A 113,380-nucleotide genomic window follows, 5' to 3' on the forward strand; every position below is an offset into this window, starting at 1 on the left:
GCGACCACCTCGAACTTTTTGCCCGCGATCTGCTGGAGGTTCTGGCCGGCGACGTTTCGCTGGCGCTGAACCGGCTGGCGATCGGCCAGGCGACCCGGGAAGGATCGAAGCTCGGCAAGCTTCTGCTCGAACACGGCCGCCGGCAGATTGATCGCCGTGCCATGGCGCTGATCGACCAGGGAAAGAGGGCAGGGCTGCTGCGCTTCGACAACGCGGACGCCGCCTATCACACGCTTTACGGCCTGATCGTTTCCGACCTGCATGTGCGCATGCTGCTCGGCGAACCCGGCCTCAAGGACAATGCGCGCCAGGCAGAGAGGGCGGTCGCTTCGTTCCTCACGCTGCACGGCACGCAGAAACAATCGGCAGACGTGCTCGGCGTCTCCGCTGGACGATAACAATCATCAACAGACCTCACGCATAGGGAAGGAAAAAACGATGCGCGTTTATTATGATCGGGATGCCGATATCAACCTCATCAAGTCCAAGAACGTTGCCATCATCGGCTACGGTAGCCAGGGTCGTGCGCATGCGCTGAACCTCAAGGACTCGGGCGCCAAGAACGTCGTGATCGCGCTCAAGGCCGGTTCCGGGACCATCAAGAAGGCCGAAGCCGACGGCTTCAAGGTGATGACTGTCGCCGAGGCCGCCAAGTGGGCCGACCTGATGATGATGGCGACTCCGGACGAGCTCCAGGCCGACATCTACAAGGCCGAGATTGCCGGCAACATCCGCGATGGCGCTGCAATCGCCTTTGCGCACGGCCTCAACATCCATTTTGGCCTTATCGAGCCGAAGACCACGGTCGACGTGGTCATGATCGCCCCAAAGGGCCCGGGCCACACGGTTCGCGGCGAATACCAGAAGGGCGGCGGCGTTCCCTGCCTCGTTGCCGTTCACCAGAACGCTTCGGGCAACGCGCTTGAACTTGCTCTCTCCTACGCCTGCGGCGTCGGCGGCGGCCGTTCGGGCATCATCGAAACCAACTTCCGCGAAGAATGCGAAACCGATCTCTTCGGCGAACAGGTCGTTCTCTGCGGCGGTCTCGTCGAGCTGATCCGCGCCGGTTTCGAAACCCTGACCGAAGCCGGCTACGCGCCGGAAATGGCCTATTTCGAATGCCTGCACGAAGTGAAGTTGATCGTCGACCTGATCTATGAAGGCGGCATCGCCAACATGAACTACTCGATCTCCAACACGGCCGAGTGGGGCGAATACGTCACCGGTCCGCGCATCATCACCGAAGAAACCAAGGCCGAGATGAAGCGTGTCCTGAAGGACATTCAGACCGGCAAGTTCACCTCGGACTGGATGCAGGAATACCGTGCGGGCGGCTCGCGCTTCAAGGGCATCCGCCGCATGAACGACAGCCACCAGATCGAGGAAGTCGGCGCCAAGCTGCGCGGCATGATGCCCTGGATCGGCAAGAACAAGCTGGTCGACAAGAGCGTCAACTAAGACGAATAAGCCGGGGCGGAATCAGGCTTCCGCCCCGGATTTTGGAATATAAGTGACATGCGGCAGGTTTTCGAAATGCCGGTCGCAGGTCAGCAGATCGGCGTCAAGGAGCCTTGCTGTCGCATAGATGATGGCGTCTGCGGTCGAGAGCTTGAAACGGAGGGAAGCTTCGGCGGCATCCCAGGCTATCTCGGTGCCTAATTCAACGACGATACATTCGGTGGTATAGGACATGAAGCGTTCGGCGGATTCCTCGCCCCTCTCCCTTATCAACCATTTGCACATTTCCATTTGAACGATCGTCGGGACGATCAATTCGTGCGGTTCAGGTATCTCGTCCGCCAGGCGTGAAGCCAGGGGACTGTCGACCAGCCACTCGATCCACGCCGAACTGTCGATGACGCGCATCAGTAACGATCGTCCCTGTCCCGATAATTGCTCGTGTCAGCGCCTTTTGCTATTCCTCTCAGCTCGTCTCGCGTCGGTACCGGAACGAGAACGACGCTCTTGCCCTTAGGGATGAAGGCAAATTGCTGCCCAGCTTGCCAATTATGCTTTTCGCGGATTTCTTTGGGTATCGAGATCTGGAATTTGGAGGACAAGGTCGCCGTCGTCATGATCTTACCTTCTGCGGATCGATAGACTATGCGTAAGATAGTGCCGTTGCAGGCAAAATCAAAGGCGAAAAAAATCGCAGCTACCCCGATAGGTCAGTCTTGCTGACCTATCGGTCTTTGTGTAAAGATTGAGCATAGAAAATTGAAATAAGAGGAAACATCCCGTGCTTGATTGGGAACAAATCTTTGCAACGCGCTCCAGCCGCATGCGCGCCTCTGAAATCCGCGAGCTGCTGAAGCTGCTCGACCAGCCCGATATCATCTCTTTCGCAGGCGGCATTCCGGATCCGGCGCTGTTTCCGGACGTGGCCTTCAAGGAAGCCTATTCGGATATTTTTTCCAGTGCCCAGGTCGGGTCGGCGCTGCAGTATTCCGTCAGCGAAGGCTATAAGCCGTTGCGCGAATGGATCGCCCGCGACGTCGCCAAGATCGGTATCGACTGCACGCCCGACAACGTGTTCATCACGTCGGGATCGCAGCAGGCGCTCGATTATCTCGGCAAGCTGTTCCTGTCGCCGAACGACACGGCCCTCGTGACCTGGCCGACTTATCTCGGCGCACTTTCGGCCTTCAATGCCTATGAGCCGAATTACGACCAGCTCTCGCTGAACGGCAACCGCACGCCGGAAGCCTATCGCGACACCGCGGCCAAGACCGGCGGCGCCGTCAAGTTCGCCTATCTGTCTGCCGATTTTTCCAATCCGACCGGCGAGACGATCGACCTGGCGGCCCGCGAAAGGCTGCTGGCGCTTGCCGACGAACTTGATATTGCGATCCTCGAGGACGCCGCCTATCAGCACCTGCGGTATGATGGCGAGGCCATTCCGCCGATCATGGCGCTCGACATCGCCCGCCGGGGCGGTATCGAAAACACCCGCACCATCTACAGCGGCAGCTTCTCGAAGACGCTGGCGCCGGGCCTGCGCGTCGGTTTCGTCGTCGCGGCGATGCCGGTTATTCGCAAGCTGGTGCTGATGAAGCAGGCGGCCGACCTGCATTCTTCGACGATCAACCAGATTGCCATCGAGCACGTCGCCTCGCGCGGTTTCGACGCCCAGGTCGCCAAGATCAGGTCCGTTTACAGCAAGCGGCGCGATGCGATGCTGGCGGCTCTCGACAAATACATGCCGAAGACCGCCACCTGGACGCGTCCGGAAGGCGGCATGTTCGTGTGGGTAACCTTGCCGGAAGGCATGGACGGCGCCGAGTTGCTGGCAAAATCGATCGCCACGGAAAAGGTCGCCTTCGTTCCGGGCAAGGCGTTCTACGCGGACGGCAGCAATGCCAATACGCTGCGCATGAGCTTCTCCTGCGCCGACGAGGCGATGATCGACGAGGGTATCAAGCGGCTCGGCCGCCTGGTCTCCAACGCAACCCGGACGGCCGCCTGAGCCGACGAAGCATTTAAGCATGAAAAGAAAGCCTGCCGCGGATAAACGGCAGGCTTTTTTGTTGGTCGACCTTCTTCGACTGTCCTGTTAGTCGGCGGCGAGGACGATGAGCATGTCGCTGTCCGCATAGGAGGTCATTTCGGCGCGGGGCGGATTGACGACCACGCCGCCGAGATTCCTGACATCGGCGGCGCCCGGCCGCTGGCGGCGGTGGCCGATGGCGATTTCGCCGCGGCGAAGGGCTGCCAGCGCTACAGTGAAGAAGTTTACGGGCTTCGAAATATCGACATAATCGCTCATCGGCCGCATGTAGATCTCGGAGCCGGCCTCGTCCAGAAGCTCTTCGAAGATCGCCGCCATGGATTCGTTCTCGGAGGCCTGAGCGAGCATCAGGCTGACCAGCTTATTGCTGACGACGAAATCCTCGGCGCGGGTCACTTCCGCAAGCTCGCGGTTGCGAACGTCGATCATCTCGCTGACGACGCTGACATGCTTGCCGGCCGTCTCGCCGATCTTGCGGAGCTGCAAAAGAGTGATCAGCGTGCGGGTATCGGCCGATTGGGCCATCATGCTGTCGCTGTAGCCGAGAACCAGGACGTGGTCGTAGGAGGGGATGTCGAGCGCGTCGAGCGCCGGGCGGCTGCTGGTGTCGATCACCCGGTGATCGACGGCAAGCACGGACCTGTCGAGGTTCAGTGAGGCGACTTCCCCTTCGAATTCCGGCGTGTCGGCAGCGATCGTCAGCCGCGAGCCGGGCGCCACATAGCGGGCAAGTTCGGTCGCGATGATCGGGCCGCGGCGGTTCCAGCCGAGGATCAGCGTGCGCTCCGCGGTCTTGGCTCGCTTGACGATCGCCTTGATGGCATTCTTGTCGATGCCCATGTCGCCGGACCAGGTTTTGATCGAGTCGTCATCTTCGGCGATGATGACCGCGCGATCACCGGCGGCGATCACCTGGTTGGGATTGGGGTTGAGATGAATGGCGCCGTCCTTGTCGCAGAGACCGATCAGGGTGCTCTTGTCGTAGGCCAGCACCGCATTGCCGAAGGATTTTCCGACGAGGTCGGGCTGTTCGAGTGTGTAGATCTCGCAGCCGTCGAAATCGAGCAGTTCGGAATAGACGGCGCTCAGGCCCGCCTGGCGGCTGGTATGGACGACGATGCGGGCGATCAGGTCGTCGGCGAGCACCAGCTGCATTTCGCTACCGCCGACGATCCTTGCGACTTCGGCGTTGTCGGCGTCGCGGATTTCGGCGGCAATCATGTATTTTTCTGTCCGCCGGTTGGGATCGTTCACCAGCGCAAGCACCGTCTTGATCACCTGCGGGTCCGCGTCCTCACCCTCCGGTGACAGCACGATGATCGATCGCGAGGTTTGCGGATTGACGATGCCGAGATCGTAGAGATCGGTCGGATCACCGCTGCGGCAGATGATCTTGGTGTTCTTACGATCGACGACCTTGGTGGCGATCTCGTCTTCCATCTCCACCTTGTCCTTGTTCGCCATGATGACGATGCGAGGGTTGCGGCGGCTCTGGTTGGCGATGACGAGTTCCGAGATGACGTCGAAGATCGAGGGCGACCAGTTGAGGATGATCGTGTGCTCGGTTTCGAGCACGCGCGAACGGCCCTTGCGCAGGTCGTCGAGCTTGTCTTCCAAGCCTGACGAGATGACGCCGATAAGTGCCGAGAAGACGAAGATGCCGGCGATCGTGACCAGCAGCATGATGATGCGGAAGCTCCAACCCTGGTCGGCGCCCATGGTGCCGGCGTCGAAGGTCCGCATCAGCGATTCCCACGTGCCTTCGACGAAGCCGAGGGGCTCGGCACCTTGTGGCGCGATGCCGGTTACGGCGAGAATAGCGCCGGCGATCATGATCACCACCAGCGATATCAGCGCCAGCCAGCCGATCAGCGCGATCGCGCCGCCCGCCATGCTCTTGTCGAACCCATAGCGCAGCTGCGCGCCCCAGTTTGCCCGGCTTTTCATCTTGTGTCCCCGAAATATACCCTGGTGGACGAGATGGCAGGATTAGGTTGCGAAACAATTGAAGGCCCGCGTTTTGCGCCGTCGTTGTGCGGGAATGATCTGAGCACAGTAAATTTAGTCTTCGAATCTTGTAAGCCGCTGGTAAAACACGCTGCAAGATCGGCGTTGCTCCACAGCCTGTCACATGGCTGTCAAGCAGGAATGCTTATCGTCCGCACCTTATGTTCGAACAGGGACGCTCCGATGAAGAACCTTCTTTCCGCTTTCACCGCCCTCGTGGCTTTTGGCATGATTGCCGGCGCCGCCGAGGCCGCCGATCTCGTGCTTTATACCAGCCAGCCGAATGAGGACGCGCAGGCGACCGTCGATGGTTTCAAGGCTGCCAATCCGGGCCTCGACGTACAGTGGGTGCGCGACGGGACGCCGCAGATCATGGCCAAGCTCAATGCCGAGATCCAGGCCGGCAATCCGGCAGCCGACGTCCTCTTGATCGCCGACACGGTGACGCTGGAGCGGATGAAGCAGGCCGGCCAGCTGATGGCCTACAAGTCGCCGGAAGCCGCCAATTACGACAAGGCGCTTTATGACGCCGACGGCTTCTACTATTCGACCAAGCTGATCACCACCGGCATCATCTACAATACCCAGGCCGCGATGAAGCCGGCCAGCTGGGCGGACCTTGCCAAGCCGGAGGCCAAGGGCCTCGTGACGATGCCGAGCCCGCTCGCTTCGGGTGCAGCCCTCATCCACGCACAGACGCTCGCCGGCGTATCCGGCCTCGGCTGGGACTATTACAAGAACCTCAAGGCAAACGGCGCGATTGCCGCCGGTGGTAACGGCGCGATCCTGAAATCCGTCGCTTCGGGCGAGAAGGCCTACGGCTTCGTCGTCGATTATCTGCCGATCCGCGAAAAGGCGAAGGGCGCTCCCGTCGAGTTCGTGTTCCCGAAGGAAGGCGTATCTGCGGTGACCGAGCCGGCAGCGATCCTTGCCTCCACCAAGCATGCGGACAATGCCAAGAAGTTCATCGACTACGTGCTCTCGCAGAAGGGCCAGGAAGGTTTCCTGAAGCTCGGCTACATCCCGGCCCGCAACGGCATGGCCGTACCGGCCGGCTTCCCGGCGCGCGAGACGATCAAGGTCCTGCCGATCAATGCTCCCGAGGCGCTCAAGAACTCCGAGAAGGACGTCAAGGGTTTCGCGGATATCTTCGGCATCAAAGGCTGATATAAGCGCCATATGACGCGACCTCAAAAACAGGGAAACAGCCAGCCACGCTGGCTGTTTCCTTTTGTCGTAACCGTGATCTTCTGCCTGAGCGTGCTGCCGCTCGGCCGACTTGCCGCGACCGGAATCATGTCCGCCTTTCGGGGCGGGGCGAGCGAACTTCTGTCCGACCCGAGCCTGTGGCGGTCTGTCTATGACACGTTGTCGACCTCCTTCTTCGGCATGATCGCGGCCGTGGTCCTCGGTGGTGGGTTCGCGCTGCTGCTGACGCTGTTCGACATCCGCGGCAAGGCTCTCCTCGGTTTCCTGTTCATGCTGCCGACGATGATCCCGCCGCAGGTGACGGCGCTATCCTGGATCGGCATGACGGGTCCTTCGAGTGCGCTCCTGAAGGCGCTAGGGCTAGCGCCGCCGCTCGGCTCACCGCAGCCGCTCTATTCGGTGGGCGGCATCGCGCTGCTCTACGGCGTACAGAATGCGGCACTGGTCTACCTGTCGCTGCGGGCCGGGCTTCTGGCGTTGCCGCGCGACGGTGTAGAGGCGGCAAGGCTTTCCGGCGCGTCGTCCTGGCAGGTCCTGAAGGACGTCATCCTGCCGCTGTCTCTGCCCGGTTTTGCGGCGGGGGCGGCGATCGCTTTCGTATCCTGCGTCGGCAATTTCGGGATTCCGGCGATCCTCGGCATTCCTGCCGGGATCTACACGTTGCCGACCCTGATCTATTCTAAATTCGCGGCTTTCGGTCCCCGCACATTCGCGGATATCTCGGTCCTGTCCGGGTTGATCGCCATCCTGTCGGTCATCGGGCTGATGGTCGAGGCACGGGTGCTGCGCGGCCGCGACTACCGCGTCATCGGCCTGTCCGGGCAGGTCGCGGTCTTCCGGCTCGGCGCATGGCGCTGGTTTGCCGAACTGTTGTTGTGGCTGACGATCTTCCTGATCCTCGCCATGCCGCTCATCGCTCTTGTCGCAAGCTCGCTGGCGCCGGCTTATGGCGTGCCGCTCAGCCCCGCGACCGTCACCATCAAGGCCTATGAGGAAATCCTCGTGCGCCAGGCGGCGACCCGCATCGCGTTCACCAATTCCCTGTCGCTGTCGCTTGCCACCGCCTTCGGTCTCCTGGTGGTGACGGTCCTGACCGGCTATTTCCTGGTGCGCAGCAAGAGCCGCTTTGTGGGCGTCATCTCGGCGCTGGCGGAAATCCCCTATGCGCTGCCGGGCATCGTCCTGGCTGTCGCCTTCATCCTGCTGTTCGCCGCGCCCATTCCGGTGATCGGCATCTCGATCTACGGGACGATCTGGATCATCCTGATCGCCTATTTCTCGAGCTTCTTCGCCGTCAGCCTGAAACCGGTGGTCAGCGCCTTCCGCCAGCTCGATCCGTCGCTGGAGGAGGCGGCTCGACTTTCCGGCGCGGGTTTTGCGCGCCGGTTGGCCGATATTCTCGTACCGCTGGTGGCGCCGGCTGCCGGCGCTTCGGTAATCCTCGTGTTCCTGATCGCCTGCAACGAACTGACGGTCTCGGCACTCCTCTGGTCGGCAGGCACCCAGACGCTCGGCGTGCTGATCTACAATCTCGATGACAGCGGCAGTTTCAACATCGCTGCGGCACTTTCCGTTCTCGTGGTCATCATGGTGATCGCGATGATGGTGCTGCTGGAATTGATGGCGAAACGTCTGCCGAAAGGTGTGGTCCCGTGGCGAAGCTGATCCTCAACCGCCTTTCCAAGACGTTCGATGCGGGTGGGAGGGCCGCCGTCAACGATGTGTCCCTGACCGTACGCGAAGGTGGCTTCCTAGCGTTGCTTGGGCCGTCTGGCTGCGGCAAGACGACGGTGCTCAGGATGATCGCCGGCTTCGAACAGCCGAGCGACGGCTCGATCCTGCTCGGCGAGCGCGTTCTGTCGGACGCAGCCGAGATGGTGTCGCCGGAACATCGCAACATGGCGATGGTCTTCCAGTCCTATGCGCTCTGGCCGCATATGAGCGTCGCGGAAAATGTCGGTTATCCGCTCAAGGTTCGCAGCATTTCGGGCGAGAAGCGCGACCGCAGGGTGAGGGAGGCGCTTGCCGCTGTCCACCTCGAAACCTATGCCGACCGACGCCCCGCCGATCTTTCCGGCGGCCAGCGGCAGCGCGTGGCGCTCGCCCGCTGCCTCGTCACCGAACCGGACGTGGTGCTGCTCGACGAGCCGCTCGCCAATCTCGACCGGCACCTGCGCCAGGAGATGGAGGAGACGTTTCGCGAGTTTCATGCCCGGTCCGGCGCAACGATGATCTATGTCACCCATGACCAGGCGGAAGCGATGGCGCTTGCGAGCGACGTCGCGGTGATGTCCGAGGGCCGGCTGCTGCAGGTGGCTACGCCCGAGGAGATCTATGCGCGGCCGGAGGGCCCTTTGGTCGGCGGTCTCGTGGGGCAGGGAGCGATCCTGTCGCTGCCGTCGCCTGCCGGTGACAAGCGGCTTCTCGAATGGCCGGCCATGCAGGACATCCTGGCGGACCGCACGGAGCGGGCTCGCGTCGACATTCTCGTGCGCCCGCAGGATGTCGAGATCGCCGCCGAGGGTGCCGCGGTGACGGTGCTTTCGGTTCTGTTCGAAGGCGAGCGTTATGCCTTGCGCCTTGCCTTGACGGATGGGCAGACACTGCGCGCCTTCAGCCGCCATTCGGTAAAGTCCGGGGACAGACTCGCCGTCGTCATCCGCTCGGCCTGGCGTCTTTAAGCTGGCTTCCTTACTCAGCGCCGGAACATTGCCACCGAATAACGTGGCAACCACCGGTGTTCTGGCGGCAGGAGCGGATAGCTTGAAATTCGGCCTCCCTGCGGCTGCCGCCCCAGCCGGACCCCCAGCCGTCAGGGCCCTTGGCGACAGCGCCGCAGCCGTTCTTGAACCAGATTGCGATCCGGCAGTCGCCGGCGTCGCAATTGGACTGCGCGGTTCGCTCGGCGCTTCGGCGTGTGGCATGACCGTAGGACCAGCCTTGCGCGCCTGTGCGCGGCGAATAGGCGATGGCGCCAAAATCATCCGCAAATGCCGAACCGGCACCTGCAAGCATGGCGCAGACGGAAAGAGATGTCAGGATTGCGCGTTTCATAGACAGTTCCCTCGGCGATCGCTTCCCACTGATGATCGGGCCGCCCCGTCGGCGAAGATGGCACCGGCTTGATTTCTCCGCAATCGGCGTTGGCGCTCAGGCATAGGGCTTGCGCCTCAAAATTCCTGATTTGGTTACTTTTATTGTGGGCTGCGCCGGCTAAGGTGACACCGCAACAGGATGGATCTGATGTCTCTACGTCTCGGCACCTTCAACATTGAAAACCTGATGACGCGTTTCGATTTTTCCGGCTGGCGCAACCAGCTTCGGCAGGACCGGGTGCTGCGGCTCTACGATGTGCAGGACAAGGCGGTATACCAGCAGCTCGAACAGGCCCGCATGATCGCCGAGACGGACGACACCCGGCAGCTTTCAGCGCTGGCGATCGCCGACGCGGATGCCGACATCCTCTGCCTTCAGGAGGTCGACAGCATGCCGGCCCTGCAGGCCTTCGAATATGGCTATCTCTACCGCATGGTCGGCAACGGCTACCGCCAGAAATATCTGGTCGAAGGCAATGATTCGCGCGGCATCGACGTTGCCGTGCTGATGCGCGAGGAGACCCGCAGCGGCGAGAAAATCGAGGTGCAGGACGTGCGCAGTCACGCGATGCTGACCTATCAGGATCTCGGCCTCTTCAACGACGAACTGGCGCTCAGCAATCAGGCGCATGACAAGATCTTCAAGCGCGACTGCCTCGAACTGGAGCTGACGATCGGGTCCAAGCCGTTCTCGCTCTTCGTGGTGCACTTCAAATCCATGGGCAATGCCCGCGACGGCGGGGACGGCCGCACGGGCACGATGGCGATCCGCGTGGCGGAGGCGAAAGCGGTGCGCCAGATCGTCGAACGCCGTTTCGGTAAGGGCCGAACGGCGGACGAGAACTTCGCCATCTGCGGCGACATGAACGATTATCAGGAAAAGGTGCAGGTGATCGGCACCCGCCGCGAAGGTTATAGCTTTGAACCACGGCGCGAGGAGGTCAGTGCGCTGAATGTCTTCACCGACGACGGCTTCGTGGTGAACCCGATTGCGCGCCGTGACGTGATGGATCGCTGGACGCTCTATCATGCGCGCGGGCCGGAGGAGCAGCATCTCTGCCAGCTTGACTATATCTGGCTGTCGCCGGCGCTCGCCGAGCACAACGCCGACAGCGTGCCGGAGATTATCCGCGGCGGCCAGCCTTATCGCACCGTCTTTCCGCCGGGACAGGAGGTCGAGCGGTTTCCGCGCATCGGCTGGGACCGGCCGAAGGCATCGGACCATTGCCCCGTCGTGATGTCGCTGGAGCTTCGATGACCATCCAGACGATCAGCGGCTGGCCGCCTGAAAATACCGTCTTCGAGGTCGAGGCTTTCGATCTTTCGGTCCTGCCCGGAGCACATCCGATCTACGTCGCGCACCGGGACGATATCGAGGAGAACTGGGGGCGGGAAGCGGCGGCCAATCCGCATCTCTTCAACGGCCAGATGGTGCTGCAGAACAGGCTTTCGTTCCGGGACGGCGTGATCATCGGCGAGGCGCATGTCATCCCCTATTCGACGCTCTTGTGGTGGCGGAAACAGCCCGATCCGGCCGGCGCCTTCCATCTCTTCGGCTTCGCCGTGCCCGTCTCGTCCGATGGGGCGATCATCGCCGTCCGGATGAGCGAAAGGACCGCCAATCCGGGCCAGGTCTATTGCGCCGCCGGTTCACTCGATCTTCTGGACATCGTCGACGGCAAGCTCGATCTCGAGGCCAATATGTACCGTGAAGTTCGGGAAGAAACCGGCCTCGATCTAGCCGAGGCGAAGGCGGATCGGCAGCTTTTCGCCAGCTACAGCGGGCACCGGGTTGTCGGTTTCCGATTCTACCGTTTCGACCTCACGGCGCAGGAGATGCTGGCGCGCATCGCCGAACATATGGTGCATGACGAGGAAAAGGAGATTGCCGGTGCGGTGGCGATCCGCTCGGCCGATCGCGGCGCGCATCCCTACAGCCCGTTGATGTTCCCGATTCTCGACCTGTTTTTCGGCCATTCGATGCGCTGAACAGGGGTTGCTTTGAGCCGACCGGTCGGGCAGTTTGGCGCCATCGAAACACGAGGAGGTGTGGTTGGCCCGTCGCTACAGCATCTATGATGTCTTCACCGATAGACGACTTGCCGGCAATCCGCTGGCGGTGATTGTCGACGGAGACGACCTTGCCGACGAGACAATGCAGGCGATTGCCAGGGAGATGAATCTCTCCGAGACGGTGTTCGTTCAGTCTTCCGCGAATGCCGCTTATGCAGCCCGTCTGCGCATCTTCACGCCGGGCCGCGAACTGCCTTTCGCCGGGCATCCGACCGTCGGAACGGCGGTGGCACTCGCCGAACTCAACCACGGGTCTGGTGGGCAGCTCGACATGGACCTTGTCTGCGTGCTGGAGGAAAATGTCGGCCCGGTGCGCTGCGCCGTGCGGTTTCGTGCTGGCGAGGCAGGGTTTGCCGAATTCGACCTGCCGCGAAAGCCGGTGCGGATCGAGCTGCCGCTCGACCGGCAGGGGCTCGCCGATGCGCTGAGCGTCAAATCGACGGATATCGGTTTCGAGAACCATGTCGCCTCCATCTGGAGCGCCGGCGTACCTTTCCTGATGATCCCGCTGCACAATCTGGCGACGGTCCAGAATCTCGAATTCGACACGGCCTTGTGGGAAAAGGCGGCGCCGTTCGTCGAGGGCGCGCTGGCATCGGCATACGTCTATTGCCGCAGCGGCGTGAACCATCAGGCAAAGTTCCATGCCCGGATGTTCTCGCCCGACATGGGGATTTCCGAGGATCCAGCCACGGGTGCCGCGGTCGCTGCACTCTCCGGCGCGATTCGGCATTTCGATGCGCTGCCGGACGGCCATCACCCGGTGCTGGTGGAGCAGGGGGTGGAGATGGGGCGTCCGTCCCTGATCCATCTGCATATCGACGTGAAGGAGGGAGAGATCGCCAGGGCCCGCATCGGCGGCCAGGCAATCAAGGTTGCGGAAGGCACGCTCCATCTTTGAATTTCGCCGCTTGTCGACGATTGCGATATTGTGACGCAGTAAGACTTTGAAACTTTTCGTTTTTGCGTCGCTATCGAGTTGCGGAGAGGTTTCCGTCAGGCGCAAAATCCGACCTCATGGATTTTTTGCCCGGTCGGGCGAATAATTTTCACCGAGCCGCTGGACAAGCCGAACGATCCCCTTTATACGCCCTCACACCGCTGGCGAGCACGCCTCGCACAGATGGTTCTTGGGTGATTAGCTCAGTTGGTAGAGCAGCTGACTCTTAATCAGCGGGTCGTAGGTTCGAGCCCTACATCACCCACCATTTTTTCAACGATATCAATTCGTTGTGCGTCAACATTAAAGATCACATTTAAGTCTAAAGATCACGCTGCGATCACAGAGGCTCCTCTGAAAGATCACATGCAGAAGCGTGTATACGCGCAGATTTGGCCTCCCGATTTTCTATAGATAACACCTTTGAGGCACCCCATCGGTGAAGCTAAAGGTCTTCGGTGCAAAGCCGAGAGCGGCCGACGACCTTGGTGACGTTGGCGAGAAATTCTCGCAGTAGGTGACATCGTCAGCGGCTGGAGAACAGCAATCGAAGTTTCCCGATGAAGTTGGTGCCTTGTCGCCGGGAGGCTCCAGCGGCAAGGCTTTGGATCTAACGGTCATCTACGGCAACGTGTATCGACTGCAAACCGCCGGCAGTGCGATTCCTGGGTCTGGAGCAAACCCCGGCAGGATCGTCCTACGAATATACGGTCGTAGTGCTGTCGATGTACCCCATTTCAACGAATCTGGATTTAATGACGTCGGAGATCTTCTGGAAGCGGATAAGTTGATGCCACGACAAAGCTGACACGATCAACGCAAGTGCCGGAAGGACCAGGACAATCAACCACCAGCCGGCCATGAAAATGTAGACGCATAAGAGTGCAAGCAACACAGTTGCAATCTTCGAGAACAGCAGCAGTCCTGCGGAAACTCCGCGCTCAATCCCGTAGGTGTTTTCACTGGCATAGCCAAGAACAAGGTTCTTGAAGTGGTGACCTGTAGACTTGCCGCCGAGGATGACCGGCTTGTCAAGCATCTGCCCCTTTTCATGCACGAAAGCAATTGTAGCGATCGGGGGCTTGGCGAGGTTCAGAGCGACTGCACTCGTCAAGAGCTTCGGAGTGACCATCAACGAGACTGCGACATCGTCCAGCCGGACTTTGGAGCCATCGGCACGCTGCAATTCGATGTGTGTGTAGAACCGGCTATTTCCATATGAGCGGTTTTCACCGACTTCAATAATCTCACCGGTCTCGAAGATAACGTTCTTCATCCGAGAATTCCTTCAGATTTGATAGCTGTATAATGTTGAAATTTACTGCAATCCGTCACTCGGACAGATCGAAAACGAGCCTGGCATTCGGACCTTTGTCGCTATATCCGACGACGTTGCAGCCTTCCCTGACAGGCGCCCTGCCCAAAAGCGTCAGATTTCCGCCTTGGTAATGGCCGCTGACGAGGTACGGCGCCGGAGCGCAGCCTTTCTTATAGGTGTAGGCGATCCCCGAGAACCACTCGTTCGGAACCTCCCAGCCACGGACAAGCACGGTGTCTTCCGTGACCGTTCCGGCCAGAGACTGTTTGGGCTCTGCATAGACGATGATGTGCTGGCGCTGGTGATTGAACATCACCGACTTGTTGTGGCCGATGTGTTCTCCATACTTTTCGTCGTTGGGGCCCAGCTTAAACGTCTGGTCGACCGGAACGGTTTTGTAAGGCCATCCCATCGGACATAGCGTAAGCCACAGGCCACCGAACTCACGGCCTCGATCGGCATCCGACATACCGAGACGCTTGCCTGTCGCAGCGTCTTTGACGCCGACATACCCCTGAAAGTTCTGGTTCTTGGTCTCGGGGCCGTCGAAGAGGTAATGCTTGCCATCAGTCCAGAGATCGCCCGTCTCGCAATTGGCGGTGGCTTCGTAGACATGATCAGCGGACGATTCAAGCGCGTCGGATACGCAGTTCTTCTTTCCAGGATACCAGTTCCCACACCACGATTTCGCCGACTCCGGTGTGACCTTCGCCTTCATCGTGGACTTTGTCCCGCCGTAATCGGTGGCCTCGGTGATGATCGCAGTGGTCGTCTGCTTGAACAAAGGGTACTCGTCGCCGATCGGCGCGGGCGGCATTGAAGGGATGGTCGCGGATAAGAAAATGGCGGCGGACAAAAGTGGCATAGCAATGTTTTCCGGATTGAAGATGGTCGTCAATGGGGGCGACCATAGACCGGAAAAGCTGCGGAAGAATTTCGCGTATACGTAGAAAACTTTGCCGACGATTATCAGCGCATCAACCTTTCCGAACTCGTTGTTACGTTTCCGCCAAAACGCAACAACGGCCGCACTTGTTGCCGCTCTCCGACGGCAGGGCTACTTTCATCCCCAATCCCGTTTCTTTTGCTCCCTCGACGGGAACTCCGGCGCCTGATCGGCATTTGGTCTGCAAGACGAAATGGGAGCGCGGTCATGAAGCCAATCCTCTTGCTTTTGGGCAGCCTTGTCCTGCTCGTTCTGGTGTTCCTGAGCGGCGTAATCATTACCGCGAACGTGATCGCCGTGCCCGAACCCCATAAGTTCGCCAATATGGATACGCCGGACCTGTGGACCTCCAAACCGAAGGCCGTCGACACCGCCGGCCAGGATTATCAGCGCCCGCCCGCTGCGACGCCTCCGGCTTCGGTTGCAGCCGATACGCGGGAAACGCCCCAGCAGACCGCAACGGGGGTAGCCGTCGACAATACAGTGACTGGGTCCATCAATCCGCAGCAGCCGGCCACTCCGCAGCAGCCGGCTACAGTGCCGCAGTCGCAGGACGAGAGGAAAGCCATGCTCGATCCCGCCCAGGCCGACTGGTGCTCCGCGCGATACAAATCCTATCGAGCCGAAGACAACAGTTACCAGCCTTTCAGCGGCGGCTCCCGCCGGCAGTGCCGGGCACCGGGCGCTGCCGCGACCGGGACCGTTGCCGCGGCACCGATGCCTGATCAGCCGCAAGCTCCGCAGATGCAGGATGAATTGCAGCCGCTTCCAGAAAGACCGGCTACCCGCGCCAATCAACGGGCGAATGACGGAGCGGTAGGCTACGCACAGTCGCGGGCGATCGAGGCCGACGCTCCTGCCGGATCCCATGAGGAATGGTGTTTTGCCCGTTACCGGTCCTACCAGGCCGAGGACAACAGCTATCAGCCCTTCGCCGGCGGCCCGCGCCGCCAATGCCAATCGCCTTTCGGCTGATCACCAGCTCAGGCGGCGCGTTGGACGAGGTTCTTCGCCATCATCATATGCACGCCCTTGCAGCCGTTGACGGTCTGGGTGATGCGCAGGTCGCCGGCAAGGCTGCAGAGCGTATAGGCATCTTCCCGCGACAGGCCGCCTTTTTCGCCGAGCAGCACGATCATGTCACGCAGCGCCATGACGGCGCATTGGTCGAGATCCGGATCCATGCCCATGGTAATGTAATGCGTCGGCGTTTCAGCCCGTGGATAGACGAAATCAAGATCGTCGCGCACGGTAAGCCGGAAGGTGCCGCGCAGCGCCGTCTCGATGGCGGTAATGCAGACCTCGCCGTCGCCCTGCGCACCATGGCCGTCTCCGCAGGAAAACAGCGCGCCCTCGTTGAAGATCGGCAGATAAAGCGTGGTGCCGGCGACCAGTTCCTTGTTGTCGATATTGCCGGCGTGCGAACGCGGCATGATCGAGGTGATGCGGCCCCAGTTCGGCGGCGGAGCGACGCCCATGACCCCGAAGAAGGGCGCCAGCGGCAGGTCGAGACCCCAGGGCAGGCGGCCGACATTCCCCTGCTTGTCGAGCGGGATGGTGATCATCCGCGGCCTTTCGAAATCATAGGGGAGCGTGCCGGCAAGCGGGCGGATGACGTTATAGCCCCAGTCCTGGCGCAGCTCGACATCGAGGATCTTCACCTCCAGCACCTGGCCGGGCCTGGCGCCGCGCACGGCGACCGGGCCGGTCAGGATATGGCCCTGCATGATCGGCCGGCAGTTTTCGTGAATTTCGAGATGTTCGGGAAGGATGGTGAACCCTTCCTTCGGCAGAACTTCCGCAGGGCCGGAGACCGTGTCGATCACCACCGTGTCGCCGCTGTCGATCGTCAGCACCGGCTCGCGGGCGGCGTCGAAATAACCCCAGGCGCAGGTTTTGGAAGAGGCGGAGACGTGATGTTGCATGGCCGGGCTCGCTTATCTGATCCGGGGAGAGACTAGCCGATTTTACTTTGCACGCCAGTCCGCAAATCCAGCCCAGTTCGCGACGATTGATTTGCTAGTTGGGCCGTTGCCGCAAGTCTTAGGCCGTTCCGGCGGCCTCCGGTCTCGTGGTTGCCATGCGGCGTTCGGTCTGGCGCAGGCAGAGCGCCAGGACCAGGCCGAGCCCTGTTGCGGCGGCGATGTAGAACGGTGCGCCCTGCCAGCCGGATGCTGCAACGATCGACGCGAGCAGCATTGGTCCGAAGACCTGGCCGATATTGGAGCCCTGCATGACGAAGCCGCTGAACGTTCCGACGAGGTCTCGGCGCGGTGCGTAGACGGGCAACGAGCCCATGATGGTCGCCGGCAGGACGCCGCCCGACACCGCGTAAAGCACCGAGGCACCGTAGCGCATCCAGAGCGGAAAGCTATGGCCGAAGACGACGAAGGCGGTCAGCGTCAGCATCACGCAGGGACCGGCAATCAGCACCCAGCGCGGGGCACCCCAACGCGCGAAGACGCCGCCGAATATGTTGCCGACGCCGTTCGCGAGCACTGCCAGCGCGGTCATGATCGACGCAGCCGCGAGGCCGGTTCCCATTTCCTCGATCAGCAGCGTCGGCAGGAAACCGAAGACGGACATGAAGCTGGCGCTGTAGGCGGCGAAAATACCGGAGAGTATCCAGGACATCGGCCGGGACGCGGTGAGCTTGACGGCCGTCAGAAGCGACGTTGTCGGATGTCCGGCGGTTTGCGGTTTTGGAAGGCGCATCGCCAGCAGGGCCACCATCGGAATGACGCTGAGCATGGCGGCGAAAATCCAGGAACCCTGCCAGCCGAAGCTCGGCAGCAGGAAAGGCGAGATCATCATCATCACCGCGACGCCGACTGGCATCCAGATACCCCAGAGCGCGAAGGCGAGGCCGGTATCGCGCGGCTCGACCGAGGCCGCAATCAGGCCCGGGGCCGCGACCGAGACCATGATGAGGCCGACGCTTTCGAGCACGCGGCTGGCGAAGATCACCATTTGCGAATGGGTAAGGGCTCCGATCAGGCTGCCGGCGATCAGCAACGCAAGGCCGAGGATCATCGCGCGCCGATGAGTCAGGTAATCGGTGAAACGGCCGATCAGGACGCCGCAGGCGGCGCCGAGGGCGCTTGCTAGCCCCATCAGCCAGCCGGCAGCCACGAGATCGATGCCGAGTTCGGAGCGCAGCATGGGGATGGCTGGCGGTACCTTGCCGACGTGCAGGGCCGCGGCGATGCCGCCCAGAACGGCGATTGTGACATGTCCCCAACGCGTCATGCTGACTCTATTCCAATCATCGAACAAACATCCGACCGCTTTATCACCCCCGTACGAACCGAGGCATAAATTCCGTCGCGGACGGCATGATTTCTTGGCCTAGGCAGCAGACGATGACGGAAAGGGTGGCATTCATTGCCTTCTCAGGGGACGCCTCGCCGGGACAGTGATACTCAGTTCTCAAGACGTCGCCTGACATTCGGGCTTTCGTCGCCTCGTTGGTAAAACGGGCCTAGCTTGCCTTGCGCATCTGCTCGCGGCTTTCCTCGACCTTGAGGTTCTGAACCAGCTTGGCGAGCCAATCGACGAAGACCCGCACCTTGTTGGAGAGGTGGCGGGTCTGCGGATAGACGATGTAGAGGGGTAGCGACGCGCAGTGCCAGTCGGAGAGAACTTCGACCAATTCGCCCTTCTCCACCGTCTCCTTCACCATGAAGCGCGGCGACTGGATGATGCCCATGCCGGAAATCGCTGCGTTCACATAGGTCCGGGCATCGTTGACGGAAACGACGTATCGGGGCGTGATTTCCAGGTTTTCGTCGTCGCGACGGAATTCCATGGATCTCACCCGGCTGGACTGGGCGTTCAGGTAACCGACGGCCAGATGGTCTTCCTGCAGGTCCTGCGGGCGTTCAGGGGCGCCGAAGTTGCGGATGTAGAGAGGTGCTGCATAGGCCGACATGCTGATCTCGCCGACCTTGCGGGCAATCAGCGACTGGTCGGTCGGGGTGCCGGCGCGCAGGGCGCAGTCGACGTTTTCGGCGATATAGTCGACCAGCCGGTCGCCGACGCCGATATCGAGCCTGATCTGCGGAAAACGCTTATGGAAATCGCATAAATTCGGAATGACCAGCAAATCGGCGAAGGCGCCGGCCATCTCCACGCGCAACCGGCCGGATGGCTGGCTCTGCGAATTCGACATGCTGCCGTCGAGTTCGTCGAGTTCGGAAATTATCTGCATCGCGCGCTCATAATAGAGCGCGCCGTCGGTCGTCACCATGACCTTGCGGGTGGTGCGGTTGAGCAGCGTCGTGCGCAGATGGCCTTCGAGGCTCTGGACGAGATTAGTCACCGTCGTTTTGGGCATATTGAGAGTGGCCGCAGCCCGGGTGAAATTACCGGTTTCCACGACGCGAACGAATACGCGCATTGCCGAAAGCTGATCCATTGTCTTGATTCCTGCTGCGCCGCAACATTGTTCCGAAATATGGAATAGTGTTGTCGAATGCCGTTAACTTGTATGTTTTCACCCGAATAATAATATCAGGTTCAAGATTGACGGCAAGCACCCCGCATTTACTAGGGGTTTGCCCGAGGGTTTTTCAATGATTGCGCAGTGGGAAAATATCGCATTTGATAAGTCGGCCAAGCCGGCTGTCCCCATGCGCGTCTATGAAGGCGCTGCCAAGGGCAAGGTTCCGCCGCTGGTGCTTTACCTGCGGGGCGGTGCGTTTCTTAATGAGCTGCGGGCCGAAAACGAACGTCCGGTCGCCAAGGCGCTGGCGGAAGCAGGGGCCGTGGTACTGGAAGCCGATTATAGCAGCGTTTCGCACAACATGTTTCCGCAGGCTATGGAATGCGCGTTTGCAGCGCTCCAGTGCCTTGCCGGCCGACGCAAACAGTTCGGCAGTGCCAAGTCCCAGCTTTTTGTCGCGGGCGACGAGGCGGGCGGCAATGTTGCGGCCGGCGTTGCGCTGAAGGCGCGCGACCTGATGCCCGGCGAGCTGAACGGCCAGATCCTGCTGTCGCCGATGATCGACCCGATGATGGCCACCCGATCGTTTCGCAAGGCGGATGATATCGGCATGGGCGAACGTTGGGCGGAAGGCTGGAGCCATTATCTCGGCTCCCATTGCGGGTTCCAGCATCCTTATGCGGCACCCTGCCTCTGTTCGCGGCTTTCGGGTGTCGCGCCGGCTCTCATCGTGACATCGGAAGACGATCCGCTGCGCGATGAAACGGTAGGTTATGCAACGCGCCTGAGCGAAGCCGGTGTTTCGGTCAGGCGGAAGATCTTCCCTGCCAGCTGCGGCTGGACGGGCATTTACAGAGAGGGCGACGGCGAGTGGATGACAGCACTTTGTGCCGAATTCACGAGCTTCGTCCGAGAGTTAACTTAATAGCATGATTTATTTTGAAGGCAAATAACGGCCAATTCCCAAGGCCGTAAGGAGACTACCAATGACCTCGAAGATCAAAAGCTGGGCCCTGTGGGGCACTGGATTGGGCACCGCTGCGTTGATTGCGGGTGCCTCGGTCTATCTCGATCTGCCGCAGGGCGCCCATGCCGCGCCTGCGACGGCTGCTGCGGCTCCGGCCGTTCCCGTGACGGTTGCCACTGTCGAACCACGCAATGTTTCCACCTGGCAGGAATTTTCCGGAAGGTTGGAAGCCGTCGACCGCGTCCAGATCCGGCCGCGCGTCACCGGCACCATCCAGGCGGTGCATTTCCGCGAAGGCGGACTGGTGAAACAGGGCGACCTGCTCGTCAGCATCGATCCGGAGCCCTACCGGGCGGCGGTCGCACAGGCTGAAGGCCAGGTGGCATCGGCACAGGCGAAGGTCGAGCTTGCCAATACCGAACTCGATCGCGGCAAGAACCTCGCTTCCAAGAACACCATCTCTCAGAGCGATCTCGCCCAGCGCCAGAGCGCCCAGAGTGAGGCGCTGGCCAACCTCCAGTCCGCCAAGGCGGCCCTGAAGACGGCGCAGCTCAATCTCGACTATACCGAGATCCGGGCACCGATCGCCGGCCGGGCCGGCAAGTTGGAAATCACGGTCGGCAACCTGGTAGCGGCAGGTTCCGCCTCCGCCCCGTTGACGACACTCGTTTCGGCCGATCCGATCTATGCGAGCTTCGATGCCGGTGAGGAACTGGTGTCCCGCACGCTCGCCGATCTCCCGCTCGTCGACGGCGTACCGGCGATCGAACAGGTACCGGTCGAGGTCAGCACGCTTGCCGGTAACGGCACGCCGATCCGCGGCAAGCTGCAGCTCATCGACAACGAAGTGAATGCCTCGAGCGGCACGATCCGCGTGCGCGCCGTCTTCGACAATCCGGGCGGCAAGCTGATCCCGGGCCAGTTCGTGCGGGTTCGCATGGGCCAGCCCAAGGCCCAGGATCACCTGATGGTCAGTGAAAAGGCTGTCGGCACCGATCAGGACAAGAAGTTCGTCTTCGTGGTCGATGCGGCCAATACCGTTGCGTACCGGCAGGTGGAGCTGGGCACGGCGGTCGACGGCATGCGGATCGTCGAGAAGGGCCTCAATCCGGGCGACCGGATCGTCGTCAACGGCCTGCAGCGCATCCGTCCGGGTGCTGTGGTCCAGCCGCAGGACGAGGCGAAGGTCGCCAACAAGTAACGCTCTGAGCGGCGGCTAGTCCGCCGCTTCCCCACACTCATCCAGTTCCGGTTCGTGGAGCTTGCAGCCTTGTCGGTCGCGAGCCGGGGCCGTTTCGCCTCTTGTTCAACCCCGGAGAGAGGGCTTTGACATGAATATTTCCAGGTTTTTCGTCGACAGGCCGGTCTTTGCGGCCGTGCTGTCGATCCTCATCGTGGTCGCGGGCCTGATCGGCATGCGGTCGTTGCCGATTTCCGAATATCCCAATGTGGTCCCGCCTTCGATCGTCGTGCGTGCCGTCTATCCTGGCGCCAACCCGACGGTCATCGCCGAAACGGTCGCGACGCCGCTCGAAGAGCAGATCAACGGCGTCGAGGACATGCTCTACATGTCCAGCCAGGCGACATCCGACGGCGTGATGACGCTGACCGTCACCTTCAAGCTCGGCACCGATCCGGACAAGGCGCAGCAGCTCGTTCAGAACCGCGTGAGCCAGGCCGAACCGCGCCTGCCGGCAGAAGTGCGTTCGATCGGTCTGACGACCGTCAAGAGCTCGCCGGACTTCATCATGGTGGTCAATCTCGTCTCCGACCGATACGACATCACCTACCTGCGCAACTATGCAACGCTCAACGTCAAGGACCGGCTGAACCGCATCCAGGGCGTCGGCCAGGTGCAGGTGTTCGGCGCCGGCGACTATTCGATGCGCGTGTGGATCGATCCGCAGAAGGCTGCCGAGCATTCATTGGCTGCAAGCGACATCTCGAATGCCATCCGCAGCCAGAACGTCCAGGCGGCGGCGGGTATTATCGGTGCCTCGCCGACCCAGCCGGGTGTCGACCTGCAGCTCAACGTCAATGCCCAGGGGCGCCTGCGCACCCCGGAAGAGTTCGGCAATATCATCGTGAAGAGCGGTCAGAACGGTGAAATTACCCGGTTGCGGGATGTCGCGCGTATCGAGCTCGGCGCAGCAGACTATACCCTGCGTTCGCTGCTTGATGGTCAGCCGGCAGTCGCCGTTGCCGTTCTTCAAGCACCCGGTTCCAACGCGATCGAGATCGCCGACAACGTCAAGGCGACCATGGACCAGCTGCAGTTGGCGATGCCGCAGGGCGTGAAATACGAGATCGTCTACGATACGACCAAATTCGTGCGCGCATCGATCGAGAAGGTCATCGACACATTGCTCGAAGCCATCGCGCTCGTCGTGCTCGTGGTCATCATCTTCCTGCAGACCTGGCGTGCCTCGATCATTCCGCTGATCGCCGTTCCCGTCTCGATCATCGGCACGTTTGCAGTCATGTATGCCTTCGGCTTCTCAATCAACGCGCTGACACTGTTCGGCCTCGTGCTGGCGATCGGTATCGTCGTCGACGATGCGATCGTCGTGGTGGAAAACGTCGAGCGCAATATCGAGGGCGGCTTAAGTCCGCGTGAGGCGACCTACAAGGCGATGAAGGAAGTCTCCGGTCCGATTATCGCGATCGCGCTGGTTCTGGTCGCGGTCTTCGTGCCGCTCGCCTTCATCAGCGGGCTTTCCGGGCAGTTCTACCGACAGTTCGCGCTGACGATCGCAATTTCGACGGTCATCTCGGCGATTAACTCGCTGACGCTGTCGCCGGCACTTGCTGCCTTGCTGCTCAAGGACCATCACGCCAAGAAGGATTGGCTGACCCGGTTCATGGATGCGATCTTCGGCTGGTTCTTCCGTGGTTTCAACCGCGTCTTCGGTGCGGCTTCCAACGGCTACGGCCGCACGGTCGGCGGATTGCTCTCGCGCAAGAGCCTGGTGATGATCATCTATCTGGCTCTCGTCGGTGCGACCTACAGCATGTTCAATGCGGTGCCGGGCGGCTTCGTGCCGGCACAGGACAAGCAGTATCTGATCGGCTTTGCCCAGCTTCCGGACGGTGCCACGTTGGACCGCACCGAAGACGTGATCAAGCGGATGAGCGAGATCACCCTGGCACAGCCTGGCGTCGAACATGCCATCGCTTTCCCGGGCCTGTCGATCAACGGTTTCACGATCGGCTCGAATGCCGGCATCGTCTTCGCAGTTCTCGACGACTTCGAAAACCGCAAGACGCCGGAGCTCTCGGGCGGCGCGATTGCCATGCAGCTGAACCAGAAGTTCGGCGCCATCCAGGACGCCTATATCGCAATGTTCCCGCCGCCGCCGGTCAACGGCCTCGGAACGACGGGCGGGTTCAAGCTGCAGATCGAGGACCGTGCAGGTCTTGGGAACCAGGCGCTCGACGAGGCCACCAAGGCGGTGATCGCCAAGGCCTACCAGACGCCTGAACTTGCCGGCATCTTCTCGAGTTTCCAGATCAACGTGCCGCAGCTCTATGCCGATCTCGATCGCGCCAAGGCCGAACAGCTCGGCGTCTCGGTGACGGACGTCTTCGAAACGCTGCAAATCTATCTCGGCTCGCTTTATGTGAACGACTTTAACGCCTTCGGCCGCACCTACAGCGTCCGGGTGCAGGCGGACGCCAAGTTCCGCGCCAAGGCGGAAGACATCGGCCAATTGAAGGTCCGTTCGCAGTCCGGCCAGATGATCCCGCTCTCGGCTCTGCTGAAGGTGGATGCTCAGACCGGTCCGGAGCGGGCGACCCGCTACAACGGTTTCCTGTCCTCCGATATCAACGGCGCTCCGGCTCCGGGATTCTCGTCTGGCCAGGCAGAGGCTGCGATTACGAAAATCCTCGACGAGACGCTGCCTTCCGGCATCGAGTTCGAGTGGACGGACCTGACCTATCAGCAGATCCTTGCCGGCAATTCGAGCATCGTCGTCTTCCCGCTGGCGCTGCTGCTCGTCTACCTCGTGCTCGCCGCCCAGTATGAGAGCCTGACGCTGCCGATCGCGATCATCATGATCGTGCCGATGGGTGTGCTTGCCGCCTTGACGGGCGTGTGGCTCACCGGTGGAGACAACAACATCTTCACCCAGATCGGGTTGGTGGTGCTGGTGGGTCTCTCGGCGAAAAACGCGATCCTGATCGTGGAGTTCGCCCGAGAACTGGAGTTCCAGGGGAGGACACCGTTCCAGGCGGCGGTCGAGGCGAGCCGACTGCGGCTGCGTCCGATCCTGATGACGTCCATGGCCTTCATCATGGGTGTCGTGCCGCTGGTCGTATCGACCGGCGCGGGTGCGGAAATGCGCTCCGCCATGGGTATCGCCGTGTTCTCCGGCATGATCGGGGTGACGTTCTTCGGCATCTTCATGACGCCGGTCTTCTACCTGCTGGCACGTTTGCTAACCGGCAGCCGTCCTCTGCGGCAGCACGGTACGGAGGAGGCGGCTCCCGCTCTCTCTCCAGCGGAGTAAGGTCTACCTCCGGCGCCGCGCGGGTTCTTTCCACCGGGAACCCGCGCGGTATTCTTATGTCTAAAATGGTCGAACGCATCCTTTGGGATGCGCTCGACCATTTTAGGTTTTTGTCTTTAGATCTTTGTTTTGCAGATGTACGACACGCGTTAGAGAGCACCGCCGTCGATGATCAGGGTCTGGGCCGTCATGGCCGCGGATGCATTCGAGGCGAGGAACAGGCAGGGGCCGACAAGGTCTTCAGCCACCAGCACCCGCTTCAGGGACTGGCGGGCGACCATCGCCGTGATGCTGTCGTCGTTCAGCCAGAGCTTTTTCTGCCGTTCGGTGACGATCATTCCGGGAAGGATGGCGTTGACGCGGATGTTGTCGGTTCCAAGCTTTCCGGCGAGGCTCTTGGTCAGGCCGATGATCCCGGCCTTGGCGGTCGCATAGGCGGGCAGTCCGCCCATGTTGAGTAGATAGGCGATCGAGGAGAAATTGACGATCGCGCCGCCGCCGGCCTTGCGCAGGTGTGGGACAGCAGCCTGGGTGACGAAGAACATCTGCTTGATGTTGATGGCCTGGGCGTTGTCCCAGTATTCCTCGGTCACCGTCTCGAACTCGTGGCGGTCGTCCCAGCCGGCATTGTTGACCAGCACCGAGAGCGATCCGAGTTGCTGCGCGGCCCTGTCGACGGCGGCTTTCGTTTCCGCGACGTTGCGCAGATCGGCTTTCAGGTAGAGGACCAGATGGGGGGCGGTCTTGGAAAGACGTTCCACCAATTCGTGGCTCGGCTCGTCGGCAATATCGATGAACGCGACCTTGGCACCTTGTGCCGCAAAACCTTCCACCAAGGCGGCGCCGATGCCAGAACCGCCGCCTGTGATCAGCACGCCACGATCGGCGAGATCCGCATGCCGTATAGAAATATTGGCCAAAACACCCTCCTTGTCCGGCTTGGTCGCCAAGTTCTATCGCTTCGATGCGGGAAGACAAGGATGTGCGACAAACTCTCGCCATCTAGGCGCGCAATGGTCCCGACATGACCATTGCGACAGGAATAGCCGTCGGCGTCGGGCTGGGCACGGTGCTCGGGACAGTCGTTTTCGACAATATCGGTATCGGTGTTGCCGTGGGCATCGCGATCGGCGTTGCCCTGTCTCAATTCCTGCGTTCGCGATCGAAATAGCCCGAAGGCGGTCGCATGCCTTTGCCGGGAATTGCCTTCCTGCGTCATTGCATTTACTCGGAAGAGGGCAGTTTCCGGCCATCTCCCCGAGTCGGAATCCGACGCTAAAGGAACTTTCAGTGCCCCTTCCCGCCGCCGACATCTCCCTTCCCGAAAAAACCTACGCTGCTTTCCTGTTCGACATGGACGGCACGATCCTGAACTCGATCGCATCCGCCGAACGCGTCTGGGGACGCTGGGCGGCAAAGATGGGTTTCGATGTGGAAGCATTCCTGCCGACCATGCATGGCAAGCGCGGGATCGACACGATCAGCGCACTGAACCTGCCGGGCATCGATCCGGCCGCGGAAGCCGAAGGCATCCTGCGCGGCGAGATCGAGGATGTTGAGGGCGTGGTGCCAATCCCGGGCGCGGTGGAATTCCTCTCCGCGCTGCCGCCTGAACGCTGGGCGATCGTCACGTCGTCGCCGATCGAACTCGCCAAGGTCCGGCTTGCCGCCGCCGGAATTCCGCAGCCGCGCTACATGGTGACCGCCGAAGACGTGACCGTCGGCAAGCCCAATCCGCAGGGCTATATCCTTGGCTCGGAACGGCTCGGCGTCAGCCCCTCGGAGGTGCTGGTGTTCGAGGATGTGCCGGCCGGCATCCAGGCGGGCGAGGCGGCCGGCGCCGACGTGATGGTGATCACCGCCACCCATTCCCATCCGATCGAAACCGGGCATTCGAAAATACCCGGCTATCTCGATGTGGTGCCGCATATCGGCGAAGACGGACGGCTGTCGATCCGCCGCAAGGCGTGAATCAGGCGGGCTGGTTCGATGCCTTCATGATGCTGACGGTTGCGAACCAAAGCACGACGCCGAGGCCGAGCAGGCAAGAGGCGATCAGATATTGAACAGGATCGCGGCCGGTCCAGGGGCCGGCGAGGAAGGCACAGGAGATCGCACCGAGTACCGGCAGGATGGTGGGTGTGCGGAAATGCCTGTGCTCGACCGTGTCCTTGCGCAGCACCAGCACCGCGACGTTGACGATCGCAAAGACGCAGAGAAGCAGCAGCGCCGTGGTGCCGCCGAGCGCCGGAACACCGCCGGCAAACAGGATCAGCGCGACCGCCAGCAGTGACGTGAAGCCGATCGCGACATAGGGTGTGCGACGGCCCGAATGGACCTTGCCGAGCACCTGCGGCAGAACCCCTTCGCGGCTCATGCCGTAGATCAGGCGGCTCGCCATCATCATGTTGATCAGTGCGGAATTGGCCACCGCGAACATGGTGATGATCGCGAAGATGCCGATCGGGAAGCCCGGCGCGCCGGCCTGCACCACCTTCAGCAGCGGGGTCTCGCCCTGGCCGAGTTCATTGGCCGGTACCAGCGTGATCGCAGAGATGGCCACCAGAACGTAGATGAGGCCGGTGAGGGCAAGGCCGGTTAGCAGCACCTTCGGGAACATCCGGCTCGGCTCCTTGCATTCCTCGGCCATGTTAACTGAGTCCTCGAAGCCGACCATGGCGAAAAAGGCGAGGGTGGTGGCCGCGACGACTGGCCAGAAGACGCCGGCGTTCTCCGGGGTCGCGAATGTCCAGGCGCGGGAAACGTCGCCCTGGCCGCCGGCGATCGCCCAGAAGCCGATGCCGATGATGATCAGCAGGCCGGTCAGCTCGACGACGGTCAACAGAACGTTCAGCCTGACGCTTTCCCCGACGCCTCGGAAATTGATGGCAGCGACCAACGCGATGAAACCGACCGCGATCAGCGGTACGCCCCAGGCGCCGAGATCGAGGCTGAGAGAGGTCGCGAAGTTGGAGGCAAAGGCCCGCGATGCTGTCGCCGCCGAGGTGATGCCCGACGACATCACCGCAAAGGCCACCAGGAAGGTGACGAAATGGATGCCGAAGGCCTTGTGGGTATAGAGTGCTGCGCCGGCCGCGCGCGGATATTTGGTGACCAGTTCGAGATAGCTGAAGGCGGTGAGGAGGGCGACGACGAAGGCGATCAGAAAGGGCAGCCAGACCACCCCCCCGACCTGCTTGGCCACCTGGCCGGTCAGGGCATAGATGCCCGTGCCGAGAATATCCCCGACGATGAACAGCAGCAGCAGTCCAGGACCCATGACCCGGTGCAGTTCCGTCTTCTCTTCGCCCAGTTCCGCTACGGGCTTTTCCATAAGCTCCTCCTGATGTTATCGATTCCCTCCGAGAGACTGTTCAATGAGAACAAGCGCCGGTTGTTCCCAAAAAACGCGGAGGTTTCAGCCCGTTCCGGCCTGGAAAAAGGGTATGGCGAAAATATCGTAAAAACTTGCACTCGGTGCAAAAATCCTCTAAATACGACGGTGTAGCCGCCGCACTGCACAATTCTGCGGCCGATATGCGTATTTTTCTTGAGCGGAGGTTCCCATGCCTTGGAATTGCCATGCAGGCTGTGAAGGTCGGCGGAATACTCGATCGCATTTTCAAACCGGTGAGTCTCTGACCATGACAGCAGATGCGGCATTTTCGGATTTTTGGCATTTTTTCCGTTCCTGGATCAGCAATCCATTGCGGGTTGCGGCGTTGGCGCCTTCCGGGGATTCGCTCGCGCGACTGATGACCCAGGAGATCGCGCCGCTGGACGGCCCGGTTATCGAACTCGGTCCGGGGACCGGGGTATTCACCCGTGCGCTTTTGGCGCGCGGCGTTGCCCAATCCGACCTCACCCTGATCGAATACGGTCCGGAATTCGTTCCCGGCCTGCAGCGGCGTTTTCCAGACGCGCGGATCCTGCAGATGGATGCGGCAAAGCTCGCCCATGAGGATATTTTCGAGGGCGAACCGGTCGGCGCGGTCGTCAGCGGCCTGCCGCTGCTCTCCATGTCGCCGCGCAAGATTACCGCGATCCTCGGCGGAGCCTTTACCTATATCCGTCCGGGCGGTTCCTTCTACCAGTTCACCTATGGCCCGCGTTGCCCCGTGCCGCGGCCGATCCTCGACCGGCTGGGTCTGAAGGCCGTGCATATCGGCCACACCGTGCGCAACCTGCCGCCCGCCGCCGTCTACCGGATTTCCCGCCGCAAGCCGCTGGATCTGACACGGGAGCGTTCCAGATATCGTGCCGAGGCAGAAGGCAGCCCGGTCCAAGCCGACGACGCGGGCGCCTGAACAAAATCGGATGAAATGACCAAGGCGATTGATGGCGCGACGACAGGCCGGCGGGAACTCAAGCGTCGGCAGACCCGCGAACGCATCGAGGAAGCGGCGATGAGCCTGTTCCTCGAGCGCGGCTTCGATGCCACGACGGTCGAGGAAATTGCCGAACGCGCCGAGGTCTCGAAACGCAGTTTCTTCGACTATTTTCCGTCCAAGGAAGAGGTCGTGTTCGCTTGGCAGGACGGTTTTGCCGATCATCTGATGGCGGCGATCGCGTCGAGGCCAGCGGACGAGCCGGCGGTCAAGACCGTGCAACACGGCCTCGTCAGCGCCATCGTCTCGGCAGCCGACGAAAGAGCGATGGCGCTCGGCGAACTGATCCGCAGTACGCCGGCGCTGAAAGCCCGAGACCAGCTCAAATATGCCAAGCTCGAACTGAAGCTCACCGAGGCGCTGAAGGCTCGAAGCCGAAGCGACGAAGAACGGCTGCGCGTGCGCCTGCTGGCCGCCGTGGTCATAGGCGCCTTGCGGGCCGGCGGAGAGCTCTGGAACGAACAGCCGCCGGGCACTTCGCTCGAAACCTTCGCGCATCGGTTCTTCGGCGATTTCTGGAAGACACTTGCCGATTTTGGCTACGAGGGGCAGGACCTCTGATCAGGCCACGCTGAGTGTCGCGGCGGCGAGCACCACATAGCGGACCGCCTTGCCGATAAAAACCAGGATCAGGAAGGTCGGTAGAGGTTCCTTGAGCACGCCGGCCGCGACCGTGATTGCGTCGCCGCCGATCGGCAGCCAGCTCAGCAGCAGCGACCATTTTCCGTATTTCTGGTACCAAGCCTGTGCCTTGTCCAGTTTTTCCTGGGTCACCGGAAACCATCGGCTGTCGCGAAAACGTTCGACACCACGCCCGAGCAGCCAGTTCACGGCGGCCCCCGCCGTGTTGCCGACCGACGCGACCAGCAGCAGGGCGATGAGCGAATATCGATCGGAGAGAATCAGGCCAACGAGGATCGCCTCCGATTGCATCGGAAAGATCGTGGCGGCGATGAAGGCGGCGGAGAACAGTCCCGCATAGGCGGCAAAATCGAGCATGATCGACCTATAGCGGAGCCAAATGAAGAAGGGCGGATGAAAACCCGCCCTTCCTGTATTGCTGGGTCGTCAATCAGGCCTTTTTGGCGTTTTCGACCTCTTCCGCAGCCGCCTCCACCGCCTTGGCGTGGCGTTTACGCCAGTCGCCGAGGAAGAGCAGGATCGGGGCCGCGATGAAGACAGACGATGCGCCGGCAACGAGAATACCGAATGCCATGGGGACCGCGAAGCTTTCGACCGCGCTGCCACCCCAGATCGCCATCGGTAGAAGCGACAGGAAGGCGGTGGCGTTGGTGTAGAGGCTTCGAGCCAGCGTCTCGTTGATCGACTTGTCGATCAGTTCGCGCAGCGGCATCGACTTGTAGAGCCGCATGTTTTCACGCATGCGGTCGTAGACGACGACCTTGTCGTTGACCGAATAACCGACCATCGTCAGCACCGCGGCAATCGCGGTCAGATTGAAATCGAGGCCGGTGATGGCGAAGAAACCCACCAGCTTGGTGACGTCCAGCACCAGGGTGACGATAGCGCCGACCGCGAACGGCCATTCGAACCGCGCCCAGATATAGATCAGCATCGCGATACTGGCGATGAAGACCGACAGGAAGCCGGCAACGGCCAGTTCGCCCGAGACCTTCGGGCCGATGACATCGGTGCCCTGGACGGTCGCGGTGGAGTCGATCTTGTTGACCTCGTCCTTCAGCTTGGTGACCGCCGCCGTCTGCGCCTCTTCGCCGCCTTCCTGACGCTGGGCGCGCACCAGGATGGTGTTCGGATCGCCGAAGGACTGCAGCGTGATTTCGCCGAGGTTGAGCGTGTTCAGACCTTCGCGGAACTTGGCGAGGTCGGCGGGGCCTTGCGTCTTGACAGACATCTGGATGCCGCCGCGGAAGTCGACGCCGTAATTCAGGCCCGGATAGAAGAACAGCCCGATCGAGGCGATCGACAGGACGGCCGAGACCGCAACGCCGAAGAAGCGCGCCTTCATGAACTGGATGTGCTTGTCGTAGGGGCTGAACCGGAACATCGACTGGATGTTGATGACCTTCAGCTTGTAGCGGCGCGCGATGGCGATCATCGTGACGCGGACGAAGGCGACCGACGTGAACATCGAGATGATCAGGCCAAGACCCATGGTAACGGCGAAGCCGCGCACCGGACCGGAGCCGAAGTAGAACAGGATGGCGGCGGCGATCAGCGCGGTCATGTTGCCGTCGACAATGGTCGAATAAGCGCGGTTGAAGCCGACGTCGATGGCGGCGAAAGCGCCACGGCCTTTGCGCGTTTCTTCGCGGATACGCTCGTTGATCAGAACGTTCGCGTCGACCGCAAGGCCGATGCCGAGCACGATACCGGCGATACCGGGCAGTGTCAGCGTCGCGCCGACCAGCGTCAGGGCGGAGAAGGTCAGGATCGTGTGGATCAGCAGCGCGACGTTCGCCAGCAGGCCCCACGTGCCATACAGGACCAGGATGAAGACTGCGACGAGGACGAAGCCGACGAGGCCGGAATAAAGGCCCATCTGGATTGCATCGGCGCCGAGGTCTGCACCAACCGTACGTTCTTCGATGACGGTGAGCTTCGCCGGCAGCGCGCCGGCGCGCAGCAGTGCAGAGAGCGTATTGGCTTCCGACACCGAGAAGCCGCCGGAGATCTGGCCCGAACCACCGGTGATCGGCGTGCGGATGACCGGCGCGCTCAGCACCTTGTTGTCGAGTACGATCGCGAAGGGGCGGCCGACATTCTGCTGGGTGATCTGGGCGAAGCGGTTGGCGCCTGCCGAATCGAAGCGGAAGTTGACGACCGGTTCGTTGGTCTGCTGGTCGAAGGCGGCGCGGGCATCGGTCAGGCGGTCGCCGGAAAGTTCGACGCGGTCGAGGACCGGATATTGGTTACCGCGCTCGTCGGCGAGCATGGTGACACCCTGTTCGCCCTGCTGGCCGAGCAGATGGAAGCTCATCTTGGCGGTCGAGCCGAGAAGCTGGCGAAGGCGGGCCGGATCCTGTTCGCCCGGAAGCTGGACAAGGACGCGGTCGGAGCCGATGCGCTGAATGGTCGGTTCGGCGACGCCTACCTGGTCGACGCGCTGGCGGATGATTTCAAGCGACTGATCGACGGCGCCGGTGATGTGCGAATTGATGCCGGCTTCGGTCTGGGCGATCGTGATCGTATTGTCGGTGGGCGTGGTGATCGCAAGATCGCTGCCGCCGATCGTTGTGCCGGCGTTGACCGGGTTGGCAAGCGTCTGGAGCTCGGTCACGGCGGCGCCGCGCTGGGCCGCATCACGCAGCGCGACCGTCACGGTGTCGCCCGTGCGGCGGATTGCAGTGGTCGCGATGTTCTTGTCGCGCAGAACCCGGCGAGCATCCTGCAGCAGGCTCTGGACACGCTCGTTGATCAGGTCGCCACGGTCGACTTCCAGCACGAGGTGCGAGCCGCCGCGCAAGTCGAGGCCGAGCGAGACGCGGTTGTGCGGCAGCCAGGCGGGAAGCCGGCCAAGCGTCGACTGCGGAATGACGTTCGGCAGCGCCACCAGAATGCCGAGGAAGATGATGACGAGATAGGTCGTCACCAACCATGGGGAGTTTCTCATGTATTTAATCCTGCTGAGCCCGGGTCACGCTCTGTCGAGCGGTTGGGGCGAGAATGCTGATGTCGTGCAAGCGCCGGGGCGCGATATCTCAGGCGCGGGCCGGCGGCGCACGCGGCAGCGATCCGTGCCAGAACGGATGAGCCGTCGGATCGGAGGATGGCTTCGACGCGAAGGCCGAAACAAAAATCGGGAAGCTGATCTCGATGGTGCGGGCTTCCAGCGCACCGTCGCCCGTAGGCCAATGGGCGCCCGTTCCGTCCTTGCGGTCCATGGCGGCAAGTGCACGCAAAGGCTCGCGCTTGGTCAGGTGCGGAGTGTCGCTGCTTTTGTCGGCCGAAAGGACTCCGCGGGGGAACTGGACGTCCTTGACGACGCCGGACAGCAGGCCGAACAGGGCAGCAATCAGCAGAGCGGCGGCAAAGACCGGCCAGCGCGACAGGAGGCTTTCCTGTTCACGTCCGTCTCTCATCCGCTTGTCCTGCGGAAACAGCGCCATCCGCATCAGCTCCGGAGCGTTAAAAATCCCGAAGTCCTTGCTTCGGAACGGAATGCCGCCTTCTAAAGGAGAGGTTCGAGGCGGTCAATCTCCAGTCGGAGCAAGCGTAAGGACAGATTGCGGCGGCATTTGCGCCAATCCCTGCATTTCATGCGGGAAATCGGTTGCCGCGTTATTTGTGGATCGGGTCCTTCCAGAGCACTTCTTCCGGCTTCTCGATCGGCTCGATATCGAGGTTGACCACGACCGGGTCCTGGCCGGAGCGGCAGAGGACACATTCCAGGGTCTCGTCGCGGCTGGCGTTGATCTCCTGATGCGGCACGTAGGGCGGCACATAGATGAAATCGCCGGGGCCTGCCTCCGCCACGAATTCGAGATTGTCGCCCCAGCGCATCCGCGCTCTTCCCTTCAGCACGTAGATGATACTTTCCAGATCGCCATGGTGATGGGCGCCGGTCTTGGCGTTGGCATGGATCGTCACCGTGCCCGCCCAGATCTTTTCGGCACCCGCACGGGCGTTGTTGATCGCGGTCGCGCGGTTCATGCCGGGGGTCTGGGCGGTGTTGGGATCGAGCGAATTGCCGGGAATGACTTTCACGCCGTGCTCGCGCCAATCGACGTGGGAATGACCGTCATGGTCACTGTCATGAGTGTGATGATGATCGTCGTGATCGTGGCTCAAGATCGGCTCTCATTGACTTGGACGGGGCTCACCAACTCTTGCGAGTAGGGGGTCCGCGAGCCCCTAACCGACGTCATGCCGGCTGGAGGCCACGTAGCTTTGCTTGCCGAACATGATCAATGGGAACGTCACAAATGTCAAAGAACTTGGTAAGCAGAGAATAATTTTCCTGTTTCAAATCAGGGCACTGTCACATTCCAGTACTTCTCCCTGGGGGGAGACAAAACAGAAAACCCCGCCAACGCGATCGGCGCCGGCGGGGCAAATGACTGGTCGAGAGGCGGGGAAGAGATTTATGCGCCTTGGATGAGCGGCAGGACTTCGAGAGAGCCGTGATAGATCATATCGAGCGCCACATAAACGATGACCGCCAGGCCCACATAGGCGATCCAGCGGAAGCGGGAGAGCAGTTTGGCGACGAAGTTGGCAGCGATCCCCATCAGTGCGATCGAGACGATCAGGCCGATGATCAGCACGGTCGAATGCTCCTTGGCGGCGCCGGCGACGGCCAGCACGTTGTCGAGCGACATCGAGACGTCGGCGACGACGATCTGGGTCGCGGCCTGAAAGAAAGTCTTCTGAGCGGCGTTTTCCTTGGCTTGTGCGGCGAGATGGGCATCGTCGCCCTGGCCCTCGCGCAGCTCGCTCCACATCTTCCAACAGACCCAGGCCAGCAGCAGGCCGCCGGCAAGCTGGAGCCCCTTGATCGCCAGAAGGTAGGTTGCAACGACCGCAAACACGAGGCGCAGCACGGTCGCCGCGGAGATGCCGAAGAGGATCGCCTTCTTGCGCAGTTCGGCAGGAAGACCGGCGGCAGCAAGACCGATGACGATGGCATTGTCGCCGGAAAGAACGAGGTTGATGGCGATGACCTCGAGAAGGGCCGCAAAGCCGGCTGCGGTGAAGAGTTCCATCATGAAGCGTGAACCTGAGTCGGGAGTGGATGAGGGTGGAAGGTGAGGATGTTCTTCTAGTCACATTTTCGTGGCGATTGGTACAGGATATTTCAGGGCGCTTGGCAAGCGGATTTTGCATTCTGTCAAATGTCATTATCCATTATCGAAGCGGTTGGCGCGTGCGGAAAAGCAACCGATCCGGGTACCCGCGTTTTTCGTCCGAATTCAGTTCCACTTGTCGCGACTCACCTGCCTCCTATATGGCCTCACGGCGGAGCGCGTCCCCGACCTGCCGCATCGCGGAGCGGATTTTCGCCGGTGGAGGCCATGGGACAAACATCCGATGGATGAAGGAGACGTTTATGGCGCAGAAAGCTGTTGTCCTCGTCGTCGAGGATGAACCGCTAATCCGATTCACCACGCTCGATGCGCTGGAAGAGGTCGGGCACCAGGTGTTGGAAGCAGGCAGTGCCGACGAGGCGATGGTGCTGTTCCGTAATCGGTCCGATATCGACATCGTTTTCACCGACGTGAACATGGCGGGGTCGATGGATGGCATCCAGCTTGCTCAGCGGATACGCGCCATCCGCCCGAGCATCGGCATCATCATCACGTCGGGCGTCGTCAGCCTTGACCCGATGCTCCTGCCGACCAACACGGTGTTTCTGCCGAAGCCCTATCAGCACGACATGCTGCTGTCCTCGATCCACGACATGATGCCAGGCTGAATAGTGTTGGCCGAAGACGGGCCGGCGCAACGGAACCAAGTGGCATGGCTTCCGGTTGTTTCTTCGATCAACCGGAGGAACCTTCACATGCTGATGAGGATCATTGCGTTTTCCGCCATTTCCCTGCTTTCGGCGCCAGTCCTCGCCCAGACATCAGGCACCGACGCCACCACCACTTTGCCCGGGGCGACAATGACCGCGCCCAATGCCAATTCCGGCGCTTCGCCGGTCACCACGCTTCCCGGCGTCACCGATCCGACGACCACCAACAGCACGACCGGCACCGTCGATCAGGAAGATCACTGCCAGCCGCCGGGGACGCCGAACAATACCAATCCGAGCGCCGAAGCCTCGACGCTGCCGCGGCCTGAACAGGCGTGCCACTGAAAGAGACGCGAAAACACCTTTACTCTTCGTCAATCTCTATTAAGTTGGTAGACATTGAAGCGCCAGCGGAAGCGGATGCAAAACCGCTTTCCTGTGGCTTCCAAGACAACCTTTCGCCCAAAGCAACCCAGGACGAGGAGTGTGTGCTTGATGACCTATGATGTCGCCGTCGTCGGTTCCGGTTTTTCCGCAATCGCCCTTACCATCAACCTCCTGCGCTTCCTGCCGTCCTCCGCTTCGATCGCGGTGGTCGGCGACGATCCCGGCTTCGGACGAGGCACCGCCTACCGCACCGAATTCTATCTGCATCGTCTCAATGTCCCGGCGGCGCGGATGAGCGTGTTCCCGGATCGACCGGACGATTTCGTCGAATGGCTACGCGGCCAGGGCAGGGCGGCCTTTCCGGAGGATTTCGCCTCTCGCGGCGACTACGGCCTCTACCTGCGCGATACGCTCGCCTCGCTGCTGAGGCCCCGTGAGCGGCGCGCGCACGTGGATTTTATCCGAGCCAAGGCGACGGCCTGCGTCCAGTGCGAACAGGACGGGATCATTTTCCATCTCGACAACGCCGGCGAACTGCGGGCCCGTACCGTCATTCTGGCGCTCGGCGTCGGCAATGCCGATCTGCCTTTGCCGAAGGATCGTATCGATCCGGGCGTCGGCTCCCGCATCATCGACAATCCCTGGCGACTCGGCTGGCTTTCGCGCGTCGGCCGCACCGACGAACTCTGTATCTTCGGCTCCGGCCTGACGATGATCGACCAGGTTCTGTCGCTGCGCGCCCAAGGCCATCGCGGCCGCATCCATGTCCTGTCGCGACGCGGACTGGTGCCGCACCCGCATCCGACCCGGCGCGCCGCTCCCGTCACGCCGGATCTGCCCGATAGCCGCGAAATCAGCGCTCTGCTGCGCGCCTTGCGGCGACAGGTGGAGAACGGTGCCGACTGGCGGGGCGTCGTCGATGGCCTAAGACCGCAGACCCAGGCTTTGTGGCAGAGCCTGACCGCCGAGCAGCGCTCGCGGTTCCTACGCCATGCGCTTGCCTGGTGGAACGTCCACCGCCACCGCGTCGCGCCGGAAGTGTTCGCCCGCTTCAACGCGCTCCTGAAGGACGGTACGGTGACCGTGCATGCCGGTTTTCTCCGCTCGATCGAGAGAGACGGCGAGGGTGCGAACGTCCGGTTCAGGCAACGCGGCACGCCGGACATTGCCTCCTTCCATGCGGACTGGATCGTCAACTGCACCGGCATGGAGCGCGCTGGCATCGGCCATTCGCCGCTGCTGACCGAGATGCGGAACCTTGGGATGATCGCCATGGACGAACTCGGACTTGGCATCTCCGTCGACGGACAATCTCGCGTTCTCGATCCGGATGGCCGGCCACTGCCCGGCCTGTTTGCTGCCGGAGCGCTGACGGCCGGCCAGTTCTGGGAGATCACGGCGGTGCCGGATATCCGCGTACAGGCCAAGGCGCTTGCCGAAACAATCGCCACGGACATTTCCCGGACGGCACCACGGCGAGCCCGTATCGCGTAGTCGAGCATTCCGTGAGCACGATTTTCTCCTGATCGAGCATCAACGGCAGGTTCCTTGCTTTCATACCGCGCCATCGACGTTAATCTGGAGAAAGTCATTGCGCAGGAAGGAATTTCCATGGCCCTGAAACTCGTCGGTCTTGCGGGGAGCTATAATTGCCCGTCCAAAACTTTTGCGCTGGTCGAACATATCGCCTCGGTCGCAGCCGAGCGTTATGGATTCGATACCCGGCTTCATGATCTCACCGATGTGGGACCGTCTCTTGGTCAGGCACAACGCCAGGGTGATCTGGATGAAGCGGCCGCCAGGGTACTGGCGGATGTCGTCGAGGCGGACTTCCTGATTGTCGGTTCGCCGACCTACAAGGGCAGCTATCCCGGGCTCTTCAAGCATTTCATCGATCTGATCGATCCCGAACAGCTGCGCGCCAAGCCGATCCTGATCACCGCTACCGGCGGCGGCGACCGGCACGCGCTGATGGTCGAACATCAGCTTCGGCCGCTTTTCGGTTTCTTCATGGCCCATACCTTGCCGACAGCCGTCTACGCCTCCGACCGCGATTTCGCCGACTACCGCATTGTCTCCGAGGCGCTGCAGCAGCGGATCGGCTTTGCCGTCGACGAACTCGCCGCCTTCTTTCCCGTCCGGGAACTCGCCGCTGCCGAGTAACTTTACTTTCGTTCGCTTTGCCGTCATCAATCCCCCGCAACCGCAACGCGGAGGAGAACGCATGGCCATCGAAGAAGACATGGCGAAGATCGCCGAGCAGGAGAAGGCGCTGGTCTTCGACCGGTTCGACCTGACGACAGCCTGGGATCTCGGATCGCTGCTCCGGCATATGGCCGTCGAGCGGGGCCTGAGCATCGTCATCGACGTGCAATTGCATTCGATGTCGGCCTTCTACACGGCGCTTCCGGGCACCAGCGCCGACAACCAGAGCTGGGTACGGCGCAAGCGCAATCTTGTGCTCCGCTTCTTCCAGTCCAGCTATGCAATCGGACGGAAGCTCGAGCTCCAGGGCGAGACGGTCGAAAACCGATATGGTATTTCCGCGGCAGACCACGCGCCGCATGGCGGCAGCTTCCCGATCAAGGTCGCCGGCGTCGGCTGCATCGGAGCCGTGACCGTTTCGGGCCTGCCGCAGCGCGAGGATCATAACATGGTCGTCGAAGCCCTTGCGCGGATGATCGGCAAGGATATCTCCACACTCCGGCTCGACTGAGGAGATATTCGATGGCGCAGGCCGACATAAAGACCCCCGAAGAGGTTTTCAACTTCTGGTTCAGGGAACTGACCCGCAAGGACTGGTTCGAGAAGAACGAGGCGCTCGACGAGGCGATGCGCCGGCATTTTGCCGCTACTCATCTTTCGCTTGCCCGGGGGGAGCTCGACGCGTGGCGGACTTCGCCGGAAAACCGGCTCGCGGCGGTGATCGTGCTCGACCAGCTTTCCCGCAATCTCTATCGCGGCACCCCGCTTGCCTTCGCAACGGACTGGCTGGCTTTGCGGGAGGCCAGGTTGGCAATCGAGGCCGGTGCGGATATGGCGGTCCTGCCCGAACAGCGCGGCTTCTTCTATCTCCCGTTCGAACACTCGGAAGTCCTCGCCGATCAGGATCGGTCGGTGGAGCTCTTCGCTTTGCTGGGGGATGCGGATTATCTGGATTATGCGGAGCGTCACCGCCTGGTGATCCGCGAGTTCGGCCGCTTCCCGCATCGCAATGCGCTGCTTGGCCGGGAATCGACCGCCGCCGAGCTGGAATATCTGGCCAAGCCCGGCGCCGGTTTCTGACGTTGAGGTAACTAGCGGCGGAACAGGCGTGCGACGGCGATCAGGATGCACGCGCCGATAAAGCCGGCGATGAGGTAAGCGATCCAGCCGCTACCCAGCGAAAGGTGGAAAAAGTTGAGAATGGCATTGGCGATGATGGCGCCGACAATGCCGAGAATGATGTTCATGATTAAGCCCATGTCGCTTTTCATGAACTTTTCAGCGAGCCAGCCGGCAATGCCGCCGATGATGATGGCTGCGATCCAGCCGATACCTGCCTGTTCCATGACTTACCCTCAATGATTGTTGGGACGGAGAAACGCGAAGAAATGTTCCAGGTTCCACGAATTGTTCCAATTCGTGGCCGGGCGTCAGAGCATTCCTTTTCTTCGCCCAGAAGTCACTCTATTTTCGCGCGCGAATCCGATCGAAAGACAAAAGAGCAGACATTTGACACAACTTCTCACGACCGGCCCTTCGACCATTCAACGGATAGCGTGCGCGCTCCTGGCGGCACTCATGATCGCTGCCCCGCTCGGCTTGCCCTCGCAGGCGGCCGCACAGGCGCAGCAGCAGGCACAAGGACAGCGCCAGGAACAGGTGGCGCCCGACGTCACCGTCGATTCCATCAATACCGATATGAAGGGCAAGATCGACGCGATCCGCCAGCAGCTCGATTCCTTTCGCAACCGGATACAGAGCGATGCCGACGACGATGCACGTCTTGCGGAACTCAGGGTTAGAGCGGAAGCGATCGTCGGCGAAATGCGATCCGCATCGGATGCCATGCGTACGCGTGTCGAACAGATACAGGCCCGCCTCAAGGGACTCGGCGAGCCGCCCGCAGCCGGCCAGCCGCCGGAAGCGCCCGCGGTCGTCGAGGAGCGCAACCGGCTGCTGAACGAGCGCTCGGAGCTCAACATTATCGTCGACGATGCCGGCCAGCTTTCCAACAGCGCGACGCAGGTCGCCAACACGATCACCAATCTGCGCCGCACGCTGTTTACCCAGACGCTCTTCCGCCACACGGAGCTGTCGGGCGAGCTGTTCGCCGATGCCGGCAACGCATTCGTCGCGGAAGTCAGGAATTTCGGCTCCACCTTCAGCGGCTGGATCAGTTTCGTCTGGAAATTCAAGAAGCTGCAACTGCTCGGAGCGCTGGCACTGTCGCTCGGCGCGGCCATGCTCTTCCTGTCTGGAGGATACCGGCTGTTCGGGCGCTTCATCCGGCGCGACGACCATGAACACCCTTCTTATATCAGGCGTTTGTCGGTGGCCTTCTGGTCGACGGTGATCCAGACCGTGTCGCTGGCGGCCTTCCTGGTCGCCTCCTTCCTGTTCCTCGACGGCTTCAACGTCCTGCGCACGGATATCACGCCGATCGTGGTGACATTTTTCGCATTCGTCTGGTTCGTCAATTTCGTCTGGAAGCTAACCTATGGCGTGCTGGCGCCCGGCGAACCGGAATGGCGGCTCGTCCGCATCACTAACCGTGGCGCCCATCTGCTGACACTCGCCGTGCTTGCCATGGCGATCGTCAACGGGCTCGACTATCTGCTCGGCGCGATCAGCGAGGCGCTGAATTCCCCGCTGGTTCTGACCATCGTCAAAAGCCTGCTCGCCTCCGTCATCATCGGCCTGATCCTGATCGCCATCTCCTTCATCCAGCCGCGGCTTGCCGAGGGCGAGGATCCCGATAGTCCGGGGCATCGCTGGCCGCGCTTCCTTCCACTGTTCCTTCGCGTCATGGGCCTGCTCCTCATCCTGTCGGTGCTGACGGGATATGTCGGGCTTGCTCGGTTCGCCTCCACCCAGATCGTGCTGACCGGTGCGGTGATCGTGCTGATCTATATCGGACTGCTGTCAGGCAGGGCGATCTCGAAACAGGGATCGTTCACGGATACGGCCGCCGGTCGCCGGCTCGCCGAACACTTTCATTTCGGGGAGGTGTCGCTCGACCAGGCGGGGCTTGCCGCGGGGCTCGGCATCTATGCCTTTGCGCTGATCCTCGGCATCCCCCTCATTCTTTTGACCTGGGGTTTCCAGATCGCCGATATCGAAGCCTGGATCTACAGTTTCTTCACGCAGATCCGGATCGGCAACATCTCGATTTCTATCGTCGGTATTCTCGGCGGCATTCTGCTTTTCGGCCTCGGCTTCGTCATCACGCGCTGGATCCAGAAATGGATCGACGGCAATGTGCTGGCGCGCAGCCAGGTGGATCTCGGCGTCCGCAATTCGGTCAAGACCGGTATCGGTTATCTCGGCGTCGGGCTTGCGGTGCTCGTCGGCGTTTCTGCCGCGGGCATCGATCTTTCGAGCTTTGCGCTGGTCGCGTCCGCCCTGTCGGTCGGCATCGGTTTCGGTCTCCAGAATATCGTCTCGAACTTCGTGTCCGGCCTGATCCTGCTCGTCGAGCGGCCTTTCAAGGTCGGCGACCATGTGGTGACCGGGGCGACGGAAGGTATCGTCAAGCGCATTTCGGTGCGCGCCACGGAGATCGAGACGTTTCGCAAGCAGTCGATCATCGTGCCGAATTCCGACCTCATCAATTCGCCGGTCGGCAACTGGACGCATCGCAACAAGATCGGGCGTTCCGAAGTGCCGGTCGCGGTGAGCCACCATACCGATCCGCAGAAGGTGATGGATATTCTTTTGGAACTGGTCGACCAGGTTCCGGAAGTGCTGCGCAATCCGGAACCGCACGTGGAGTTTCTGAACTTCGGTCCGTCCTCGCTCAATTTCGAACTGAGGTTCCATCTGGCCGACATGGGCGAGGGTTTGAGGATCCGCAACAATCTGAGGATCGCCATCCTCAAGCGGTTCAAGGAGGAGGGGATCGCGATCCCGTTCCCGCAGCAGGAGATCATCTTTCATCGGGGCCGGCCGATCCTGCCGGAGGAGAACGATGCAAGAGGGGGCGCCTAACCGACCCTCTGCCCGAGCCCCGCGCGGCCATTTTAATGATCGTCGCGGGCTGGCTCCCGGCATGTCGTAAACAGGCGTTTGGCCCGCCTGCCGGAATTGCATAGTCCCTGCAGTTTGCGAAAAGGCCGCACGAGGCCGAAGAGGGGTTCTTTCCATGAAGACACATGCACGGGCGGTGGTGATCGGCGGCGGCGTGGTCGGTGTTTCGACGCTTTATCATCTGGCGAAAAAGGGCTGGAGCGACGCGGTTCTGATCGAACGCAAGGAATTGACCTCGGGTTCGACTTGGCATGCGGCGGGCCTTCTGCCGCTCTTCAACCTCTCCTATTCGGTCGGCCAGCTGCATAAATATTCGGTGCGTTTCTATCAGGAACTGCAGGAAGAGACGGGCATGAATGTCGGTTTCTCGAAAGTCTCGAACATCCGTCTCGCCCGCACCAAGGACCGCTGGGAAGAGTATATGTATTATGCCGGGATCGCCGAGACGATCGGCGTCACGGTCAACGTCCTGACGCCCGAACAGGTGAAGGAGATCTGGCCGCTCTGCGAGATGGATGGGATTCTCGGCGCCATCCAGCATCCTGACGACGGTTATATCCAGCCGGCGGACCTCACGCAGGCGCTTGCCAAGGGTGCGCGCGACCTCGGCGCCACGATCTATCGCAACACGACCGTCACCGCCATCGCACAACAGCCGGACGGGCTCTGGAAGGTGACCACCGACAAGGGCGAGATCACCGCCGAACACATCATTTCCTGCACCGGCAACTTCGCGCGCAAGACCGGCGAGATGGTCGGCATCAATATTCCGGTCATTCCGGTCGAGCACCAGTACATCGTCACCGAGCCGCATCCGGCGATCCAGGAGCGCAAAGCCAAGGGCTTGCCGGAAATGGGTGTCTTACGCGAGTCGGACTCCTCCTGGTACATGCGCGAGGAGAATGGCGGCCTGCTGCTCGGGCCTTACGAGGTCGGAGCACCGGTCTGTTACGTCGACGGTCCGTCGGACGAGAGCGAATACGAGCTCTTCAACGAGGAACTCGACCGGCTGATGCCCTATATCGAGACCGCCATCGTGCGCGTGCCGGCGTTCGGCGAAGTGGGCATCAAGAAGGTCTACAACGGGGCGATCGCCTATACGCCGGACGGCTCGCCGATCGTCGGCCCCGCACCTGGCCTCAAGAATTTCTGGCTGAACGAAGGCCATTCCTTCGGCATCACCGCAGCCGGCGGCGCCGGCTGGCAGCTCGCGGAATGGATCGTCGATGGCGAACCCACCGTCGACATGATGGGCGTCGATCCGCGCCGCTTCGGCCCTTACGCAACGGAAGGCTACCTCATCGAGAAGAACGAAGAGGCCTATGCCAATGTTTTCACGATGCATTACCCTGATGAAGAGCGTTCTGCCGCGCGTCCCTTGAAGACGACGCCGGTCTATGACCGGCTGAAGAAGATGGGTGCCGTGTTCGGCTCTGTCTACGGTTGGGAACGCGCCAACTGGTTTGCGCCTGAAGGCTATGAAGTGCCTGCGGAAGACCTCGGCGTCGGCGCCGAGGTGCTGACCGGTCACAATCACGCGCCGGCGCTGGAAGATGGCCGGATCGTCGAAAAATGGTCCTTCCGCCGCTCGAACTATTTCGACCACGTGGGCAACGAGGTCAAGAATGTCCACGAGAATGTCGGCGTGCTCGACATGTCGGCCTTCGCCAAGATGGAAGTGTCCGGCCCGGGTGCGCGCGCTTTCCTCGACTTGATCTTCGCCAATGCGATCCCGAAGAAGCGCGGGCGCATCGCGCTCTGCCACCTGCTTACCAAACAGGGTGGGGTGCGCTCCGAGTTCACCGTCTACGAGTGGGCGCCGGATCGCTTCTATTTGGTATCGGCTGGTGCCTATGAGGCGCATGACCAGGATTATCTGCGCAAGCTCGCGCCGACGGATGGGTCGGTCAAACTCACCCAGATTACCCAGAGGCTCGGCGTGCTGGTTCTGGCCGGCCCGAAGTCTCGCCAGGTTCTGAAGAAGCTCACCCGTACCAGCCTCGACAACCGGGATTTCCCCTGGCTTTCCGGCAAGGAGATTTCCGTCGGCATGGCGTCCGCCCATGCGTTGCGCGTCAATTTCGTCGGTGAACTGGGCTGGGAACTGCATCACCCGATCGAGATGCAGAACTACATCTTCGACAAGCTGATGGAAGCCGGCGCCGAATTCGGCATCAAACCCTTCGGCATTCGTGCCATGCTTTCCATGTCGGTCGAGAAGTCGTATCGGCTTATCCCGCGCGAAATGTCGATCGAGTACAATGCCTACGAGTCCGGTCTCGACCGTTTCATCAARACGGACAAGGAATTCCTCGGCAAGCAAGGTCTGCTTTCCTATAGGGAGAAGGGGCTGAAGTGGAATTTCTGCACGCTGGTGGTCGAAGGCGCCAACGATCTCGATGCCCGCGGTTCGGAGGCGATCTACAATGAAGCCGGCGAATTGATCGGCCGCGCCACCAACGGCGCCTACGGCTGGCGGATCGGCAAGTCTCTGGCGTTGGCGATGGTGAAGCCGGGTTATGCGGAGACTGGCACGCCGCTCAAGATCAAGATTCTCGGCAATCTCTACAATGCCAGCGTTGTCGCCGAGAGCCCGTTTGACACCGACAACGTTGCACTGCGCGCGTGAAATCCGGCTAAAAGTAAGAAACCATTGACATTGACGGGCGGTCTTCGGGCCGCCTGTTCCGTTTTTGGACGAGAAAGCTGCTCCGATTAACGGTTCTGCAAAGCGTTTGTACTACGGCTGTTAGCAGAGGGGATAATTACTTATCGACAGGGGCACCATGACATTCCTCGGCATTTCCGGGATGCAGTATTCCGGCCAATCACTGGCAAACTCCCGCATCCTGCTTGCGGAAGATTCCAACGTCTTTACCTCGATGATCGGTACCCGGCTCAAGGAGCTGTTCGGCATCGAGGTTGAGATCTGCCGCAATTTCGAGGAATTGCAGGTTGCCTATGACCGTTCGAGCGAACCGGTCACACTGGCGATTTCCAATATCAACCTGCCGGGTGCGGAAAACGGCGAGGCGCTGGAATATCTCGTCGATCTCTCGATCCCCACCATCGTCTTTACCGGCACGTTCCACGAAGAGACGCGCGACAAGCTGCTGACCAAGGACATCGTCGACTATATCCTCAAGGACAATGTCTTTGCGGTTGAGATGCTGGCCGAATCGGTCTGCCGGTTCCTCACCAATCATCGCCACCACGTGCTGATCGTCGACGACAGCCCGACGGCGCGGGCGCTGCTGTCCAGCCGTCTGAAGCGCTACAATTTCCGGGTCAGCGTTGCGGAGAACGGTGCCAAGGCCTTGGATATTCTGAAGAAGAACCCGGATATCGGCCTCGTCGTCACCGACTACAACATGCCCGATATCGACGGTTTCGAGCTGACCCGCCGCATCCGCTCGGTGCGCGGTTCGCACGAACTGCGGATCATCGGCGTGTCGTCTTCTTCGAACCGGCTGCTTTCGGCCCGTTTCCTGAAGGCCGGCGGCAACGACTTCATGCTGCGGCCCTTCATCGACGAGGAATTTTACTGCCGCGTCAACCAGAACCTGGATACGCTGATCCAGATCTGGTCGATGCAGGCAAAACGTCAGGACTCGACGGTCAAGAACGTCGCCTGATCTGCGAGGGTTTTTCGCATGCCCTATCTTCAAAGCCAGCACTTCCGGAAGTCGGAACGTCTGACCTACGGCTGGGCTGCGCCGTCACCGGTCCAGATGGAGATGGCTAATCTCACCGCCGATCCGTTGACGGGGTTTGCCAATCTGAGGGAGTTCTATCGGCTTGGTTCACCGCTGGTGGGGGCCTGCCTTTCTGAGGGCACGTCCTGCGCCGTCGCAATCGTCGACATCGATCATTTCCGGCGGTTGAACGATACCCATTGCGAGGAAACGATCGCTGAGGTCCTGAAGGCGATCGCGGCCAAACTCGATGCCGCGTGCAGCGGCGGCCGGCACCTCCTTGCCCGGCTGGACGACGAGGAATTCGGCTTGCTGCTGGTCGGTTTCGACGGCGCGGCGGCAACGGATTTCTGCGAAAAGCTGAGGCTTGAGATCGCCGGCATGCGGATCGCTTCCGGAGACAACGACTTCTCGATAACCGTCTCGATCGGACTGGCAGAAGTCTACGGTCCGGAGACCTTCGACAATTACCTCAATGCTGCAGAACAATTCCTGTTCATGGCGAAGAGCTTCGGCCGCAACCAGGTCTTTTCGGATCATACGGTCGTACTGCAAGCGGCGGGCTGACAGCCGCAGTCAACAGGATCAGGCCACCACGCCGATGCGCGAGGTGTTCATGTTGAGCTTGCGCTCGGCACGTTCCTGCTGCGGCGATCGGTTATAGACCTCCCGATAACATTTCGAGAAGTGCGATGCGGACACGAACCCGCAGGCAACCGCCACCTCGACCACGGGCATCGACGATTGCACGAGCAGGTGCCTTGCCCGGTCGAGCCGGATCTCCAGATAATAGCGCGCCGGCGAGCGGCCCATTTCCTGGCGGAACAGGCGTTCGATCTGGCGCCGGGAGAGGCCGGCGTCGTCGGCGATCTCGACCAGCGACAGCGGTTCGGAGAGGTTGTTTTCCATGACCTCGATGATCGTCAGAACCTTGGCGTTCTGGACGCCGAGGCGGGCCCGCAGCGGGAGGCGCTGGCGATCGTGCGGGTTGCGGACGCGGTCCGTCAACTGCTGCTCGCAGACACGGTTGACGAGGTTCTCGCCGAAATCCTGGCTGATCAGGTTCAGCATCATGTCGAGCGAGGCGGTGCCGCCGGCACAGGTGTAGAGGTTCGAATCGACCTCGTAGAGATCCGCATAAACTTCTGCCTGCGGAAATGCCTCGGCAAATCCGGGAAGGTTTTCCCAGTGTATGGCACAACGCTTGCCGTTCAGCAGCCCGGCCTGGGCCAGAACGTGCGCCCCGGTGCAGAGGCTTCCAACGGCAATGCCGCGGTTATAGGTTTCGCGCAGCCAAGCGTTGACCGACTTGTTGTTGAACTCCTCAACGTAGACGCCCGAGCAGACCAGAACCATGTTCGGGCGGTTTTCGCCGGAGAGGCTGCGACGTTCGTCTGCCAGCGACGAATTTACCTCAATCCCGATGCCGCTCGAGGAATAGACCTTTTCACCGTCGGCGGAACAGAGCCGCCAGGTATAGGCCGAGTATCCGAGCATGCGATTGGCGATTCGGAGCGTCTCCACCGCTGCAGCAAAAGGCAGCATGGTGAAATGGGGAACAAGAAAAAAGACAAGTGAGCGCTTTATAGCCGGGCTTTTGGTCATCACATTCATGCCGTCATTCCCCTTGTTCGTGGCCGTACATTGCGGCCCGCTTTTCTTCAAAAGCGACATTGGCACGGGGAAAGGCGGCGGAGAAGGGCTTTCGACGACAGGCTGATAACATTTTTGCGACATAAGCGGGTCGCAGACATAATTGTCAAAGGCAGCAGGCTCAAAGCGTGTCTCAGACTACATGGCCCGCTTCACCGGTTCGTGTGCGGGCCATGGGTCGGGAGGTTATCGGCGATGCGGTGCGGCATTGGTCGTCGGCCATCCGATGTCCTTGCGGATTTCTGCCGGCAAACCTTCCAGCATCCTTTCGGTCTGGCGGCGATGCCATTGATCGCGAAGCCTGATAACGGCATTCAGGACAGGGCGGATGAGCGAGGCGAACGATGACGGCCGGAACCGGGAGCGATCGCTCTCCTGATAGGTGATCATAGTCATGTCAGTTCTCCTTGGGTGTCTCATGGACAACGCTCAGTCGGGATAATGAGCGTCATCAATCCATCAATCAATCGGATGTAAGTTATGCGTCTCATGAAATTCTGTTGCAGATCGACGCTCGCTTCCGATGCTTTTGACTATGCCTCTCGTTTGACATTCAATCAAACGAAATGATATGGTGTTTAAGTTCAGAATTATTGATAGAGGCTGACATGACTGTTCCATTCCGCCCGCCGCTCCCGCTGCTCGATAACGACGTATTGCGCACCTTCGTAGCGATTGCCGAAACCGGCAATTTCTCGACCGCGGCCGATGCGGTTCTGCGTACGCCGTCGGCTGTTTCGATGCAGATCAAGAAGCTGGAAGAGCAGTTGAAGACGACGCTCTTCCTGCGCGACGCCCGCTCGGTATCGCTGACGCAGCATGGCGAGATGCTGCTCTCCTATGCGCGGCGCATGCTGGCGCTCTCCAACGAAGCCGTGTCACGTTTCGTCATGCCGGAACTTGCCGGCGTGGTGCGCCTCGGTGCGCCGGACGATATCGCCGAACGCCTTCTGCCGAAGGTGCTCAAGGATTTCGGCGAGAGCTTTCCGGGCATCATGGTCGATGTCACCGTCGACATGAGCCTTGCGCTCAAGAAGCGCATGGACGAGCAGCGCCTGGATCTGGCCCTGATCAACTGTGCCACGCGGCCTTTCGCGACGGCAGGCGAGATGATCCACACGGAACGACTGGTCTGGGCCGGCGCGAAATGCGGCACCGCCTATCTGCGCGATCCGCTGCCGATTTCGGTCTGGGAGGACGGCTGCGTCTGGCGTCAGGATGCAATTGCCCAGCTTGAGAAGCACAAGCGGAGCTATCGCATCGCCTATGCGAGCGCCCATACGATGGCGCAACGCGCCGCGGTGCTGTCCGATCTGGCGATCGCGCCGTTCCCGCGCTCCTACGTTACCGAAGACATGCAGATACTCGGGGCGAAGGAAGGCCTGCCGGAACTGATCAACTTCGATATCCGGCTGTTGACGGCTCCGCAGCTCTCCGTCCCCGGCAAAGCAGTGGCCGAAAGCATCCGCGAAGCTTTCGGCTCCCTGATCGCTGCTGCTGCCTGATCCTACTCGCGGCTGCGGCGACGTCTGCGGCCGCCTTCTCCCGAAGCCTCTGCCAGCGCCTTGCGCTCCGGCAGGGTCACGACGGACGCCAGATGCGGGAAGGCATCGACCTTGTTCGGCAGCGCCATGGCATAAACGAAGTGCTCCTGGAATTTCGGCTCCAGCGCCGTCTCGATCTTCTCGATCCTGCGCACCGTTTCCTCGATCTCGCGGCGGTAGCCGCGGTTCAGCAGGCACATGCGCGCGCCCGTGCCTGCGGCATTGCCGACCGATTTGACGCGGCCCAGATCGCAATCCGGGATAAGACCCAGCACCATCGCGTATTTCGGATCGATGAATGTGCCGAAGGCGCCGGCAAGCCCGATGCGGTCGACATGGTCGACGCCCTGCTTGTCCATCAACAGCTTGACGCCGGCATAAAGCGCCGCCTTGGCGAGCTGGATGGCGCGCACGTCGTTCTGGGTTACGGTGATGCGCTGTTCGCCGTCATGCACGAGGTAGGAGAAGGTCCGACCGTTCTGGAGGATGCGCGGGCTGCGCTCCGCCATCGTGCCGTCCACCACGCCGTCTTCCGAGATCAATCCGGCAAGATACATTTCGGCAATCACTTCGATGATCGCCGAACCGCAGATGCCGGTGATGCCGGTCGCAGCGGCTGCATCGGCGAAACCCGGCTCGTCCGACCAGGGCTCGACGCCGATCACCCGGAAGCGCGGCTCGAGGGTTTCGGCGTCGATGCGGATACGCTCGATGGCGCCGGGTGCTGCCCGCTGGCCCGACGAGATTTCGGCACCTTCGAAGGCCGGACCGGTCGGCGAGGAGGCTGCGACGACGCGGGTCGAATTGCCGAGCACGATTTCCGCATTGGTGCCGATATCGACCAGCAGCATCATCTCCTCCTGCCGGTGCGGACCTTCCGACAGGGTTGCCGCCGCGGCATCGGCACCGACATGGCCGGCGATGCAGGGCAGGAGATAAGTGCGGGTGCCTTCGTTCATCGGCAAGCCGATCTCGGAGGATCTGACCTTTACCGCTCCGGAAACGGCAAGTGCGAAGGGGGCTCCGCCAAGCTCCGTCGGATCGATCCCGAGGAACAGATGGTGCATGATCGGATTGCCGACGAAGACGCTGTCGAGAATGTCGGTGCGAGACACGCCGCCGTCAGCGCAGACCTTGTCGATCAACCCGTTCAGCGCCTCGCGCACGGCTAACGTCATCGCCTCGCGGCCATCGGGGTTCATCATCACATAGGAAACGCGGCTCATCAGATCTTCGCCGAAGCGGATCTGCGGGTTCGACGTGCCCGCCGACGCCACGGTGCGACCCGACAGCAGCGACGACAGATGCATGGCGATCGTCGTCGAGCCGATATCGCAGGCAATCCCGTAGGCCTCGTTCTTCAGGCCGGGATAGAGCGCGACGAGCCGGGCACGGTCGTCGTCGCGATCTTTGTGGATTGCTGCCGTGACCTTCCATTCGCCCTTGCGCAGAATCTGCTGCACTTTCGGAATCAGGTGAAAATCGACATCCAGATCGTCGAAATGCCACTCGGCGGCAAGCGCCGCCTTCAGGCGGTCGAGATCGCCGAGCGGTTTTTCCATGTCGGGCTCTTCCACCTCGACATAACACATGCGGATCGCCGGATTGCGGTCGAAGACACGCTCGTCGGCGGCCTTGCGGACCACCTGAGCATTGATCACCGTATCCTGAGGAACGTCGATGACGAGATCGCCGAGAATCTGGGTCGAGCAGGAGAGGCGGCGACCTTCGGGAAGCCCGCGCACGCGGTCGTAGCGCTCTTCCTTCGGGCCGAGCGGTGACAGATGGTCGTTTGCCGAGGTAATGCCGTGCTTGGCGAAATGTCCCTCCTGGACGGAAATCTGGCAGCGCCCGCAGGTCGCCCGCCCGCCGCAGACGCTCTCCACGTAGACGCCGAGTTGGCGCGCGGCATCGAGCACCGGCGTGCCGACCGGAAACCGGCCGCGCTTGCCCGACGGCATGAAGAGGACGAGGGGATCTCTCTTGGAAATATCCGCCATGATACCTTTATTTACTCCGTCCGCGCTCCGGCGCCAGCCCGTGCGGCCCGGCCGCCGCGTCGGCCGCTGGCGGCCGACGATGCTGCCGTCGCCGCGGCTCCACTGCCTTCGACCGGCTTATAGTCGCGATAGGTCATGATCCAGTTACCGCAGTTCTGATCCGTGCCGTTCAGCACGTTGGCGGCGCGCACCGCTTCCATTTCCTGCGGCCGGCAGGGGTTCATGATCGCCGACGTCATGCCGGCGCCGATCACCATCGGGATGAAGCCGGCATTGATGCCATGGCGGTGCGGCAGGCCGAAGGAGATGTTGGAGAGCCCGCAGGTCGTGTTGACCTTCAGCTCCTCGCGCAGGCGCCGCAGCAGCGCAAAGACCTGGAGGCCGGCGCTGCCGAGCGCGCCGATCGGCATGACCAGCGGATCGACGACGATGTCATGCGGCTTGATGCCGTAGTCGGCGGCGCGTTCGACGATCTTCTTGGCGACCGCGAAACGGACGTCCGGATCCATCGAAATGCCGGTCTCGTCGTTGGAGATCGCCACGACCGGTACGCCGTATTTCTTGCAAAGCGGCAGGATCGCCTCGAGCTTTTCCTCCTCGCCGGTGACCGAATTGACCAGTGGCCGGCCCTTGGCCACTTTCAGCGCCGCCTCGATGGCGGCTGTCACCGAACTGTCGATCGACAGCGGCACGTCGACGAGGCCCTGGACGATCTCCAGCGTCCGGACGAGTAGGCCAGGTTCGGTCTCGTTGGGGTTGACCGAGGTGACCCCGGCATTGACGTCGAGCATGGTGGCGCCCGCCGCCACCTGTTCCAGCGCATCCCTGATGACCGTGTCGAAATTGCCCTCGATCATCTCGGCCGCGAGCTTCTTGCGGCCCGTCGGGTTGATGCGTTCGCCGATCACGCAGAAGGGCTGGTCGAAGCCGATCACAATCTCCCGGGTTGCGGATGCGACGATGGTGCGGGTCATTTCTTCCTCCAGGCGCGCGATGCGGCGCCGAAACGATGTGAATGTCTGAACGTCAGGCGGTTTCGCGGCCGCCGGTCTTCACCAGCGCGACGAGTTTTTCCCGGTCATAAGCTGCTTCGAGTTCGGCCGCCGCCCTGTCGGCTTCGGCTTCAAGATCGTCGGAGACGGCGATCGGTTGTGCCTTGCGCCATTCGGCGAGGTAATCGTCGGTGCCGGCTGCGCCGCTGCGCATCGCGCACATGTCGATCGCCTCGGTGAAGCGCAGCGAGAGTTCCCGCTTGGCGGTCTGTCGGCCCTTCTTGATGATCACCTGTGCCGGAATATCCCGCCAGAAGACGACGATGCGGTCGGCCATGAATTCCTCCGTGTTGAGGTGCAGCATGCACGGGTGCGGGCGACAAGACTGCGCTTGCGACGACGTCGCACCCAGCAAAATACGACGCGGTGATGGGATTGCCTTGCCGGATGTCGGGCCGGGTGCCGGTTACCAGATCTTCCGGGTCAGCCCGTGATAGAGCCAGGTCCAGATCGGCGGTGGAAAACGCAGTGCGGAGGGGCCTTGCGGCTGGTACGGCTTCAGCGCGCCGTCGATGGCATCCTGAAGCGCGCGGACGCTGATATCGACGGAAGAGGCGGTCATCAGCAGCGGATAGGTGGCGAGCGAATCCGAGCGCCCCGGGTCCACCCGCTTCTCGTAGAGCGTCCCGCCGGTATCGATACCCTTGTCGACCAGATGCACGGTGGCGCCAAAGTTCTTCTCGTCGCCTTCGACGCGCGACCAGTAACCGCCCATCTGGCCGCGGTACATCGGGTTGATGCCGGCGTGGAAGTTGATCACCGGGCAGGGGACAGCGGCAAGCGTCTCCGGCGACAGGATGCGGCAGGATATGGTGAAGATCGCGGCGGGCTTCAGGGCTGTCACCGCTGCGTGACAGGCCGGATCGTTGAGGGAGGGCACGTGCGTCACGGGGATCGCCGGGTTCGGTTCGGCGGAATGGCCGTAGTCGCGGATGATTTCGGCGGAGCGTCTTGCCGCCACGCTCTTGGTGAGCCGCGACGCGATCATCGTCGCCAGTTGGCCAAGCGCTGTGAACCAGCCGAACCGCCGGGCGCGGCGTTTCAGCAGCGTGCCCTTCGATTCCGGCTGTTCTTCGACGACATGCAGGTCGGGAAAATGTTTTGCCAATGCGTTGATCATCACCTGCGGGTTCACCCCGCCCGATGTCATCACCACGATCCGAGAATTCCCGTCCTGCATCGATCCCCCCGCAAAAAGCGCAGGGCCGCACTCTTCCGCCGAAGGCCCGAAGAAACGGTTAAACCGAGCGTAACGCCTGCGTGAGGTCGCCGTAGCCGGTGAAACGGTACTCGTATTCCAGGCCGAGATAATCGGCGGCCCCGCGCGCCTTTTCTTGAAGGACCTTGTCTTCCTCCTGGCTCAAATAGACGAGTTTTCGGTAGTTGCCGAAATACATGTCCTTCAGCTGCGGGTGGCGGTCGAGGCCGAGCGGTTCGATGACGAAGGCCTCGAACTGGCGGGCGAGAAAGTCGGTCAGGAAGAACGAGAACAGGTCATCGTCCGCTTTTGCGGCAAAAGCGTCGTTTCCGGCGAAGAAGGAATAACAGTGCGGGCCTTCGATGCGGGCGATGCCCTCGCGCTCGCAGAGACGGTCGATGTCGCCGCCGGTTCCGCAATCCGCGTAGGCGAAAAAGATCTTTTCGAAACCCGCTTCCCGCGCCTCGGCGACGGCTTTTTCGAGACCCGGAACGATCTTCTGCGGATAGGCGTGCCAGATCGCCGGCAGGCAATTGAGATCGATGTGACCGAGGCCTTGCTGCCTGGAAACAGCGAGGATTTCCCGCGCGATCGCTCCGCACGCGATCACGTGAACTTTTTCGCGAGTTGAACGTTCCTTTGCCGGAAATTCCATTTCCGCCACGATTTCATCTCTCTCCATCGGAGTATTCTAACATGACGGCCAAGACAGTCACGGTGATCGCCGCTCTTCTCGCGACGATGGTTTCTCTCACTTCCTGCGGCAATACCATTCGCGGCATGGGCCAGGATGCGGCCAATACCGTCAATGCCACGCAGGATGCGGGACGCCGGGTCGATCGCGCTGCGCGTTAAGGCGTCGCCGTCAGCAAGCCGTTCGGCGCCTCAGGCGCCGGCGGCAAGGCTGTTGTGCTTGCGGCGGATATATTCCTTTGCCGTTTCGACGGCGACCGCCGCATCGCGGCAATAGGCATCGGCGCCGACCGCCTTGCCGAATTCCTCGTTGAGCGGCGCGCCGCCGACAAGTACGATATAGTCGTCGCGCATGCCCTTTTCCTTCAGCGTATCGATGACGACCTTCATGTAAGGCATGGTCGTGGTCAAAAGCGCCGACATTCCAAGAATATCCGGCTGTTCCCGCTCGATCGCATCGAGATAGTTCTCGACCGGGTTGTTGATGCCGAGGTCGACCACGTCGAAGCCCGCTCCCTCCATCATCATGCCGACGAGGTTCTTGCCGATGTCGTGGATATCGCCCTTGACGGTGCCGATCACCATCTTGCCGAGTTTGGGAGCGCCGGTCTCGACCAGAAGCGGCCGCAGGATGAACATGCCCGCCTTCATGGCACTCGCCGATAGCAGCACTTCCGGCACGAAAAGAATGCCGTCACGGAAGTCGATGCCGACGATGCGCATACCCTCGACCAGCGCCTTGGTGAGCACGTCATAGGGCGTCCAGCCGCGCGTGAGCAGGATGTTGGTCGCCTCCTCGATCTCCTCCTTCAAGCCGTCGTAAAGATCGTCGTGCATCTGCTGCACGAGTTCCTCGTCGGAAAGTTCCGCCAGAATGATTTCGTCGTCGGACATGCAATGTTTCCCTTCGTTCGAGGGGCCGGTTCGAAGGCCGGCAAATCAGACGTTTACCGTCCCGACTATCTTTACCTTTAATTTGCTTGGCAATTTCTTTCGTATGCGACAGCGGCGCGTCGGAAAAACGACGGAAGATCGCTGCGGGATGTCTGTCCTGTACAAACCCGTGACGCAGAAAGGCGGGGCTCCGCTTGCACTTGGGCCTAGCATGGCGCATCAAAAAAGCTTGAGGCGCTTTTCAAAGCGGAGGCGAGGAACATCATGGACGATTTGACCCCAGAGACGGAACCGGCAGCCAGCGGGGCCAGGCGCGGCCGCGGCGAGCGGGGAGCGGCGGGCCGCCGGGCGGCCCGCGCAGGCCACGGTCCCGGTCTTTCCTTGCCCTATATCACCCGCAAAATCGGCGTCTACGAGGTGCTGGACGAGGAGGGCCTTACCCTCATCGAGCGCAATGCGGATCTCATCCTCGAAGAGATCGGCATCGAATTCCGCGAAGACGAGGAAGCGCTCGAACTCTGGGCAAAGGCGGGTGCCGACGTTCGGGGCCACCGGGTGCATTTCCCCAAGGGCCTCTGCCGCGAACTGCTGAAGACAGCACCGAGCGAATTTACCTGGCATGCCCGCAATCCGGAGCGCAACGTCCAGATTGGCGGCAAGGCGACCGTGTTCGCGCCGGTCTACGGACCTCCCTTCGTGCGCGACCTCGACGGCAAGCGCCGGTACGCGACGATCGAGGATTTCCGCAATTTCGTGAAGCTCGCCTATATGGCGCCGTCGATGCATTCGTCGGGCGGCACCGTCTGCGAGCCGGTCGACGTGCCGGTCAACAAGCGGCATCTTGATATGGTCTACAGCCATATCAAATATTCCGACAAGCCGTTCATGGGATCGGTCACCGCGCCGGAGCGCGCCGAAGACACGGTTGCCATGGCGAAGCTGGTATTCGGTGACGAATTCGTCGAGAACAATTGCGTCACGCTGAACCTCATCAACGCCAACTCTCCGATGGTGTTCGACGGCACCATGCTTGGCGCGCTGAAAGTCTATGCGCGGCATAACCAGGCGTCGGTCGTGTCGCCGTTCATTCTCTCGGGCGCCATGAGCCCGGTGACGGTGACCGGAACGCTGACGCAGATCCTTGCCGAAGTGCTGGCCGGTGCTGCGCTGACACAGCTGATCCGCAAGGGCTCGCCGGTGCTGTTCGGCACGTTCGCGGCGTCGATCTCGATGCAATCTGGCGCGCCGACCTTCGGGACCCCGGAGCCGTCGCTGGTCTCTTACGGTGCGGCGCAGCTCGCCCGTCGCCTCGGCCTGCCGTTCCGTACCGGCGGTTCGCTCTGCGGCTCGAAAGTGCCCGATGCCCAGGCGGCGCACGAATCGGCCAACACGCTGAACACGACACTGCTCGCCGGCACCAATTTCGTGCTGCATGCTGCCGGCTGGCTGGAGGGTGGCCTCGTGTCGTCCTATGAGAAATTTATGATCGACCAGGACCAGCTCGGCATGATGCAGAAGATGGCGCAGGGCGTCGATCTGTCCGAAGAAGGCCAGGCGCTGGACGCGATCCGCGAAGTCGGCCCCGGCAGCCATTATCTCGGCTGCGCCCATACCCAGGCGCATTTCCAGACTGCCTTCTATCGTTCGGCGCTGATGGACAACAATTCCTTCGAACAGTGGGAGATCGAGGGCGAGAAGCGGATCGAGCAACGCGCCAACGCGCTCTGCCGCTCCTGGCTCGACAGCTACGAAGCACCGCCGCTTGATCCCGCGATCGACGAGGCGCTGCTCGCGTTCATCAAGGACCGCAAGGATTCGATGCCCGACGCCTTCACCTGAAGAGAGCCCGATGCCGCCAGGGAGCAAGGCGGCGCCAGGCTGGTCGCCGATTTTATCCAGGAAGGGGTCTGGCGACCGCATTACCGATACCAGGGGCCTCGGTGAGGCCGCCTTCACCAGTTCTCGATGAGATTGCCGCGGGGCTCGGACTCCACGGCATCCTGATCCGCGGCGTGGTGAATTTTGGACCGGGCGAGGGGCCGTTATTGGGCGACGGCTCCCTTGCGCAGGCGGTCGTATTGCTCGGCAATGTCGGCGGTTCGATCTGGCCGTCGTTCACGGAATGGCGAAAAGGCCATGACGGTCCCGATCCCCTCGACACGTGGTCGAAGTTTCTGATCCGGCCGTTCGCCGGACGGCTCGGAGCCGCTGCCTATTTCCCCTCCGATCCGCCCTGGCAGCCGTTCCAGCAATGGGCGATGAGGGCTGAAGGTCTGAAGTCTTCGCCGCTCGGCATCCTCATCCATCCGCAGTTCGGGCTCTGGCACGGTTATCGAGGCGCTCTGGGTTTTCCGTATGCGATAGAGATTTCGCCTGATGAGGCCGAGCATCCTTGCGAGAGCTGCAGCGAAAAACCCTGTATGTTGGCCTGTCCCGTCAATGCGGTCAGCCTGTCGGGCTTCGACATTCCCCGATGTCGCGCCTATCTAGCGAGCGAGGCGGGCAAGGCGACCTGCATGATTTCCGGCTGTGCGGCCCGCAACTCCTGTCCGGTCGGCGTGCAATATCACTACCCGCCGGGGCAGCTCCGGTTCCATATGGAAGCGCTGGTGCGGTGAGCTTAAAATTTTTTCTTGGGATACCCCAAGGAATTTCCTGAGCGAAACGTCTAAGCTCTTAAGCGACGGAAAAGCGGGCGGGCAAGTGAGCGCGGAAATCCTCGATAAGGCATGCCAAGGCGACCGCAATGCGTTTTCAGCGCTTGTCGAGGCGCATTATGATTTCATTCATGCCGTCGCCTGGCGCTGGTGCGGCACGGAAAGCGATGCGGAAGACATCGCCCAGGACGTCTGCATCCGGCTGGGCAAGGCTATCCGTAGCTTCAAAGGGCAGTCGGCGTTCCGCACCTGGCTCTACACACTGACGCTGAACGCGGTACGCGACCATCAGCGCCAGTCCTCCCGGCGGCGACGAGACCAGGACCGGCTTGCAAACGACCCGATCTTCTTTTCGCATCTGGAGCCGGAGGAGGACGATCGCGGCGACTGGCTATGGGCGGCGGTGCGCCGCCTGCCGGAAAAACAGCGGGATGCGGTCCTGCTGGTTCATAGCGAAGGGCTCTCACACGCGGCTGCGGCGGCCATTCTCGACTGCAGCGAAAACACGGTCTCCTGGCATCTGCACGAGGCGCGTAAACGATTGAAGGACCTTCTGAAGAAGGAGGCGGTTTGACCATGACGGACGAATTCGACCAGCTCGGCAATCTGGCCTCGGCGCCCCGCGCTTCCGATGCGGCTCGCGGCCGCGCGCTTGCCGCCGCCATGCAGGCCTTCGACGAGACGGAAAAAAATGCAGCGCGCAGCAAAGGAAGTTCCTGGTGGCAGCGTCAAAGCTCTGTTCTCAATAGGATCTGGAGCATCCGCATGGTTACCCAACACCGTTATCTCGCAGGCTCCGCACTTGCGACGATGCTGATCATTCCGACGGCTGCCCTGCTGACATTCGAACTGACGCGCGGCAACCTGTCGAGCTCAGGGCAGGTCGCGCTGCCGCAAGTCATGGACGCACCGAAGCCCGTGACGGAGAGAGTGCCGGTACCGTCGGTCGCGAAGCCGGCCGAACCGCAGCAGGAAGCCGATCGGAAGGCCGATGCCGCACCGTCGGTTCAATCCTCGAAGCAGAGCGATTTTAGCTCCGCGGATATTGCCCGCCAGCTGAAGAAGCAGGAGGCACGTGGCGGTGCGGCCCAGCGGAGTGCTGCGCCCAGCCCATTGGTCGCTCCCATGCCGGCGCCCCCGGTGATGGCCGAGCGCGCGGCTCCGATGGCTGCAGCCCCCCGTTATGCGCCCACTGAGCGCGAAATCCTGCCGCCGCTCGAAGATGGCCGCGACCGCTTCGCCAACGCGGACACCAACCCGGTCAAAAGCGTCGCAACCGATCCGGTCTCCACCTTCTCCGTCGACGTCGATACGGCCTCCTATGCGTTTGCGCGGCGCTCGCTGATGGAAGGGCATCTGCCCGATCCCGACAGCGTGCGGGTCGAGGAGATGATCAATTATTTCCCTTATGACTGGCCGCGGCCACAGACGGCCGACGAGCCATTCCGCACCACCGTCACCGTCACGCCCACTCCGTGGAATACCGGCACGCGGCTGATGCATGTGGCGATCAAGGGGTTCGAGACCGCGCCGGCCTCGCAGCCTGCTGCCAATCTCGTTTTCCTGATCGACGTCTCCGGCTCGATGAACGCGCCGGACAAGCTGCCGCTCTTGAAAAGCGCCTTCCGCCTGCTGGTGGGCAAATTGAAGCCGGAGGACAAGGTCTCGATCGTTACCTATGCCGGCAATGCCGGAACGATGCTGGAGCCGACGTCCGCTCGCGAACGGGACAAGATCCTCGGTGCGATCGACAATCTGCGGCCCGGCGGTTCGACGGCCGGGGCGGAAGGCATCGATGCGGCCTATCGGCTGGCGCGCCAGGCCTTCATCCCGGGGGGCGTCAACCGGGTGATGCTGGCGACTGACGGCGATTTCAATGTCGGTGCTTCCAGCGACGAAGACCTCAAGCGCCTCATCGAGCAGCGCCGCAAGGACGGTATCTTCCTCTCGGTTCTGGGTTTCGGCGAAGGCAATCTCAACGACAGCCTGATGCAGACGCTCGCCCAGAACGGCAACGGCACCGCCGCCTATATCGACACGCTTGCCGAGGCGCAGAAGGCGCTGGTCGAGGAGGCTGGTTCGACGTTGTTTCCGATCGCCAAGGACGTAAAAATCCAGGTCGAGTTCAATCCGCAGCAGATCTCGGAGTATCGTTTGGTCGGCTATGAGACTCGGGCGCTGAAACGCGAGGATTTCAACAATGACCGTGTGGATGCTGGCGATATCGGGTCCGGTCATGCGGTGACGGCAATTTACGAGGTGACGCCGAAGGGCAGTGCCTCGGCGCTCGACGACCCGCTGCGTTACGGCCCGGCCGCGCCCTCCGCGCCGGTTGCGGTCTCCGATGAAATGGCCTTCGTCAAAATCCGCTACAAGCAGCCTGATGGGGATGCCAGTAAGCTGATCACCACGCCGGTCACCGAGATGAATGCAGTGCGCGACTTCGCCTCAGCACCTCAGGATGTCCGGTTCTCGACAGCGGTGGCAGCCTTCGGGCAAAAACTGCGCGGCACCGATGCGCTCGACGCCTTTCCCTACCGCTTGATCCTCGACATGGCGCGCAATGCCCGCGGCGAGGATGCGTTCGGATATCGCGGCGGGTTCCTCGACCTCGTGCGGCTCGCCGAGACACTCGACCGGCGCTAGGCCGTCTCAATCAAACCTTGGGATAGGCCCGCTCCAGCCCACCGGAGCGGGTCAGCCCGTCGCGAAAGGCGGCATAGGCCGGATGCTGGCTCGATTTCGCCGCTTCCATCAGCCGGATCTGCAGCCGGGCAGGCGCGGTGTTGCCGATCCACTCGCCGCACTTCTGCAGTTTCAGGGAGTTCAGGAACTTCGCTTCCGAAGCCTGGTCGAGATAGAGATGCAGGCCGTCGAGCAGCAGGTCGTCCGACGTCGGATTGTCCGTCAGCAGGGCCAGCCAGGATTGGTTCTCGGTCGAGAAACTCGCAAGGCTTTCCGCTACCGTTTCCCGGCTGCCGATCGGGGATATGTTTGCCATGTCTCTATCCTTCAGCCCTCATGCGTCAGCCGCGGCGGCGACGTCTTTCCCGGCCGGAATCTCCGCCCGATTCGCTGGCGGTCTTATTGCGCAGCGGGCCGATCTTGTCGACGATTTCCTCGATCGTCGGTCGCGGCCGAGGGGTGTAATCGTCGAGTGCCGAGCGCATCGCGGCCAGGTGTTCGCAGGACGTGCCGCAGCATCCGCCGATGATCCTTGCGCCGGCATCGCGGGCAAGCCGCGCATATTCCGCCATCAGCGGCGGCGTGCCGGAATAGAAGATTTCCGAGCCGCGAAATTCCGGAATGCCGCAATTGCCCTTGACGATGGTGACAGCCTCAGGATCGGCGGCGGTCATGTCGAGCAGGCTGGACAGGATATCGGAGGCGCCGACGCCGCAATTGGCGCCAGCCGCGACCGGGCCTTCGCCGACATCCTTTGCCACGCTGTGGATCTGCCTGGGATCGAGGCCCATCATCGTCCTGCCGGCCGTGTCGAAAGAGCCGGTATAGGTATAGGGCAGTCCGACCTGGACGGCCGCTTCGGCCGCTGCGCGGATTTCTTCCGGCGCAGACATGGTCTCGATCCAGGCGATATCGGCGCCGCCGGCCTTCAGGCCCTCGATCTGTTCCGCGAAGGCGGTAACTGCATCCTCATAGGTCATGGTGCCGAGCGGTACGAACAGTTCGCCGGTCGGACCGACCGAACCGGCGACGATCACCTTGCGGCCCGCTTTCTCTGCCACCTTGCGGGCGATCTTTGCAGCAAGCCTGTTGAGTTCGTGCACCCGGCCTTCCGCCTTGTGCAGCTTCAGCCGCTGGCGCGTGCCACCGAAGGAATTGGTGAGGATGATATCGGCGCCTGCGTCGACGAAATCCTGATGCAGCTTCTCGATCTTCTCAGGCGCGGCCTCGTTCCACAGTTCCGGCGCTTCGCCGGCTTCCAGGCCCATGGCGAAGAGATTGGTGCCGGTCGCGCCGTCAGCCAGCAGCACGCCCTTCTCGGCCAGAAGTTCGGTCAGTGCGTTGGCGGTCGGCATGGGCGCTCCTTGCAATAGCGATCAATCATATAAAGAAATCTTTATATGATTTCAAGCCGCGGCCACGCGCCTCTTCGCGACGCCGGCGGCTCCAGCAGCGCCCGCCCGAATGGCCGGCTCAGAGCGACGCCTTGATCTTATCGGCGATGTCGGGGGCCAGCCATTTGGTCCAGATGTCCGGACTGGTTTCGAGGAAATGTTTGGCGGCAGCCTCGTTGGTGCTCTTGTTGGCCTCCTGCCAGGCGAGCACGCCATTGACCGTCGCATTGCTCCACTTGCGCCTCTTGATATAGTCCATCGCCACCTCAGCCTTTTGAGCAAACTGCTTGGTCACCAGGGTGAAGGCCTGCGAGGTCGGATAAGAGTTCACCTTGGGGTTCAGGCAGTTGGGGACAGCGGTGCAGGCGTCCCAATCGGCCTTGTCGTGCGGCACGCCGAAGGAGAGCTTCACCATCTCGTATTTGCCGAGGAAGGCGGTTGGCGCCCAGTAATAACCGAGCCAGCCGGTCTTCTTCTCGAAGGCGGCGGCGATCGATTGGTCGAGGCCTGCTGCCGTGCCGGTGTCGATCAGGTCGAAATTCTTCTCTTTGCCGCCGAGAGCCCTGAAAAGATTCGCGGTCGAAATCTGACAACTCCATCCGGACGGGCAGTTGTAGACGACGCCTCTGGCCGACTTCTGCGGAGCCGGAAAGAGATCCGGATGGGCGAGCGCCTGCGCGACCGTCTTGATGTCCGGATGCGAGTCGGCAAGGAATTTCGGGATCCACCAGCCCTCGACGGCTCCATCCGACAGGATTTCGGCGCCGATCACCAGGCGGCCTTCGGCAACGGCCTTGTCGAGGGACGTGCGGACGGAGTTGATCCAGAATTCCGGTGCGAGGTCCGGCTGGCCCCTTTCGTTCATGGATGTGAAAGTCGGAAGCGTGTCACCCGCGACGAGTTCGACGGTGCAGCCGAAACCCTGTTCCAGGATGATCTTGTCGAGATTGGCGGCGATGCCGGCTGAGGCCCAGTTCATTTCGGCGATCGAGACTGAACCGCAGTCCGCCGAGGCTGACCCTGCGAAAGCATAAAGACCGGCGGCGAAGACCGTGGAAGCGAGGATTTTTTTCATTTTGAGACCTCCCGGCCGTTTCCTTTCAGTGTTGACTTCAGCAGAGCGCAAGATGGTGATCAACCGATGGAGGCAGTTTCAAGCAGCCCTGCGAAGGATCTATCACATCCGCATTTGCGGCAGCTTTTCACAGATACTGCGCATTTATATGTCAACTCAAATCACGGTAGGGTTTCGGGATCAGAAATCAACACGCGCGACCTGGGATCATTTATCCACGGCCCATTTTTAGGGAACCGCAAGGAAAATGAGAAAATCGCGTGACTTCCGGAGTTCACTAACCATCCGGTAAGAATGTCGCGTTATTGCTTTTAATGCGGGCGGTTAGCTCGCGCCTGGCGCCGGATCAGGTAGTGCGTACCGGTTGCCCTCGCTGTCCGATGGCGGGCCTGCTTTATTGGCCCGCGGACGCTTCATCTTCCGATTGTTGTAGAATTCACGATTGTCATGTTGGCTCGTGGGCCTTTTGGCACCTGCGTGGATTTGCGGTCAAAATCGGCTGGCCGAGCCCGGTCAGCCGAGGCCTTTCGTCGGTGAGGCTTGAATACGGCAAGCGGGTATCGGTTGACACCCGTGCTTTCTGACGGCACCATTTGACCGTAATGCTAATCCAGAGACATCATCACCAACAGGGCCGGACGCCTCCTGTCTACGAATCGTCCGGTCCCCTCTGGTTAAGGCCATTTTCTCCATGACACGCAACGGTCACGTCACCCTTGTCCTCGGCGGCGCCCGCTCGGGCAAATCCGGGTTTTCGGAAAGGCTTGCCCAAGAGAGCGGCCTGGAACGGCACTACGTTGCCACCGGTCGTGCCTATGACGACGAGATGCGCGAGCGCATCGCCCGGCATCGCGTCGATCGCGGAGACGGCTGGACCACCCATGAAGTGCCGCTCGATCTGGTGGAGCGATTGGCCGACATCGATGCGCCGGGGAGGGTCATCCTCGTCGATTGCCTGACGCTCTGGCTCACCAACCTGATGATGGACGAGCGCGATATCGACACTGCCGCCGCCGCACTCGTGCGGCAGTTCGAAAGCCTCTCAGCGAGACTGATCGTCGTCTCCAACGAGGTCGGCCTCGGCATCGTGCCGGACAACAGAATGGCGCGGGAGTTCAGAGACCATGCCGGAAGGCTGCACCAGCGGATCGCGGCATCTGCCGACGAGGTCTTCTTCGTCGCCGCCGGTCTGCCGCTCAGGATGAAGAGCTAGAAGCCGAGCCAGACGCGGACGGGATGGGTCGGGTCGGCGAGCAGCTTCAGGGCGAGCGCCAGGCAGGAGATGACAAGCAGCGGCTTGATCAGCTTCGCGCCGTTCTTCATGGCCAGCCGCGAGCCGACCTGGGCGCCGAGGAACTGGCCGACGCCCATGATCAGGCCAATCTTCCAAAGTACGGACCCGGTTGCCGCAAAGACCAGGAACGAGCCGAAATTCGAGCCGAGATTGATGAGCTTGGTGTGGGCGGTCGCCTTCAGCATGCCAAAGCCGGCGAGCAGTACGAAACCCAGCATGTAGAAAGAGCCGGCACCAGGCCCGAAGATGCCGTCATACAGGCCGACCAACGGGACGATCGTCACCCCGAACACCAAAGGCGTCACCCGGCGGTGACTGTCGATATCGTTGAGATTGGGCTTGATGGCGAAGAACAGCGCGATGGCGATCAGCAGGAACGGGATTGCCGCGGCAAGCCAACCCGCCGGCACCAACGACGCGAGCGCGGCGCCGACGGCCCCGCCGATCAGCGACATCGCCGCCATCGGCAACTGACTTTTTAAGTTCACGTGACCTCGCCGCGCATAGGCAATCGTCGCGGATGCCGATCCGAACTGCGACTGCAGTTTGTTCGTAGCAAGCGATTCGAGCGGCGGGATGCCGGCGATCAGCATGACCGGAATGGTGATGAGCCCACCACCGCCGGCGATCGAATCGACGAAACCAGCAAAAATCGCGGCAAGAAACAGCAGGAAGAGGAATTGGAATGCGAGGTCGGTCAAGGGGAGGAGACTCTGTCAGGGGAGGCGCATCCGGACGGGTGCGGCGTGCTTCTCGCATCGAACCGCGTTGACCGCAACCATCTCCAGCGGAACTCCAGCCATGTTGCTTCCGGGATTGCGCATCATTGGTTTGGCGTTATTGTGCGCGGCTTTCGAAGAGCCGAACGAGGAAAGCACATGCACAAGGTCATTTTCGATACGGACCCCGGCGTTGACGACGCGATGGCGCTGCTCTTTCTGCACCGGCATCCTGAAGTCGACCTGATTGGCGTCACGACCGTTTTCGGCAATGTGTCACTTGATCTGACCACTCGCAATGCGCAGTTCCTGCATCAGGAATGGGGAATTTCCGCGCCGATCGCCAGAGGCGCCGACAGGACGATCGATCCGTTGCGAAGCGACGATCGCGCCGCTTCCGTCGTGCACGGCCTTGACGGTCTCGGCAATATCGGCCTGCCGGACACGATAGACTGGCCGCTCGACCCCCGTCCCGCCTACCAGTTCATCATCGATACCGTCCGCGACAATCCGGGCGAAGTGACGCTGATCGCCGTCGGCCGCATGACAAACCTGGCGCTGGCGCTGCAGGCCGATCCGGATTTTGCCGGCCTCGTCAAGGAAGTCATCGTCATGGGCGGCGCCTTCGATGTGAACGGCAATGTCACGCCGGCAGCGGAAGCCAATATCTATGGCGATCCGGAAGCCGCCGACATCATCTTCACCACGCCCTGGAAGGTCACCATCGTCGGTCTGGACGTGACGCTGAAGACGATCATGACGGGGGAGTATCTTGCCGACATGGCCAAGTCGGGCGAAAAGGCGGTGCAATTGCTCTCCGACCTGTCGCAATATTACATCGAGTTCTACAAGAGCCGGGTCGGCATTTCCGGCATGGCGGTACATGACAGCACGGCTTGCGTCTATCTGGTGCGGCCGGACCTCTTCATTCTCCGCAGCGGCGCGGTGCGGGTCGTCTGCGGGGGCATTGCCGACGGCGAAACGATCCAGGCCCCCGACAGCGGCCGCAAGTTCGTCGGCACCGCCTGGGACGGTCAGCCGAGCCAGTGGGTGTGCACCGACGTCCGATCGGGCGAGGTTCTGGAGGTGATCCGCACGGCGCTGGTCGAGAGCCGGGCCTCCGGCGCCTAGGCGATTGCTGTTTAGGCAACAGTTCCGGTGCAAATTTTCACGCGGGAACACGAGGCCATTGGCATTTGTGATCGATTTCCCTATGTGGAACCTTGATTTGGATATTCGACAAAGGACATGGGCGTGACAGCTACATTCGATAAAGTTGCCGACATCATCGCTGAGACCAGCGAAATCGATCGCGAGACGATCACGCCGGAAAGCCACACGATCGATGACCTGGGCATCGATAGCCTGGACTTCCTGGATATCGTGTTCGCCATCGACAAGGAATTCGGGATCAAGATTCCGCTGGAACAGTGGACCCAGGAAGTCAACGAAGGCAAGGTTTCGACCGAAGAGTACTTCGTTCTGAAGAACCTGTGTGCCAAGATCGACGAGCTGAAGGCGGCCAAGGGCTGATCGTCACCGATCATCCCGGGCCGGCAAACTCATGCTGCTCGAATATTTCCAGATGATCGACCGCGTCGAAGCGGTCGATCTTGGGGCCAAAGTGTTGAAGGCGCGGTCTGTCGTGCCTTCCAAAAGCCCTGTCTTCGAAGGCCATTTTCCCGGAATGCCGCTGGTGCCGGGCGTGCTCCTGATCGAGACCATGGCGCAGGCCTCCGGTTTCCTGGTGCTTGCCGCTACCGATTTCGCCGCCATGCCGTTCCTGATGTCGGTCGACGGCGCCAAGATGCGCGCCTTTGTGGAGCCCGACGCGGTTCTCGACATCGAGGCGTTTCTGGAGCATGAGGGGTCCGGTTACGCGGTGACCAAGGCAAAGATCACGTGTAACGGCAAGAAGGTCTGCGACGCACAGCTCAAACTGCGCACCATGCCGTTCAGCGAAATCCCGCTGGCGCCGGTCATCCGCAAGCGCGCGGAAGAGGTCGGCCTGATGGATGCGATTGCCGCAAGCGCATAAAAGCCTGCCCGTTCAACCGGTGGGTCAAAGAGGACATTATGAAGTCTGACAACGATGTCGTGATCACTGGTATCGGGATCGTCACCAGCCAGGGCGTGGGCAAGGAGCCGCATATCGCGCTCCTGTCGTCGCCGGAAGCGGGTGCCCCGAAAGTCGAGATCGATCGTTTCGCGCCGTATCCGGTGCATCCGATGCCCGAAATCGACTGGTCTGCGCAGATCGCCAAGCGTGGCGACCAGCGCCAGATGGAGAACTGGCAGCGGCTCGGCGTGTTTTCCGCAGGCCTTGCGCTCGACGACGCGGGCCTGAAGACGGATGCGGAAGCCTGCGCTTCCATGGACATGATCGTGGCCGCCGGCGGCGGCGAGCGCGACATCAAGGTCGATTCGCTGATCGTCGACGAAGCGCTGAAGCGCAACGACCGCGAAATGCTGCTCAACGAGAAGCTGACGACCGAGCTTCGCCCGACGCTGTTTCTGGCGCAGCTTTCCAACCTGGTCGCCGGCAATATCTCGATCGTCCACAAGGTCACCGGTTCGTCGCGCACCTTCATGGGCGAAGAGGCGGCCGGCATTTCCGCCGTCGAGACCGCCTTCCACCGCATCAAGGCCGGCCAATCTACCCACAGTCTGGTCGGCGGCGCCTTCGTCGCCGAACGCGCCGACATCATCCTTCTTGTCGAGGGTATTCGTGCGCATGCGACGGGCGGCTGGCATCCGCTCTGGTCGCGCTCGGCCGACAATGGCGGCGGCATGATCATGGGCACCGTCGGGGCCTTCCTGGTGCTCGAATCGCGCGCCCATGCGCAGGCGCGGGGCGCCCATATCTACGCTGTCATCGATGCGATCGAAGGCGATCGCGGCAATCGTGACGAGGGCCGCCTCGAAAAACGTCTCGCCCGTCTCGCTGGCCATGCCTCGGGCCGTTCCAAGGCCGATACGGTCGTGTTTTCAGGTGCAAGCGGCGTCGTCGATCTCACGACGCGGGAGAAAACGCTGCTGGAGACCGAATTCCCGGGCGCTGCGATCCGCGGATTTGGCGGCGTCACCGGCCATGGCATGGAAGCGCAATTCCCCTTGGGTCTGGCCCTTGCGGCATTGACCTTGGATGGCGCGGCAAAAGTTCCCACATTCGATGCCCAGAACGAAAAGCCGATGACGGCGCCTGCCAAACACGCAGTGGTGACGACGGTCGGTTATACGCGCGGCGAGGGCCTTGCAGTCCTCTCGGCCGCGTAAAGGAGATTTTGATGAGCGACAACCGCTTCAAGGATCATCTCGGCCGTCCGATCATCGCGATCACCGGCATGGGCGTCATTACCTCGCTCGGCCAGGGCCTTGCCGACAACTGGGCGGCGCTGACCTCCGGCACCTCCGGCATCCACAAGGTGACCCGTTTCCCGACCGCGGGCCTTTCCACCCGGATCAGCGGCACGGTGGATTTCATCGCCGTTCCGGCCGAAAACTCTGTCGAACGCTCCTTCGCCTTTGCCCGCGAGACGACGGTCGAAGCGCTTGCGCAGTCGGGCCTTTCCGGCGATTTCGACGGGCCGCTCTTTCTTGCCGCCCCTCCGGTCGAGCCGGAATGGAGCGATCGTTTCGCGCTTGCCGACCGCGCCCCGCCGTCGAAGGCCGAGGGCGACGCCTATGACCGTTTCCTCGCCGCCATGCGCGAACGTCCCGACCCGGTCTTCCTCGAAGCCGTGCAGTTCGGCTCGATCTCCGAACGCCTTGCCGACAAGTTCGGCACGCGCGGCCTGCCCGTGACCCTCTCGACGGCCTGTGCCTCCGGTGTCACCGCCATCCAGCTCGGTGTCGAAGCGATCCGTCAGGGCCGCACCGATCGCTCGCTGGTGGTTGCGACCGACGGTTCGGTCAGCGCCGAAGCACTGATCCGCTTTTCGCTCCTCTCCGCACTCTCCACTCAGAATGATCCGCCGGAAAAGGCGTCAAAGCCGTTCAGCAAGGACCGCGACGGGTTCGTCATCGCCGAAGGCGCGGCGACGCTGGTGCTCGAATCGCTCGAATCGGCCATCGCCCGCGGCGCCAAGGTGCTCGGCATCATGAAGGGCTGCGGCGAAAAGGCCGACCATTTCCACCGCACCCGTTCCTCGCCGGACGGCGGCCCGGCGATTGCGACGATCCGCGCGGCGCTGGCAGACGCCGGCATGGACGAGGGCAGCATCGGCTATATCAACGCGCACGGCACCTCGACGCCGGAGAACGACAAGATGGAATATGGCGCGATGCTCGCCGTCTTCGGCGATCGGCTGAAGGAAATCCCGGTTTCCTCCAACAAGTCGATGATCGGCCATACGCTGACAGCGGCCGGCGCCGTCGAGGCCGTCTTCTCCATCCAGACGATGCTGACCGGTACGCTGCCGCCGACCATCAACTACACCAACCCCGATCCGACGATCGTGCTCGACGTGGTGCCGAACAAGAAGCGGGATGGGCAGCCGAAGGCGGTGCTTTCCAACTCATTCGGCTTCGGCGGACAGAACGCCAGCCTTGTCATGACGCTGGAACCAGCTTAGAGACCGTCGCCAATCACGTTTGACGAATTGGGACGCCTCCGGGCGAAGGAAGACCTATTATGCGCGCTCTGCAACTGATCGATGACCGGAAGCTCGAAGCGGTGGACATTCCCGAGCCGGAAGCCCCCGGCCCGGGCGAGGTAACGCTGCGGGTCAAAGCCGTCGCGCTCAACCATATCGACGTCTGGGGCTGGCGCGGCATGGCGTTCGCCAAGCGCAAGATGCCGCTGACGATCGGAGCGGAAGCCTCCGGCGTCGTTGAGGCGATCGGGCCGGGCGTTTCGAACGTCCTGCCGGGCCAGCTCGTATCGATCTACGGCGCGCGCACCTGCGGCCTCTGCAAGCCCTGCCGCGAGAAGCGCGACAACCTTTGCGAACACGTTTCCGGCGTGCACGGTTTCCATCTTGACGGTTTTGCCCAAGAAAAGGCCAACCTGCCTGCTCGCCTGCTCGTGCCTGCACCTCCGGGTGTCGATGCGGTCGCCGCAGCGCTTGCTCCAGTCACCTTCGGCACCGTCGAGCACATGCTGTTCGACAATGCCAAGCTGCAGCCGGGCGAAACCATCCTGGTTCACGCAGGCGGTTCGGGCATCGGCACGGCGGCCATCCAGCTCGCCAAGAAGATCGGCTGCACGGTGATCACCACGGTCGGCTCGGACGACAAGATCGAACGCGCCAAGGCGCTCGGCGCCGATCACGTCATCAACTACCGCACCGACCGGTTTGAAGGCGTCGTGCGCAAGCTCACCAAGAAGAAGGGCGTCGACGTCGTCTTCGAGCATGTCGGCAAGGACACCTGGGCCGGCTCGATGCTGTGCATGAAGCGCGGCGGCCGCCTCGTCACCTGCGGCTCCACATCAGGCGTTTCGACCGACATGAACCTGATGATGCTCTTCCAGCAGCAGCTGAAGCTGTTCGGCTCGTTCGGCTGCCGCATGGAGAACATGGCGAATGCCATGCAGAAGATGGCTCAGGGCATCGTTCATCCGGTGATCGACACGGAAGTCACCTTCGCCGAGATCGACAAGGCGCTGGAGCGGATGGAAACTCGCCAGGTGTTCGGCAAAATCGTGCTCCGGATGGACTGAGGCATCCGCTTTGAAGATGTTCCTTACCCGGATCGCTCTGGCGCTACTCCACTTCCAGCAATGGCTGGTGGCGCAGAGCGCGTTCGGGCTCTTGAATTTCCTGAAGATTTTTCCGGCGGATCCGGGCATCCGGTTCGCCGACCGGATGGCGCGGCGCATCGGGCCAAAGCTCGGCCGCCACAAGCTGATGCTTGTCAATCTGCGCAACGCCTATCCGGAAAAGACCGACGAGGAACTTGAGCAGATCGCCATAGCGAGCTGGGGCCATATGGGCCGGCTCGCCGCCGAATACGTGTTCCTCGACCGGCTGTTCGATTTCGATCCGGAACAGGAGAAGCCGGGCAGGGTGGAAGTCTCCGGTATTCCGATCTTCGCCGATCTTCGTGACAATCCGCGTCCGTTCATCGTCTTCACGGCCCATACAGGCAATTTCGAACTGCTGCCGGTCGCCGGCAATGCCTTCGGCCTCGAAGTGACGGTTCTCTTCCGGCCGCCGAACAATCCCTATATCGCCGACAAGGTGTTCGCCTTCCGTAGCGCCCGCATGGGCCAGCTGGTGCCATCGCATGCGGGCTCGTCCTTTGCCCTGGCACGCAAGCTCGAAACGGGCGGCGGCGTCGGCGTTCTGGTGGATCAGAAATTCCGCAAGGGCCTCAAGACCAGCTTTTTCGGGCAGCCCGTCCAGACGAGCCCATTGCTTGCAAAGCTGGTTCGGCAGTTCGATGCGGAAGTTTATCCGGCCCGCTGCATTCGGCTGCCGGGCAACCGCTTCCGGCTCGAGATCGAACCGAAGGTCGAACTGCCGCGGGACGCCAGCGGCAAACTCGATCTCCAGGCGACCGGCCAGCTGCTCAACGACAAGGTGGAAAGCTGGGTTCGCGAATATCCCGAACAGTGGCTCTGGTACCACGACCGGTGGCATATCAAGCGCTATCTCTAAGCAGATTTTGAGATTTTTCTGACCGCATTACTGCAATTTTACTTTAAGTCACCGGCTATAAATCGGGTCTGCTTTTGAGGAATAAATTAATCTGAATCGCATTGGATATTGGAGGCGCCGATCTTGAGGAACGATCGGCGATAATCTCCGGCACGAGGGGGAGGGCATTTTGGAAGCGTTGATCGATCTGTTTTGGTCAAAATATGCCGATCTACGGCAGGCCGTCGAGCGCAATGACGATAACGCAACCACTTCGCTCGATCGTGAACTCGATCCGCTTCTGCTCGCGGTCTTTTCGAGCCAGAGCAAGGATCCGGCCAGCATCCAGGCGCAATTCCGCTTCGCACTCGACCTTCTCAACGAAGAAGCCGATGACCGCGGCTGCGTCCGCCGCAACGGTCATTTGCTGCAGATGCTTGTGGAACGCTACGTCGTTCAGGAGACCGGTCTGTCGGCCAATCGCCGTCCGGAGCCGGAATCGCTCGATCATGGTGTGATCGCCGATGCGACGGCAGACGGTTTTCTCGACGACGCTCTGCTCAATCGGATTTCCGACCGTATCGTGGTGATCGCGCCCGGATATCGGATCTTCTACTCCAACGAGACCAACGCACGCCGTCTTGATCTCGATCGCGACGCGCTGATCGGCCGGCATTTTGCTGAATTCGTCGGCCTTCACCGTTTCAAGAACGATTTCAAGCCGAACCTGGATCGCTGCTTTGCGGGCGAGAGCATATCATTGACTTACGCGGATCAGACCGACGGCCAGACGGTCGTCGTCCGTTGCCGCATGTCTCCCTGTGTTTCTGGCTCTTCACAACTGATCGGCGCGCTCCTGGTCATGCAGGAAACAGCCGACCGCCGCCGGCGCCCCGCTGCCTGACCTTTACTTGTCGGACCAGATGGCCAGCTCGTAGCCCTCCGGATCGGCGAAATGGAAACGCCGGCCCCCGGGGAACGAGAAGATCGGCTTGACGATCCGGCCACCGGCTTTGCCGACCCGCTCAAGGGCATTTTCCAGGTCGTCCGCGAAAAGAATGACGAGTGGGCCGCCTTTGGCTGTTACGTCCGTCGACTTCGCAAAACCGCCCGTCAGCCTTCCGTCCTGAAACTCGCAGTAGTCCGGTCCATAGTCCGTGAAAGTCCAGCCGAAGGCCGAGCCGTAAAAAGCCTTGGCGGCTTCGACGTCCTTCACGTTGAACTCGATATAGTCGATCTTGCGATCCGCTCCCTTGGTTCCCATCGGGCCCTCCTATTTGGTTTCTTCCAGCAGATTTTTCAGCGCCCTGAGATCCTTCCGCACATGGGCGGCATCCGCCTCGAAAGCCGAGTTGTCGAGGTCCGGGCGCTGCAACAGCGTGAACATGATTTCCGATCCATCACCGTTCGCCACGACGCGCAACGGGTTCTCGACCACGAGACCGTTTTCCATCGTCACCGTGTGGTCGAGGATGCCGAATGGATTGTCGGGCGAGAACCGCACGCGCACCAGGCCGACCGGTCCGCCGTCGCCGATCCAGTGGTCACCGTCACGGGTAAGCCCGGCGGCAAGGCCGGATGCCCAGAGCGGCATGTTTTCAGGCTGGCTCGCGAAGGCGTAGACGTGCTGCCAAGGTCTCTCGATGCCGATATGAATTATACGGGCGGGCAGGGTGGTCATGGTAGCCTCCTCAGTTTCCCCTCGGTCTATCCGAAGAGAAACGACGGTTCTTGAACAAAACGGACAATCAGCTGCAGATCTGTCTGCGGATTTCCCAAGGTGTAAAGGTCGTCAGCTCCTTCACATCGCGCGTCATGTGCGCCTGATCAGCGTAACCGGCCTCAAGCGCGAGAATGGCGAGATTTCCGGATGCGGGCTGGTGGACCATGCGAAGAAGCCGCTGCAAACGGAGAATGCGCTCGAGCGTTTTCGGCCCATATCCGAAGTGATCGTGGCTCTGGCGGCGCAAGGTGCGTTCGCCGAATGCCAGCGTTGCCGACGAGCCATGCAGCACGCCGCTGCCGAGCTCATCGAAGAGCATTCCCATCGCGTTTTGGGGCTCGGCGGCCAGTGATGCCTCTCCTGCCGCCCAAGCCTCGAACAGCCGCCGCCTTACGATTGGGCAGTTTGCTTCGGCAAGCCGCTCCTCTACCGTCCGAACGTCGTCCCGGAGATCGCGGAGCGGCACGGCGCGTCCAACCAGCTCACTCAACGGGACGTCAAGCCAGCGCAGGGCGGCACCCGCCCTGAAGCGCAGACCGAGGATGGTTTCACCGGGGGCGAGGGCAGGGAAGGCGGCGGTGCGGTCAGGGCCAATCACCATCAATTGACCGCCAACCCAGATCAGGTCCGAGCAGCCGTCCGGCACGACGGCAATCTGACCCTCGAATTCCTGCGGCAGGCGGTGCGACCAGACACGGAAAAACAGCCTCGAAAGCGTCCCGTGCGCCGGTCGCTCTCGGTAAGTGCCGGCGCGCATTGCCAGTATCGGCGTATCTTTGCGCGTATCATTGGCCGTATTCATACCTCCTTGTGGCATCCGAATTTGGCAGCCGCAAGACGCCGTCCGCCGCGGAGAAAACAGGTCGCTGCGTCGCCGCGACGAAGACAGAGTGTCATGGAAATTTAATCGTTTAGCGTCGCCATCGCCTTGCCGTTTCCCTATATGAATGCGACAACACCCTCGAATCTCAATATGGAGGCACATCCGTGGAACAGGCAGAAATCGGCCTTATCGGGCTCGGCGTCATGGGCTCTAACCTCTCGCTCAACATTGCCGAAAAAGGCAATAAGATCGCCGTCTTCAACCGATCTCCGGAAGCGACCCGCAAGTTCTACGCCGAAGCCGGCGAACTGCAGGGCCAGCTTGTCCCCTGCGAGACACTCGAAGAATTCGTCGCCGCCATCCGCCCGCCGCGGCCGATCATCATCATGATCAAGGCCGGCGATCCGGTCGATCAGCAGATGGAGCTTCTGAAGCCTTATCTTTCGGCCGGCGACATCATGATCGATGCCGGCAACGCGAATTTCCGCGACACGATGCGCCGCTTCGACAATCTGAAGGACAGCGGCCTGACCTTCATCGGCATGGGCGTTTCCGGCGGTGAAGAAGGTGCGCGCCACGGCCCGTCGATCATGGTCGGCGGCACCGAGGAAAGCTGGAAGCGCGTCGAGAAGGTGCTGACCTCGATCTCCGCCAAGTTCAACAATGAGCCCTGCGTCGCCTGGCTCGGTGAAAACGGCGCTGGCCATTTCGTCAAGACCATCCATAACGGCATCGAATATGCCGACATGCAGATGATCGCCGAAATCTACGGCATCCTGCGGGACGGCCTCGGCATGAGCGCCTCCGAAATCGGCGACGTGTTCGGCAAGTGGAACGAGGGCCGCCTGAACTCCTACCTGATCGAGATCAGCCAGACGGTGCTGAAGGCAGCCGATCCGATTACCGGAAAGCCGATGGTCGACATCATCGTCGATGCCGCCGGCCAGAAGGGCACCGGCAAGTGGTCGGTCATCGAAGCCCAGAACATGGGCGTTGCTGCGACCGCCATCGAGGCTGCCGTCGCCGGCCGTGTCCTCTCGTCCCAGAGAACGGAACGCCTAGCTGCCGAAAAGATTTTTGGCCTCCCGAAGGTCGCGGAAGCGCCGAAGGATAAGGCTGCCTTCATCGCCGACCTCGAAAGCGCACTGCTCGCCGCCAAGATCGCCGCCTATGCGCAGGGTTTCGCCGTGATGTCGGCAGCGTCCGCCGAATATAACTGGAAGCTGCCGATGCCGACGATCGCCAAGATCTGGCGCGCCGGCTGCATCATCCGCTCGGCCTTCCTCGACGAGATCACCTCGGCCTTTACCAAGGATCCGCATGTCGCCAACCTGATCGTCACGCCGGCCTTTGCGCAGATGGTCAAGGATACCGACGCTCCGTTGCGTCGCGTCGTTTCTTACGCCGCTCTCTCCGGCCTGCCGGTTCCGGCGCTCGCCTCGGCGCTCTCCTATTTCGACGCCTATCGTCGCGGCCGTGGCACGGCGAACCTCATCCAGGCTCAGCGCGACTTCTTCGGGGCCCATGGCTTCGACCGCCTCGACGGCGTCGACAAGCATCACGGCCCGTGGGGCAGCGGCCTTAGCGAATTTGCCTGATCATTAATCCACGCAACGCAAAACGCCCGCCAATCCGGCGGGCGTTTTGCGTTTCAGTCCTTCGGCGCCATCTTCGACCAGACGGGCTTTGCGACACTCTGTAGCAGTTCCGGGCCGACGCCGTCGATGCGCGCCATCAGGGCCTTGGCGAGTTCGCGCCCGGCCTGGCGAACATCCTCGCTGACCGTATAGATCTCCGGGCGAATCCAGTTGAGGAAGTCGGCCGACTGTTTCGATACCATGTCGACGTCGTGGCCCAGTTTCTTGCCGGCGGCTTCGAGCCCGGCCACCAGTGCGATCGTCGCCGATCCACTGATCGAAATGATGCCATCCGGCGGCTCGGCCGCGCGCATCATCCGTTCCGCGTAGGCGCGTGTTTCTTCAAGCGGCGTCTCGCTGGTCACCCGGCCCATCGGCACTTCGGTTGCACCGAAATCGGCAAGCCCGCGTTCGAAGCCCACGCGACTGTGGACGTAGAACGAGAAGCGGCTTCCCGGCGACAGGAACGCAATCCTCCGACGGCCTTTCCCTACCAATTTCTGAACGGCCTTATAGGCGTAAGCCTCGTTGTCGTAGTCGTGATAGGGATGGACGATCCCCATGTCGGTGCGGCCGTGGGTGACGAAGGGCAGATTCCGCTCCGTCATCAGCCGCACCCGCGCGTCGTCGGGCTCGATACGCGAGATGATCACCCCGTCCGCCGAGCCGGTGTCGAGGATATAGCGTACCGGCACCATCGGGTCCTTCTGAAAGGAATGCGGCGTCACCACGAGGTGATATTGCGTGCCGCCCAGCACTTCGGAAATGCCGTGCACCATCTGGCTGGTGAAGCCCATCAGCTCCTCGTCGATGCTGAGCACGAGGGCGATGACGTTGGTCTTGCCGGTTCTGAGGCGCACTCCGGCGCGGTTCGGTTGATAGCCGAGCTGGTTGGCAACAAGGCGGACGCGTTCTTTGGTGTCGGCGCCGATATCCGGCGCATCTTTCAACGCACGTGAAACGGTGGTGATGCCGAGGCCCGTCATATAGGCGATTGTTTTCAAGGTAGGACGTTCACGGACCGCCGTCTGCGTTCCGCCCGTCCTAGATCTTCCGCTGTCATCCATGATTTGCCGTCGCTGCCCGAGTCAGGTGGCCACTATAAAGGGCCCAAGCTTGCCTGGAAACGTCGCGACACCTCCCTGTCCTCCAACACGAAAATTATAACTGAAACGATACAGGTAAAATGTCGAGAGGAATTTTGCCCAATACAGGAACCACCTTCCTCTGAGTTGCACAACGCAGATGCGAAATAAATTTTTGCAGGCGCGAAAGGTAGGCTGCCTGATATCGGCGAATTGACGCCTGTTACGTGGCTGTTCGTCCCCTTGAAGAACAAATTCGCTGACCGTCGAAATACGGTGGTATCTTCTTCAGGTTGCATTCTCTGCGCCAACAAATTTTTTCCGACAAAACCGGTTGCGCGATATCCGGGATTGCCCTACGTTTTTACGGCAACGTTTCAGTGAGGGAGGAGACTCATGAATATTCGTTCTATGGCGGCTGTTCTTGCCGCAACCGTGATGCTGCCGCTTGGTGCGGCTCACGCCACCGATCTCGAAGTCACCCATTGGTGGACGTCCGGGGGCGAGGCTGCCGCTGTCGCGGAACTCGCCAAGGCTTTCAACGCGACCGGCAACAAATGGGTTGACGGCGCGATTGCAGGTTCCGGCGGTACCGCCCGTCCGATCATGATCAGCCGTATCACCGGCGGCGATCCGATGGCGGCCACCCAGTTCAACCACGGCCGCCAGGCCGAGGAACTGGTCCAGGCCGGCCTGATGCGCGACTTCACCGATCTCGCCAAGAAGGAAGGTTGGGACAAGATCGTCCGCCCTGCGGGCCTGCTGAAATCCTGCACTTTCGAAGGCAAGATCTATTGCGTGCCGCTCAACATCCATTCCTGGCAATGGCTGTGGCTTTCCAACGACGCCTTCAAGAAGGCGGGCGTTGCGGTTCCGAAGAACTGGGACGAATATGTCGCAGCGGCTCCGGCGCTTGAAAAGGCAGGCATCGTACCGCTCGCAGTCGGCGGTCAGGCCTGGCAGTCGACCGGTCTGTTTAGCGTGCTGACGGTCGCGATCGGCGGCAAGGAGATCTACCAGAAGGTCTATGGCGACAAGGACGCAAAGGTTGCGGCTGGTCCGGAAATGGCCAAGGTCTTCAAGGCAGCCGACGACGCCCGCAAGATGTCGAAGGGCACCAACGTCCAGGATTGGAACCAGGCGACCAATATGGTCATCACCGGCAAGGCCGGCGGTCAGATCATGGGTGACTGGGCGCAGGGCGAATTCCAGCTGGCCGGCAAAAAAGCCGGTGTCGACTATACCTGCTTGCCGGGCCTCGGCGTGAACGAGATCATCTCGACCGCCGGTGACGCCTTCTACTTCCCGGTCCTCAAGGATGCGGCGAAGACGAAAGCGCAGGAAGTACTTGCCTCGACGCTTCTCGATGCCAAGACGCAGGTTGCCTTCAACCTCAAGAAGGGCTCGCTGCCGGTGCGTGGCGACGTCGATCTTGCGGCCGCCAACGACTGCATGAAGAAGGGCCTCGAGATCCTTGCCAAGGGCAATGTCGTCACCAGCACCGACCAGCTCATCACGCAGGATACGCAGAAGCAGCTGGAAGACCTGATGTCGCAGTTCTTCGCCAATACCTCGATCACTGCCGAGGAAGCCCAGAAGCGCTTCGTGGCTATTTTCTCCAAGGCCGGTTGATCCGACAGACAGCGATCCAACAGCCGGCACCGCGTCCGAAAGGGGCGGGGCCGGTGGTGGCTCGCTTCCAGCAGCCTTTGCCATCCAGAGGAGTTGACCATGGCGGCGCACACTCAGCCCGGCCGACCCAACCAATTATTCCGCAATCTCAATTCGAAGATTGCCTCGATCCCGATGATGCTGACGGCCGTGGTGATCTTCCTCGGCGGCACGATCTGGACCGTCGTTTATTCCTTCACAAATTCCAAGCTCCTGCCACGCCTGTCCTTCGTCGGCCTGGAACAGTACGAGCGGCTCTGGGATACGCCGCGCTGGATCGTCTCGATCCAGAATCTGGCGACCTACGGGTGCCTGTCGCTGATTTTCAGCCTGACCATCGGCTTCCTGCTGGCCGCGTTGATGGACCAGAAGATCCGGTTCGAAAACACGTTCCGGACGATTTTCCTCTATCCGTTCGCGCTGTCCTTCATCGTCACCGGCCTTGTCTGGCAGTGGATCCTCAATCCTGAATTCGGCGTCCAATCTGTCATCCGCTCGCTTGGCTGGACGAGCTTCACCTTCGACCCGCTCTACAATTCCGATATCGTCATCTACGGCATCCTGATCGCTGCACTCTGGCAGGGGACGGGGCTTGTCATGTGCCTGATGCTTGCGGGGCTTCGCGGCATCGACGAGGACATCTGGAAGGCCGCACGCGTCGACGGCATCCCCATGTGGAAGACCTACCTCTTCATCATCATCCCGATGATGAGGCCGGTCTTCGTCACTACCCTGGTCATCATCGCCAGCGGCATCGTCAGGATCTACGACCTTGTCGTGGCGCAGACGAGCGGCGGACCCGGCATCGCCTCCGACGTGCCTGCCAAATACGTCTACGACTACATGTTCTTCGCCCAGAACCTCGGCCAGGGCTTTGCCGCATCCACGATGATGCTGCTCGCCGTCGCCATCATCATCGTTCCCTGGGCCTATCTCGAATTCGGAGGACGCAAGCGTGGATAAATCACTCACGATGCCCATTTCTGGGGCCGCCATCTCCGGGCCGGCCGGTTCCCGGCTGGAAGCCGGTCCGCAGGGAAAACGCCCCCGCAAGGTTCTCTCGTCGCGCAACGTCATCGTCTATGGCGCGCTGGGCCTCGCGGCACTTTATTACCTCCTGCCTCTCTATGTGATGGTCGTCACGTCGCTGAAGGGCATGCCCGAAATTCGTCTCGGCAATATCTTCTCGCCGCCGATGGAGATCACCTTCGAGCCCTGGGTGAAGGCCTGGGCGCAGGCCTGCACGGGCTTGAACTGCGACGGTCTTTCGCGCGGCTTCTGGAACTCGGTTCGGATCACCGTGCCATCGGTGATCGTGTCGATCGCGATCGCCTCGGTGAACGGCTACGCGCTCGCCAACTGGCGGTTCAAGGGTTCGGAGATCTTTTTCACGATCCTGATCGTCGGCGCCTTCATCCCCTATCAGGTGATGATCTATCCGATCGTCATCGTGCTGCGCGAAATGGGCCTCTACGGCACGCTCTACGGTCTCATTCTGGTGCATTCGATCTTCGGCATGCCGATCCAGACGCTGCTGTTCCGCAACTATTTCGTCTCGCTGCCGGAAGAACTTTTCAAGGCGGCGCGCATCGACGGGGCAGGGTTCTGGCAGATCTATTTGCGGATCATGCTGCCCATGTCGCTGCCGATCTTCGTCGTCTCGATGATCCTGCAGACCACCGGCATCTGGAACGACTTCCTGTTCGGCGTGGTGTTCACCCGTCCGGATACCTATCCGATGACCGTACAGCTCAATAACATCGTCAATTCAGTTCAGGGCGTGAAGGAATACAACGTCAACATGGCGGCGACGCTGCTGACGGGTGCGGTTCCGCTGATCGTCTATTTCGTTTCCGGCCGGCTTTTCGTCCGCGGCATCGCGGCCGGCGCAGTCAAAGGATAAGCCTGATGCTCAACAATGTTTCCACGCGCACTCAGAGCAGCGTTTCCATCCGAGAACTGTCGCTGTCCTTCGGCTCGGTCAAGGTGCTGGAAAACCTTAACCTCGACATCCATGACGGCGAGTTCCTGGTCCTGCTCGGCTCGTCGGGCTGCGGCAAGTCCACGCTGCTGAACTGCATCGCCGGACTTCTGGAGCCGACCGAGGGCCAGATATTCATCAAGGACAAGAACGTCACCTGGGAAGAGCCCAAGGACCGCGGCATCGGCATGGTGTTCCAGTCCTACGCGCTCTATCCGCAGATGACGGTTGAGAAGAACCTCTCGTTCGGCCTGCGCGTTGCCAAGGTTCCGAGGGACGAGATCGACCGCCGCGTGGCACGCGCTTCCGGCATTCTGCAGATCGAGCCGCTCTTGAAGCGCAAGCCCTCGGAACTCTCCGGCGGCCAGCGCCAGCGCGTCGCGATCGGCCGGGCGCTGGTGCGCGATGTCGACGTCTTCCTGTTCGACGAGCCGTTGTCGAACCTCGACGCAAAACTGCGCTCCGAACTGCGCGTCGAGATCAAGCGGCTGCATCAGGCGCTCAAGAACACGATGATCTACGTCACCCACGACCAGATCGAGGCGCTGACGCTTGCCGACCGTATCGCCATCATGAAGAGCGGCGTCATTCAGCAGCTCGACGATCCGGTAACGATCTACAACCGGCCCAGGAACCGTTTCGTCGCCGGCTTCATCGGTTCCCCGTCGATGAATTTTCTGAAAGGAGAACTGGCGGAGGAGGGCGATCATACCGTCTTCAAGACCAATGGCGTCAGTTTCTCCTTGGATGGCTATGATGCCTCCGAACCGCTGAAACCCGGACGCCAGGTCATCCTCGGCGCCCGTCCGGAGCATATCAAGGTGGATGGCGATATCACCGGCGGCGAAATCCATGAGGCGGTGGTCGATATCGAGGAGCCGATGGGCGCCGACAACCTGCTATGGCTGAAACATGCCGGCCACGTGATGTCTGTTCGCATCGGCGGCGCACGGCGTTACGCCGTCGGCGCCAAGGTGCGCCTCGCCTTCGACATGAGCATGGCTTCTCTGTTCGACGCGGGAACGGAAGAGCGGATATGATGTTTGCGTGCAGCCAGTTGCAGATGGGCCGATTGCCCTTGGGGCAATTGTCGTCGCGGCAGGTAATACCCCCCTCTGTCCTGCCGGACATCTCCCCCACAAGGGGGGAGATCGACTCGCTGCAACGTCTCGCCATCCCCGGCGTTTATAGTGGGACTGGTGAACAGGCCCCCAGCCAATCTCCCCACCCGTGGGGGAGATGTCCGGCAGGACAGAGGGGGGCTGGCACGGCACGCCATGAATTTTGCGGACCGGTGCAATGACCACGATCGACCTATCCGGCTCCTGGCAGCTCGCCTCTGCCGACGGAACGCATCGCACCCAGATGCCGATCCCGGGCGACGTTCACACTGCGCTGAAGTCGGCCGGCATCATTCCCGATCCGTATTTCGGCCGCAACGAGAATGAGGTGCAATGGGTTGCCAACGAAGATTGGACGGTCGAGCGGCGCTTCACCCTCGATGATCCCGCGGGCTCCTGGTATCTCGACATCACCTACCTCGATACGGTCGCGACCGTCTTCGTCAACGACGTCCCGGTGCTTCAGGCAGACAACTGTTTTCGCCGTTACCGGCCGGACGTGTCGAAGGCGCTGAAGGCTGGCGAGAACACGGTCCGCATCCTTTTCCATTCCAGCATCGCCGAAGGGGCGGAGCGCCAGGCGCGGCAGCCCTTCTACATTCCCTATTCCACGACCAATTCGCCGATCCCGAACGGCAATATGCTGCGCAAACCGCAATGCCATTTCGGCTGGGATTGGAATGTCGCGCTGGCGCCGCTCGGGCTTTACGGCGAAATCGCGCTGAAGAAGCTCGAAACCGCCCGTATCGAACACATCGTCACCAGCCAGAGACATGAGGCGGGCGAGGTCGATCTCGTTGTCACAGTGACGCTTCATGCCGAAGGGCAGGGCGTGCTGCCGGTGTTCTTCTCGTTCGGAGACGAACGGGTCCGGCTCGATTGCGGCGTGCGCGCCGGCGAAACGACGGTGACTCACCTCTTTCACATCGACGACCCGAAGCTCTGGTGGCCCTCCGGCAGCGGAGAACAGGCGCTCTACGAATTGACGGTCGGCACCCCCACCGAAGCCATCACCCGCCAGATCGGCCTCAGGACCGTCGAGATGCTGACCGACCCGGACGAGGCCGGCAGCCGTTTCGCCTTCCGCGTCAATGTCCGCGAGATCTTCTGCCGCGGCGCCAACTGGATCCCGGCCGACGCGCTGTTTTCCTTATCGAGCCGGGAGAAGACCGAGGACCTGCTGCGCTCCGCGGTCGATGCTCACATGAACATGATCCGTGTCTGGGGCGGCGGCTTTTATGAAGCGGACTGGTTCTACGATCTCTGCGACCGCTTCGGCCTAATGGTTTGGCAGGACTTTCAGTTCGCCTGCAATCTCTATCCATCGACGCCCGATTTCCTCGAAAACGTTGCGGCGGAAGTCGAGTACCAGGCCCGCAGGTTGATCTCGCATCCCTCCATCGTGCTCTGGTGCGGCGACAACGAACTTGTCGGCGCGCTGACATGGTTTCCGGAATCCCGCGAGAACCGCGACCGCTACCTCGTCTCCTACGACCGGTTGAACCGGGTCATCGAACAGGCGCTCGACAAGGCCGCGCCCGATGCCATCTGGTGGCCGTCCAGCCCTGCTTCCGGTTATCTCGATTACGGCGACGCCTGGCATGCGGACGGTTCGGGCGACATGCATTACTGGTCCGTCTGGCACGAGAACAAGCCATTCGACAATTACCGCTCTGTCCGCCCGCGCTTCTGCTCGGAATTCGGCTTCCAGTCCTATACGTCGCTGCCGGTCATCGAGACCTATGCCGCGGCCAAGGACATGAATATCGCCTCGCCGGTCATGGAGCATCACCAGAAGAACGTCGGTGGCAACGAGCGCATCGCCGGCACGATGTTCCGCAACTTCCGCTTTCCGACGGATTTCGCCAATTTCGTCTATCTCAGTCAGGTACAGCAAGGATTGGCGATCAAGACCGCCGTGGATTTCTGGCGGTCGCTGAAGCCGCATACGATGGGTGCGCTTTACTGGCAGCTCAACGACACCTGGCCGGTCGCCTCCTGGTCCAGCCTCGACTATGGCGGCAGCTGGAAAGTGCTGCACTATATGGCGAAGCGCTTCTTCCAGCCGGTTACGGTTGCGGCGATCCCGTCCGATGACGCCCGGGAAATCCGCTTCTCGCTCGTCAACGACACGGCGGAGAATGTGACGGTGACGCTCAATCTTTCGCTCCTGACGCTCAAGGGCGAACGCAGCTCGCTTCGGCGTGTGGAATCCGTCTGCACGCCAGATGCGGCCGTGACCGTACTGATGTTACCGACCGCAGATATTCCCGAGGGGGGGATCCTCGCCTGGAGCTTCGCCGCGTCGAACGGCATGAGTGGCGAGGGGCATCATGTACCGGGCAGCTATAAGGCGCTGGAGCTCGAACCGGCAGGGCTTGAGCTTGCCGCGTCTCCATCCAGTGATGGAGCCTTTGATCTCGTCGTCAAGGCCGAAGCCCTCGCCCTTTTCGTGCTGATCGAGAGCGGCACGCCCGGCCGTTATTCCGATAACGCTTTCGATCTCGCCGCCGGCGAGAGCCGCAGCATTCGCTTCACGCCCGCCGTCCCGACGGACGCGATCCCGCAATTCCGCATCTACGACCTCTATTCCTGCCAGGCGGCAGGCTGAGGTCTCTATCAAGGGAGGAACACCATGACGAAACTCGGTTTTCAGCTTTATTGCGCACGCAACTTTCCGCCGCTCTCGGATGTCCTGAAGAAGGTTGCGCAGGCCGGCTATACGGAAGTCGAAGGTTATGGCGGCATCTATGCGACGCTTGACGAAGCAGGCCTGAAGACGCTCAAGGGTGATCTCGATGCCAATGGCCTGACCATGCCGACCGGCCATTTCGGCCTCGACCTTCTCGAAAAGGAGCCGGAACAGGCGCTGCTGATCGCCAGGACGCTCGGCGTCGAGGCAATCTATTGCCCGCACCTCGTCGCCGATCAGCGGCCGACCGATGCCGCCGGCTGGTTTGCCTTCGGCCAGCGGCTGCAGAACATCGGCAAACGCTATTGGGATGCCGGCTACACGTTCGGCTGGCATAACCACGATTTCGAGTTCAAGACCCTGCCGGACGGCTCGACCCCGCAGGAGCAGATTCTTGCCGGTGGTCCTGACCTTGCCTGGGAAGCGGATATCGCCTGGGTGATCCGCGGCGGCGCCGATCCGTTCGCCTGGATCGAGAGCTACGCCAAACGCATTACCGCCGTCCATGTCAAGGACATCGCGCCGGCCGGCGAAAACGCGGATGAGGACGGCTGGGCCGATGTCGGCCACGGCACCGTTCCGTGGAAGGACCTGATGGCGGCGCTCAAAAAGACGTCCGCAAAACATTACGTCCTCGAACACGATAACCCGAAGGATCTCGATCGGTTGCTGACGCGGTCGATCGCTTCCTTCAAGACCTATTGATCACAGGAATTCCGGAGTTTTCCATGCCCAAGGAACTTGGCGTCGGCATCATGGGATGCGGCAATATTTCTACCACTTACTTCAAACTGTCGCCGCTCTTCAAAGGCCTGAAGGTTCTCGCCTGCGCGGATCTCAACGAGCACGCGGCCGAAATGCGCGCCGAGGAATACGGCGTCAAGGCGCAGTCGATCGAGCAGATGCTTGCCAATGACGAGCTCGACGTGATCGTCAACCTGACCATACCGGCGGCGCATTTCGCCGTCTCCAAGGCGATCCTCGAAGCCGGCAAGCACGTCTACTCGGAAAAGCCGCTGGTCATCACGCTGGAGGAAGGCAAGGCGCTGCAGGCGCTCGCTAGGGAGAAGGGTCTGTCGGTGGGCTGCGCGCCGGACACTTTCCTCGGCGGTGCGCACCAGCTCGCCCGCAAATATATCGACGAAGGCGGCGTCGGGCGCATCACCTCCGGCACCTGCCACGTGATGAGTCCGGGCATGGAAATGTGGCATCCCAATCCCGGCTTCTTCTTCCTCGAAGGCGGTGGGCCGATCCTCGATCTCGGACCCTATTACATCGCCAACCTCATCAACTTCCTCGGTCCGGTGAAACGGGTCGGGGCACTGACATCGATGGCGAACCCGACCCGCCTCGTCACTAGCGAACCGCTGAAGGGCCAGGTGATCCCGGTCGAGACGCCGACCAACATCCATGCGCTGCTCGAATTCGTCAACGGCGCGACGATCACGCTGTCGGCAAGCTGGGATGTCTGGTCGCACCGCCACGCCAATATGGAGCTTTACGGCACCGAGGGCTCGATCTTCGTGCCCGATCCGAACTTCTTCGGCGGCACTGTCGAAGCGAGTGGACGCAACAAGGATATCCAGCCGCTGGACCCTTGGGATCATCCGTTCGGAATCAACAACCAGGAACATCCGCAGGGACCACGCGCCAACTACCGCACAGCCGGTCTTGCGGACATGGCGATGGCGCTGATCGAAGGCCGTGATGCCCGCTGCTCGCTGGAGCGCACGCTCCACGGCGTCGACGTGATGACGTCAATCCTGAAATCCGGTGAGGAAGGGCGGTTCATCGAGCTTTCGACCACCTGCACCCAGCCGGCGGCGCTCGGCATCGACGAGGCGCTGGCGCTTCTGCGCTGATCGGCTATGAATGCGGCGCGCACCGCTTGAGACATGGGCGCGCCGCATTTCATTCGGAGGAAACGACCATGACTTGGCAACCAGCGTCCAACCGCTACGAAACCATGAAATACAACCGCTGCGGCCGTTCGGGACTAAAACTCCCGGCGATCTCGCTCGGCCTCTGGCACAATTTCGGCGACGACACGCCGCATGAACGCAAGGTCGCGATCACTCGCAAGGCCTTCGATCTTGGCGTCACCCATTTCGATCTCGCCAACAACTATGGCCCGCTGCCCGGCAGCGCCGAGACCGCCTTCGGCCAAATCCTGCGCGAGGATTTCAAGGGGTATCGCGACGAACTGATCATCTCGTCGAAGGCCGGCTACAACATGTGGCCGGGTCCTTATGGCGAATGGGGCAGCCGCAAATACCTGATCTCTTCCTGCGACCAGAGCCTGAGGCGGATGGGTCTCGACTATGTCGACATCTTCTATTCGCACCGCTTCGACCCGGATACGCCTCTCGAAGAGACGTGCGGCGCGCTCGATCACATCGTCCGCTCGGGCAGGGCGCTTTATGTCGGTATCTCGTCTTACAATTCGAAGCGCACCCAGGAAGCAACCGCGATCCTGAAGGAACTCGGCACGCCTGTTCTCATCCACCAGCCGAGCTATTCGATGATCAACCGCTGGGTCGAGGAAGATGGGCTGCTCGATACTCTGGAAGACCTCGGCATCGGCTCGATCGTCTTTTCGCCGCTGGCGCAAGGCATGCTGACCTCGAAATATCTCGGCGGCATTCCGGAAGACAGCCGTGCTGCGCAGGGCAAGTCGCTGCGGCCTGCCTTCCTGAACGACCGGAACATCGCCAACCTCAAGGCGCTCAACGCAATCGCCGAAAAGCGGGGCCAGACGCTGGCGCAGATGGCGCTTGCCTGGGTGCTGCGCGGAGGCCGCGTGACCACGGCGCTGATCGGCGCCAGCCGTCCGGAACAGGTCGAGGACTGCGTCAGGTCGCTCGACAATCTGGAGTTCACGGCGGCTGAACTCGCCGAGATCGACACCTATGCCAAGGATGCCGACATCAACCTCTGGGCCAAATCGGCCGAACGGGCAGGGCCGGCGCGGTAAGGTAAGGGCGGCTTCGAGCTGCCCCTCATCCCCCTGCCGGGACCTTCTCCCCGTTCTGATGGGGAGAAGGGAGATGTGGCACGGCCGGCGCTCCGAAGTCCTTCTCCCCGCAAGCGGGGAGAAGGTGGCGGCAGCCGGACGAGGGGCAAGGACACAGTTTCTATTTTGGGAGGAGAACATGATCCACAACCCCATCCTGCCGGGCTTCAATCCTGATCCGTCCATCTGCCGCGTCGGCGAGGATTACTATATCGCCACCTCCACCTTCGAATGGTATCCGGGCGTGCAGATCCATCATTCGCGCGACCTGGTGAACTGGACGCTCAAGCGCCGGCCGCTGGAGCGGGCAAGCCAACTCGATATGCGCGGCAATCCCGACAGCTGCGGCATCTGGGCGCCGTGCCTTTCCTATTCCGACGGGCTGTTTTTCCTGGTCTATACGGACGTCAAACGCTTCGATGGCAATTTCAAGGACGCCCACAACTACATCGTCACCTCGCCAACCATTGAGGGCGAATGGTCCGATCCGGTCTATGTGAACTCCTCCGGGTTCGATCCGACGCTCTTCCATGACGACGACGGCCGCAAGTGGTTCCTCAACATGCAATGGAACCACCGCACCGAGAGTTACGGCGGCGCGCCGAAACATCCGGCCTTTGACGGCATCCTGCTGCAGGAGTGGGATTTCGAGACAAGGGCGCTCAAGGGTCCGATCAAAAACATATTCGCCGGCAGCTCGCTCGGCCTGGTCGAGGGTCCGCATGTGTTCAAGCGCAACGGCTGGTATTACCTGACGACTGCCGAGGGTGGCACCGGTTATGACCATGCCGTCACGATGGCGCGCGCGCGTTCGATCGACGGGCCGTACGAGATGCATCCGCAGACGCACCTCATTACCTCGAAGGACCATCCGAAAGCCGTTCTGCAACGTGCCGGCCATGGCCAATACGTTGAAACGCCTGAAGGCGAAGCGTACCACACCCATCTCTGCGGCCGGCCGTTGGCCCCACAACGCCGCTGCACGCTCGGCCGCGAGACCGCGATCCAGAAATGCATCTGGGAGGACGACTGGCTCTATCTCGCCCAGGGCGGCGTCGTGCCGGATGTCGACGTGCCGGCACCGGGCGATGCCAGCCGTATCGAGCAGCCTGCCCGCATCGAGCGCTCGTTCGACGACAAGGTCCTGCCACCGGAATTCCAATGGCTGCGCACGCCTCATCCGGAACGGCTGTTCAGCATCACCGAGCGTCCCGGTCACTTGCGCCTTTTCGGCCGCGAAAGCATCGGGTCCTGGTTAGAACAATCGCTGGTCGCCCGCCGTCAGGAGCATCATTCCTTCCGCGCCGAGACGGTAGTCGATTTCTCACCCGAGACGTATCAGCAGGTCGCGGGCCTGACGCACTATTACAATCGCCACAAGTTCCATTCGCTGGTGGTGACCCTGCACGAAAAGCTCGGCCGCGTGGTGACGATCTTCTCCTGCCCGGGTGATTTTCCGCACGGGCGCATGAGCTTTCCGGCAGGAAGCGGCGTTTCCGTGCCCGATGGCTTGGTGGATCTCGCCATGGAGATCCGCGACAACGACCTGCAATTCTTCTGGCGCGCCGGCGGCTCCAACGACTGGCAGGAACTTGGCCCGGTGCTCGATGCCGGCGTCATCTCCGACGAGGGCGGCCGCGGCGAACATGRCTCCTTCACCGGCGCATTTGTTGGCATGTACGCCTTTGATACATCGGGGCGTGCGAAGACAGCAGATTTCGACTATTTCGTTTATGAGGCGCTGTAGTTATGTCGGCGGATCGAAAATTTGACGATCGTCAATCCATTCTTATGAGCTGAGATCATGCGCTTCGATTTTTGAATTTGCTAATACAGTAAACCCCGATTCTTAGGAGATTACCGGAAGCATATAATTTCATTACAGAAATGTAATGCGATGGTTCAGATACGGTTCATCGTTTGGGTCCTAGTTTCCGAGCGTGGTCAACACGAGGAAACACCCAATGAAAAAGTTCTTTGCAATCCTTCTTTCCGCAACCGTGCTTGCCGCTCCACTTGCGGCCCAGGCGCAGGATCGTCATTCGCCTCCAGAGCGGACCAGGACCGTGACTCGCACGGTGACGGTTCAGAAGAAGGTCGTGGTCGTAAAGCCGCGCTGGTCCAAGGGCCATCGCATGACGACTGCCGAGCGTCGCCGCATGGCGGAAATCCGCGACTATCGCCGTTACCGCCTGTCGGCTCCGCCGCGCGGTTATCACTGGGTCAAGGTCGACAACGATTTCCTGCTGGTCGGCATTGCGAGCGGCGTGATCTCGAGTTTCATCGTGGCTCGCTGAGAAAGATCGGCCTGCGGGGGTATTTGCCTTCCCTCCCGCAGGCCTCGCACGTTCGCCGCTACGCGTATCGGCGGTCGCACTTTTCGTGGCCCGACCTTACGTCCCCTGCGACAGGCAATTCTTCATGGAGTTCGCGAGCCCACGCATCAGCTCGAAATAAAGGCCGGGACCGGGATTCAGCGTCGCCGCTTCCGGGTCGAGTGTTCCTGAACGGGCAGGCGTGCCTTCCGTCACCACTGCCACCAGCTTCGGCTCGAACTGGGGTTCTGCGAAGACGCAGGCGGCGCCGAGCTCCTTCACCTTCTTCTGGATCTGGCCGACGCGTTCGGCGCCGGGCATGGTCTCGGGGCTGACGGTGATCGAACCCGCGACGCTCACCCCATAACGATTCTCGAAATATTGATAGGCATCATGGAAGACGATGAAGGGCTTGTCCTTGACCGGCGCGATCGTGGCCTTGAGCTCGCTATCAAGCGTGTCGAGATCCTTCATTAGCGCAGCGCCATTCGCCTGATAAGTGGCGGCATTCGCCGGGTCGGCGCCGACCAGCGTCTTTTCGATTTCCGCAGCCATCGCCTTGGCATTCATCGGGTCGAGCCAGAGATGCGTGTCGAAACCGCCATGCCCGTCGTGCTCGTGTTCGGCATGGTTTTCGGCGGCATGGTCGTCATCACCGTGCTCATGGTCGCCATGTTCATGTGCGTCCTCGGCCTCATGTCCGTGATCGTGTGCCTCGAAGGCGCCGCTCTCGCGGAAGGGCAGTTTTTGCAATCCGGGTGCATCCTCCAGCTCGATCACCGTTGCCGAGGCCGCCAGCGCATCCAGCGGCTTTTCAAGGAAGGCCTCGATACCGGGGCCGATCCAGAAGATCATGTCGGCGCTTTCGATGGCCGCGGCATTGGAGGGTTTCAGCGAGAATGTATGGGGCGAGGCGGCGCCATCGACAATCAGTTTCGGCTCGCCGACACCCTTCATGATCGAGGCGACGAGCGAGTGGATCGGCTTGATCGAAACCACCACGTCCGGCGCCGCCAAGCCTTGGCCTGCACCCACGAAAAATGCCGCGGAGGAGAGGAGGAAGATCGAAGCCAGTTTCATGCTGCGTCCTTGTATTCCATAGTAATGTTATTACATCAATTGCGTTATGCTATAACGTGTGTCATAGCCACTGACAACAGGGAATCCGGAAAAACATGCTGATGTCCAATCGGCCTCGCGCGCCCAAAACCGAAAAAAGCAAGCTCGTCTCGCTTGCCAATGCCGGCATTCGCCGGGATGGCCGTTGGCTGGTGCGAGGCGTCGATTTCTCGATCCGGCGCGGCGAGGTGGTCACGCTGATCGGTCCGAATGGCGCCGGCAAGTCGACGACAGCAAAGCTTGCGATCGGGGTGCTGCGCCCGGACGAAGGATCGGTCTCGAGATTGCCCGGCCTGCGCGTCGGGTATGTGCCGCAGAAACTGGCAATCGACTGGACCATGCCGCTTTCCGTGCGTCGGCTGATGCGGCTGACCGGCCCGCTTGATGACACCGATCTTCTGGCCGCGCTGGCCTCGACCGGCATCTCCCATCTCATCGACGCCGAGGTCCGGCATCTCTCCGGCGGGGAGTTCCAGCGGGCGCTGCTGGCCCGGGCGATCGCTCGCAAGCCGGATTTGATGGTGCTCGACGAGCCGGTGCAGGGCGTCGATTTTGCCGGCGAGAGTGCGCTTTACGACCTGATCCGCTCGATCCGGACGACGACCGGCTGCGGTATCCTGATGATCTCGCACGACCTGCATATGGTGATGGCCGGCACCGACACCGTCATCTGCCTCAACGGCCATGTCTGCTGCCGCGGTACACCGGAAGTGGTGAGCCAGAGCGCCGATTACCTGAAACTCTTCGGCAATTCGCGTTCGCTGGCGGTCTACAGCCATCACCACGATCACACCCATCTGCCGGACGGCCGGGTGATGCATGGCGACGGTTCGGTCACCGATCACTGCCATCCCGATGATGGGCATCATGATCAAGATGGGCACGACCGTGCGCATGATCACGACCATTCGCATCACCACCATGGCGATCATGCCGAGGCGAAGGGAGACGATCGTGCTTGACGACTTCTTCACCCGCGCCCTCATTGCCGGCATCGGCGTTGCGCTGACAGCCGGTCCGCTCGGCTGTTTCGTCGTCTGGCGGCGGATGGCCTATTTCGGCGACACGATGGCGCATTCGGCGCTGCTCGGGGTGGCGCTGTCGCTGTTCTTCCAGATCAACCTGCTGATCGCCGTCTTCGGCGTTGCGGTCGTCGTCTCGCTGCTGCTTCTGGCGCTTCAGCGGCGGCAATCGCTGTCGGCGGATGCACTGCTTGGCATTCTCTCCCATTCGGCTTTGGCGATCGGCCTCGTGCTTGTCGCGTTCATGACCTGGGTCAGGATCGACCTCATCGCCTTCCTGTTCGGCGATATCCTGGCCGTGACGCGCACCGATATCGCGCTGATCTGGGGCGGCGGGGTACTGGTGCTGGCGGCGCTCGCCTGGCTCTGGCGGCCGCTGATCGCGTCCACGGTCAGTGAGGATGTGGCAGAAGCTGAGGGTATGAAGCCGGCGCAGACGCGGATGCTCTTCATGCTTCTGATGGCGCTGGTGATCGCGATCGCGATGAAGATCGTCGGCATCATGCTGATCACCGCGCTTCTGATCATTCCGGCCGCAACTGCGCGGCGGTTCTCGGCAAGCCCGGAGCTGATGGCAGTGCTCGCCTCGCTGATCGGCGCGCTCGCCGTGGTCGGCGGCCTGTTCGGCTCACTGCACTACGATACGCCGTCCGGCCCTTCCATTGTGGTCGCGGCGCTCTTACTTTTCATTGTAAGCCTGCTTCCCGCAGCGGGTAAAAACACGGCCGAAAAGGCTGGCAACCAAGGAGTGCGATAATGAACGCACCAGTTTCGACACCGACATCCGCTCCGGCGCTGACCAAGAACCAGTCGCTCGTCTTCGACGTTCTAGACCGCGCCGATGCGCCGATGAGCGCCTATACGATCCTCGACCGGCTGCGCGACCACGGGTTTCGTGCGCCGCTGCAGGTCTACCGGGCGCTCGACAAGCTTTTGGAATTCGGCATGGTGCATCGGCTCGAAAGCCTCAACGCCTTCGTCGCCTGCGCCCACCCAGAAAGCGAATGCTGCGGCAAGGGGCATGGCCATGGGCACGGCACGGTCGCATTTGCGATCTGCGAAAGCTGCGGCCATGTCTCGGAATTTCACGACCACGAGGTCGATCATCGCTTAAGCGACTGGGCAAAGAGCAAAAACTTCAAGCCTGCCAAGACGACCATTGAGATCCGCGGGCTGTGCGGCGCCTGCGCCGCCTAAAGAAGCCGAAGGTCGCGGGCGAACCGCTTCCAGTTGGCGACGTAGCGGACCGCCGACTGTTTCAGCTTCTCGACCGCCTCGTCGTCGAGCGTCCGAGTGACTTTCGCAGGCGACCCGACGATCAGGGAATTGTCGGGAAACTCCTTGCCTTCGGTAACCAGCGCATTGGCACCGACCAGGCAGTTCCTGCCGATTTTGGCGCCGTTCAGGATCGTCGCACCCATGCCGACCAGTGAGTTGTTGCCGATCACGCAGCCATGGATGATCGCATGGTGGCCGATCGTGCAGTTTTCGCCGATCGTTACCGGATAGCGCGGATCGGTGTGGATCATCACGCCTTCCTGGATGTTGGTGCCTTTGCCGACGATGATCGGCTCGTTGTCGCCGCGCAGCACCGAGCCGAACCAGATGCCGACATCCTCGCCGAGTTCGACCTTACCGATGATGGTCGCATCCGGCGCCAGCCAGAAACGGTCGGGGCCGGGCGTTTTCGGCTCGAATTCTCCGAGTGCATAGATCGGCATGGTTTTCCCTTCCGTCGCGGTTCTGTCAGGCAACTGTCAGCGACAGCGTTCCGACGCCGTCGATGCCACAGGTAACCCTGTCGCCGCGCACCACGGCGCCGACGCCCGCCGGCGTGCCGGTCATGATCACGTCGCCGGGGGCGAGGACGAACAGTTTCGACAGTTCGGCGATGATCTCCGGCAGTTTCCAGATCAGCTGATTGAGGTCGCCGGACTGTTTTCGCGCGCCGTTGACGTCGAGCCAGACCGCGCCTGCTTGCGGATGACCGATCTTTTCGGCCGGGACGAGGGCGGAGACGGGGGCCGATTTCTCGAAGGCCTTGGCGGCCTCCCACGGACGGCTCATCTTCTTGGCGACATCCTGCAGGTCGCGGCGGGTGAAGTCGATGCCGACGGCATACCCGTAGACGTTGGACAGCGCGTCTCCGACCGAAATATCGGCACCGCCGCCCGAGAGCGCCACGATCAGTTCCACTTCGTGGTGGACGCTGGAGGAGAGCGGCGGGTAGGGGAAGGTCTCGCCGTTATAGATGTTGTCGGCATTCTTCTGGAAAAAGAACGGCGGCTCGCGGGTCGGGTCGCCGCCCATCTCGATCGCGTGGTCGGCATAGTTGCGTCCGACGCAATAGACCCGGCGCACCGGAAAGCGCTCCGCCACTCCCTCGACCGGCAGAAGAACGGTTTCGGGCATTGGGATCACGGTCGCGAGCATGGAAGACATCCTGAGAAAACTGTGGGCACGGGTCGATAAAGACGGTGCCCTTTGTCTCCCAATTCGCCGATTAATCCTAGCACTTTTTCAAGACCGCAGGAAAAGCTTGCGCCCGGCGGAGGGAGGTTTAGTGAAGCGCAATTTCAACCCTTGATAGTTCATGCTAGATTATTTCAGTGATTCGTTGAATAAACCGGCCGGGTCTTTCGGCGGCCAAACTCGTCAATAATAGTGCCCCGGATCCGCGGCATCCAAGCGGGCCTCACGAACACAGTTGGATATTACAACGGCTGAGCTGCGGGGCTCATTGTATCGAGCGTCAGGTTCCCGAGCCGGTGCCAGAATGGGGCTAACTGGTTGTCGACACAGCAAATACTCACCGGCGACTTCCTGGCGGGCGGTGGCGAAATGGCCGAGCTCGTCCGAACAAAGGACTGGAGCGACACACCGCTGGGGCCGATCGGTCGATGGCCTCAAAGCCTCAGGACAACCGTCAGTCTTTGTCTCGCCTCGAATTTTCCGATCAACGTGATCTGGGGCGCCGAAAACACCCAGATCTACAACGACGGGTATCGCACCGTGTGCGGCTCGGCTCATCCCCGCGCGCTCGGGGAGGATTACAGCGTCACCTGGTCAAGCGCCTGGCCGGCGATCGGCGAGCCATTTCGTCAGGCGCGCCAGGGAGATACGTCATTCCTCGAAAACCAGCGGATGTTTCTGACCCGCAACGGCTATCTTGAGGAAACGTTCTTTACCTTCTCGCTTTCGCCGATCCGGGACGAGACCGGCGAGATCGGCGGCTTGTTCCATCCGGTGACGGAGACGACGGCGACCATGCTGTCGGAACGGCGAACCCGCGCACTCCGGGATCTGAACGCCAGTCTGGCTTTGGCGGAAGACATGGACGACCTGTCGCGACGCGTCGTTGAAGTCCTTGCACAGTTCGAATTCGATCTGCCGCTTGTTCTTCTCTACCATTTGTCTTCGGATGGGAGCAGTTATGGGCTTGCAGCGCAGTATGGTCTGCCGTCTCGACGTATCGCATCGATGGCCACAATCGACGCGCACTCGAATGCTCCATGGCCGATGGAAAGGGCACTGGCGACAGGCGGCCCTCTGGGGGTCAACGGTCTTTGCGAATTCTTCGAGGGTGCGGGGCCTTATGATGAGCCTCCCGATCGGGCGCTCCTTCTTCCCATCGCCGTCCCCGGCCTGGATCTGCCTCCGGTCTTCGTGGTGGCCGGCGCCTCGCCACGCCTGCCTTTCGACGATAGCTATATGGGCTTCTACGAACTGCTTGCGACCGCTATTTCCGCCGCGGTCAGCGCAGTGCGGGCACGTACCGACGAGCGGCGGCGGGCCGAAGCGCTGGCGGAAATCGATCGCAGCAAGACCATGTTCTTTTCGAACGTCAGCCATGAGTTCCGTACACCGTTGACGCTGATGCTGGGGCCGCTCGCCGACGTGCTTCAGCAGCCGGACGGGCTTTCTGTCGATGACAGGCAGCGAATTGTTGTTGCCCAGCGCAATGGTCAACGGCTGTTGAAACTGGTCAATACGCTCTTGGACTTTTCGAGGATCGAGGCGCAGCGTGTGCAGGCCTCCTTCGAACCAATCGATATCGGCAGCCTGACCGCAGAACTGGCATCGAATTTCCGATCCGCGATCGAACAAGCCGGGCTGAGATTGGTTATCGAAGTCGCGGACTTGCCCCAGCCGGTCTATCTCGACCGGGATCTCTGGGAGAAGATCGTCCTGAACCTGCTTTCCAACGCGTTCAAATTCACGTTCGAGGGCGAGATACGCCTCAGCGTGAGGTTGTCGGACGACGGGGAACGGGCCGAAATCGAAATACGCGACACCGGTACGGGGATTGCGGCCGAGGAGTTGCCGCGCCTGTTCGAGCGTTTTCACCGCATCGAGGGCGCCAAAGGAAGGTCATTCGAGGGCTCCGGCATCGGGCTCGCGCTGGTGCAGGAACTGGTGCATCTCCAGGGCGGGGAAATCCGAGCCGAAAGCCGGCTTGGCGAAGGCACGTCCTTCTCGATCTCGATACCGTTCGGAAAGGCGCACATCCCTTCGGAGCAGATGCGAATGTCCCAGCCGGTCGAGAGCAATACCGGTAGACGCCAGGCTTTCGTCGACGAAGCGATGTCATGGCTTGCGGCGGGCGATGCCACGGGGGCCGCTTCGATATTGCCAGCTGCGAGCAGGGAGATGGCCGAAACGCTCGCTCCGACGGGGCATGTCCTCCTGGCGGACGACAATGCCGATATGCGTGCCTATGTGGAGCGGCTGCTGTCGACATCCGGCTTTACGGTCGAGACGGCGGCTGATGGCGAGGCGGCGCTTAACGCCGCACGCCTCAGACGGCCGGACCTCATCGTTTCCGACGTCATGATGCCGGGGCTCGACGGATTTGGCCTGCTGTCGAGGATACGGGCCGACGACGATCTCCGGGATCTGCCCCTCATCCTCCTTTCCGCCCGAGCCGGCGAAGAGGCAAGGCTGGAGGGGATGCGCGCCGGTGCCGATGATTATCTTGTGAAGCCCTTTTCGGCTCGAGAACTGGTCGGGCGCATTTCGGCGTCTATCAGGCTGTCGCGCGATCGGCGCGAGGCGCTTCTGAAGGAAAACGCTGCGCGCCTGGAAGAGCTTAATGCGGATCTGGAGCGCCGCGTTCTGGAACATTCGCGCGAGCGGGGACGGACGTGGAAATATAGCCCGGACCTGCTGTCGGTGATCGATTTTCAGACCGGCCTATTCGAAAAGACCAATCCCGCCTGGGAGAAGACCCTTGGTTTGAAAGAGGAGGGGCTCCTGGGCACGCCGTTGCGGGCGCTCCTTCATCCGGACGACGTCGTCGCCAGCGAAACTGCATTTCAGGCGGCGCAAAGCGGCATGCCCGAGCTTCACTTCGAAAACCGATGCCGGACCCGCGAGGGTGACCATCGCTGGCTCTCCTGGGTGGCTGTCATCGTCGACGACAAGCTCTATTCCAGCGCCCGTGACGTCACCGAGCAGAGAAGACGCGACGACGAGCTGAGAAAAACGCAGGAAACGCTGCGCCAGGCCCAGAAGATGGAAGTGATCGGCCAGCTCACCGGCGGGGTCGCGCATGATTTCAACAACCTCCTGATGGTGATCTCCGGTGGATTGGATGTCCTCGACAAACGCGACGATCCGGCGCGGCGGGAGCGCATCAAAAGCGGCATGCTACAGGCGGTCAATCGCGGAGCGTCGCTCACCAGGCAATTGCTGACCTTCGCCCGACGGCAGCCATTGAAACCGCAGCCGATCGATCTTCGCCACCAGATTTCCGAGATGCGCGAACTTCTCGACCGGACCCTCAGCGGAGACATCAGTATCGACGTCGACGTCGATATGGGGGTGTGGCCGGTACAGGCCGATCCGGCCGAACTCGAACTCGTCCTCCTGAACCTTTGCGTCAATGCGCGTGATGCGATGCCGGATGGCGGTACGATCATCATTAGCGCGTCCAATTCCGTCGTCGATGCGTCGGGTCAAAGGGGTGACGTGGTGAAGATCACCGTTGCCGATAGCGGGATGGGAATGCAGCCCGAGGTTCTCAAGCGGGTGTTCGAACCGTTCTTCACCACGAAGGACATAGGCAAGGGATCGGGATTGGGGCTTGCGCAAGTTTATGGTTTCGTCGAGGCCTCCGGCGGATCAGTCGAGATCAACAGCGAACCGGGCGTCGGAACAGCTGTAGACCTCTGGCTTCCCCGGTCGATCGAAGCGTCATTGGAGGCGACCGGCAACCATTCGTCCCGTGCCCAGGGGGACGCCGACAGGAGCGTCGCCGGAAAAATCCTGGTCGTGGAAGACGACGACAGCGTCGCTATGCTGGTCAACGACATGCTCGACCAACTTGGCTATTCCGTAACCCGCGTCGATGGGGCAGCCGCCGCGTTGAGCGTGCTCGCGTCCGATGCCGAGCCGGACTTGATGTTTTCCGACATCATGATGCCCGGCGGCATCAATGGTGTCGATCTCGCCAGGGAGGTCAAGCAAAGGCATCCAAGACTGCCGATCCTGCTCACGTCGGGTTATGCGGACGTGCTCAAGAGCGCTGCGACCGCGGAAGGCGTGGAGATTTTGCCAAAACCCTACAGTCTGCGGCAGCTTTCGGAGGCTCTTCGGGCAACGATCCCGGATGCCCGCGAATAACGCGGGCCAGGTGCGATTATTGCAGCAGGTTCGCGAGGCTGTAGAACGCCGCCGATATCGCTGCAGTTGCCGGCATCGTCACGATCCAGGCGATCACGATGTTGCCGGCGAGCCCCCAACGTACCGCCGAGACCCGCCGCGCCGCGCCTACGCCGACGATCGCTCCAGTGATCGTATGTGTCGTCGAGACGGGAATGCCGAGCCAGGTCGCTCCGAACAGTGTCAGCGCTCCGCCAGTCTCGGCGCAGAAACCTTGCATCGGGTTGAGCCTGGTGATCTTCGAGCCCATGGTGTGGACGATCCGCCACCCCCCGAAGAGCGTGCCGAGAGCCATTGCCGACTGGCAGGAGATCACCACCCAGAAGGGCACGTAGAACGTGGAACCGAGATATCCCTGGCTGAACAGAAGCACTGCGATGATGCCCATCGTTTTCTGTGCGTCATTGCCGCCGTGGCCGAGGGAGTAAAGCGAAGCGGAGATGAACTGCATCGTGCGAAATGTCCGATCCACCGCGAACGGCGTTTGCCGGACGAAGAGCCAGGAAATCAGGAGCACAAGCAGCAGGGCAAGCAGAAAGCCGATGGCCGGCGATAGGAAAATCGCTCCGACCGTCTTCCCGAGACCGCTCCAGACAATCGAGCTGAAACCGACTTTTGCCAGGCCGGCTCCCACCAGACCGCCGACAAGCGCATGCGACGAACTGGAGGGAATTCCGAAGATCCAGGTGACAATATTCCAGATGATCGCTCCCATGAGGGCGGCAAAGATCACCTGCGGCGAAACGATCGCAGGATCGATAATGCCTGTGCCGAGCGTTTCCGCCACATGCAGGCCGAAGAAAAGGAAAGCGATGAAATTGAAGAAGGCCGCCCAGGCAACCGCATATTGCGGTCGCAGGACGCGGGTCGAGACGATCGTCGCGATCGAATTGGCCGCGTCATGAAGGCCATTGAGAAAATCGAAGAACAGAGCGACGGCGATCAGGCCGAAGAGAAGTGGCAAGGCGAGAGAGGTATCCATCAAACGTTCTCGATGACAATGCCGCTGATCTCGTTGGCGACATCCTCGAAACGGTCGACGACCTTTTCCAGTTCGCCGTAGATCTCGCTACCGATCATGTAGGACATCGCGTTGCCGCTCGCCCCGTGACGTCGGTACAGGTCCTTCAAACCCTGGTCATGAAGGTCGTCCGACCGGCCTTCAACGCGGGTAACCTCCTCGGCGATGGCTGCAAGACGGTGGGCGTTGGAGCCGACCTTGTTGAGAAGGGGGATCGCTTCCGAAATGAGGTTCGCCGCCTTGACGATTTCCCCACCCATCTGCTGCATGAGCGGATCGAAGCCGGACTGCTCGAACAGCCTGATGGTTTTGACCGTTTTATGCATCATGTCGATCGCATCATCCATCGACTGGATGAGATCCTTGATGTCGCCGCGATCGAAGGGGGTGATGAAGCTCCGCCGGACGGCAAGAAGAACGTCCCGAGTGATATCGTCGGCCTCATTCTCCAATGTGACGATCAGCTCGCAGTTTTTCTCAACCTCGTTGCCTTTGAGGAGCTGATCAAGCGCGAGGGCCGCTGCGACGACGGTCTTCGAATGCTTTGAAAACATTTCAAAGAATTTGTCTTCTCGTGGCATCAGCTTACGAAAAATACTCATCATGCCATGCGACCTTCCCGGCTGACTGTCATAAATGTGTCATAAACACGCTCAGGCAATTGAAGCAACAAGCAAAATCGACAGTTTGACCGGCATGAAATCTGCAAAGAAGACCACGAAGCCTCGGCCGGACAAGTCACAGACGCTGCTCAAGCAGCTTGCGGTCGTTCCCGACAGGCTGTTCGCCGGGGCGTTTCGCCAACAATATGGCGCCCTGTGCTTTCGGTATCGGAAGGACGGATCCGGCATCGAAGTCCTGGTGATCACCTCGCGCGAGGCCGGACGCTGGCTCATCCCCAAAGGATGGCCGATGAAAGGGAAAAAGCCCTTCGAAGCGGCGGCGACCGAAGCCTGGGAAGAAGCAGGCGTGAGCGGGGCGGCGAAAAAGAAGCCGGTCGGCCACTATACCTATCTGAAAGAACTCGACGACGGCAACGTGGCTCCGTGTATTGTGGACGTGTTCCAGATCGAAGTCACGGAGGTCCGAAGTGGTTTCAAGGAACAGGGGCAACGCGTTCTCGAATGGGTCAGCCCCGACGAAGCGGCACGACGCGTTCGCGAGATCGAATTGAAGTCGCTGCTCGTGGAATTTAAGCCGCAGGGCCGCAAGAAGCGCAATCGCGGCTAATTCTGAACCGGGTCGGCGGCGCTCTGGTGGATGGTCCTGCTCTGCAGCAGTTCGCCTTGCCGTTCCAGGACCGGGTAGGCCGTGGCTGCAACGAGATGCGAATTGATTTGCTTGAAATCCCGCAACAGGTCCAGGTGCAGGGAGGTGCTCTCCGCCGTGTCGACATGGCCATTGCGCAGCCGCTTGAAATGAGCGTTGGTCCCATCGCGTTCCGCCCGCCGGAAGACGATCTTTTCGTCGGCGAGCATGCGCGCGACGCGCTCGTCCTGAGACATGAAAAGGGCGGCGGCGGTGCGCAGATTGGTGGAGAGACGGTCCAGCAGGCTGTTGAGCTCAAGCTGCCCCTCTTTTGAAAAGGTCATGCCTCGGCGCAACCTTTTGGCAAGATGGGGAAGCACGTTCTGGTCGAGGACGTCGCCTGCGTGCTCCAGGCCGGTCGAGAACAGCAGAATTTCGTCAAGCCGTCTCCGGTCGCTGTCGCTGAACTCTTCGGGATCGATGGACGTGAGATACCGTTTGACTGCGGTATTCAGGCGGTCGAGGACATTGTCCTTTTCTCGCAACTGCGACAGGGCGCGGCGATCGGTGCTCGTCAGCGCGGACTTCGTTCCCGCCAGCATCTCCTCCAGCACGTCAACCAGCCGCAGGACTTCCCGCGCCGCCGCCTGCAGCGCCACGACCGGCGTTTCCTTGGCGGATGGATCGAGATATCGCGGCTGGCCGGGATCGCTCTCGTCTATCCGCTGCGGCATCAGCCGGACGAGCGCATTTGCGAAGGGCGTGAGGAGCGGCATGAAGACGACCGCGACCACGAGATTGAAGGCCGTGTGGAAATTGGCGACCAACCGCGCGCCATCGCTCTCGATCTGTATCATCAGAGATGTAATCTGGGAGAGGAGCGCAAGCGCTGCCAGAACGCCGATGATCCGGGTGATCAGATTGCCGATCGGAAGCCGCTTGGCCGAAAGATCGTTGCCGGACTGTCCCTCGACGACCGGATTGATCGCCGTCCCGAGATTGGCGCCGAGGGTCAGCGCGAAAGCCTGATAGGGATCGATCAGCCCTTGGGCCGAAAGCGACATGACGAGCAGGACCACCGCAACGCTCGAATGGGCTGCCCAGGTCAGTGCGGCGGCAAGCAGAAGGCTGAGGAGGGGGGTGGTCGATATGGCTGAAAGAACCGCAGAGAAGGCCGGTGTGCCGGCATATTGCGTCAGTACTTCGAGCAGTTGATGCAGGGCAAGCAGCATGAAGCCGAGGCCGATAAATACGCGGCCAAGATCATGGACCTGCGGATTTTGCGTGCGGCGGAACATCAGGACGCCCAGCAATATCAGAGCCGGCGATGCGGCGGCGACGTCAAAGGACAGAACCTGGACGATGAGCGTGCTGCCGACATTGGCGCCGAGCATGACGGCAAGAGCCGGCACAAGAGCAACCAGCCCCTCGGCTGCGAACCCCGATGCCATCAGTCCGGTCGCCGTGCTGCTCTGGAGAATTGCCGTGACGCCCATTCCGGACAAAAAGGCTTTCATCCGATTGTTCAGTGCGCGACCGAGAAACGACCGGAGGCTCGGCCCGAAAGCACGCTGGATGCCCGTCTGCACCATCCGCGTCCCCCAGAGAAGAAGCGCTATGTGTCCGGCAAGGGTAACGATCGCAATGATGAAGGGCATGGCATTCTCGTAAAATCAGTCGGATGGGAAAGCCGGACAAGTGCCGCCAGATATTAGCCAGCTAATATAGTCGCCGGATTCTATTGCTTTTTCAAGGCTCTGATCTGGCTGTTTGACCGGTCGGGGCCGCCCCCCTGCGGGACTGCCCGACTAAGCCTGTTCCTGGCACATTTCGAAGGCGGGCGATCTTCCACCTGCGACCCATTGCGGTCTCTCACCGTTCAACGCTGCATTCTCCTTTTGTAAGCACTCGGTGCCTTATTCAACCACCTCGAAGCGGACGCGGCTCAGGCTGACCAGGCCGGAGACAATCGCGCAGATGCCGGCCAGAACGAGCGCGATATTTGGCGCACTCGATAGGGGCATGGTCTGGAAAATGATCGACATGGAGATACCGCCAAAGGTTTGGCCGAGTAGTCGTGCCGTGCCTTGCATGGCTCCCGCGGCACCGCTGCGCGTTTTCGGTGCGGACAGAAGCAGGGTTCGGTTATTCGGCGTCTGGAACAGACCGAAACCGATTCCGGCGAGGACCGTCCCGGCCAAAAAGGCAATTCCTCTTGGATCGGGAGGAGAGAGACCGGCGATGAGGAGACCTGCGGCCAACAACCCGCCGCCGGAAGCGCAGAGCCACGCCGTCTTGACGCGATTGGCCAGCCACCCTGAAATCGGCGCGGCGACGATCGTCGCGGCGGGCCAAGGTATCATATAAAGGCCCGCCAGCACCGGTGTCATATGCAGGGTGTGCTGAAGGTAGAACGGCAGGGCGACATAGCTGAGCATCTGGCCGGTAAAACACGATACCGATGCGATGATCGCAAGCCGGAAGGCTGGCTTGGCCAAAAGATCGGTCGGAACAATCGGCGTCTCGTTCTTACGTTCAAGGCGCAGCAGCGCCCATAGGCACAGGATGGAACCGACGATCAGGATCGAGCCGCTGATCGGTTCGCTGGCTATCCGGTCCGCACCGGAGAAGAACAATATGAACATCAGCGTGTTGGCGACCAATACGGCAGCATTCAGGTGCCGCTTCATCCCCGGCAGGTGACCCAGAAAACCGCCGCACAAAAGGACGATGAGGCCCAGCGGCACGTTGACGGCAAATAACCAGGGCCAATCGGCGACGGAAAGGATCGCCCCGGCAACACCTGGTCCTGCGGCGGAAGAGATCGCGATGATCATCGCATTGAGGCCGATAATGGTTCCGAACAGCCGGTGCGGCACCGCAAAGCGCAGGTTCATCATGCCCAGCGCCATGATCGCGCCGGCGCCCAACCCTTGCGCAAATCGAGACGCCACGAGAACCGGAAGATTTCCGGCAAGGGCACATGCTGCCGAAGCCACCGTGAAGAGAGCGACGCCGATCAGGAACACGCGCCGCGGCCCATGGATTTCGCCCAATGCCCCACAGGGCAGAAGTGCGACAAGTACGGCAAGCTGATAACTCGATACGACCCAGACGGTGTCGCTGGCATCGGCCCCGAGCGAGGCCGCGATCGACGGCAGCGCGACATTGGCGATCGCTCCGTCCAGCACAACGAGCACGAGCGTCGTCAAAAGCACTGCGACCGCCAAGTATCTTCGTGGTGACGTCAAGCCGTCGTGGGCAAGGTTTGCGGGTGAGGTTACGGACATGGGGAAGCACCTGTTCGTTGAGCTTCCCCATCGATATCCGCAGGCTTACATTTGCGCCAGACGCAACACATGCAACTCACTCTTGCGCCATACGCCATACCTCGCTAGGTTCGACGTCATGCCTGATCTCGACCTCAACCTGCTATTGGCCCTGGATGCATTGCTTCGCGAGCGGAGCGTGTCGGGTGCAGCACGCAGGCTGGGGCTGAGCACATCGGCGATGAGCCGGACACTGTCGAGGTTGAGGACGGCATTGCGTGATCCCATTCTTGTCCCGGCGGGGCGGGCAATGGTCGCGACGCCGCATGCCGAAGCGATTGCCGAGCAGGTGCGGTCGCTGACGATGGCGGTCCAGACCGTGTTGAGTCCCCAGCAGGACATCGACATCCGGGAATTCCAACGCGACTTCACGATCCGTGCCAACGAAGCATTCGTGCTCCTGAACGCCGCTCGCCTCAGCGTTGCCGTAACGGATGCCGCGCCGGGCATACGGCTGCGCTTCGTGCCGAAGCCGAACAAGGAAATTCAGCCTTTGAGAGATGCTGCGATTGACCTGGATATCGGCGTTATTTCCGGTGATGGCGCGGAGCTGCGCGGCCAAACCCTGTTTGAGGACGTCTTTGTCGGCGTGGCGAGGCTAGGTCACCCTCTTTTCAAAACCACGCCGATAACCGCCGAGCGATATGCAGCGTGCGGACATGTGATCTCCTCCAGACGAGGACATTTTACCGGGCCGGTCGATGAAGCGCTGGCCGAACTGGGCCTCTCGCGAAAGATCAGCCTCGTGGTGCCGAGCTATCCGGCAGTGCTTGCCGTTGCGGCGGCATCCGATCTTGTCGGGTTGGTGCCGCGCTCGTACTGCCGGGCGGGGGGTACAGACCAGACCCAGATGTTCGACCTGCCGGTGGCGACGCCTGGCTTTTCGATCGCGCAGACCTGGCATCCGCGCATGGACGCGGACCCTGCTCACCGCTGGCTGCGAGGATTGATCTTCGAAGCATTCAGGTGACAGCCTGCCGTGGCGTCGATAACCTGCCCTGGCAGGAGAGCTTGGCCCAAGCCTGCAGCCGGAACACCCGGATAATTCCTGCGCCAAAAAAATCGATCCGATGTCGGATTGGCAAAATCCCGTTCGTCCTTAGAGTCGTCCATGGCAATTCAAAAAGGATCACGACCATGCCGAATACCATAACCCTGCATCGCGTTCTGGCGACCAGCCCGGAGAAGGTCTATCGGGCGTTCATCGAGGCTGACGCACTCGCCAAATGGCTTCCGCCCAATGGCTTTCTGTGCACTGTCCATCACTTCGAACCGACGGTCGGCGGAACGTTCAGAATGTCCTTCCGGAACTTCACGACGGGCAACAGCCATGCCTTCGGCGGCGAATATCTCGAACTCGTTCCCGGCGAGCGCCTGCGCTACATCGACAAATTCGACGATCCCAACTTGCCCGGCGAGATGGAAGTCACGGTGACGCTGAAGAAGGTTTCGGTCGGGACCGAGGTCAATATTACCCAGGCAGGTGTGCCGGACGTCATCCCGCCCGAGGCTTGTTATCTCGGTTGGCAGGAGTCGCTGCGGAACCTTGCAAAGGTCGTCGAGCCCGAGATCAACGAATAAGGTATCAGGATCGAATAATCGGCCGTGACCGGATCGCGTCAACGATTTTTCGCGATCCGGCCTCGGCTTTGTTATCGATTAAATCCGTCCTGCTTCCGGAAATGTGGCTCTTGGTTGCTGGAACCGGAAGCCACGGTCTTGGTTCGGTTCGAGCAGCAACCGAGAGACCTCACATGACCAAGCTCATAGCCACAGCCATCATCGTCACTCTTTTCACGGCCGGCAGCGCGACCGCTCAAACGACACCGAGCCCCGGCAATGCCGCAGGTGGCGCCACGGGAGCCATCGACGGACCGGGCAATACGGGAGACACTGGCGGACCGACCGCCGGCACGGGCGGACCTCTCGACCAGACTCAAACGGGCAGCACCAAGAGCGACACACGCCAGCCGCCGAACAAGTGCGACCCTGCACAGGCAGCCAAGGACAATTCCAGGCCAAATCAAAACAATGCATCCGCCGGCTGCGTGAAGTAAGTCGAGGCACCGCGGCCTTTTCGACCGCCTTCCAGCGTCACGTACCGACAATCTATGGCCGCCATCGGCATTGCGCATGCCGATGGGTACGCCGCTCTGCGATCGGGCCCGGCGAATATTGGTCTGGAACTATCTCAGCTCTGTCTTGTTGACTTTCGAAAGAGAAGAAAGTGATGCAGCAGCCACCGAAAGAACCCGTTCCCGCCTCACATCCTGCAGTGCCGTCCGCAGCCAATCCTGTCCCACCGATCTTCGAAGCGCCATCTGATCGCCTGCCGGAGACGGCGACAAATCCCCACCCGCACGAAAACGACGCCAGGGCGAAATATACGCCGCAGGATCTGGTAACAAACTATGGCTTGAGCGCCCAGGAAGCCCAGCGGCTCATCGACCGGTTCGGACCGTTCGCAGCCGAGCTTGATTTCATGCTGGCCGGGAAGGGGCGCCCCAGGAAGCATCGTCGACAGGACATGGAACGCTCGGCCGAAGACATCGCGTTTGGTTGAGGTGGAGCCCGCTTTGGTGGCCGCCGCAGCTAGGCCCCCAGTCGCAAGGCTCGGAAGTGGCTCTGATAGGGAGCCGAGGCCGTTGTCGAACTAAGTTCCGGCGGCATGGAACTACGGCGGCGGAGCCAAGTTATTAGCTAGCCCAGTCCAACCATTGCGTTTCCATAATGACATCAAAACCGAACAAGACACCTCGTTTAGGTTTCCCAAGTGGCCCTGCTGGTGGGTGGGGATCGGCAAAGTCGGTGGGTGAGGTGCTCATTCGGGAACATGTTCCTTTGTCCGGCCCCTCTCTTCTGGCGCATCAGAACAAGCCGGACGGCTACATGTGCGTCAGTTGCGCATGGGCCAAGCCGGCTAAGACGCATCCGCTGGAATTCTGCGAGAACGGGGCCAAGGCGACCGCCTGGGAAATCACCAGCCGGCGCGCGGACAGGGCCTTTTTCGACGCCCATACGCTGAGCGAGCTGGAGACCTGGCGTGATCACGATCTGGAAGAGCAGGGACGACTGACCCATCCGATGCGATGGGACCCGGCAAGCGACAAATATCTGCCGGTGACATGGGCAGCCGCGTTCGAGGAAATCGGCCGCGAATTGCAGGCCATCGCCCCCGAGAAAGTCGAGTTCTACACATCAGGTCGAGCTTCGCTCGAGACCTCCTACATCTACCAGCTTTTCGCGCGGATTTTCGGCAGCAACAACCTGCCCGATTCCTCCAACATGTGCCACGAGAGCTCGTCGGTTGCCCTTCCGGAAAGCATCGGAGCTTCGGTCGGCACGGCGATCCTGTCGGATTTCCAGAATTGCGACTGCATCTTCTATATGGCGCAGAATGTCGGAACCTCGTCGCCGCGAATGCTCCACGATCTTCAGGATGCCGCCGACCGCGGTGTCAAGATCGTGACCTTCAACCCGCTCCGGGAGCCGGGGCTGGAGCGCTTCGTCAATCCCCAGGCTCCGAGCCAGATGTTGACGGGCAAGGAGACACAGATCTCCTCGAACTATTACCAGGTCCGGCTGGGTGGAGATATCGCTGCCCTGTTTGGCATCTGCAAGGCGCTCATACAGGCGGACGATGCGCTTCACGAGGCCCATGTCAGCAAGGTCTCCGGGTCCGACGGCACGCCGGACGATCCGAACGATGCCGCGGCAGTGGCCTTCGCGGCGTCGATTGCCGCGGCCGACAAGAAACACATTCTCGATCATGATTTCATTTCACAGCATACGTCCGGGTTCGAGGAATTTGCGGCGGCGGCCCGAAATTATGCCTGGGAAGAGTTGGAGCGCGTTTCAGGGCTCACCCGCGAGCAGATGACGGCGGCGGCCCGCATCTACGCCCGCTCCGACGCCGTTTTGATGGTCTATGGCATGGGGCTGACCCAGCACATGATGGGCGTGCAGAACGTCCATATGGTCGTCAACTTCGCCCTCCTGCGCGGCAATATCGGAAAACCGGGCGCCAATATCTGCGCTGTGCGAGGCCACTCCAACGTGCAGGGCCAGCGTACCGTCGGCATCACCGAAAAGCCGGGGCTCGTGCCGCTGGACAAGCTCTCGGAACTCTACCATTTCGATCCTCCGCGATGGCAGGGCCATTCGACGGTGGAATCGTGCAAGTCGATCCTCGACGGAGAAACAAAGGCGTTTATCGGCCTCGGCGGTAATTTCCTCAGAGCCGCGCCGGAAACCGTTGCCATGGAAGCCGCGTGGCGCAAGCTCCGCCTGACAGTTCAGATCGCCACCAAGCTCAACCGTAGTCATGTCGTCCATGGGGAAGTCGCCTACCTGCTTCCCTGTCTCGGTCGCATCGAGATCGACGAGCAGGCAAGCGGCCCGCAGGCCGTTTCGATAGAAAGYTCCGTGGCGCATTTCCACGGCTCGCGCGGCAAGGCCAAACCCGCCAGTTCCGAGCTCCTGTCTGAACCTGCCATCATTGCCGGCATTGCCAAAGCGACGCTGACGCGAGGCAACGTGCCCTGGGACCGCTGGGTCGACGACTATTCGGAAGTCCGCAATGCGATCGAAAAAACTTATCCGGAGACGTTCAAGGATTTCAACAAGCGGCTTTTCCAGCCCGGCGGGATCCCGCGTCCTCTGCCGGCCAGGGAGCGGAAATGGGTCACCAGCAACGGAAAGGCGAACTTCATCACCCCGGATCGCCTGTTTCCTGAACTTCCCACCGAAGCGATAGGCGAGGACGTCCTTCATCTCGCCAGCCTGCGGTCGAACGATCAGTTCAACACCACCGTCTACGGCTACAGCGACCGGTTCCGCGGCGTCGACGGGACCCGGCAGGTCCTGTTCGTCAATCCGCGGGACATCGAACGGCTCGGTTTCGCAGACGGAGATATCGTCGACTTGATCACCGCGATCGACCCGGAAACACCGCGGGCGGTTCAGGGTTTCAGGATCGTTGCCTACGATATCCCCAAGGGCTGCTGCGGCGCCTATTATCCGGAAACCAACCCCTTGTTTCCGCTCAGCCATCATAGCCCCCAATCAAAAACGCCATCCTACAAGCTCCTGCCGGTGCGTCTCAGCCGGTCGAGCCATATGCCACTCAATTGAGAACGACGCGTGGGAGGTCAAGCGATGTCGCCGGCTGTCTCAGGCAAAGGCACGGCCCTGATTTTTGAGGTTTGCTGCGTTGCGGCCTTGCTTGCCGTCGCGGTTGCCATCGCACTGCTGAGGGTGCCGCGGCAATATCGCACCGATCCACCCGTATCCGCGGCATTGGATGGAGTCCGGCTGATGCCGAACGGCATCGGCGGCGCCCCGCCGGAAGTTTATTTCGCGCTCAATCAACCTTACGAAAACACGGCCTACGACATGAGCCAGGGCAGGCGCCTCTATTCCTGGTTCGGCTGTGCATCGTGTCACGGCGAGGGGGAAGGTGGGGCAGGGCCATCCTTTCTCGACGGATGGTGGCTCTACGGCCCGTCAATGGTGTCGATCGTTGCCTCCATCCGTGATGGGCGGCCGCACGGCATGCCTTCGTTCCGGGACAAGATGACGATCGATGAGATCTGGCAGCTGTCGGGTTATGTCAAAAGCATCGGCGCCTATTCCGCAAAGACGACCGCTCCAAGCCGAAATGATGACCGGCAGACCAGACCGGCGGAGAACCGTGCCCCAGCGGCGCTGCTCTTTAACGAGGGGCCGAGCCCGGTGCATCCCGAACAGGGGCCGTCGCCTTGAGAGCAGCGCTCATCCTCCTCCCGCTTTCGGTTTTTCTTTCGGGATGCGGCGGGAACCAGTCGGCTCTCGATGCGCAGGGCCATTCGGCCATCCTTCTCAGGGACCTGATTGTTCTCATCATCGGCGTTTGCCTGGTCGTCTGGATAGCGGTCATGATCGTGCTGGCCTGGTCGCTGACGCGCCGCCGTGACGGGCAGGCCGGAGAAGACCGAGGTTCCGAACAACGCCTGGGGGTCTGGGTGTCGGGGGCGGTTGCCGCAACGGTCCTGATCATCGGCGGACTGACGATTTTAAGTTTCCAGACGACGAGAAGTCTCGACCGGGCGGGAGACCCGGACCTGACAATCCGTGTCCGCGCCCAGCAGTGGTGGTGGCAGTTCATCTACGAAGACGCCGATGCGGGATCTTTCCAGACTGCCAACGAGATCCATATTCCCGTCGGCAAGGAGGTGCGGGTACGGCTGGAAAGCACCGATGTCATCCACTCCTTCTGGGTGCCGAGTCTTGCCGGCAAGCAGGACCTCGTCCCCGGTCGAGAAAATGTCCTTACCCTTCGGGCAGAGCGGCCAGGCGTCTACCGCGGCCAGTGCGCCGAATTCTGTGGGCTGCAGCACAGCCACATGGCGTTTTTCGTCATTGCCGAGGAAGAGGAAAGCTACAGGCAATGGGCGGCCACGCAGCGACAGCCCGGCGCACAGACTGGCGAGGCCGAGGCGAGCGCCGGAAAGGCTGTATTCATGGCAAGGCAATGTTCCGCGTGCCACACGATACGGGGAACCGGCGCAGCCGGCACGACCGGGCCTGACCTCACCCATGTCGGCAGCCGCCGCACCATCGCGGCGGAGCTCATGGACAACACCCGCGGTTCGCTTGCCGCCTGGATCGCCGATCCCCAGACCCTCAAGCCCGGAAACAACATGCCGCTTGTACCCTTGACGAGTGACGAGCTGCGCCAGCTTTCCGCCTATATGGAAAGCCTCAAATGACGGCTGGGCAGAGATCATCGATGGTGACGGACGCCGATCTGGACAAGGCTGAACTCGAGCGGCAACTTGCCGGGACGTGGACATCCAAGCCCGGCTTCTGGGGCGCCATTGCAACGGTCGATCACAAGGTCGTCGCCCGACGCTATATCGTCACCGCCTTTGTGTTTCTCATCCTCGGCGGCATTCTGGCACTGGCGATGCGCCTCCAACTGTCGCAGCCGGAAGCACGCTTCATCGACGCGGATCGCTACAACCAGATCTTCACCATGCATGGTTCGAACATGATGTTCCTGTTCGCCGTGCCGGTCATGGAAGCCATGGCTGTCTACCTCGTGCCCTTGATGGTCGGCACACGCAACATCGCTTTTCCGCGGCTGAACGCCTTTTCGTACTGGTTGTTTCTTGCCGGCGGGCTGCTGCTCTGGATCTCGTTTGCGCTCGATGCCGCGCCGGATATCGGCTGGTTCGCCTATGTGCCGCTTTCCGGGCCGGAATACGGAGCCGGAAAGCGTGCCGATATCTGGGCACAGATGATCACGTTCACCGAAGTGTCGGCGCTGGCGATCGCGGTCGAAATCGTCGTCACCGTTTTCAAGCAGCGCGCGCCGGGCATGTCGCTCGACCGGATACCTCTCTTGGTCTGGTCCATGCTGGTCATGGCGTTCCTCGTCATCATGGCGATGCCGGCAATCATGTTTGCGAGCTCGACGCTGATCATGGACCGCCTCGTCGGCACGCATTTCTACAATCCCGCCGAAGGCGGCGACGTGCTGCTCTGGCAGCACCTGTTCTGGTTCTTCGGCCACCCTGAAGTCTACATCATCTTCCTGCCGGCCGTCGGCATGGTTTCGATGATTCTTCCGACCTTCGTCCAGCGCCCGGTATTCGGTTATCTTCCCCTGGTGATGGCGCTGATCGCCACCGGCATCCTGGCCTTTGGATTATGGGTGCATCACATGTTCGTCGTCGGTCTGCCGCGGCTCGGCGAAAGCTTCTTCACGGCGTCGAGCATGACCATCGCCATCCCCGCAGGCATCCAGATCTTCTGCTGGCTGGCGACCCTCTGGTCCGGGCGGCCGATCTTCAAGACGCCGCTGCTGTTCGTGATCGGTTTCATCGTCACCTTCGTGATCGGAGGGCTGACGGGTGTCATGGTCGCATCGGTGCCGTTCGACGCCCAGGTCCACGACACCTATTTCGTCGTGGCGCATTTCCATTACGTGCTGATCGGCGGCGCGGTCTTTCCGCTGATCGCGGCCGTCTACTACTGGTTTCCCAAGATGACCGGCCGGATGATGAGCGAAAGGCTGGGGAAATGGGCATTCTGGCTGATCTTCATCGGCTTCCACATGACCTTTTTCCCGATGCATATTCTCGGCCTGCAGGGCATGCCGCGCCGCATCTATACCTATCAACCGGATCTGCCCTGGGCGGGCCTGAACCTGTTCGTCAGCCTGAGCGCGATCATCCTGTCGCTCGGCTTTCTCGTTTTCTTCATCGACGCCATCCGGAGCTGGTCGTCCGGCAGGCCTGCCGGCGACAATCCCTGGAATGCCCCGACGCTCGAATGGGCCACCAGTTCGCCGCCGCCGCCCTACAATTTCCGATCGATCCCCGTGGTCGACGATCGCAATCCGCTCTGGTCGCAGCCGGACGTTCTGCCGGTGACCTCCGGAATGAGGACCGACCGCCGCGAACTTCTGATCAGCGGCGTCGTTGAAGCACTTCCGGAGGCGCGTGAATCGTCTCCGCAGGACTCGGTCTGGCCGTTCTGGGCCGCGATCGCGACCTCGGTCATGCTGATCTGGTCGATATTCTCGCCCTGGGCGGTCGTCTGGGGTTCGATCCCGGTCGCAATCACGCTGATCGGGTGGTTCTGGCCGAAGGGTGAAGCGGAGGATGAATCGTGAAGGAACGCGTCGTCCTGGATGTGTCGAGACTGCCGCTGCATGGCATGGGCATAGCGAGCCCCACATGGTGGGGGACCTGCGCCTTCATGCTCATCGAGGGGTCGGGGTTCGGCCTGGCGATCGTGGTCTATTTCTATCTGATGTTTCTGGCGCCGCAGTGGCCGGTCGATGCGCCCGCGCCAGACCTCTGGGCGGGAACGGCGCTGACGGCGCTGCTTGTGGCGAGCGTCCTACCGAACGTAATGGTCTCGCGATGGGCACAGAAGCGAAACTTGAAACGGGTGCGGATCGGCCTCATCGTGATGTCGCTGTGCGGCATCGCGCCGCTTGTGTTTCGCGTCTTCGAGTTCCCCGCACTGCATGTGCGCTGGGACGACAATGCTTATGGCTCGATCGTCTGGACCCTTCTCGGCCTCCATACCATCCATATCCTGACCGATCTCATCGACACGCTGGTGCTGACCTGCCTGATGTTCTCGTGGCACGGCGACAACACGCGACGCTACGGCGATGTGGAGGATAATGCGCTTTACTGGAACTTCTTCGTCGTCACCTGGCTTCCCATCTATGCCTGTATCTACTGGGTTTCACGGCTATGAACGCTCGACCGGGAAACTGTGCCACTCATCGTATGCGAACGGCGCTCGCCGCAGCGCTGTTTGCG

108 protein-coding genes and 1 tRNA gene (2 of these 109 running past the window's edge) are annotated in these 113,380 nt (G+C 61.3%); 69 read left to right on the forward strand and 40 right to left on the reverse strand.

Going from position 1 to position 113,380, the window contains the following annotated elements; genetic code table 11:
* Together AC1DLT_RS14275 and ilvC are read left to right on the forward strand one after the other, a co-directional pair.
* Nucleotides 1-398, forward strand: the 3' portion of a protein-coding gene (locus AC1DLT_RS14275; RefSeq protein ID WP_038543383.1) for a TetR/AcrR family transcriptional regulator. It extends 241 nt beyond the left edge of the window; 398 of the gene's 639 nt are visible here — the last part of the coding sequence; its start codon lies beyond the left edge, outside the window; the stop codon is at nucleotides 396-398.
* 40 nt (nucleotides 399-438) lie between these two features.
* Entirely contained in the window at nucleotides 439-1,458 is a 1,020-nt protein-coding gene (gene ilvC, locus AC1DLT_RS14280; RefSeq protein ID WP_477487151.1) for a ketol-acid reductoisomerase, read from the forward strand.
* Between the two features lie 21 nt (nucleotides 1,459-1,479).
* Here the strand turns inward: ilvC and AC1DLT_RS14285 are convergent, their stop codons facing one another.
* Nucleotides 1,480-1,866, reverse strand: coding sequence for a PIN domain-containing protein (locus AC1DLT_RS14285; protein WP_477487152.1), 387 nt, complete (start codon nucleotides 1,864-1,866; stop codon nucleotides 1,480-1,482).
* A complete protein-coding gene (locus AC1DLT_RS14290) occupies nucleotides 1,866-2,075 on the reverse strand; it encodes an AbrB/MazE/SpoVT family DNA-binding domain-containing protein (protein ID WP_038543378.1) in 210 nt (69 codons plus the stop codon). The genes AC1DLT_RS14285 and AC1DLT_RS14290 overlap by 1 nt, the downstream gene beginning before the upstream one ends.
* Before the next feature lie 164 nt (nucleotides 2,076-2,239).
* On the opposite strand from AC1DLT_RS14290, the gene AC1DLT_RS14295 reads away from it, so the two are divergent.
* A complete protein-coding gene (locus AC1DLT_RS14295; RefSeq protein WP_477487153.1) occupies nucleotides 2,240-3,466 on the forward strand; it encodes an aminotransferase-like domain-containing protein in 1,227 nt (408 codons plus the stop codon).
* Between the two features lie 87 nt (nucleotides 3,467-3,553).
* Here AC1DLT_RS14295 and AC1DLT_RS14300 read toward each other — a convergent pair whose 3' ends face one another.
* Nucleotides 3,554-5,455 carry a CASTOR/POLLUX-related putative ion channel gene (locus AC1DLT_RS14300; RefSeq protein WP_477487154.1) on the reverse strand — a complete coding sequence of 634 codons (1,902 nt, stop codon included), beginning with the start codon at nucleotides 5,453-5,455 and terminating at the stop codon, nucleotides 3,554-3,556.
* 243 nt (nucleotides 5,456-5,698) lie between these two features.
* Between AC1DLT_RS14300 and AC1DLT_RS14305 the strand changes: the two genes are divergently transcribed.
* From AC1DLT_RS14305 to AC1DLT_RS14315, 3 genes are read left to right on the forward strand one after another with little or no spacing between them, the layout of a single operon-like run.
* Nucleotides 5,699-6,682 (forward strand): ABC transporter substrate-binding protein, encoded by a 984-nt coding sequence (locus AC1DLT_RS14305; protein WP_477487155.1) that lies wholly within the window; start codon nucleotides 5,699-5,701, stop codon nucleotides 6,680-6,682.
* Nucleotides 6,683-6,694: 12 nt separating this feature from the next.
* Nucleotides 6,695-8,389, forward strand: a complete 1,695-nt coding sequence (locus AC1DLT_RS14310; protein ID WP_477487156.1) for an ABC transporter permease — start codon at nucleotides 6,695-6,697, stop codon at nucleotides 8,387-8,389.
* Complete coding sequence (locus AC1DLT_RS14315) at nucleotides 8,377-9,405, forward strand: ABC transporter ATP-binding protein (RefSeq protein ID WP_477487157.1); 1,029 nt, start codon at nucleotides 8,377-8,379, stop codon at nucleotides 9,403-9,405. Before AC1DLT_RS14310 ends, AC1DLT_RS14315 begins: the two co-directional genes overlap by 13 nt.
* A gap of 10 nt (nucleotides 9,406-9,415) precedes the next feature.
* On the opposite strand, the gene AC1DLT_RS14320 is transcribed toward AC1DLT_RS14315, so the two are convergent.
* Nucleotides 9,416-9,778 (reverse strand): DUF4189 domain-containing protein, encoded by a 363-nt coding sequence (locus AC1DLT_RS14320; RefSeq protein ID WP_477487158.1) that lies wholly within the window; start codon nucleotides 9,776-9,778, stop codon nucleotides 9,416-9,418.
* Between the two features lie 189 nt (nucleotides 9,779-9,967).
* Here AC1DLT_RS14320 and AC1DLT_RS14325 point away from each other — a divergent pair, with 189 nt between their 5' ends.
* From AC1DLT_RS14325 to AC1DLT_RS14340, 4 genes are all read left to right on the forward strand, one after another.
* On the forward strand, nucleotides 9,968-11,077 hold the full coding sequence (locus AC1DLT_RS14325) for an endonuclease/exonuclease/phosphatase family protein (RefSeq protein WP_477487159.1): 1,110 nt from the start codon (nucleotides 9,968-9,970) through the stop codon (nucleotides 11,075-11,077).
* The gene (locus AC1DLT_RS14330; protein WP_477487160.1) at nucleotides 11,074-11,808 is read left to right on the forward strand and encodes an NUDIX hydrolase; all 735 of its coding nucleotides are present in this window, start codon (nucleotides 11,074-11,076) and stop codon (nucleotides 11,806-11,808) included. The genes AC1DLT_RS14325 and AC1DLT_RS14330 overlap by 4 nt, the downstream gene beginning before the upstream one ends.
* Nucleotides 11,809-11,872: 64 nt before the next feature.
* Nucleotides 11,873-12,793, forward strand: coding sequence for a PhzF family phenazine biosynthesis protein (locus tag AC1DLT_RS14335; RefSeq protein ID WP_477487161.1), 921 nt, complete (start codon nucleotides 11,873-11,875; stop codon nucleotides 12,791-12,793).
* A 231-nt stretch (nucleotides 12,794-13,024) separates the two neighbouring features.
* A tRNA-Lys gene (locus tag AC1DLT_RS14340) sits at nucleotides 13,025-13,100 on the forward strand.
* Between the two features lie 429 nt (nucleotides 13,101-13,529).
* Here AC1DLT_RS14340 and AC1DLT_RS14345 read toward each other — a convergent pair.
* Together AC1DLT_RS14345 and AC1DLT_RS14350 are read right to left on the reverse strand one after the other, a co-directional pair.
* On the reverse strand, nucleotides 13,530-14,108 hold the full coding sequence (locus AC1DLT_RS14345) for a hypothetical protein (protein WP_477487162.1): 579 nt from the start codon (nucleotides 14,106-14,108) through the stop codon (nucleotides 13,530-13,532).
* 55 nt (nucleotides 14,109-14,163) lie between these two features.
* Nucleotides 14,164-15,048: a hypothetical protein gene (locus AC1DLT_RS14350; RefSeq protein WP_477487163.1), complete on the reverse strand. Its 885-nt coding sequence runs from the start codon at nucleotides 15,046-15,048 to the stop codon at nucleotides 14,164-14,166.
* A 255-nt stretch (nucleotides 15,049-15,303) separates the two neighbouring features.
* On the opposite strand from AC1DLT_RS14350, the gene AC1DLT_RS14355 reads away from it, so the two are divergent.
* Nucleotides 15,304-16,071: a BA14K family protein gene (locus tag AC1DLT_RS14355; RefSeq protein WP_477487164.1), complete on the forward strand. Its 768-nt coding sequence runs from the start codon at nucleotides 15,304-15,306 to the stop codon at nucleotides 16,069-16,071.
* An 8-nt stretch (nucleotides 16,072-16,079) separates the two neighbouring features.
* Here the strand turns inward: AC1DLT_RS14355 and AC1DLT_RS14360 are convergent, their stop codons facing one another.
* The 3 genes from AC1DLT_RS14360 to AC1DLT_RS14370 form a co-directional block, all read right to left on the reverse strand.
* Nucleotides 16,080-17,021, reverse strand: coding sequence for an acetamidase/formamidase family protein (locus tag AC1DLT_RS14360; RefSeq protein WP_038543356.1), 942 nt, complete (start codon nucleotides 17,019-17,021; stop codon nucleotides 16,080-16,082).
* A gap of 118 nt (nucleotides 17,022-17,139) precedes the next feature.
* Nucleotides 17,140-18,345, reverse strand: coding sequence for an MFS transporter (locus AC1DLT_RS14365; RefSeq protein ID WP_477487165.1), 1,206 nt, complete (start codon nucleotides 18,343-18,345; stop codon nucleotides 17,140-17,142).
* Nucleotides 18,346-18,577: 232 nt separating this feature from the next.
* Nucleotides 18,578-19,513, reverse strand: coding sequence for a LysR family transcriptional regulator (locus AC1DLT_RS14370; RefSeq protein ID WP_477483657.1), 936 nt, complete (start codon nucleotides 19,511-19,513; stop codon nucleotides 18,578-18,580).
* 157 nt (nucleotides 19,514-19,670) lie between these two features.
* Between AC1DLT_RS14370 and AC1DLT_RS14375 the strand changes: the two genes are divergently transcribed.
* The 3 genes from AC1DLT_RS14375 to AC1DLT_RS14385 all read left to right on the forward strand — a co-directional run bounded on the left by AC1DLT_RS14375 (nucleotide 19,671) and on the right by AC1DLT_RS14385 (nucleotide 25,018).
* Entirely contained in the window at nucleotides 19,671-20,465 is a 795-nt protein-coding gene (locus AC1DLT_RS14375; RefSeq protein ID WP_477487166.1) for an alpha/beta hydrolase fold domain-containing protein, read from the forward strand.
* A gap of 61 nt (nucleotides 20,466-20,526) precedes the next feature.
* A complete protein-coding gene (locus AC1DLT_RS14380; RefSeq protein WP_477487167.1) occupies nucleotides 20,527-21,708 on the forward strand; it encodes an efflux RND transporter periplasmic adaptor subunit in 1,182 nt (393 codons plus the stop codon).
* Nucleotides 21,709-21,838: 130 nt separating this feature from the next.
* Nucleotides 21,839-25,018: an efflux RND transporter permease subunit gene (locus AC1DLT_RS14385; protein WP_477487168.1), complete on the forward strand. Its 3,180-nt coding sequence runs from the start codon at nucleotides 21,839-21,841 to the stop codon at nucleotides 25,016-25,018.
* A 149-nt stretch (nucleotides 25,019-25,167) separates the two neighbouring features.
* On the opposite strand, the gene AC1DLT_RS14390 is transcribed toward AC1DLT_RS14385, so the two are convergent.
* Nucleotides 25,168-25,938, reverse strand: a complete 771-nt coding sequence (locus AC1DLT_RS14390; RefSeq protein ID WP_477487169.1) for an SDR family NAD(P)-dependent oxidoreductase — start codon at nucleotides 25,936-25,938, stop codon at nucleotides 25,168-25,170.
* Between the two features lie 104 nt (nucleotides 25,939-26,042).
* On the opposite strand from AC1DLT_RS14390, the gene AC1DLT_RS14395 reads away from it, so the two are divergent.
* The gene (locus AC1DLT_RS14395; RefSeq protein WP_173426748.1) at nucleotides 26,043-26,189 is read left to right on the forward strand and encodes a glycine zipper domain-containing protein; all 147 of its coding nucleotides are present in this window, start codon (nucleotides 26,043-26,045) and stop codon (nucleotides 26,187-26,189) included.
* Nucleotides 26,190-26,308: 119 nt separating this feature from the next.
* A complete protein-coding gene (locus AC1DLT_RS14400; RefSeq protein ID WP_038543345.1) occupies nucleotides 26,309-26,989 on the forward strand; it encodes an HAD family hydrolase in 681 nt (226 codons plus the stop codon).
* Between the two features lies 1 nt (nucleotide 26,990).
* Here AC1DLT_RS14400 and AC1DLT_RS14405 read toward each other — a convergent pair whose 3' ends face one another.
* Nucleotides 26,991-28,352 (reverse strand): APC family permease, encoded by a 1,362-nt coding sequence (locus tag AC1DLT_RS14405; protein ID WP_477487170.1) that lies wholly within the window; start codon nucleotides 28,350-28,352, stop codon nucleotides 26,991-26,993.
* 310 nt (nucleotides 28,353-28,662) lie between these two features.
* Here AC1DLT_RS14405 and AC1DLT_RS14410 point away from each other — a divergent pair, with 310 nt between their 5' ends.
* The gene (locus AC1DLT_RS14410; protein WP_038543340.1) at nucleotides 28,663-29,325 is read left to right on the forward strand and encodes a class I SAM-dependent methyltransferase; all 663 of its coding nucleotides are present in this window, start codon (nucleotides 28,663-28,665) and stop codon (nucleotides 29,323-29,325) included.
* Nucleotides 29,326-29,340: 15 nt separating this feature from the next.
* The gene (locus AC1DLT_RS14415) at nucleotides 29,341-29,967 is read left to right on the forward strand and encodes a TetR family transcriptional regulator (RefSeq protein ID WP_038543338.1); all 627 of its coding nucleotides are present in this window, start codon (nucleotides 29,341-29,343) and stop codon (nucleotides 29,965-29,967) included.
* Here the strand turns inward: AC1DLT_RS14415 and AC1DLT_RS14420 are convergent, their stop codons facing one another.
* From AC1DLT_RS14420 to AC1DLT_RS14440, 5 genes are all read right to left on the reverse strand, one after another.
* The gene (locus AC1DLT_RS14420; protein WP_477483652.1) at nucleotides 29,968-30,405 is read right to left on the reverse strand and encodes a YqaA family protein; all 438 of its coding nucleotides are present in this window, start codon (nucleotides 30,403-30,405) and stop codon (nucleotides 29,968-29,970) included.
* A 73-nt stretch (nucleotides 30,406-30,478) separates the two neighbouring features.
* Nucleotides 30,479-32,998 (reverse strand): protein translocase subunit SecD, encoded by a 2,520-nt coding sequence (gene secD, locus AC1DLT_RS14425; RefSeq protein WP_477487171.1) that lies wholly within the window; start codon nucleotides 32,996-32,998, stop codon nucleotides 30,479-30,481.
* Between the two features lie 88 nt (nucleotides 32,999-33,086).
* Nucleotides 33,087-33,467 (reverse strand): hypothetical protein, encoded by a 381-nt coding sequence (locus tag AC1DLT_RS14430; RefSeq protein ID WP_477487172.1) that lies wholly within the window; start codon nucleotides 33,465-33,467, stop codon nucleotides 33,087-33,089.
* A gap of 199 nt (nucleotides 33,468-33,666) precedes the next feature.
* Nucleotides 33,667-34,176 (reverse strand): cupin domain-containing protein, encoded by a 510-nt coding sequence (locus tag AC1DLT_RS14435; RefSeq protein ID WP_247135629.1) that lies wholly within the window; start codon nucleotides 34,174-34,176, stop codon nucleotides 33,667-33,669.
* A gap of 293 nt (nucleotides 34,177-34,469) precedes the next feature.
* Nucleotides 34,470-35,090 (reverse strand): TerC family protein, encoded by a 621-nt coding sequence (locus AC1DLT_RS14440; protein WP_038549261.1) that lies wholly within the window; start codon nucleotides 35,088-35,090, stop codon nucleotides 34,470-34,472.
* A 344-nt stretch (nucleotides 35,091-35,434) separates the two neighbouring features.
* Between AC1DLT_RS14440 and AC1DLT_RS14445 the strand changes: the two genes are divergently transcribed.
* The 6 genes from AC1DLT_RS14445 to AC1DLT_RS14470 all read left to right on the forward strand — a co-directional run bounded on the left by AC1DLT_RS14445 (nucleotide 35,435) and on the right by AC1DLT_RS14470 (nucleotide 39,514).
* Nucleotides 35,435-35,800, forward strand: a complete 366-nt coding sequence (locus AC1DLT_RS14445) for a response regulator (RefSeq protein ID WP_038543328.1) — start codon at nucleotides 35,435-35,437, stop codon at nucleotides 35,798-35,800.
* Between the two features lie 87 nt (nucleotides 35,801-35,887).
* Nucleotides 35,888-36,187 (forward strand): hypothetical protein, encoded by a 300-nt coding sequence (locus AC1DLT_RS14450; RefSeq protein WP_247135630.1) that lies wholly within the window; start codon nucleotides 35,888-35,890, stop codon nucleotides 36,185-36,187.
* A 150-nt stretch (nucleotides 36,188-36,337) separates the two neighbouring features.
* Complete coding sequence (locus AC1DLT_RS14455) at nucleotides 36,338-37,723, forward strand: FAD/NAD(P)-binding protein (protein WP_477487173.1); 1,386 nt, start codon at nucleotides 36,338-36,340, stop codon at nucleotides 37,721-37,723.
* Nucleotides 37,724-37,840: 117 nt separating this feature from the next.
* Complete coding sequence (gene msuE / locus AC1DLT_RS14460; protein WP_477487174.1) at nucleotides 37,841-38,392, forward strand: FMN reductase; 552 nt, start codon at nucleotides 37,841-37,843, stop codon at nucleotides 38,390-38,392.
* A gap of 61 nt (nucleotides 38,393-38,453) precedes the next feature.
* Nucleotides 38,454-38,945, forward strand: a complete 492-nt coding sequence (locus AC1DLT_RS14465) for a heme-degrading domain-containing protein (RefSeq protein ID WP_477487175.1) — start codon at nucleotides 38,454-38,456, stop codon at nucleotides 38,943-38,945.
* Nucleotides 38,946-38,956: 11 nt separating this feature from the next.
* Nucleotides 38,957-39,514, forward strand: coding sequence for a DUF924 family protein (locus tag AC1DLT_RS14470; protein ID WP_477487176.1), 558 nt, complete (start codon nucleotides 38,957-38,959; stop codon nucleotides 39,512-39,514).
* 11 nt (nucleotides 39,515-39,525) lie between these two features.
* Here the strand turns inward: AC1DLT_RS14470 and AC1DLT_RS14475 are convergent, their stop codons facing one another.
* Complete coding sequence (locus tag AC1DLT_RS14475; RefSeq protein ID WP_038543316.1) at nucleotides 39,526-39,780, reverse strand: GlsB/YeaQ/YmgE family stress response membrane protein; 255 nt, start codon at nucleotides 39,778-39,780, stop codon at nucleotides 39,526-39,528.
* Nucleotides 39,781-40,012: 232 nt separating this feature from the next.
* Between AC1DLT_RS14475 and AC1DLT_RS14480 the strand changes: the two genes are divergently transcribed.
* The 4 genes from AC1DLT_RS14480 (at nucleotide 40,013) to AC1DLT_RS14495 (ending at nucleotide 46,722) form a co-directional block, all read left to right on the forward strand.
* Nucleotides 40,013-42,421: a mechanosensitive ion channel domain-containing protein gene (locus AC1DLT_RS14480; RefSeq protein ID WP_477487177.1), complete on the forward strand. Its 2,409-nt coding sequence runs from the start codon at nucleotides 40,013-40,015 to the stop codon at nucleotides 42,419-42,421.
* Between the two features lie 154 nt (nucleotides 42,422-42,575).
* The gene (locus AC1DLT_RS14485) at nucleotides 42,576-45,089 is read left to right on the forward strand and encodes a GcvT family protein (protein WP_477487178.1); all 2,514 of its coding nucleotides are present in this window, start codon (nucleotides 42,576-42,578) and stop codon (nucleotides 45,087-45,089) included.
* A gap of 157 nt (nucleotides 45,090-45,246) precedes the next feature.
* Nucleotides 45,247-46,095, forward strand: coding sequence for a response regulator (locus AC1DLT_RS14490; protein ID WP_038543311.1), 849 nt, complete (start codon nucleotides 45,247-45,249; stop codon nucleotides 46,093-46,095).
* 18 nt (nucleotides 46,096-46,113) lie between these two features.
* A complete protein-coding gene (locus AC1DLT_RS14495) occupies nucleotides 46,114-46,722 on the forward strand; it encodes a GGDEF domain-containing protein (protein WP_477487179.1) in 609 nt (202 codons plus the stop codon).
* 18 nt (nucleotides 46,723-46,740) lie between these two features.
* On the opposite strand, the gene AC1DLT_RS14500 is transcribed toward AC1DLT_RS14495, so the two are convergent.
* Complete coding sequence (locus AC1DLT_RS14500) at nucleotides 46,741-47,760, reverse strand: GlxA family transcriptional regulator (RefSeq protein ID WP_477487246.1); 1,020 nt, start codon at nucleotides 47,758-47,760, stop codon at nucleotides 46,741-46,743.
* A 234-nt stretch (nucleotides 47,761-47,994) separates the two neighbouring features.
* Nucleotides 47,995-48,204, reverse strand: a complete 210-nt coding sequence (locus tag AC1DLT_RS14505; RefSeq protein ID WP_477487180.1) for a hypothetical protein — start codon at nucleotides 48,202-48,204, stop codon at nucleotides 47,995-47,997.
* Nucleotides 48,205-48,374: 170 nt separating this feature from the next.
* Between AC1DLT_RS14505 and AC1DLT_RS14510 the strand changes: the two genes are divergently transcribed.
* Nucleotides 48,375-49,313 (forward strand): LysR family transcriptional regulator, encoded by a 939-nt coding sequence (locus AC1DLT_RS14510; protein ID WP_174479282.1) that lies wholly within the window; start codon nucleotides 48,375-48,377, stop codon nucleotides 49,311-49,313.
* Between the two features lie 2 nt (nucleotides 49,314-49,315).
* On the opposite strand, the gene AC1DLT_RS14515 is transcribed toward AC1DLT_RS14510, so the two are convergent.
* The 5 genes from AC1DLT_RS14515 to AC1DLT_RS14535 form a co-directional block, all read right to left on the reverse strand.
* Nucleotides 49,316-51,352 (reverse strand): ASKHA domain-containing protein, encoded by a 2,037-nt coding sequence (locus AC1DLT_RS14515; RefSeq protein ID WP_477487181.1) that lies wholly within the window; start codon nucleotides 51,350-51,352, stop codon nucleotides 49,316-49,318.
* Nucleotides 51,353-51,363: 11 nt separating this feature from the next.
* Nucleotides 51,364-52,326: a methyltetrahydrofolate cobalamin methyltransferase gene (locus AC1DLT_RS14520; RefSeq protein WP_477487182.1), complete on the reverse strand. Its 963-nt coding sequence runs from the start codon at nucleotides 52,324-52,326 to the stop codon at nucleotides 51,364-51,366.
* 52 nt (nucleotides 52,327-52,378) lie between these two features.
* The gene (locus AC1DLT_RS14525) at nucleotides 52,379-52,681 is read right to left on the reverse strand and encodes a virulence factor (RefSeq protein ID WP_038543300.1); all 303 of its coding nucleotides are present in this window, start codon (nucleotides 52,679-52,681) and stop codon (nucleotides 52,379-52,381) included.
* Between the two features lie 129 nt (nucleotides 52,682-52,810).
* Nucleotides 52,811-53,584, reverse strand: coding sequence for a formyl transferase (locus AC1DLT_RS14530; protein ID WP_477487183.1), 774 nt, complete (start codon nucleotides 53,582-53,584; stop codon nucleotides 52,811-52,813).
* Nucleotides 53,585-53,642: 58 nt separating this feature from the next.
* Nucleotides 53,643-54,284 carry a DUF1638 domain-containing protein gene (locus AC1DLT_RS14535; protein WP_477487184.1) on the reverse strand — a complete coding sequence of 214 codons (642 nt, stop codon included), beginning with the start codon at nucleotides 54,282-54,284 and terminating at the stop codon, nucleotides 53,643-53,645.
* 14 nt (nucleotides 54,285-54,298) lie between these two features.
* Between AC1DLT_RS14535 and AC1DLT_RS14540 the strand changes: the two genes are divergently transcribed.
* The gene (locus AC1DLT_RS14540; protein ID WP_436252949.1) at nucleotides 54,299-54,457 is read left to right on the forward strand and encodes an entericidin domain-containing protein; all 159 of its coding nucleotides are present in this window, start codon (nucleotides 54,299-54,301) and stop codon (nucleotides 54,455-54,457) included.
* Between the two features lie 30 nt (nucleotides 54,458-54,487).
* Here AC1DLT_RS14540 and AC1DLT_RS14545 read toward each other — a convergent pair whose 3' ends face one another.
* On the reverse strand, nucleotides 54,488-55,189 hold the full coding sequence (locus AC1DLT_RS14545) for a corrinoid protein (RefSeq protein WP_477483633.1): 702 nt from the start codon (nucleotides 55,187-55,189) through the stop codon (nucleotides 54,488-54,490).
* A gap of 264 nt (nucleotides 55,190-55,453) precedes the next feature.
* Between AC1DLT_RS14545 and AC1DLT_RS14550 the strand changes: the two genes are divergently transcribed.
* The 4 genes from AC1DLT_RS14550 to AC1DLT_RS14565 all read left to right on the forward strand — a co-directional run bounded on the left by AC1DLT_RS14550 (nucleotide 55,454) and on the right by AC1DLT_RS14565 (nucleotide 60,492).
* On the forward strand, nucleotides 55,454-57,028 hold the full coding sequence (locus AC1DLT_RS14550; protein WP_477487185.1) for a trimethylamine methyltransferase family protein: 1,575 nt from the start codon (nucleotides 55,454-55,456) through the stop codon (nucleotides 57,026-57,028).
* Nucleotides 57,029-57,129: 101 nt separating this feature from the next.
* Nucleotides 57,130-57,807: a ferredoxin gene (locus AC1DLT_RS14555; RefSeq protein ID WP_477487186.1), complete on the forward strand. Its 678-nt coding sequence runs from the start codon at nucleotides 57,130-57,132 to the stop codon at nucleotides 57,805-57,807.
* Between the two features lie 85 nt (nucleotides 57,808-57,892).
* Nucleotides 57,893-58,420: an RNA polymerase sigma factor gene (locus AC1DLT_RS14560; protein ID WP_477487187.1), complete on the forward strand. Its 528-nt coding sequence runs from the start codon at nucleotides 57,893-57,895 to the stop codon at nucleotides 58,418-58,420.
* Nucleotides 58,417-60,492 (forward strand): vWA domain-containing protein, encoded by a 2,076-nt coding sequence (locus AC1DLT_RS14565; RefSeq protein ID WP_477487188.1) that lies wholly within the window; start codon nucleotides 58,417-58,419, stop codon nucleotides 60,490-60,492. The genes AC1DLT_RS14560 and AC1DLT_RS14565 overlap by 4 nt, the downstream gene beginning before the upstream one ends.
* Before the next feature lie 10 nt (nucleotides 60,493-60,502).
* Here the strand turns inward: AC1DLT_RS14565 and AC1DLT_RS14570 are convergent, their stop codons facing one another.
* The 3 genes from AC1DLT_RS14570 to AC1DLT_RS14580 all read right to left on the reverse strand — a co-directional run bounded on the left by AC1DLT_RS14570 (nucleotide 60,503) and on the right by AC1DLT_RS14580 (nucleotide 63,000).
* The gene (locus tag AC1DLT_RS14570) at nucleotides 60,503-60,847 is read right to left on the reverse strand and encodes a hypothetical protein (RefSeq protein WP_477487189.1); all 345 of its coding nucleotides are present in this window, start codon (nucleotides 60,845-60,847) and stop codon (nucleotides 60,503-60,505) included.
* A gap of 25 nt (nucleotides 60,848-60,872) precedes the next feature.
* Complete coding sequence (gene bmt, locus AC1DLT_RS14575) at nucleotides 60,873-61,886, reverse strand: betaine--homocysteine S-methyltransferase (RefSeq protein ID WP_477487190.1); 1,014 nt, start codon at nucleotides 61,884-61,886, stop codon at nucleotides 60,873-60,875.
* A 118-nt stretch (nucleotides 61,887-62,004) separates the two neighbouring features.
* On the reverse strand, nucleotides 62,005-63,000 hold the full coding sequence (locus AC1DLT_RS14580; RefSeq protein ID WP_038543277.1) for an ABC transporter substrate-binding protein: 996 nt from the start codon (nucleotides 62,998-63,000) through the stop codon (nucleotides 62,005-62,007).
* 691 nt (nucleotides 63,001-63,691) lie between these two features.
* Here AC1DLT_RS14580 and cobU point away from each other — a divergent pair.
* A complete protein-coding gene (gene cobU / locus AC1DLT_RS14585) occupies nucleotides 63,692-64,213 on the forward strand; it encodes a bifunctional adenosylcobinamide kinase/adenosylcobinamide-phosphate guanylyltransferase (protein WP_477487191.1) in 522 nt (173 codons plus the stop codon).
* Here the strand turns inward: cobU and AC1DLT_RS14590 are convergent.
* Nucleotides 64,210-64,995, reverse strand: a complete 786-nt coding sequence (locus tag AC1DLT_RS14590) for a TSUP family transporter (protein WP_247038698.1) — start codon at nucleotides 64,993-64,995, stop codon at nucleotides 64,210-64,212. The two genes, cobU and AC1DLT_RS14590, sit on opposite strands and share 4 nt — an antisense overlap.
* A gap of 177 nt (nucleotides 64,996-65,172) precedes the next feature.
* On the opposite strand from AC1DLT_RS14590, the gene AC1DLT_RS14595 reads away from it, so the two are divergent.
* The 8 genes from AC1DLT_RS14595 to AC1DLT_RS14630 all read left to right on the forward strand — a co-directional run bounded on the left by AC1DLT_RS14595 (nucleotide 65,173) and on the right by AC1DLT_RS14630 (nucleotide 72,498).
* Nucleotides 65,173-66,144: a nucleoside hydrolase gene (locus AC1DLT_RS14595; protein WP_477487192.1), complete on the forward strand. Its 972-nt coding sequence runs from the start codon at nucleotides 65,173-65,175 to the stop codon at nucleotides 66,142-66,144.
* A 117-nt stretch (nucleotides 66,145-66,261) separates the two neighbouring features.
* Nucleotides 66,262-66,546: an acyl carrier protein gene (locus AC1DLT_RS14600; protein WP_092662234.1), complete on the forward strand. Its 285-nt coding sequence runs from the start codon at nucleotides 66,262-66,264 to the stop codon at nucleotides 66,544-66,546.
* Between the two features lie 31 nt (nucleotides 66,547-66,577).
* Complete coding sequence (locus AC1DLT_RS14605; RefSeq protein WP_037082199.1) at nucleotides 66,578-67,051, forward strand: 3-hydroxyacyl-ACP dehydratase FabZ family protein; 474 nt, start codon at nucleotides 66,578-66,580, stop codon at nucleotides 67,049-67,051.
* Between the two features lie 38 nt (nucleotides 67,052-67,089).
* Entirely contained in the window at nucleotides 67,090-68,289 is a 1,200-nt protein-coding gene (locus tag AC1DLT_RS14610; protein ID WP_477487193.1) for a beta-ketoacyl-ACP synthase, read from the forward strand.
* Between the two features lie 11 nt (nucleotides 68,290-68,300).
* Nucleotides 68,301-69,587 (forward strand): beta-ketoacyl-ACP synthase, encoded by a 1,287-nt coding sequence (locus tag AC1DLT_RS14615; RefSeq protein WP_477487194.1) that lies wholly within the window; start codon nucleotides 68,301-68,303, stop codon nucleotides 69,585-69,587.
* Nucleotides 69,588-69,646: 59 nt separating this feature from the next.
* Nucleotides 69,647-70,675, forward strand: coding sequence for a zinc-binding dehydrogenase (locus AC1DLT_RS14620; protein ID WP_007760295.1), 1,029 nt, complete (start codon nucleotides 69,647-69,649; stop codon nucleotides 70,673-70,675).
* 10 nt (nucleotides 70,676-70,685) lie between these two features.
* Nucleotides 70,686-71,615 carry a lipid A biosynthesis lauroyl acyltransferase gene (locus AC1DLT_RS14625; RefSeq protein WP_477487195.1) on the forward strand — a complete coding sequence of 310 codons (930 nt, stop codon included), beginning with the start codon at nucleotides 70,686-70,688 and terminating at the stop codon, nucleotides 71,613-71,615.
* Nucleotides 71,616-71,784: 169 nt separating this feature from the next.
* Nucleotides 71,785-72,498 (forward strand): PAS domain-containing protein, encoded by a 714-nt coding sequence (locus AC1DLT_RS14630; protein ID WP_038543262.1) that lies wholly within the window; start codon nucleotides 71,785-71,787, stop codon nucleotides 72,496-72,498.
* A 3-nt stretch (nucleotides 72,499-72,501) separates the two neighbouring features.
* Here the strand turns inward: AC1DLT_RS14630 and AC1DLT_RS14635 are convergent, their stop codons facing one another.
* The 3 genes from AC1DLT_RS14635 to AC1DLT_RS14645 form a co-directional block, all read right to left on the reverse strand.
* Nucleotides 72,502-72,858, reverse strand: a complete 357-nt coding sequence (locus AC1DLT_RS14635; protein WP_477487196.1) for a VOC family protein — start codon at nucleotides 72,856-72,858, stop codon at nucleotides 72,502-72,504.
* A gap of 9 nt (nucleotides 72,859-72,867) precedes the next feature.
* Nucleotides 72,868-73,275 (reverse strand): SRPBCC family protein, encoded by a 408-nt coding sequence (locus AC1DLT_RS14640; RefSeq protein ID WP_477487197.1) that lies wholly within the window; start codon nucleotides 73,273-73,275, stop codon nucleotides 72,868-72,870.
* A gap of 67 nt (nucleotides 73,276-73,342) precedes the next feature.
* On the reverse strand, nucleotides 73,343-74,074 hold the full coding sequence (locus AC1DLT_RS14645; protein ID WP_477487198.1) for a helix-turn-helix domain-containing protein: 732 nt from the start codon (nucleotides 74,072-74,074) through the stop codon (nucleotides 73,343-73,345).
* Nucleotides 74,075-74,304: 230 nt separating this feature from the next.
* Here AC1DLT_RS14645 and gndA point away from each other — a divergent pair, with 230 nt between their 5' ends.
* Entirely contained in the window at nucleotides 74,305-75,738 is a 1,434-nt protein-coding gene (gene gndA / locus AC1DLT_RS14650; protein ID WP_477487199.1) for an NADP-dependent phosphogluconate dehydrogenase, read from the forward strand.
* Between the two features lie 53 nt (nucleotides 75,739-75,791).
* On the opposite strand, the gene AC1DLT_RS14655 is transcribed toward gndA, so the two are convergent.
* Nucleotides 75,792-76,844, reverse strand: coding sequence for a LacI family transcriptional regulator (locus AC1DLT_RS14655; protein ID WP_477487200.1), 1,053 nt, complete (start codon nucleotides 76,842-76,844; stop codon nucleotides 75,792-75,794).
* Nucleotides 76,845-77,258: 414 nt separating this feature from the next.
* Here AC1DLT_RS14655 and AC1DLT_RS14660 point away from each other — a divergent pair, with 414 nt between their 5' ends.
* From AC1DLT_RS14660 to AC1DLT_RS14705, 10 genes are all read left to right on the forward strand, one after another.
* On the forward strand, nucleotides 77,259-78,494 hold the full coding sequence (locus tag AC1DLT_RS14660) for an ABC transporter substrate-binding protein (RefSeq protein WP_477487201.1): 1,236 nt from the start codon (nucleotides 77,259-77,261) through the stop codon (nucleotides 78,492-78,494).
* A 99-nt stretch (nucleotides 78,495-78,593) separates the two neighbouring features.
* Nucleotides 78,594-79,496 (forward strand): carbohydrate ABC transporter permease, encoded by a 903-nt coding sequence (locus AC1DLT_RS14665; RefSeq protein WP_477487202.1) that lies wholly within the window; start codon nucleotides 78,594-78,596, stop codon nucleotides 79,494-79,496.
* Nucleotides 79,497-79,506: 10 nt separating this feature from the next.
* A complete protein-coding gene (locus tag AC1DLT_RS14670; protein ID WP_247034574.1) occupies nucleotides 79,507-80,436 on the forward strand; it encodes a carbohydrate ABC transporter permease in 930 nt (309 codons plus the stop codon).
* A gap of 5 nt (nucleotides 80,437-80,441) precedes the next feature.
* Entirely contained in the window at nucleotides 80,442-81,554 is a 1,113-nt protein-coding gene (locus AC1DLT_RS14675) for an ABC transporter ATP-binding protein (RefSeq protein ID WP_247034561.1), read from the forward strand.
* 259 nt (nucleotides 81,555-81,813) lie between these two features.
* The gene (locus AC1DLT_RS14680; RefSeq protein ID WP_477487203.1) at nucleotides 81,814-84,246 is read left to right on the forward strand and encodes a glycosyl hydrolase 2 galactose-binding domain-containing protein; all 2,433 of its coding nucleotides are present in this window, start codon (nucleotides 81,814-81,816) and stop codon (nucleotides 84,244-84,246) included.
* A gap of 24 nt (nucleotides 84,247-84,270) precedes the next feature.
* Nucleotides 84,271-85,032, forward strand: a complete 762-nt coding sequence (locus AC1DLT_RS14685) for a sugar phosphate isomerase/epimerase family protein (protein WP_477487204.1) — start codon at nucleotides 84,271-84,273, stop codon at nucleotides 85,030-85,032.
* A 23-nt stretch (nucleotides 85,033-85,055) separates the two neighbouring features.
* The gene (locus AC1DLT_RS14690) at nucleotides 85,056-86,189 is read left to right on the forward strand and encodes a Gfo/Idh/MocA family protein (RefSeq protein ID WP_247034555.1); all 1,134 of its coding nucleotides are present in this window, start codon (nucleotides 85,056-85,058) and stop codon (nucleotides 86,187-86,189) included.
* A 68-nt stretch (nucleotides 86,190-86,257) separates the two neighbouring features.
* On the forward strand, nucleotides 86,258-87,301 hold the full coding sequence (gene mgrA, locus AC1DLT_RS14695) for an L-glyceraldehyde 3-phosphate reductase (RefSeq protein ID WP_477487205.1): 1,044 nt from the start codon (nucleotides 86,258-86,260) through the stop codon (nucleotides 87,299-87,301).
* A gap of 178 nt (nucleotides 87,302-87,479) precedes the next feature.
* A complete protein-coding gene (locus AC1DLT_RS14700) occupies nucleotides 87,480-89,087 on the forward strand; it encodes a glycoside hydrolase family 43 protein (protein ID WP_477487206.1) in 1,608 nt (535 codons plus the stop codon).
* 217 nt (nucleotides 89,088-89,304) lie between these two features.
* Nucleotides 89,305-89,637 carry an RcnB family protein gene (locus AC1DLT_RS14705; protein WP_477487207.1) on the forward strand — a complete coding sequence of 111 codons (333 nt, stop codon included), beginning with the start codon at nucleotides 89,305-89,307 and terminating at the stop codon, nucleotides 89,635-89,637.
* A gap of 96 nt (nucleotides 89,638-89,733) precedes the next feature.
* Here AC1DLT_RS14705 and AC1DLT_RS14710 read toward each other — a convergent pair whose 3' ends face one another.
* Nucleotides 89,734-90,735 carry a zinc ABC transporter substrate-binding protein gene (locus AC1DLT_RS14710; protein ID WP_477487208.1) on the reverse strand — a complete coding sequence of 334 codons (1,002 nt, stop codon included), beginning with the start codon at nucleotides 90,733-90,735 and terminating at the stop codon, nucleotides 89,734-89,736.
* Nucleotides 90,736-90,836: 101 nt separating this feature from the next.
* Here AC1DLT_RS14710 and AC1DLT_RS14715 point away from each other — a divergent pair, with 101 nt between their 5' ends.
* Genes AC1DLT_RS14715 through AC1DLT_RS14725 form a run of 3 tightly spaced genes read left to right on the forward strand, consistent with a single transcriptional unit; the run spans nucleotide 90,837 to nucleotide 92,993 of the window.
* Nucleotides 90,837-91,736 (forward strand): ATP-binding cassette domain-containing protein, encoded by a 900-nt coding sequence (locus AC1DLT_RS14715; RefSeq protein ID WP_477487209.1) that lies wholly within the window; start codon nucleotides 90,837-90,839, stop codon nucleotides 91,734-91,736.
* Entirely contained in the window at nucleotides 91,729-92,553 is an 825-nt protein-coding gene (gene znuB, locus AC1DLT_RS14720) for a zinc ABC transporter permease subunit ZnuB (RefSeq protein WP_477487247.1), read from the forward strand. The genes AC1DLT_RS14715 and znuB overlap by 8 nt, the downstream gene beginning before the upstream one ends.
* Entirely contained in the window at nucleotides 92,553-92,993 is a 441-nt protein-coding gene (locus AC1DLT_RS14725) for a Fur family transcriptional regulator (RefSeq protein ID WP_038549247.1), read from the forward strand. Before znuB ends, AC1DLT_RS14725 begins: the two co-directional genes overlap by 1 nt.
* On the opposite strand, the gene AC1DLT_RS14730 is transcribed toward AC1DLT_RS14725, so the two are convergent.
* Entirely contained in the window at nucleotides 92,990-93,517 is a 528-nt protein-coding gene (locus tag AC1DLT_RS14730) for a gamma carbonic anhydrase family protein (RefSeq protein ID WP_477487210.1), read from the reverse strand. The genes AC1DLT_RS14725 and AC1DLT_RS14730 overlap by 4 nt on opposite strands.
* Before the next feature lie 25 nt (nucleotides 93,518-93,542).
* Nucleotides 93,543-94,229: a fumarylacetoacetate hydrolase family protein gene (locus tag AC1DLT_RS14735; protein ID WP_477487211.1), complete on the reverse strand. Its 687-nt coding sequence runs from the start codon at nucleotides 94,227-94,229 to the stop codon at nucleotides 93,543-93,545.
* A gap of 357 nt (nucleotides 94,230-94,586) precedes the next feature.
* On the opposite strand from AC1DLT_RS14735, the gene AC1DLT_RS14740 reads away from it, so the two are divergent.
* The gene (locus AC1DLT_RS14740; protein ID WP_477487212.1) at nucleotides 94,587-98,420 is read left to right on the forward strand and encodes an ATP-binding protein; all 3,834 of its coding nucleotides are present in this window, start codon (nucleotides 94,587-94,589) and stop codon (nucleotides 98,418-98,420) included.
* A gap of 16 nt (nucleotides 98,421-98,436) precedes the next feature.
* Here the strand turns inward: AC1DLT_RS14740 and AC1DLT_RS14745 are convergent, their stop codons facing one another.
* Both AC1DLT_RS14745 and AC1DLT_RS14750 read right to left on the reverse strand, forming a co-directional pair.
* Nucleotides 98,437-99,441 (reverse strand): inorganic phosphate transporter, encoded by a 1,005-nt coding sequence (locus tag AC1DLT_RS14745; RefSeq protein WP_038543227.1) that lies wholly within the window; start codon nucleotides 99,439-99,441, stop codon nucleotides 98,437-98,439.
* A complete protein-coding gene (locus tag AC1DLT_RS14750) occupies nucleotides 99,441-100,085 on the reverse strand; it encodes a DUF47 family protein (RefSeq protein WP_477487213.1) in 645 nt (214 codons plus the stop codon). Before AC1DLT_RS14750 ends, AC1DLT_RS14745 begins: the two co-directional genes overlap by 1 nt.
* Nucleotides 100,086-100,176: 91 nt before the next feature.
* Here AC1DLT_RS14750 and AC1DLT_RS14755 point away from each other — a divergent pair, with 91 nt between their 5' ends.
* Nucleotides 100,177-100,710, forward strand: coding sequence for an NUDIX hydrolase (locus tag AC1DLT_RS14755; RefSeq protein WP_477487248.1), 534 nt, complete (start codon nucleotides 100,177-100,179; stop codon nucleotides 100,708-100,710).
* On the opposite strand, the gene AC1DLT_RS14760 is transcribed toward AC1DLT_RS14755, so the two are convergent.
* Together AC1DLT_RS14760 and AC1DLT_RS14765 are read right to left on the reverse strand one after the other, a co-directional pair.
* Nucleotides 100,707-102,386, reverse strand: coding sequence for a Na/Pi cotransporter family protein (locus tag AC1DLT_RS14760; protein WP_477487214.1), 1,680 nt, complete (start codon nucleotides 102,384-102,386; stop codon nucleotides 100,707-100,709). The genes AC1DLT_RS14755 and AC1DLT_RS14760 overlap by 4 nt on opposite strands.
* A gap of 258 nt (nucleotides 102,387-102,644) precedes the next feature.
* Nucleotides 102,645-103,946: an MFS transporter gene (locus tag AC1DLT_RS14765; protein ID WP_247034540.1), complete on the reverse strand. Its 1,302-nt coding sequence runs from the start codon at nucleotides 103,944-103,946 to the stop codon at nucleotides 102,645-102,647.
* Between the two features lie 190 nt (nucleotides 103,947-104,136).
* Between AC1DLT_RS14765 and AC1DLT_RS14770 the strand changes: the two genes are divergently transcribed.
* The 10 genes from AC1DLT_RS14770 to AC1DLT_RS14815 all read left to right on the forward strand — a co-directional run.
* The gene (locus tag AC1DLT_RS14770; protein ID WP_038543219.1) at nucleotides 104,137-105,027 is read left to right on the forward strand and encodes a LysR family transcriptional regulator; all 891 of its coding nucleotides are present in this window, start codon (nucleotides 104,137-104,139) and stop codon (nucleotides 105,025-105,027) included.
* Between the two features lie 167 nt (nucleotides 105,028-105,194).
* The gene (locus AC1DLT_RS14775; protein WP_477487215.1) at nucleotides 105,195-105,638 is read left to right on the forward strand and encodes an SRPBCC family protein; all 444 of its coding nucleotides are present in this window, start codon (nucleotides 105,195-105,197) and stop codon (nucleotides 105,636-105,638) included.
* Between the two features lie 173 nt (nucleotides 105,639-105,811).
* On the forward strand, nucleotides 105,812-106,114 hold the full coding sequence (locus AC1DLT_RS14780) for a hypothetical protein (protein ID WP_247034537.1): 303 nt from the start codon (nucleotides 105,812-105,814) through the stop codon (nucleotides 106,112-106,114).
* Between the two features lie 173 nt (nucleotides 106,115-106,287).
* Nucleotides 106,288-106,620, forward strand: a complete 333-nt coding sequence (locus tag AC1DLT_RS14785; RefSeq protein ID WP_477487216.1) for a hypothetical protein — start codon at nucleotides 106,288-106,290, stop codon at nucleotides 106,618-106,620.
* 167 nt (nucleotides 106,621-106,787) lie between these two features.
* Entirely contained in the window at nucleotides 106,788-109,190 is a 2,403-nt protein-coding gene (locus tag AC1DLT_RS14790) for an FdhF/YdeP family oxidoreductase (protein ID WP_477487217.1), read from the forward strand.
* Nucleotides 109,191-109,214: 24 nt separating this feature from the next.
* Nucleotides 109,215-109,820: a c-type cytochrome gene (locus tag AC1DLT_RS14795; RefSeq protein ID WP_477487218.1), complete on the forward strand. Its 606-nt coding sequence runs from the start codon at nucleotides 109,215-109,217 to the stop codon at nucleotides 109,818-109,820.
* Complete coding sequence (gene coxB / locus AC1DLT_RS14800) at nucleotides 109,817-110,806, forward strand: cytochrome c oxidase subunit II (RefSeq protein WP_477487219.1); 990 nt, start codon at nucleotides 109,817-109,819, stop codon at nucleotides 110,804-110,806. The genes AC1DLT_RS14795 and coxB overlap by 4 nt, the downstream gene beginning before the upstream one ends.
* On the forward strand, nucleotides 110,803-112,716 hold the full coding sequence (gene ctaD / locus AC1DLT_RS14805; protein WP_477487220.1) for a cytochrome c oxidase subunit I: 1,914 nt from the start codon (nucleotides 110,803-110,805) through the stop codon (nucleotides 112,714-112,716). The genes coxB and ctaD overlap by 4 nt, the downstream gene beginning before the upstream one ends.
* A complete protein-coding gene (locus AC1DLT_RS14810) occupies nucleotides 112,713-113,315 on the forward strand; it encodes a cytochrome c oxidase subunit 3 (protein ID WP_477487221.1) in 603 nt (200 codons plus the stop codon). Before ctaD ends, AC1DLT_RS14810 begins: the two co-directional genes overlap by 4 nt.
* Before the next feature lie 32 nt (nucleotides 113,316-113,347).
* A protein-coding gene (locus AC1DLT_RS14815; RefSeq protein ID WP_477487249.1) for a cytochrome c oxidase assembly protein crosses the window boundary here: on the forward strand, nucleotides 113,348-113,380 show its start. 858 nt of this gene lie beyond the right edge of the window; the window shows 33 of its 891 coding nt (coding positions 1-33); its start codon is at nucleotides 113,348-113,350; the stop codon falls past the right edge of the window.

This window comes from Neorhizobium sp. 05N33 (genome assembly GCF_056397445.1).

Coding starts and splice junctions, on each gene's coding strand:
- AC1DLT_RS14685 (WP_477487204.1), top strand. CDS start 84,271: ATGACGAAACTCGGTTTTCAGCTTTATTGCGCACGCAACTTTCCGCCG.
- AC1DLT_RS14635 (WP_477487196.1), bottom strand. CDS start 72,858: ATGGGAACCAAGGGAGCGGATCGCAAGATCGACTATATCGAGTTCAAC.
- AC1DLT_RS14300 (WP_477487154.1), bottom strand. CDS start 5,455: ATGAAAAGCCGGGCAAACTGGGGCGCGCAGCTGCGCTATGGGTTCGAC.
- AC1DLT_RS14615 (WP_477487194.1), top strand. CDS start 68,301: ATGAGCGACAACCGCTTCAAGGATCATCTCGGCCGTCCGATCATCGCG.
- AC1DLT_RS14500 (WP_477487246.1), bottom strand. CDS start 47,760: ATGACCAAAAGCCCGGCTATAAAGCGCTCACTTGTCTTTTTTCTTGTT.
- AC1DLT_RS14285 (WP_477487152.1), bottom strand. CDS start 1,866: ATGCGCGTCATCGACAGTTCGGCGTGGATCGAGTGGCTGGTCGACAGT.
- AC1DLT_RS14665 (WP_477487202.1), top strand. CDS start 78,594: ATGGCGGCGCACACTCAGCCCGGCCGACCCAACCAATTATTCCGCAAT.
- AC1DLT_RS14305 (WP_477487155.1), top strand. CDS start 5,699: ATGAAGAACCTTCTTTCCGCTTTCACCGCCCTCGTGGCTTTTGGCATG.
- AC1DLT_RS14660 (WP_477487201.1), top strand. CDS start 77,259: ATGAATATTCGTTCTATGGCGGCTGTTCTTGCCGCAACCGTGATGCTG.
- AC1DLT_RS14330 (WP_477487160.1), top strand. CDS start 11,074: ATGACCATCCAGACGATCAGCGGCTGGCCGCCTGAAAATACCGTCTTC.
- AC1DLT_RS14620 (WP_007760295.1), top strand. CDS start 69,647: ATGCGCGCTCTGCAACTGATCGATGACCGGAAGCTCGAAGCGGTGGAC.
- AC1DLT_RS14770 (WP_038543219.1), top strand. CDS start 104,137: ATGCCTGATCTCGACCTCAACCTGCTATTGGCCCTGGATGCATTGCTT.
- AC1DLT_RS14510 (WP_174479282.1), top strand. CDS start 48,375: ATGATATGGTGTTTAAGTTCAGAATTATTGATAGAGGCTGACATGACT.
- AC1DLT_RS14525 (WP_038543300.1), bottom strand. CDS start 52,681: ATGGCCGACCGCATCGTCGTCTTCTGGCGGGATATTCCGGCACAGGTG.
- AC1DLT_RS14520 (WP_477487182.1), bottom strand. CDS start 52,326: ATGACCCGCACCATCGTCGCATCCGCAACCCGGGAGATTGTGATCGGC.
- AC1DLT_RS14405 (WP_477487170.1), bottom strand. CDS start 28,352: ATGGAAAAGCCCGTAGCGGAACTGGGCGAAGAGAAGACGGAACTGCAC.
- AC1DLT_RS14345 (WP_477487162.1), bottom strand. CDS start 14,108: ATGAAGAACGTTATCTTCGAGACCGGTGAGATTATTGAAGTCGGTGAA.
- AC1DLT_RS14675 (WP_247034561.1), top strand. CDS start 80,442: ATGCTCAACAATGTTTCCACGCGCACTCAGAGCAGCGTTTCCATCCGA.
- bmt (WP_477487190.1), bottom strand. CDS start 61,886: ATGCCGACCGCCAACGCACTGACCGAACTTCTGGCCGAGAAGGGCGTG.
- AC1DLT_RS14395 (WP_173426748.1), top strand. CDS start 26,043: ATGACCATTGCGACAGGAATAGCCGTCGGCGTCGGGCTGGGCACGGTG.
- AC1DLT_RS14735 (WP_477487211.1), bottom strand. CDS start 94,229: ATGCTCGCGACCGTGATCCCAATGCCCGAAACCGTTCTTCTGCCGGTC.
- AC1DLT_RS14535 (WP_477487184.1), bottom strand. CDS start 54,284: ATGGAGAGAGATGAAATCGTGGCGGAAATGGAATTTCCGGCAAAGGAA.
- ilvC (WP_477487151.1), top strand. CDS start 439: ATGCGCGTTTATTATGATCGGGATGCCGATATCAACCTCATCAAGTCC.
- AC1DLT_RS14755 (WP_477487248.1), top strand. CDS start 100,177: ATGAAATCTGCAAAGAAGACCACGAAGCCTCGGCCGGACAAGTCACAG.
- AC1DLT_RS14690 (WP_247034555.1), top strand. CDS start 85,056: ATGCCCAAGGAACTTGGCGTCGGCATCATGGGATGCGGCAATATTTCT.
- AC1DLT_RS14505 (WP_477487180.1), bottom strand. CDS start 48,204: ATGACTATGATCACCTATCAGGAGAGCGATCGCTCCCGGTTCCGGCCG.
- secD (WP_477487171.1), bottom strand. CDS start 32,998: ATGAGAAACTCCCCATGGTTGGTGACGACCTATCTCGTCATCATCTTC.
- AC1DLT_RS14760 (WP_477487214.1), bottom strand. CDS start 102,386: ATGCCCTTCATCATTGCGATCGTTACCCTTGCCGGACACATAGCGCTT.
- AC1DLT_RS14775 (WP_477487215.1), top strand. CDS start 105,195: ATGCCGAATACCATAACCCTGCATCGCGTTCTGGCGACCAGCCCGGAG.
- cobU (WP_477487191.1), top strand. CDS start 63,692: ATGACACGCAACGGTCACGTCACCCTTGTCCTCGGCGGCGCCCGCTCG.
- mgrA (WP_477487205.1), top strand. CDS start 86,258: ATGACTTGGCAACCAGCGTCCAACCGCTACGAAACCATGAAATACAAC.
- AC1DLT_RS14550 (WP_477487185.1), top strand. CDS start 55,454: ATGGACGATTTGACCCCAGAGACGGAACCGGCAGCCAGCGGGGCCAGG.
- AC1DLT_RS14680 (WP_477487203.1), top strand. CDS start 81,814: ATGACCACGATCGACCTATCCGGCTCCTGGCAGCTCGCCTCTGCCGAC.
- AC1DLT_RS14705 (WP_477487207.1), top strand. CDS start 89,305: ATGAAAAAGTTCTTTGCAATCCTTCTTTCCGCAACCGTGCTTGCCGCT.
- AC1DLT_RS14780 (WP_247034537.1), top strand. CDS start 105,812: ATGACCAAGCTCATAGCCACAGCCATCATCGTCACTCTTTTCACGGCC.
- AC1DLT_RS14610 (WP_477487193.1), top strand. CDS start 67,090: ATGAAGTCTGACAACGATGTCGTGATCACTGGTATCGGGATCGTCACC.
- AC1DLT_RS14310 (WP_477487156.1), top strand. CDS start 6,695: ATGACGCGACCTCAAAAACAGGGAAACAGCCAGCCACGCTGGCTGTTT.
- AC1DLT_RS14545 (WP_477483633.1), bottom strand. CDS start 55,189: ATGTCCGACGACGAAATCATTCTGGCGGAACTTTCCGACGAGGAACTC.
- AC1DLT_RS14465 (WP_477487175.1), top strand. CDS start 38,454: ATGGCCATCGAAGAAGACATGGCGAAGATCGCCGAGCAGGAGAAGGCG.
- AC1DLT_RS14795 (WP_477487218.1), top strand. CDS start 109,215: ATGTCGCCGGCTGTCTCAGGCAAAGGCACGGCCCTGATTTTTGAGGTT.
- AC1DLT_RS14640 (WP_477487197.1), bottom strand. CDS start 73,275: ATGACCACCCTGCCCGCCCGTATAATTCATATCGGCATCGAGAGACCT.
- AC1DLT_RS14355 (WP_477487164.1), top strand. CDS start 15,304: ATGAAGCCAATCCTCTTGCTTTTGGGCAGCCTTGTCCTGCTCGTTCTG.
- AC1DLT_RS14375 (WP_477487166.1), top strand. CDS start 19,671: ATGATTGCGCAGTGGGAAAATATCGCATTTGATAAGTCGGCCAAGCCG.
- AC1DLT_RS14470 (WP_477487176.1), top strand. CDS start 38,957: ATGGCGCAGGCCGACATAAAGACCCCCGAAGAGGTTTTCAACTTCTGG.
- AC1DLT_RS14595 (WP_477487192.1), top strand. CDS start 65,173: ATGCACAAGGTCATTTTCGATACGGACCCCGGCGTTGACGACGCGATG.
- AC1DLT_RS14290 (WP_038543378.1), bottom strand. CDS start 2,075: ATGACGACGGCGACCTTGTCCTCCAAATTCCAGATCTCGATACCCAAA.
- AC1DLT_RS14530 (WP_477487183.1), bottom strand. CDS start 53,584: ATGCAGGACGGGAATTCTCGGATCGTGGTGATGACATCGGGCGGGGTG.
- AC1DLT_RS14785 (WP_477487216.1), top strand. CDS start 106,288: ATGCAGCAGCCACCGAAAGAACCCGTTCCCGCCTCACATCCTGCAGTG.
- AC1DLT_RS14415 (WP_038543338.1), top strand. CDS start 29,341: ATGACCAAGGCGATTGATGGCGCGACGACAGGCCGGCGGGAACTCAAG.
- AC1DLT_RS14655 (WP_477487200.1), bottom strand. CDS start 76,844: ATGGATGACAGCGGAAGATCTAGGACGGGCGGAACGCAGACGGCGGTC.
- AC1DLT_RS14580 (WP_038543277.1), bottom strand. CDS start 63,000: ATGAAAAAAATCCTCGCTTCCACGGTCTTCGCCGCCGGTCTTTATGCT.
- AC1DLT_RS14430 (WP_477487172.1), bottom strand. CDS start 33,467: ATGAGAGACGGACGTGAACAGGAAAGCCTCCTGTCGCGCTGGCCGGTC.
- AC1DLT_RS14670 (WP_247034574.1), top strand. CDS start 79,507: ATGCCCATTTCTGGGGCCGCCATCTCCGGGCCGGCCGGTTCCCGGCTG.
- AC1DLT_RS14540 (WP_436252949.1), top strand. CDS start 54,299: ATGACGGCCAAGACAGTCACGGTGATCGCCGCTCTTCTCGCGACGATG.
- AC1DLT_RS14455 (WP_477487173.1), top strand. CDS start 36,338: ATGACCTATGATGTCGCCGTCGTCGGTTCCGGTTTTTCCGCAATCGCC.
- AC1DLT_RS14645 (WP_477487198.1), bottom strand. CDS start 74,074: ATGCGCGCCGGCACTTACCGAGAGCGACCGGCGCACGGGACGCTTTCG.
- AC1DLT_RS14440 (WP_038549261.1), bottom strand. CDS start 35,090: ATGGAACTCTTCACCGCAGCCGGCTTTGCGGCCCTTCTCGAGGTCATC.
- AC1DLT_RS14710 (WP_477487208.1), bottom strand. CDS start 90,735: ATGAAACTGGCTTCGATCTTCCTCCTCTCCTCCGCGGCATTTTTCGTG.
- AC1DLT_RS14730 (WP_477487210.1), bottom strand. CDS start 93,517: ATGCCGATCTATGCACTCGGAGAATTCGAGCCGAAAACGCCCGGCCCC.
- AC1DLT_RS14515 (WP_477487181.1), bottom strand. CDS start 51,352: ATGGCGGATATTTCCAAGAGAGATCCCCTCGTCCTCTTCATGCCGTCG.
- AC1DLT_RS14320 (WP_477487158.1), bottom strand. CDS start 9,778: ATGAAACGCGCAATCCTGACATCTCTTTCCGTCTGCGCCATGCTTGCA.
- AC1DLT_RS14385 (WP_477487168.1), top strand. CDS start 21,839: ATGAATATTTCCAGGTTTTTCGTCGACAGGCCGGTCTTTGCGGCCGTG.
- AC1DLT_RS14445 (WP_038543328.1), top strand. CDS start 35,435: ATGGCGCAGAAAGCTGTTGTCCTCGTCGTCGAGGATGAACCGCTAATC.
- AC1DLT_RS14745 (WP_038543227.1), bottom strand. CDS start 99,441: ATGGATACCTCTCTCGCCTTGCCACTTCTCTTCGGCCTGATCGCCGTC.
- AC1DLT_RS14380 (WP_477487167.1), top strand. CDS start 20,527: ATGACCTCGAAGATCAAAAGCTGGGCCCTGTGGGGCACTGGATTGGGC.
- AC1DLT_RS14725 (WP_038549247.1), top strand. CDS start 92,553: ATGAACGCACCAGTTTCGACACCGACATCCGCTCCGGCGCTGACCAAG.
- AC1DLT_RS14325 (WP_477487159.1), top strand. CDS start 9,968: ATGTCTCTACGTCTCGGCACCTTCAACATTGAAAACCTGATGACGCGT.
- AC1DLT_RS14495 (WP_477487179.1), top strand. CDS start 46,114: ATGCCCTATCTTCAAAGCCAGCACTTCCGGAAGTCGGAACGTCTGACC.
- AC1DLT_RS14605 (WP_037082199.1), top strand. CDS start 66,578: ATGCTGCTCGAATATTTCCAGATGATCGACCGCGTCGAAGCGGTCGAT.
- AC1DLT_RS14410 (WP_038543340.1), top strand. CDS start 28,663: ATGACAGCAGATGCGGCATTTTCGGATTTTTGGCATTTTTTCCGTTCC.
- AC1DLT_RS14360 (WP_038543356.1), bottom strand. CDS start 17,021: ATGCAACATCACGTCTCCGCCTCTTCCAAAACCTGCGCCTGGGGTTAT.
- ctaD (WP_477487220.1), top strand. CDS start 110,803: ATGACGGCTGGGCAGAGATCATCGATGGTGACGGACGCCGATCTGGAC.
- AC1DLT_RS14715 (WP_477487209.1), top strand. CDS start 90,837: ATGTCCAATCGGCCTCGCGCGCCCAAAACCGAAAAAAGCAAGCTCGTC.
- AC1DLT_RS14370 (WP_477483657.1), bottom strand. CDS start 19,513: ATGGATCAGCTTTCGGCAATGCGCGTATTCGTTCGCGTCGTGGAAACC.
- AC1DLT_RS14570 (WP_477487189.1), bottom strand. CDS start 60,847: ATGGCAAACATATCCCCGATCGGCAGCCGGGAAACGGTAGCGGAAAGC.
- AC1DLT_RS14480 (WP_477487177.1), top strand. CDS start 40,013: ATGATCGCTGCCCCGCTCGGCTTGCCCTCGCAGGCGGCCGCACAGGCG.
- msuE (WP_477487174.1), top strand. CDS start 37,841: ATGGCCCTGAAACTCGTCGGTCTTGCGGGGAGCTATAATTGCCCGTCC.
- AC1DLT_RS14490 (WP_038543311.1), top strand. CDS start 45,247: ATGACATTCCTCGGCATTTCCGGGATGCAGTATTCCGGCCAATCACTG.
- AC1DLT_RS14365 (WP_477487165.1), bottom strand. CDS start 18,345: ATGACGCGTTGGGGACATGTCACAATCGCCGTTCTGGGCGGCATCGCC.
- AC1DLT_RS14420 (WP_477483652.1), bottom strand. CDS start 30,405: ATGCTCGATTTTGCCGCCTATGCGGGACTGTTCTCCGCCGCCTTCATC.
- AC1DLT_RS14475 (WP_038543316.1), bottom strand. CDS start 39,780: ATGGAACAGGCAGGTATCGGCTGGATCGCAGCCATCATCATCGGCGGC.
- AC1DLT_RS14600 (WP_092662234.1), top strand. CDS start 66,262: ATGGGCGTGACAGCTACATTCGATAAAGTTGCCGACATCATCGCTGAG.
- AC1DLT_RS14450 (WP_247135630.1), top strand. CDS start 35,888: ATGCTGATGAGGATCATTGCGTTTTCCGCCATTTCCCTGCTTTCGGCG.
- AC1DLT_RS14750 (WP_477487213.1), bottom strand. CDS start 100,085: ATGATGAGTATTTTTCGTAAGCTGATGCCACGAGAAGACAAATTCTTT.